Origin of the sequence: Piscinibacter defluvii, assembly GCF_004011805.1 — a bacterium.
Taxonomy (GTDB): Bacteria; Pseudomonadota; Gammaproteobacteria; order Burkholderiales; family Burkholderiaceae_C; genus Piscinibacter; species Piscinibacter defluvii.
Genome location: NZ_RCHJ01000005.1, coordinates 1 through 112,313, shown reverse-complemented (window position 1 = coordinate 112,313; position 112,313 = coordinate 1). Strand labels below are relative to the sequence as shown.

Sequence of the window (112,313 nt, the reverse complement as noted above, 5' to 3'; positions counted from 1 at the left end):
ATCGAGCCCGCAGGCCAGCCAGGTGGCCGCGATCTCGAGCCGCGAGCGCTCGATGCGGCGCGGCTCGTCGCACTTGATCAGCGCGTGGTAGTCGGCCAGGAAGAAGAAGCTCTCGACGCCCGCCAGCCGGCTGGCGGCGACGGCCGGCCGGATGGCGCCGACGTAGTTGCCCAGGTGCGGGGTGCCGGTGGTGGTGATGCCGGTGAGGACACGCTTGGTCATGGCGAGGAGACTGTCTGCAGGGCTGCGGCCCGTGGCCGCGAACCCGCTATTGTCTCCGCTGGCGGGCGCGCTCGGCGGGGGGCGCTCAGATCGCCGCGGTGACGACGATCTCGATCTTCCACTCCGGCCGCGCCAGGCGGGCCTGCACCGTGGCGCGCGGCGGCGCGTCGCCCGGGGGCACCCAGTCGTCCCAGACCTCGTTCATGCCGTCGTAGTCGGCCAGGTCGGCGAGGAAGATCTGCGCCATCAGGATGCGCGCGCGGTCGGTGCCGGCCTCGGCCAGCAGCTTGTCGACCATCGCGAGCACCTGCGCGGTCTGGCCGCGGATGTCCTGCGAGGCGTCGTCGGGTACCTGGCCGGCGAGGTAGACGGTACCGTTGTAGACCGCCATCTCCGACAGCCGGTCGCCGACATGGAAGCGGTGCAGTCCCTGCATCAGGTTCATCACTTGCTCCGGTGGCCGTGGTGCTTGTGGCCGTGGCCATGGTGGGCATGCGACGCCGGCGCGGCCGGCGCGGCCTTCTGGCCCAGCCTGCTCTCGGTGCCGGCGAGCAGCTTCTGGATGTTCGCGGCGTGCCGCCACACCAGCAGCAGGCCCATCAGCGCCACCGCCAGCGCCGTCGGCCCGCCGCCCCAGATGAGCAGCTGGTAGAACGGCGCAAACACCGCCGAGACGATGGCCGCGAGTGACGAATAGCGGAAGAACACCGCGATGATCAGCCAGGTGAGCAGCGTCGCCGCGCCCAGCCAGGGGTTCAGCCCGAGCAGCACACCCGCCGCGGTGGCCACGCCCTTGCCGCCCTTGAACTGGAAGAACACCGGCCAGAGGTGACCGATGAAGGCGGCCAGCCCGACCAGCGCCGCCGTGCCCTCCTGCAGCCCGTGGGCCGGGCCCCAGATCACGACGGCCAGCACCGGCAGGTAGCCCTTGAGCGCATCGAAGGCGAGCGTCAGGATCGCTGCCGCCTTGTTGCCCGAGCGCAGCACGTTGGTGGCGCCGGGGTTGCCCGAGCCGTAGCTGCGCGGGTCGGCCAGGCCCATCGCCCGGCTGATGATCACGGCAAAGGACAAGGAGCCGACCAGGTAGGCGGCGATCGCGGCGAGGACGGGAAGTGCGCTGGACATGCGGCCGGCCGGCGGGCGAGTGCAGTGGAGGCTGGCTATTCTGCACGCCGGCGCCCGCGCCGCACCCGGGTTGCCCCGGCCCCGGCCTCAGGCGCGCCGCGGCAGGCTCAGCACGAAGCGGCTGCCGCCGCCTTCGCGCGCCTCGCAGCGCACGCTGCCGCTGTGGCGCTCGGCGATCTGCTTGACCAGGCTGAGGCCCAGGCCGACGCCACCGGCCTGCTCGGCATGGCCGGGCAGCCGGTAGAACGGCTCGAAGATGCGCTCGCGCAGCTCGGCGGGCACGCCGGCACCGCGGTCGCACACATGCACCTCGGCCGCCGCGGCGCCCTCGCGCAGTTCGACCGCCACCTCGCCGCCGCCGTAGCGGCGCGCGTTCTCGAGCAGGTTGCGCAGCGCACGGCGCAGCAGGCGCTCGTCGCCGCGCAAGGTGATCGCCGGGCCGTCGACCACAGCATCCACCCGAGCGCCCTCTTCGGCCGCCAGGCCCAGCAGGTCGACCTTCTCGTCGCGCTCGAGCGTCGCCGCCGCGTCGAGCCGGCTGGCCAGCAGCACCTCCTCGACCAGCGCGTCGAGTTCGGCCACGTTGGTGCGGATCTCCTCGCGCAGGCGCTCGCGCTGCGCCGGCGACGCGTCGTCGAGCATCGACACGGCCATCTTCATGCGCGCCAGCGGCGAGCGCAGCTCGTGGCTGGCATTGGCCAGCAGCGACTTGTGCGAGCGCACCAGCGCCTCGATGCGCCCGGCGGCCTGGTTGAAGCTGGCGGCCAGCGCAGCCACCTCGTCGCGCCCGCTGACGGCCACGCGCTGGTTGAGCTGCCCCTCGCCGAAGCGCACCACGCCGCGCTGCAGCGCCTCGAGCCGGCGCGTCAGTCGGCGCACCACCGGGTAGGCACCCGCGGCCACCGCGAGGAACAGCACCGTCAGCAGCACCAGCAACCCGACGCCGCGCGGCCAGCCCGGCGGGGCGAAGGGCAGCAGCAGTTCCCCCGGCCCGGGCCCGGCCCCGGGGCCGGGCCCGGGTGCGTTGGTGGCCAGCAGGCCCGGCGCACCACCGCCCTCGCCCGGCGGGCCCGGCGGAGCCCCGCCCGGCAGGCGGCGCAGGGTCGGGCGCACGATCCACAGCGTGCGGCCGTCTTCCAGCCGCACCGAGACCAGCCGGCTGCGGCCCTCGGCCTGGCGCCGCACGAAGGACTCGGATTCGACGATGCGCACGCCGCTCTCGTCGTCCAGCGCCAGCGGCACGCGCAGGCGCTGCGACCAGTCGCGCAGCGCGATCGCCTGCGCCGACGGCTCGGCGTCCGCGCCCGGCAGCGAGCGCTGGATCAGGTCGGCCCAGGCCTGCATGCGCTCGCCCACCAGGCCCTCGAAGCGCACCCGCTCCTGGTCGATGTGGCGCTGCACCAGCCAGCCCGAGACGGCCGCGAACAGCAGCAGCACCGCCACCACCGTGACGTAGATGCGCAGGTAGAGCGATTTCATCGGCGTGCGCGGCCGCTCAGCGCGGATCAGTTCTCGTCGTCCGCATCCTGCTTCTTCGCGAACACGTAGCCCGCGCCGCGCACCGTCAGCACGCGGCGCGGTGACTTCGGGTCGTCCTCGATCACCGCACGGATGCGCGAGATGTGCACGTCGATCGAGCGGTCGAAGGCCTCCAGCGGATGGCCCTTGAGCGAATCCATGATCTGGTCGCGCGAGAGCACCCGGCCCGGGCTCTGCGCCAGCACGACCAGCAGGTCGAACTGGTGGCTGGTCAGGTCGCAGGGCTTGCCGTCCAGCCGCGCCATGCGCGCGCCGAGGTCGATCTCCAGCCGGCCGAAGCGCAGCAGCTCGTCGCCGGCCGGCTGCGGCTGGGCGCGCCGCAGCAGCGCCTTGACACGCGCCAGCAGCTCGCGCGGCTCGAAGGGTTTGCCGAGGTAGTCGTCGGCGCCGAGCTCGAGGCCGACGATGCGGTCCAGCGGCTCGCCGCGCGCCGTCAGCATCAGCAGCGGCAGGGCGCGCGTGCGCGGGCTGGCGCGCAGTTCGCGGCACAGGTCGAGGCCGTCGCCGTCGGGCAGCATCAGGTCCAGCACCAGCGCATCGAAGACCTCGGCCGCGAGGCGCTCGCGGCCGGCGGACAGCGAGCCGGCGGTGGTGACCTCGAAGCCGGCCTGGCCGAGGTAGTCGCCCACCATCGCGGACAGGCGGGCGTCGTCGTCGATCAGCAGCAAGCGTGAACTCATGGCGGGCACGGCATGGGCGTCGGGGGCCGCCGCGCGGCGCACGGCGGCGGAACCCGGGCCCAAGGATAGCGGCAGCATCGCCACGCTCAGCGTGCCGGCTGCTCGCGCTCCATGCGCTGCTGGCGCTCGCGCATGATGTCGGCGCGCTGCTTCATGCGCTCGCCGAGCTTGGCGCGCTGTTCGGGCGTGAGCACCTGGCTGGCGTCGAGCATGGCCTGCAGCATGCGCTTGCTGGCCTGGTCGTGCTGCGCCAGCATCTGCTGGCGCACCGACTCGGCCGCCGCCGCGTCCACGTTCGGCGCGGCGAACACCTGCATCGCCTTCTCGCGCAAGGCCTGGCCGTTCTGGCGCTGGGCGCGCAGGTCGGCGGCGGCCGCCTGCATGATCTGCTTGATCTGGCTGCGCTGCGCGTCGGTGGCGTTCAGGCCGTCGAGCATGTGGTCGACGCCGCGGCCGGCCATCATGCCGTGGCCGCCGAACGGCCCGCCGTAGCCACCGCCCATCGGGCCGCCGTGCATGGGCCCCGCCCAGGCCGACAGCGCCACCGTCGCCGACACGGCCAGCGCCGCGCTCAGCAGCATCCACTTCAGGCCGTGCGCTCGGGAGGCGCGGGCGGCCGGGGTCGTCTTGATCTGATCCATCACGGGCTCCTGTCATCGGACCTCGTTGGTCCATGGCCGTGAATCGTGCGCCGCAGGGGTGAAGCGGGCTTGGCCCCCAGGTAAAGATGCGTGAATCGGTGCGGCCGGGCCGCCTCAACCGGCCTCGCGCACCGCGTCGTCGAAGCTGCAGCCGCAGCGCCTCAGTTCGACGCTGAGCCACTCGCAGCGGGTCTCGTTGTAGAGGTCCTGGCTGCCGGGGAGGTCGAGCTGGCCGCGCAGCACGTCGGCGAAGTCCGGGCCGTGGCCGCGCAACCAGCCCAGCACGCTGAACGCGCCGCTGTCCACGCCGACCACCGCGAGATGCCGGCGGCGGTTCAGCGCCAGCACCGTTCCCCTTGCCAGGGCCATGACCTGTCCCCCGAAGAAAAGCGGCGCAGCATAGGCGCGGACGACAAACGCCGTCTCCTGCGCTCTAGGGGGATATTGCACGGCCGGGACGGCTCGCGCTGGTGCACGCGCGGCGCGCGGGCCGAGAATCCCGCCACCGACCCCCAGGGAGCAGCACCCACATGGCCACACCGACGTCCATCGGCGCCTGGACCTTCTCGAGCACCACCGGCATCAACCAGATCGACAGCCTGATCGGCGGCACCCAGTGGGAGTCGCACCAGCTGAGCTTCAGCTTCCCGGGCACGGGCGCGAGCTGGTCGACCGACCCGAACACGGGCTACGGGCCGACCAACGGCGGCGGCGAGCCCTGGTCGACCAACTACTCGCCGCTGACCACCAGCGACAAGGTGGCGGTGCGCGCCACGCTGCAGGCCTGGGCCAACGTCGCCGACCTGACGTTCACCGAAGTCGCGGACAACGCCACGACAGTCGGCGACCTGCGCTTCGCCTACACCACCACCGCCGACACCGCCGGCGCCCAGGCCTGGGCCTACTTTCCGGGCCAGTCGTCGGTGGCCGGAGACGTGTGGATCAACGCCGACGGCAGCTCGGCCGCCGAGGAGTGGGACCCCGGCAGTTACAGCTACCTGACGGTACTGCACGAGATCGGCCACGCCCTCGGCCTGAAGCATTCCTTCGAGCCGATGGACGACAACCCGGCCGTGCTGCCCGACAACCTCGAGGGCCGCTCGTACACCGTGATGAGCTACTCGGCCGCACCCGGCAACCAGAACAGCTACTTCAGCTACGAGCCGACCACGCCGATGGTGCTGGACATCGCCGCCATCCAGTACCTCTACGGCGCCAACACCAGCCACCGCACCGGCAACGACAGCTACGTCTTCAGCGGCACCGGCACCTACCACCAGACGATCTGGGATGCCGGCGGCACGGACACCATCGTCTACCAGTCCGCCACCGGTGGCGTGATCGACCTGGCCGAAGGCGGCGCCTCGACGCTGGGCGTGCCGATCGAGGTGATCAACGGCAGCACCGGCACGCCGGTGGGCACGGTGGCCAACGTCTGGATCGCGTTCGATGCGGTGATCGAGAACGCCACCGGTGGCAGCGGCGCCGACCGCATCCTCGGCAACACGGCCGGCAACATGCTGCGCGGCGGCGCCGGCAACGACACGATCTACGGCCAGACCGGAAACGACACGCTCAACGGCGGCACCGAGCGCGACTACCTCGCCGGCGGCAGCGGCAACGACACCTACCTCGTCGACAGCGCACTCGACCGCGTCGTCGAGGCGGCCGGCCGGGGCACCGATTCGGTCAGCAGCAGCGTCACGCTGACGCTGGCCGCCGAGGTCGAGCGGCTGACGCTGACCGGCAGCAACGCGATCAACGGCAGCGGCAACGTGCTGGCCAACCTGCTGCGCGGCAACACGGCCGCGAACGCGCTCGCCGGCGGCGGCGGCAACGACTCGCTCGAGGGCGGGTCGGGCAACGACACGCTCAACGGCGGCAGCGGAACCGACCGCGTGACCGGCGGCGCCGGGGCCGACCTGTTCGTCCTCAACAGCAAGATCGGCAGCGACACGCTGGTCGACTTCATCTCCGGCACCGACGACGTTCGCATCAGCATGGCCGGCCTGCGCGTGGGCGACGGCGACACCGTCATCGACGGCGCGCGGACACGCACTGCGGCGGGCGGCTTCTCGACCAGTGCCGAGTTGGTGGTCTTCAGCGCCAACGCTGCCGGCCTGACGAGCAGTGCCGCCGCCGCCGCCATCGGCTCGGCGACCAGCGCCTACACCGTAGGCAGCACCGCGCTGTTCGCGATCGACAACGGCTCGAGCAGCGCGCTGTTCCTGTTCACCGCGTCCAACGCCGATGCGCTGGTGTCGGCCAGCGAGCTGACGTTGCTGGCCACCCTGAGCGGCACGGCCGCGACGACGACCGGCGACTACCTGTTCGGCACCTGATCAGTGCACCGTCAGCGGCGCAGCGGCCCGCACGGGAGCGCCGCGCGGTGCGGTGCCGGCCTCGTCCGCCGGCGGCGTCGAGACGGCACCCGCAGCCGGCCGGTCCAGCCCGAGCAGACGACTGACCAGCACGACCACGGCCGTGAACAGGCCGACCGCGCCGACCGCCGCGGCCAGCATCAGCGCCCCGAGCACCCACGGCGCCGTCAGCAGGCACAGCAGCGCGCCGGAAACGGCCGCGAGCACCGCGGCACGCAGGCGCGCGCGGGCCTCGAGCAGGCGCCCGAGGCTGCCCACGTAGCCGAGCATGAAGAGCAGCATCAGCAGCAGCTGCCAGTTTTCGAGGGCGGCCGACTGGTGTTGCAGGTCGAACCAGGGATTCATGTTCTGTGACCTCCGCTGGACACGAAGCTTGCGCCAAGCCGGCGGCTTGTGCCAAACGGTAACCGAAACATGCTTCGGCGCCGTGGTTGTTGTCACGCGACGATGTCGCTCTCGCGCTGCAGGCGCTGCATGAGGGCGCGCGCCGCGCGCACGCCCTGGTCCTCGTAGTTCACGTTCAGCAGCACCACCACGTCCAGCGCGTCATCGACGATGCGCTCGATGCGCTGCGCGAGGTCGTCGAGTTCGGCGGCGTCGTACTCGTAGTTGAAGCGCTCGGACGAGGCCGCCAGTCCCTTGGCATCCCAGGTCTCGGCGTTGCGGCCGTGCAGCCGCACCACCGCCAGGCGCGGGTGCGTCACCGCCCAGATGCCGTGCGCGAAGTTTCCCACGTCCTGCGGCTCGTCGACGATGGTGTGCGCGACGCCGAGTTCGCGCTGCCAGGCGAGCGTCTCGTCGGCGCGGCCCTCGCCGTACCACGTGGCGTTGCGGAACTCGACGGCAATCAGGTGGCCGGCCATGCGCTGCACGCAGTGCTCGACATGCGCGCGCCACTTCGCGCCGTTCGTGGCCCAGGGCGCGAACTGGAAGTGCACCGCGAGCAGCTTGCCGGCCTCGCGCAGGGGCGCGAGCGCACCGATGAAGCGGCGCCAGAGTTCCTCGCGCAGTTCCTCGGGCAGGTCGTCGTAGTACCAGTTCCTCTTGCGCGCCGGCAGCGGCGGCAGCGCGGCGGCGATGTCGGCCGGCAGCACCTCGGGGGGCGTCTGGTGCCCGGTCAGCAGGCGGAAGGCCTTGACGTTGAAGACGAAGTCGGAGGGCGTGCGCTCGGCCCACAGCACCGCGTTCGTGGCGCTGGGCATCGCGTAGAAGCTGCTGTCGACCTCGACGATCGGGAACTGGCTCGCGTAGTAGCGCAGCCGCGCCTCGGCGCTGCTGCAGCCGCGCGGGTAGAAGGCCTTGGACTTGATCAGCGACGGATCGCTCCAGCTGCACAGCCCGACGCGGATGTTGCGCCGCGGTCCGATCGGTGCGGGCGCGGGGTCGGGATCGAGCAGGTCGCCCTGGGTCATCGGGCGATATTGAACTGGCGGAGAAGGAGGGATTCGAACCCTCGATACGGTGAAACCGTATACCGGATTTCGAGTCCGGCGCATTCGACCACTCTGCCACCTCTCCGGGTTGGGACTTGATTCGGCGGGTCGCTGCCGAGCCGCGCATTCTAGCGCAGCAGCGCCACCCCGCCGAGGTAGGGCTGCAGCGCCGCCGGGACGGCGATCGAGCCGTCCGCCTGCTGGCCGTTCTCGAGGATCGCGACGAGCGTGCGCCCGACCGCCAGGCCCGAGCCGTTGAGGGTGTGCACCAGCTCGTTCTTCCCTTGCGCGTTCTTGAAGCGCGCCTGCATGCGGCGCGCCTGGAAGGCCTCGCAGTTCGAGCAGGAGCTGATCTCGCGGTAGGTGTTCTGGGCCGGCAGCCAGACCTCGAGGTCGTAGGTCTTGCTCGCGCCGAAGCCCATGTCGCCGCTGCACAGCGTCATCACGCGGTAGGGCAGCTCGAGCTTGCGCAGGATCGCCTCCGCATGCCCGACCATCTGCTCCAGCGCCTCGTAGGAGCGCTCCGGGTGCACGACCTGCACCATCTCGACCTTGTCGAACTGGTGCTGGCGGATCATGCCGCGCGTGTCGCGCCCGGCGCTGCCGGCCTCGCTGCGGAAGCACGGGCTGTGCGCCGTGAGCCGGATCGGCAGTTCGCTCTCGGCCAGCACCTGCTCGCGCACGGTGTTGGTCAGCGAGATCTCGCTGGTCGAGATCAGGTACTGCTCGCGCTGGCTGTCGTCGCCCCCCCGGCTCACCCAGAACATGTCCTCCTTGAACTTGGGCAGCTGGCCGGTGCCCTCGAGGATCTCGCGGTTGACGATGTAGGGCGTGTAGCACTCGGTGTAGCCATGCTCGCGCGTGTGCGTGTCCAGCATGAACTGGGCGAGCGCGCGGTGCAGCCGCGCCACCGGCCCGCGCAGGAAGGTGAAGCGCGCGCCGCTGAGCTTCGCGCCGGTGTCGAAGTCCAGGCCGAGCGGCGCGCCGAGGTCGACATGGTCGCACGGCGCGAAGTCGAAGGTGCGCGGCGTGCCCCAGCGCCGCACTTCGACGTTGCCGGCCTCGTCCGCACCCCGCGGCACGCTCTCGTGCGGCAGGTTGGGCACCGCCATCAGCATGGCGTGCAGTTCGCCCTGGATGCCCTCGAGACGCTCGGCCGAGGCCTTCAGCGCGTCGCCCAGGCCGCCCACCTCGGTCATCACCGCGGCCGTGTCCTGGCCCTTGGCCTTGAGCTGCCCGATCTGCTTCGACAGGCTGTTGCGCCGGGCTTGCAGCTCCTCGGTGCGGGTCTGGATCGCCTTGCGCTCGGCCTCGAGCGCCTGGAAACGCGCGACATCCAGGAACGGCTGCGGCGACTGGCGCGACGCCAGCCGTTCGACGACGGAGGCCAGGTCCTTGCGCAGCAGGTTGATGTCGAGCATGGGAAGTCGGGTCCGGATCCGGGGGAAGCCGGATTGTAGGGACGGCCCTCGCCGCGCCCGGGTTTGAGCCAGCGCAACGGCTCGTCACGAGGGCTTCGGAACACTCAGTAATGCGAGAGACTCTCATTTGCAACTGGACGCCGACCATGCTGCTTGCCGACCTTCCGAACGGATCGACCGCCCGCGTCGCCGCGCTGCACGCGGGCGGCACAGGCATGGACGCGGCCGTGCTGCAGCGCCTGGCCGAACTGGGCTTCATCCCGGGCGAGCCGGTACGCGTGATGCGCCGCGGCCCGGGCGGGCGCGAGCCGATCGCGGTGCTGGTCGGCCAGACCCTGTTCGCGCTGCGCCTGGCCGAGGCGCGCTGCGTGGCCGTGACACCCGAATGAACCGGATGGACCCGCGCGCCACCATCGCCCTCGTCGGCAACCCGAACTGCGGCAAGACCGCGCTGTTCAACCTGCTGACCGGCGCGCGCCAGAAGGTCGCCAACTACGCCGGCGTCACGGTCGAGCGCAAGCTCGGCACGGCGCGCCTGGACAGCGGCCGCAGCCTGACGGTGATCGACCTGCCCGGCACCTACAGCCTGAGCCCGGCCACGCCCGACGAGCAGGTCACGCTCGAGGTGGTCGAGGGGCGGCGCGCCGGCGAGGGCGTGCCCGACGCGATCGTCGCGGTGGTCGATGCGACCAACCTGCGCATGAACCTGCGCCTGGTGCTGGAGCTGGCGCGGCTGCAGCGCCCGACGATCGTGGCGCTGAACATGGCCGACGTGGCACGCGCCCAGGGCCTGGCGATCGACGTGCCGCGGCTGGCCGACGAACTCGGCTGCCCGGTGGTCGAGACCGTCGCGGTGCGCTCCGACGGCCATGCCGGGCTGCTGGCGCAGCTCGACGCGCACCTGGCCGGCGGCGGCACGCTGCCGGTGCCGAGGGCGCGCAGCACCGGCGACGCCGCCGCGCAGCAGCAGGAGGTGCGGCGCCTGCTGGCCCTGGTGGCGCCGCGCGCCGCCGAGGTGCAGCGCTTCCACCACCGGCTCGACGACATCGCGATGCACCCGGTCTGGGGCCTGGTGCTGCTCGCGGCACTGCTGTTCCTGATCTTCCAGGCCGTGTTCTCCTGGGCCACCTGGCCGATGGATGCCATCAAGCAGGGCATGGCCTGGCTCGGCGAACAGGTGCTGGCGGGCCTCGACGACGGCCCGCTGCGCAGCCTGCTGGTGGACGGCGTGATCGCCGGCACCGGCAGCGTGCTGGTGTTCCTGCCGCAGATCCTGATCCTGTTCTGCTTCATCCTGCTGCTGGAGGATTCCGGCTACCTGCCGCGTGCCGCCTTCCTGCTCGACAACGCGATGGGCCGGGTCGGCCTGTCGGGCCGGGCCTTCATCCCGCTGCTGTCGAGCTTCGCCTGCGCCGTGCCGGGCATCATGGCCACGCGCACCATCGCCAACTGGCGCGACCGGCTGGCCACCATCATGATCGCGCCGCTGATGACCTGCTCGGCGCGCCTGCCGGTCTACGCGCTGCTGATCGGCGCCTTCGTGCCCGAGCGCAGCGTCGGGCCATTCAACCTGCGCGGGCTGACGCTGTTCGCGCTGTACCTGGCCGGCGTGCTCTCGGCCTGCGCGGTGGCCTGGCTGTTCAAGCGCGTGTGGATGAAGAGCAGCTACCAGCCGCTGATGCTCGAGCTGCCGCCCTACCGTCTGCCGGGGCTGCGCAATCTCGGCCTCGGGCTGTGGGAGCGCGCGACGATCTTCGTGCGCCGTGTCGGCACGATCATCTTCTCGCTGATGGTGCTGCTGTGGTTCCTGTCCACCTACCCGGCGCCGCCGGACGGCGCCACCGGCGCGGCCATCCAGTACAGCTTCGCCGGCATGCTGGGGCGCTCGCTCGAGCACCTGTTCGCGCCGCTCGGCTTCAACTGGCAGATCTCGATCGCGCTGGTGCCGGGGCTCGCGGCGCGCGAGGTCGCGGTCGGGGCGCTCGGCACGGTGTACTCGCTCTCGGCCGCCGGCGACGCGGTGGCGGACTCGCTCGCCCCGGTGATCGCGCAGGGCTGGTCGCTCGCGACGGCCTACGCGCTGCTGGCCTGGTACGTGTTCGCGCCGCAGTGCATCTCGACGCTCGCCGTCGTGAAGCGCGAGACCAACTCCTGGCGCTATCCCCTGGCGATGACGGCCTACCTGTTCGTGCTGGCCTACCTCGCCGCCTTCGTCACCTACCGCGTGGCGCTCTGGGTCGGAGCATGAGCATGATGCTGCAGTCCGTCGTGGCAGGGGTGATCGTGCTCGCCTGCGGCGCGCATGTCGGGCGCGCGATCTGGCGCGCCATCCGCTCGCGCGCCCGCCCGGTCTGCGGCGGCTGCGCGAGCTGCGAGGCTGCCGCGCCGCGCGCGGCGGTGATCACCGTGCACCGGCGCGGTCGCGGGCGCGCAGGCTGAGGTCGGTCAGGCGGCGCCGCCCAGCGCCGCCATCGACTTGTCGCCCAGGCCCATCGGCAGCGGGAAGTGCACCGTCTCCTCCACCCCCGGCAGCGAGCGCAGCGAGAGCGCGCCGAACTCGCGCAGCCGCGCGATGACCTGCTGCACCAGGATGTCCGGCGCCGAGGCGCCCGCGGTGAGGCCGACGCGGTGGCGCCCCTCGAGCCACTGCGGCTGCAGGTCCTCCGGCTTGTCGACCATGTAGGCCGGCGTGCCCAGGCGCTGCGCCAGCTCCTGCAGCCGGTTGCTGTTCGAGCTGGTCGGGCTGCCCACCACGATCACCACGTCGACCGCGGGCGCGAGCAGCTTGACGGCGTCCTGCCGGTTCTGCGTCGCGTAGCAGATGTCCTGCTTCTTCGGCTCGCGCACCTTCGGGAAACGCTGCTTCACCGCCGCGAGGATGTGCGCCGCGTCGTCCACCGACAAGGTGGTCTGCGTCACCACGGCGATCTTCTCCTCCTGCGCGGGGCGCACCCGGAACACGTCCTCGACGTCCTCCACCAGGTGGATGCCGGCCTCGAGCTGGCCCATCGTGCCCTCGACCTCCGGGTGGCCCTTGTGGCCGATCATGATGAACTCGTAGCCCTCCTTGTGCAGCTTGGCGACCTCGACATGCACCTTGGTCACCAGCGGGCAGGTGGCGTCGAACACGCTGAAGCCGCGCGCCGCCGCCTCGCGCCGCACCGCCTGCGAGACGCCGTGCGCCGAGAACACCAGCGTCGCCCCGGGCGGCACCTCGGCCAGGTCCTCGATGAAGACCGCACCCTTGGCCTTCAAGTCGTTGACCACGTAGGTGTTGTGCACGATCTCGTGGCGCACGTAGATCGGCGCGCCGAACTTGCGCAGCGCGCGCTCGACGATCTCGATCGCGCGGTCCACGCCGGCACAGAAGCCGCGCGGTTCGGCGAGCAACACTTCGTCGATCCGGGCTTGGTCGGCCATCACAGCACTCCGATCAGTTGCACCTCGAAGCTGACCGGCTGACCGGCCAGCGGGTGGTTGAAGTCGAACAGCACCCAGTCGTCGCCGAGCTCGCGCACCACGCCCGCATACTGCCCCTGCCCGTCCGGCGTGGGGAACTGCACCACGTCGCCGACGTGGTAGGCCTCGTCCGGATCACCCAGTTCGGCCAGCAGGCTGCGCTTCACGCGCTGCAGCAGCTCGCGGTTGCGCTCGCCGAAGGCCTCGCCGGCGGGCAGCTCGAACACCTTGCGCGTGCCTTCGGCCAGGCCGAGCAGGCGGCGTTCCAGCGCCTCGGCCAGCTGGCCGGTGCCGAGCGACAAGGTGGCGGGCTTCTCCGCGAAGGTGTTGACGATGTCGCGGCCGTCGGGCCCGGCGAGGCGGTAATGCAGGGTCAGGAAGGACCCCGGCTGCACGAGATTCACGAGATGCCCCGCTCCAGTAGACTGGCCCGGATTTTACGAGGCGGCCTTGAAGCACATCCCCCGCGATGCCCGACCGCGCGAGAAGCTGCTGGCCCTGGGCCCCGCCGCGCTGGCCGACGTCGAGCTGGTGGCGCTGCTGCTGCGCACCGGGCTCAAGGGCACGCCCGTGCTGCAGCTTGCGCAGAACCTGCTCGACGGCTTCGGCGGCCTGGCCGGCCTGCTGCACGCGCAGCGCGACGACCTCAGGCGCATCAAGGGCCTGGGCCCGGCCAAGCGCGCCGAGGTGGCGGCCGTGCTGGAGATCGCGCGGCGCTCGCTGCGCCAGGGCCTGCAGGAACGCACGGTGTTCGATTCGCCCGAGCGCGTGCGCGAGTACCTCGGCCTGCAGCTGGGCCGGCTCGAGCACGAGGTGTTCGCGGTGCTGTTCCTCGACGCGCAGCACCGGCTGATCCGCTTCGACGAGATGTTCCGCGGCACGCTGTCGCAGACCAGCGTCTACCCGCGCGAGGTGGTGCGGCGCGCGCTCGAGCTGAACGCCGGCGCAGTGATCCTGGCACACAACCATCCGTCGGGACTGGCCGAACCCTCGCGTGCCGACGAGTTCCTGACGCAGTCGCTGAAGAGCGCCCTCGCGCTGGTGGATGTGCGCGTGCTCGACCACCTCGTGGTGGCACGCGGCCAGGTCGTCTCGTTCGCCGAGCGGGGGCTGCTGTGACGACGCGCCCGGCGAAGGTCCGCGCGCTGGCCGACCTCGGCGCCGTGAAGAAGGCGATGGCCGAGCAGCGCCGCCGCGCCGAGGAAGCGCAGGTCCAGCAGCGCAACGAGGCCGCCCGCGTGCGGCGCGAACGCGAGCTGTTCGCGCTCGCCGTCGGCCCGGTGCAGCCGTTGCGCCAGCACGGCCGCGCGCTGCCGGCGCGGGCACGCCCGGCCCCCGAGCCGCGCCAGCGCCTGCGCGACGAGGCCGCGGTGCTGCGCGAGGCGATCTCCGACGAATTCGACGTCGAGAGCCTGCTCGACACCGACGAGGCGCTGTCGTTCCGCCGCCGCGGCATCGGGCCCGAGGTGGTGCGCAAGCTGCGCCGCGGCGTCTGGGCCATCCAGGCGCAGCTCGACCTGCACGGCCTGCGCCGCGACGCCGCGCGCGAGGCGCTCGGCGCCTTCCTGCGCGGCGCGCTGCGCGACGGCCTGCGCTGCGTGCGCGTGGTGCACGGCAAGGGCAACGGCTCGCCCGGGCGCGCGCCCGTGCTCAAGGCCAAGGTGCGCGCCTGGCTGGTGCAGAAGGACGAGGTGATCGCCTTCACCCAGGCGCGGGCGCAGGACGGCGGGCACGGCGCGCTGCTGGTGCTGCTCAAGCCCAGCAGCGGCCCGGCCTGATCAGGGCTGGGCCGGGCCGCGCCGGCGCGCGAACAGTCGCGGCAGCAACATGCCGGTCTGCGCACGGTAGGCCCGGTAGCGCTCGCCGAACTGCGTGACCAGGTCGCGCTCCTCGAACCAGATGCCCACCAGGATGTAGCCGGTGCAGGCCAGCGCGAACAGCAGGTGCCCCGCGCTCATGTCCGGCGCGGCCCAGAAGGAGATCACGAAGCCGAGGTAGATGGGGTGCCGCACGTGTCGGTACAGCAGCGGCGTGCGGAAATCCGCCGCGGGCAGACCCGTGCCGCGCAGCCTGGCCCACACCTGGCGCAGGCCGAACAGCTCGAAGTGGTTGATCAGGAAGGTGGCCAGCAGCAGCACGCCCCAGCCGGCCCAGAACACCGCCTGGATCACCAGGCGGGCCGCCGGGTCGGCCACCTGCCACACCATCGGCGCGGCGACCGGCCGCCATTGCCACAGCAGCAGCGCGAGCACCAGCGAGGCCGCCAGCACGAAGGTGCTGCGCTCGACGGACTCGGGCACGATGCGTGTCCACCAGCGCTTGAAGGAGCGGCGCGCCATCACGCTGTGCTGCACGGCGAACAGGCCGAGCAGCGCCGTGTTGACGAGCAGGGCCTCGAGCAGCGGCCCGGGCGGCCCGCTGTCGATGGTCTTGGGCAGCAGCGGCAGGTTGCCGACGAAGCCGATCGCGTACGCGAAGGTGGCGAGGAAGAAGGCGTAGACGACCACGCCGTAGAGCAGTTGGACCATGGGGCCGTTCCTTGGGCTGGAGTGCACGAGGCGGAGCCCGGCCGCGACCCCTCGGGGCGCCGACGGCGCGGGTTCACCTGCCTGTCCCACGGAATCACCGCTGCCGCCCCGGACATGCCGATACCCCCTGCAAGGGGGTGGCGGGCCGTCGCGATTCAGCCCAGCCGCTGCACCGCGCGCGGCTGGTTGACCATCCAGTCGGCGGTGTTGAAGAAGGCCTCGTGCAGCCGCGCGGCCAGGGTCTCGTCGATGCCCTGCTCGCGCATCGCCTGGGCCATGCAGGCCAGCCACTGGTCGCGCTCGCGCAGGCCGATGGCGAACGGCAGGTGGCGCGCCCGCAGGCGCGGGTGGCCGAAGCGCTCGACGTAGTGCTGCGGCCCGCCCAGCCAGCCGCACAGGAACCAGAACAGCTTGTCGCGCGCGTGGTCGAGCGCCGGCCCGTGCACCGCGCGCAGCTCGCGGTAGGCGCTCTCCAGGTCCATCAGGTCGTAGAAGCGGTCCACCAGCGCGCGCACGGCCGCCTCGCCGCCGACCAGATCGAAGGCGGTGGCCTGGGTGTTGGCGGAATCGCTCATGTGCGCAGTTTCTCGGCGATGGCACCGATGCCCTGGGCGGCCGGGCAGCCCGGCATGGCCTCGAGCATCAGGCGGCGCTTCTGCACCGCTTCGCGCACGGCCGGGTCGCTCGCGATCTCGCCGAGCAGCTCGAGCTTGATGCCCGCCGTCGTGTCCTGCATCTGCGGCGCGACGAAGCGGTCGACCACCTGCTGCAGCTGGCCGCGGATCACGCGCCCCTCGCCGCTGCGCGAGACCTGATTGACCACCAGCTTGACGGCGTGGCGCTGCTGTTGCGTGGCCAGCACCTTGATGGTGGCGTAGGCGTCGGTCAGCGAGGTCGGCTCGGGGGTGGCGACCACCAGCACCTCGTCGGCCAGCGAGATGGCGTACAGCACCACGTCGGAGATGCCGGCACCGGTGTCCAGCAGGATGCGGTCGAAGCGCGGCGCGACCTGCTCGATCACCTCGAGCAGCTTGTCGCGCACCTCCGGCGTCAGGCGCGAGTACTCCACCAGGCCGGAGCCGGCCAGCAGCACCGAGAAGCCCCCGGGCGCCGGCAGGATGGCCTCGTCCAGCGGGGTCTTGCCGGTGAACACGTCGTGCAGCGTGATCTTCGGGAACAGGTTCAGCACCACGTCGAGGTTGGCCAGGCCGAGGTCGGCGTCGAGCACCAGCACGCGCTCGCCGCGCTGCGCCAGCGCCGCCGCCAGGTTGGCCGACACGAAGGTCTTGCCGACACCGCCCTTGCCGCTGGTGACGGCCAGGATGCGTCCGCGCCCTTGCCTAGGAGTGCTCATTCGTCGAAATCCTGGAACTGGGAGGTGCCGAACAGCATGCCCTTCTCCTCGGCACTGACGAGCGAGACGGGCGGCTGCTCCAGGCAGGCGCGGTTGCGCCCCTCGGCCTTGGCGCGGTAGAGCTGCTGGTCGGCGCGCTCGATCCACAGCGGCGCCGACGAGCGCACCCATTGGGGCGCGAAGGCGCCGCCGATGCTGACGCTGACGCTGATCTCCTGCCCGGTGGGCAGCGCGATCGGGCGGCCCAGCACCTTCATCCGCACGCGCTCGGCCACCGCGTGGCCGAAGGCCGGCGGGCAGTTCGGCAGGATCATCGCGAACTCCTCGCCGCCGAAACGCGCCACGGTGTCCATCGGCCGGATGCAGTCGGCGAGCACGCGCCCGATGGCCTTGAGCACCTGGTCGCCGGCCGGGTGGCCGTGCGTGTCGTTGACCTTCTTGAAGTGGTCGATGTCGATCAGCAGCATCAGCGCCGGCTCGCCGGCACGTGCCACGCGGTCGATCTCGCGCGCCAGTGCCAGCTCGAACTGGCGGCGGTTGGACAGCCCGGTCAGCGCATCGCGGCTGGAGAGCTCGCACAGGCCGTCGATCAGGGCCTGCAGCCAGGCGGCCTGGCCGATCTCGGCCGGCTCGGGCAGCACGCGGCCGGACTGTTGCAGCAGCTGCAGCGCGGTGGCCAGCTGGAGCTTGCGCGGATCGGCGGGGGACGGGGGTACTGCCAAGGCGTTGCGGCGGGTGTGGCGGCCAGTCTAGCAGCGCCACCCCGGGGGGCATGCAACGGTTTGCGCTGGCGCAAGCGGCCAATTCGGCGTATCCGCGCCGCCTCAAGACCGCTGCGCCGCGGCCGAAAACACCGTCGACCCGGTGCCGCTCGTGCACCGGCAACCGCCCGCCCGGAGACCGCATGAGTGCCCTGTCCGCCACCGAGTTCGCCCGCGTCGCCGCCGCCGCGGCGTCCGACCGCGCCGAGCAGGAATTCGCCTTCGGCAGCGCCGACTTCGAGCGCGTGCGCAGCCTGATCTACGAACGTGCCGGCATCAGCCTGCACGCGGGCAAGCAGGCGATGGTCTACAGCCGGCTGTCGCGCCGCCTGCGCGAGACCGGCCACCGTTCCTTCGGCGCCTACCTGCAGTGGCTGGAGACGGCGCGCGGCGTCGAGGGCGAGCGCGAATGGCAGGAGTTCGTGAACTGCCTCACGACCAACCTGACCGCCTTCTTTCGTGAAGAACACCACTTCACCGCACTGGCCGAGGACCTGAAGGCGCGCGGCACCGGCAGCCCGCGCATCTGGTGCAACGCCGCCTCCACCGGCGAGGAGCCCTACTCGATCGCGATGACCGTGGTCGAGACGCTCGGCGCCCAGTGCAACGCGCGCATCCTGGCCAGCGACATCGACACCAAGGTGCTGGCCACGGCCAGCCGCGGCGTCTACCCGGCCGACTCGCGCGGCCTCTCGCCCGAGCGGCTGCGCCGGCACTGCCTGCGCGGCACCGGCGCCAACGCCGGCACGCTGCGCATCCGCCCCGAGCTGGCCCGGCTGATCGAGTTCCGCGTGCACAACCTGATGGCGCCGCAGTGGTCGCTCGGCGAGCCGTTCGACTTCGTGTTCTGCCGCAACGTGATGATCTACTTCGACGCGCCGACGCAGCGCAAGGTGCTCGAGCGCATCCACGCGGTGCTCAAGCCGCGCGGACTGCTGTACGTCGGCCACTCGGAGAACTTCACCGACTCGCGTGACCTGTTCCGGCTGCGCGGCAAGACCATCTACGAACGTGTCTGAGGCACGCTCACAAATCCGCCGCGCACGCCGATAACCGCCCCATGAACACCCTCGTCGCTCCAGCGCCGGTTGCCGGCGTGCGCCTCGCCCGCCTGAAGGCGCAGCCGCGCAAGCCCGGCGAAGCGTCCTTCTTCTTCTACGACGCGCACTTCAAGAACGACGCGGTCAAGATCCTGCCCGGCGAGTACTTCGTGCACGACGAGGACATCCTCATCATGACCACGCTGGGTTCGTGCATCGCCGCCTGCCTGTGGGACCGGCATGCCCGCATCGGCGGCATGAACCACTTCATGCTGCCCGAGGGCGGGGACGGCAACACCAGCGGGCGCTACGGCTCGTACGCGATGGAGCTGCTGATCAACGAGCTGATGAAGCGCGGCGCCTCGCGCGGCTCGCTGGAGGCCAAGGTGTTCGGCGGCGGCGCGGTGATCGCGGGCATGAACACCATCAACGTCGGCGAGCGCAACACCAACTTCGTGATGGACTACCTGCGCACCGAGCGCATCCCGGTGCTCTCGAAGGACGTGATGGACGTCTACCCGCGCAAGGTGTGCTTCCTGCCCGCTTCGGGCAAGGCGATGGTCAAGCGGCTGGCGCCGAGCAACCCCGAGGTCATCGTCGCGCAGGAGCGCGCGGCCGCCCAGAAGGCCGTGCCGCCGGCCAGCGGTGCGGGCTCGGTGGACCTGTTCTGAGCGGCTCGGGAGTTGCAGATGGCCAAGACACGTGTCGTGGTGGTGGACGATTCGGCGCTGGTGCGCAGCCTGCTCGCCGAGATCATCAACCGGCAGCCGGACATGGAGTGCGTCGGCGCCGCCGCCGACCCGCTGATCGCGCGCGAGATGATCCGCAGCACCAACCCGGACGTCATCACGCTCGACGTCGAGATGCCGCGCATGGACGGCATCGACTTCCTCGGCAAGCTGATGCGCCTGCGCCCGACGCCGGTGGTGATGGTCTCGACGCTGACCGAACGCGGCGCCGACGTCACGCTGCGCGCGCTCGAGCTCGGCGCGGTGGACTTCGTCGCCAAGCCCAAGATCGGCGTCTCCGACGGGCTGCGCAAGCTGGCCGAGGAGATCACCGACAAGGTGCGCATCGCAGCCAAGGCGCACCTGCGCCGCGCCCCGATGGCGGTCGCCGCGGCGGCGAGCACCGAGGCTCCGGCGCGCCCGACGCCGGCGGCCATCGGTCGGCTGTCGACCGAGAAGGTGATCTTCATCGGCGCCTCCACCGGCGGCACCGAAGCCACCAAGGAAGTGCTGATGCACCTGCCGCCGGACTGCCCCGCGGTGGTGATCACGCAGCACATGCCGCCCGGCTTCACCCGGAGCTACGCGGCGCGCCTGGACGGGCTGTGCCGCATCCGCGTCGCCGAGGCACGCGACGGCGAGCGCGTCCTGCCCGGCCATGCCTACATCGCCCCCGGCGGCCACCACCTGAGCGTGGAACGCAGCGGCGCCAACTACATCGCGCGGGTGCAGGTCGGCGAGCCGGTCAACCGGCACATGCCCTCGGTCGAGGTGCTGTTCCAGTCGGCCGCGCGCGTGGTCGGACCCAACGCGCTGGGCATCATGCTGACCGGCATGGGCGCCGACGGCGCCCGGGCCATGCGCGAGATGCGCGACGCCGGCAGCTACAACCTGGTGCAGGACGAAGCCAGCTGCGTGGTGTTCGGCATGCCGCGCGAGGCCATCGCGCACGGCGCGGCGCACGAGGTGCTGCCGCTGACGCAGATTGCCGGCCGGCTGATCGAGCGCCTGCGCAGCACGGCCGGCCTGTCGCTGAACCGGGTCTGAGCCAGCCTGCCGCGGCTCACCAGTAGCGCGGCGACGCCGGGTCGGCACGCACGCGCTGCAGTTCGCGGTCGAAGCGGGCCTGCTCGCGGTGGTGGCGGGCCTCCTCGATCAGCCACTGCGGCGCGCCGATGTCGCGCAGGGTGCTCTCGTCCATCTCGCGCGCCGCGGCGATCTCGCGCCGCAGCGCGCGTTCCTCGCGCCAGCGCGCCAGGGCGGAGAGCAGGGAATCGGCGGCACGTTGCCACCAGGGGCGATGCAGGCTCAGGATGGGGCTGTTCATGGTGTCCTCACTCGAATGCTGGTAAGCATAGGAGCCCAGCGCTCGCGGCGGAATCGAATTGTTCAGGCCAGATTGGTAAGCTATGCTGCACAGCATGGCCCGCCTGCCGCTGCACACGCTGCCCACCTTCCGGACCGTCGCGCGCCTGGCCAACCTGCGCGCAGCGGCCGAGGAACTGCACCTGACGCACAGCGCCGTCAGCCAGCAGATCCGCCTGCTGGAGGAGCAGATCGGCTTCGCGCTGTTCGACCGGCGCGGCCGGCGCATCGTGCTCAACGCCGCCGGGGCGGCGCTGCTGCGCTCGGTGGAGCCCGCGCTCGAACAGATCGACGACGGCCTGCGCGCCGCGGCCGCCGCCGCCGCGGTCGGCGAGCACACGTTGCGCGTGACCGTGCTGCCCTCGTTCGCGCAGCGCTGGTGGCTGCCGCGCATGGCCTCGTGGCGCGAGCGGCATCCGGACATCGGCATCGAGCTGCACACCTCGCAGCAGCTGGTGGACCTGCAGCGCGACGGTTTCCATGCCGCCGTGCGCACCGGCCCCGGACCCTGGCGCGGGCTGGAATGCGAACGACTCTTCGAGATGCCGCTGATCGCGCTCGGCTCGCCGAACGCCGCGCGCCGCCTGCTCGGGCAGCCGGCACGGGCCTTCGCCGACGAGCCGCTGCTGGGCGACGCCCCGACCTGGGAGCGCTGGTTCGCGCTGGCCGGCGAGCGCATCAAGGTGCGGCCGGTGGCCGAGTTCAACGACGCCGGCATGCTGCTGCAGGCCGCCGAGCAGGACCTCGGCATCGCGCTGGCGCGCGCCGTGTTCGCCGCCGACGCGCTGCGCGAGGGTCGGCTCTACCGGCTTTCGCCGATCGAGGTGAACTACGAAAACGCCTATGCCTACTGGTTGTGCTGGCCGCCGGCGCTGGGTGACTGGCCGCCGCTGCGCGCGCTGCGGCGCTGGCTGGTCGACGAGTTGCAGCGCTCGCTGAGCGCGCTGAACGCCGCGCCGGCGCTGCTCAGTCCGCCAGGAACAGCGCCTGCAGGTCCGACAGGAAGTCGAAGCCGCGCGGCGTCGGCACCACGCGCGAAGCGTCGCGCGTGAGCAGGCCGCGGCGCTGCGCGTCGGCCAGCGCCGGCTCGATGGCCGACAACGGCAGCCCGGTGCGCTCGCGGAAGCGCTCGAGCATGAAGCCCTCGCGCAGGCGCAGCGCGTTGAGCATGAACTCGAAGGGCAGCGCGCGGCGCACCACCTCCTCGTCGTTGGAGATCGCGGCGCCGGCCAGTGCCCGCGCCATCCAGGTCTGCGGCTCGCGCCAGCGCACCTGGCGCACGATGCGGTGCGGAAAGCTGAGCTTGGAATGCGCACCGGCGCCGATGCCGAGGTAGTCGCCGAACTCCCAGTAGTTCAGGTTGTGCACGCAGCGGTGGCCCGGCCGCGCGAAGGCCGAGACCTCGTAGCGTTCCAGCCCGGCGGCGGCGGTGCGTTCGGCGATCGCGTCGAGCATCGCGGCGGCCAGGTCGTCGTCCGGCAGCTGCGCCGGCGGTCGGCTGGCGAACACCGTGTTCGGCTCGATCGTCAGGTGGTAGATCGACAGATGCGGCGGCGCGAAGCCGAGCGCCGTGTCGAGCTCGCGCTGCAGCTCGGCCAGCGTCTGGCCGGGCAGCGCGTACATCAGGTCGAGGTTGAAGGTCTCGAAGTGCTGCGCCGCTTCGGCCACCGCCGCGCGTGCCTGTGCCGCGTCGTGCACGCGGCCGAGCGCGGCCAGCTTGGTGTCGTCGAAGCTCTGCACGCCGATCGACAGGCGCGTGACGCCGGCCGCGCGGAAGGCGCGGAAACGGTCGCGCTCGAAGGTGCCGGGGTTGGCCTCGAGCGTGATCTCCGCGCCCGGCTCGAGCGGCAGGCGGGCACGCACATCGCCGATCAGCCGCGCGATGCCCTCGGGCGAGAACAGGCTGGGCGTGCCGCCGCCGATGAAGACGCTGACGACGCGCCGGCCCCAGACGAAGGGCAGCGCGGCCTCGAGGTCGGCGTTCAGCGCGTCGAGGTATCGCGCTTCCGGGAGCTCGCCCTGGCGCTCGTGCGAATTGAAGTCGCAGTACGGGCACTTGCGCAGGCACCAGGGCAGGTGCACGTACAGCGCCAGGGGCGGCAGCGCGCCGAGTTGCAGCGTGCCGGGGCGGGTGTAGCGCGCGAGGCGCTGCTCGGTGGTTTCGGCCGGCGGGTCGTCCGGCCGGATGGACATCTCAGCCAAGGTGCCAGGCGTCGCGCATGAGGTTGAGCATCTGCGCCGCTGCCAGCGCGCGGTGGCTGTGCGCGTTCTTCGTCGCCGCATCCAGCTCGGCCACGCTGCGGCCGAGCGCGGGGATGAACATCAGCGGGTCGTAGCCGAAGCCGCCGCTGCCGCTGCGTTGCGCGAGGATCACGCCAGGCCAGCGGCCGACGGCCACCAGCGGCTCGGGGTCATCCGCCGAACGCAGTGCCACGAGCGTGCTGACGAAACGTGCGCGCCGGTCGGCGTGGCCCTGCAGGCGCTGCAGCAGCAGTGCGTTGTTCGCCTCGTCCTGCACGCGGCGCTGCGCCTCGCGCTCACCGGCCGGCAAGGCCAGCGCGGCGAAATGCGCCGAGACCACGCCTGGCGCACCGCCGAGCGCGTCGACGCACAGGCCGGAGTCGTCGGCGATCGCCGCGCCGCCGGCGAGCCGCGCCGCGTGGCGCGCCTTGGCCAGCGCGTTCTCGAGGAAGGTGGCATGCGGCTCCTCGGCCTCGGGCACGCCGAGGCTGCCCTGCGCGACGATCTCCAGCGGCAGCGCCGCGAACAGCGCCTGCAGCTCGGCGAGCTTCTTGGCGTTGTTCGACGCCAGCACCAGGCGCATTGCCGTCACACTCCGAGCGCGCGCTTCTGCGCCGCAATCAGCTGCCGGATGCCCTGGTCGGCCAGCCCGAGCAGCCGGTCCATCTCGGCGCGCGTGAAGGCTGCGCCCTCGGCCGTGCCCTGCACCTCGACGAAGCCGCCGGCGCCGGTCATCACCACGTTCATGTCGGTGTCGCAGGCCGAGTCCTCCACGTACTCCAGGTCCAGCAGCGGCGTGCCCTCGACGATGCCCACCGACACCGCGGCGACGAAGTCGCGAATCGGCGACTCGCTGATGCGCCCCTGCTCGAGCAGCCAGCTCACCGCGTCGTGCGCGGCGACGAAGGCGCCGGTGATGGCCGCGGTGCGGGTGCCGCCGTCGGCCTGGATCACGTCGCAGTCGAGCGCGATGCTGCGCTCGCCGAGCCGGGCCAGGTCGAACACGCAGCGCAGGCTGCGGCCGATCAGGCGCTGGATCTCCTGCGTGCGCCCGCTCTGCTTGCCGCGCGCGGCCTCGCGGTCGCTGCGGGTGTGGGTCGAGCGCGGCAGCATGCCGTATTCGGCCGTGACCCAGCCCTCGCCGCTGCCGCGCTTGTGCGGCGGCACCTTCTCGTCGACGGAGGCGGTGCACAGCACCTTGGTGTCGCCGAACTCGACCAGCACCGAGCCCTCGGCATGGCGGGTGTAGCGGCGCGTGATCGTGACGGGGCGCAGCGCGTCGGCGGCGCGGTCGTGGGGGCGTTGGTAGGTCATGCCCGTATTGTCCACGGGCTGGCGACACGCCGTCGGCGGGCCCGAGCGCCGGGCCGCCCCAAGCCGGGCCCGCGCCCCCGCGGGGGGCAGCTCGCCGGACCCGGCGGGCGGGGGCTGTCAGTTCCTCTTTTGCTGAGAGGAGCGGCGGATCGCCTCGTTGATCTCGCGGATCGAGCGTTCGATCTCGGCATCGTCCAGCTCGTCGGGCGCATCGGTGCCCATCACGCTGGCCTGGATGGTGGAGGCGAACACCTCCTCGCCGAGCGACTGGGTCGAGATGCCCATCGAGCTGTCGCTGTCCTCGGCGGCTTCCCACTCGACGGCCAGCACCGAGACGTTGTCGCACTTCGGGCCGCCGTTGCGCAGCGCCTGCTCGACCAGCTCGGGCACCGCGTCGGAGATCGCGTTGCGGCTGAGCTGGTCGACGATCACCTCGTCCTCCACCGTGCCCCACAGGCCGTCGGAGCACAGCAACAGGCGGTCGCCGGATTGCATCAGCAGCGGGCCGACGGTGTCGACCACCGGCTTGCCCGGGCTGCCCAGGCAGGTGAACAGCACGTTGCGGTTGAAGCGCTCGCCCATCGGGACGATCTGGCTCATCGTCTCCTGCAGCTCGGAGTAGGAATGGTCGCGCGTGCGGGCGATCAGCTTGTCGCCGCGCACCATGTAGAGCCGCGAATCGCCGCAATGCGCCCAGTAGGCCGAGTTGCCCTGCAGCAGGCAGGCGACGACCGTGGTGCGCGGCGTGTCGATCAGTGCCTTCTGCGTGGCATAACGCAGCAGCTGATGGTGGCCGGCGATGATCGCCTCGTGCAGGAAGCGCAGCGGGTCGGGCAGCGTCGGCTTGCTGTCGCGCTGGAACATCGCGGCCAGCGTCTGCAGCGCGAGCTGCGAGGCGACCTCGCCTTCCGGGTGCCCGCCCATTCCATCGGCCAGCGCGAACAGGCCGGAGTCGCGGGTGTAGCAATAGCCCATCCGGTCTTCGTTCTTCTCGCGGCCGCCCTTGCGGCTGACCTGGTAAACGGAAAAGCGCATGCTGCTGCCCTACGCCTTCGCGCCGGTGGTGAGGTTCTCGATCTGCAGCTTCAGGCGTTCGCTGAAGCTCAGCTTCGTGTAGCGGCGCTCGGTCTCGCGCGCCAGCTCCTTCTGCAGCGCGAACACGCTCTGCGGGCGCGACAGCGGGTCGAGCGACATGCACCACTCCGTGACCTCGATCAGGTTGTCGGAGTAGATGTTGCGCAGGCGCGAGAGGCTGAGCGCGAGCCGGTCCTTCTCGATGCGCTGCGGCGCGTCGTTGGGCGGGTAGCCCTGCATGCAGGCGTAGATGCAGGCACCGATCGCGTAGATGTCGGTCCAGGGGCCGAGCGTGCCGTCGCGGCGGTACATCTCGGGCGCCGCGAAGCCCGGCGTGTACATCGGGCGGATGAAGTTGCCTTCCTTGCTCAGCACCTCGCGCGCCGCGCCGAAGTCCAGCAGCACCGCCTTGTTGTCGTTGGTGATGAAGATGTTGGCCGGCTTGATGTCCAGGTGCAGCATCTTGTGCTGGTGCACGATGCGCAGCCCGCGCAGGATCTCGTCGAACAGCGAGCGGATCGTGCTCTCGCGGAACACCTTGTCGCGCTTCAGGTCGCGCGCGGTGACGATGAAGTCCTGCAGCGTATCGCCCTGCAGGTAGTTCATCACCATGTAGACGGTCTCGTTCTCGCGGAAGAAGTTCAGCACCGAGACCACGCTCGGGTGGCTGATCTGCGCGAGCGAGCGGCCTTCCTCGAAGAAGCTCTTCAAGCCGAGGCGGTACAGCGGCTGCTTCTCCGGCTTGACGCGCGGCGTCAGCTCGCCCGGCGCGCGCTCGGCCAGCGAGGACGGCAGGTATTCCTTGAGCGCCACCAGATGGCGCTCCGAATCCTCGGCCAGATAGACCACGCCGAAGCCGCCGGCGGCCAGTTTCTTGATGACCTGATAGCCCCCCACGACCGTGCCGGAGGGCAAGGGCGCGGGCTTCGGCTTGGACGACATAATGGGCTTTTGTCGAGGGGACAGGTCCGATGGCAGTCTACAGCATGACCGGCTACGCCAATGCCGTCGCGGGGGCCGCCGCCACGGGCGAAGAAGCCGGAAATGCGGAAAGCGGCACGCCTCGCGCGGGCGCACCGGGGCCCGGCCTGACGGTCGAGTTGCGCTCCGTGAATGGGCGCTTCCTCGACCTCTCGTTCCGCGTTCCGGACGAGTACCGCGCGCTCGAGCCGGCGCTGCGTGAATTGATCACGGCCCAGGTGCGGCGCGGCAAGGTGGAACTGCGCATCGCCGGCCGCGCCGACGCCGACGCCGCCTGGCCGCAGCCCCAGCCCGAGCAGATGAACCGGCTGTCGCGCCTGGAAGGCACGGTACTCGGCTGGCTGCCGAAGGCGCGGCCGCTGTCGGTGCACGAGGTGCTGCAGTGGTGCAAGGGCAGCAGCGTGGCCGAGCGCGCCGACGAGGCGCTGCTCGAGGCCGCACGCCGCGCGGTGGCCGGCCTGCTGGAGGCGCGCGCGCGCGAGGGCGAGCGGCTCGTCGCGGTGCTGCGCGAACGCGTGGCGCGCCTGCGCGAGCTCGCCGACCAGGCCGAGCCGCTGGTGCCGGCCGTGGTGCAGCGCCAGCAGGCACGTTTCCTGGAGCGCTGGCAGGCCGCGCTGGAGACCAGCGGCGCCGACCAGAGCGTGCCGCGCGAGGCGCTTCAGGAACGCGCGATCAACGAGGCCGCCGCCTTCGCGATCCGCATCGACGTGGCCGAGGAACTGGCACGCCTGCGATCGCACCTCGACGAGGTCGAGCGCCTTCTCGCCAAGGGCGGCGAACTCGGCAAGCGGCTCGACTTCCTGGTTCAGGAACTGCTGCGCGAGGCCAACACCCTGGGCTCCAAGGCCGCGTCGATCGAGCTGACCAACATCTCGGTGGAGATGAAGGTGGCGATCGAGCAGCTGCGCGAGCAGGTGCAGAACATCGAGTGAGGTTTCACGGGGTCTCTTGACACCCCCAAGCAGCCGGAAAGTCCAGCGTTTGCGCGGGCTTGGCGTTTCAGGAGGTTGAACAGCGGCCCACCCCATCCCAGAATTTCATGTACCCGAGCGTGTACCCGGAACGGTCCGGGGCCCTTTCCGGGTACACACGCGGGGTGGACGATGGGCAAGCTGACCGACGTCGCGATCCGGGCCTGGATCAAGGCCGGTGAACGCTTCGAGGGGCGCACCGATGGCGACGGGCTGGTGCTGACATGGCGACCCGATCGCACGACACCGCACTGGCGGCTGCGCTACCGCTTTGCCGGCAAGTCGCGCGTGATGAACCTGGGCAGCTACACCGACCTGCCCCTCGCAGCAGCCCGCCAGTCAGCCAAGGAACTCCGCGCCAAGATCGCCCTCGGCCACGACGTGGCCGGTGAGAAGCAGGAGCGCAAGTCCACGGCCCTGGCCCGCATCGAGGCCGCGCGCAGCGTCACCACCGTCGGCCAGCTCGCCGACGAGTACTTCGAGCGCATGATCAACGGGCGCTGGAAGCACCCGAACATCGTGCGCAGCCGCATCGAGAAGGACATCAAGCCGCACCTGGGCAAGTTGGCGCTCGATGCGGTGGAGCCGAAGCACATCGACGCGATGCTGCGCGTCGTCGTCAAGCGCGGCGCGCCGACCATCGCCAACGACGTGCTGCGCTGGGTGCGGCGCATGTTCGACTACGCCATCAAGCGCCACCTGGTGCGCTTCAACCCGGCGGCGGCATTCGACCTGGCGGATGCCGGCGGCAAGGAAGTCGCCCGCGAGCGGGCGCTGTCACGCGACGAGCTGGTGACGCTGTTCGAGGCGATGCGCCAGGCCAAGGGCTTCAGCGTGCAGAACGAGCTGACCGTGAAGCTGCTGTTGCTGCTGGCCGTGCGCAAGGGCGAGCTGATCGCCGCCCGCTGGGACGAGTTCGAGCTGGAGGCCGACCCGCCGGTGTGGCACCTGCCCGGCATGCGCACCAAGACCGGCCAGCCGCTGGACATCCCGCTGCCGTCCATGGCGGTGGAGTGGCTGCAGAAGCTGAAGGAGCTGGCCTGCAACGCCGAGCACGTGCTGCCGGCGCGCAAGCTGCAGAGCCGCATGGTGCCGCACGTCTGCGAGTCGACGCTGGGCGTGGCGATGGGGAAGGTGAAGCACGGCCTGCCCCACTTTACGGTGCACGACTTCCGCCGCACCGCCCGCACACACCTGGCCGCTCTCGGCGTGGAGCCGCACGTGGCCGAACGCTGCCTGAACCACAAGCTCAAAGGCGTGGAAGGTGTCTACAACCGGCACGACTACTTCGAGGAGCGGCGGCGGGCGCTCGAAGCGTGGGGACAGTTGCTACTGAAGCTGGAGCGCGGTGACGCGACGGCCAAGACCGGCAAGGCCAAGGCAGCTTGACACCCGGCGCACCCGACTTCGATGATGCCGCCATGAGCCTGCACAGGATCAAGCTCACGTTGCCGACGGACCTCCGCGAGTACGTCGCCCGTCGCGTGGCGCAGGGCGGCTACGTCAATGCAGGCGAGTACATGCGCCAGCTGATTCGCAGCGATGCCACGGATCAGCAAGACCGTCGGCTGGGTAACAGGTTGGCGGCCGATGAGACAAGGCGCGGCGGCACGCCGGCCGGCGACTCGCGCTGAGACGCCGACTGTTCATCGCAGGCGGGATTCTGATTACCGATCAGTCACTTTCCGCTTGACCTCCAGCGGGTCGGCACCGAAAATGACCGAAAGGTAACTTCAAGCGCCTGCCATGCCGCCGTCGGCCCAAGACTTACCGCTCGGTCACTCCGCCGGCTCGGAGACGCCGATCCGCTCCTCCGTGGAGTTGGGCGCCGTGATCCGTGAGCAGCGCAAGCGGCTGGCGCTGAAGCAGCTCGACCTGGCGGGCCTCGGCAACACCGGCAATCGCTTCATCGTGGACCTGGAGAACGGTAAGCCGACCGTGCAGTTGCAGAAGGTGCTGGACCTGATGGACCTACTGGGCCTGGAGGTGGTGGTGCGCACCAAATCCTCTCGTTCGACCTCCTCGCTGTGAGGCGCCGGTGATGCAGCCACGGCCCGACCGGCTGGATGTCTACTACGGCAGCGACTTGGTCGGTGCCGTGCACGACAGCGCGCCGCTGGCCTTCGAGTACGCATCGACGTGGCTGGATGGCGCCCAGCGGATGTCGCTGGCCGCCATCGCTCTTCAGCCCGGCCGGCAAGCCTCGCCCGAGGTGCAGGCCTTCTTCGAGAACCTGCTGCCCGAGGGCGAACTACGCGACTACCTGGCCGCGCAGCGTAAGGCATCCACCCTCTTCTCGCTGCTGCTCGAAGTGGCGGGCGACACCGCGGGTGCCTTCGTGCTGGTCGCACCTGGGCAGACGCCCGAGCCGCCGCGCTACGAAGCCACAACCTGGGAAGCCATCGCCGCGATCCTGGCCAAGCAGTCGGCTTCTGCCATCGACATCCACGAGCAAGGCGCCCGCATCTCGCTGGCCGGGGCGCAGGACAAGACCAGCCTGGCGATCTTCGACGACGGCGTGCCGCAGCTACCCAAGGGCACCTCGCCGTCCACGCACATCCTCAAGCCCAACATCCGCCGCCTGGCCAAGGTCTGGCACTCGGCCGCCAATGAGGCCATCGTGATGCGCGCCGCGGCGCTGGCCGGCCTGCCGACAGCCGAGGTCTTCTACGAACCGCACACCGAAGCCTGCGTCGTGCGCCGCTTCGACCGTCAGCTTCGCCCCGACGGCACGCTGGCCCGGCTGGTGCAGTACGACCTGTGCCAGCTGGCAGGCACGGTGTCGGATCGCAAGTACGAGAAGGAAGGCGGCCCAGGCCTCGCCGCCTGCGCCGAACTGATCCGTCGCTACAGCGCGCAGCCCGCCGTCGACCTGCGCCACCTGGTGCGCTGGGTGTTCTTCAACCTGTACGTCGGCAACAACGACAGCCACGCCAAGAACCTGTCGATCTACAGCGTGCCCGGCCAGGGCGTGACGCTGACGCCGTTCTACGACCTGATGTGCACGCGGCTGTACCCGGGCCTGTCGCCCGAGTTCGCCTTTGCGGTCGGCGGCGAGGTCAGGCCGGGCGAGATGGGCGCCGAGCACTTGGCGCTGATGGCCAGGCAGCTGGGCATGCAACCGCGCTTCCTGACTCTGCAGGCACAGGACATGGCCGACCGCGTGCCGACGGCCATCGACCAGGCCGTGCACGAGATCGCCCCCGCGCTGACGCCATCGGCACGCACGCTGGCCGAGCGGCTCGGGCGCTTCGTGTCGTCCACCACAAAGAAGCTGGCAGCGCGCCTGACCGCGTGACGGCAGCCGCAGGAAAGACGGATCCATGGGAGAAGTCACCAACCAGATCGCCATCGTCCTTGGCGTCCTCGTCGCCTGCTTCGCCGGGCCTGCCGCGGCCCTCTTCGTCCTGATCCGCAGGAAGGCGAAGGCGCGGCAAAGCCGCCGCTCTCCCATCGGCATCGCGCTGCTGCGTGGCCCAGGCCATTCGCTGCGCGAGCAGCTCGACGAGGCCCACAACGATCTGACCTGGGACCTCGTGCTGTTGATGGTGGTGCCGCTGCTGGCGCTGGCGCTGTTCCTCGCGCAGAGCCATCTGCGCGGCCTGCCGCAGATGGCGCACCTGGCGCCGGTCTACGCCCTGGCGGCGATCGCCTTCATCGCCTACATGCTGCGCAAGCTGCTGAAGGCCGGAACCCGGCTCGACCTCCTGAAGGCGGGCTACGACGCCGAGGTGGCCGTCGGCCAGGAGCTCGATCAACTGATGCGCCAGGGCGCCGCGACATTCCACGACCTGCCGGCCGAGCAGTTCAACATCGACCATGTCGTTGTCGCCGCCGAGGGTGTCTTCGCCATCGAGACCAAGGGATTCACGAAGCCGAATCAGGGCCGAGGCAAGGCAGACGCCACGGTGGTCTACGACGGCGACACCCTAAAGTTTCCGACCTGGACCACCAAGGAGCCGCTGGAGCAGGCCGAGCGCCAGGCCGCCTGGTTGGCCAAGTGGCTGTCGAGTGCCGTCGGATCGCCCGTCGCGGTGCTGCCCGTGATCGCATTGCCCGGTTGGTTCGTGGAACGCACCGGGCGCGGCCGGGTTCGCGTCTTCAGCGGTAAGGAACTGGCCGGCCTGCTGAAATCGCGCGGCACCCAAGCTCTGACAACCCAGGACGTTCAGCGCATCGCGCACCAGGTCGAACAGCGGTGCCGAACCGTGACACCGCTGTACGCGCAGGAGCCCAAGGCGGGCTGAAGACCACCGGCCGGCGCGGTCGCCGGCCGCTGTGCTGCATCAGGCCGCAGCGTCGCCACCCGCCGCGCCGCCTGCGGCGCCGCCCTTCTTCTTGTGCAGCACGGCGCCCAGATAGGCTGCCGACGCTCTTCCTCTGTTGTGGCCGGCCAGGCGGCTCACCGCCAACCTCGCCGCGTCCTCCTGCTCGCGCGTCAGCCCTTCCCCACCGCCGCGCAATGGCGGCTCCTGGCCGGTGATGGCGATGTACTCCTCGATCAGCGCCTCGTGCCGCAGGCCGTGGGCGGTGATGCCCAGGCCCTTCGAGGTGATGCCGAACTTCCGCAGCAGGTAGCCGAACCGCACCATGTTCTGCTTGAGATCGCGGTCAGGGTCGCCCGTGTGGGCATGGCTGTCCCAGAAGGCAATCCGCTGCGCGCTGGCAACGGCCTGCCGGCGGCGCGGCGTGTTCATCGGCACGAAGCGCGGCCGGCCGCCCTTGGCTCCCTGGCGGATCCACACGTACTCTTCGCCCTGCTTCTCGGCCAGCGGCAGGCCGGTGTCGGCGAAGTTCACCACGCACTCGTTGGGCCGGAACATGATCGCCTCGCGCTTGCGCAGGCCGAAGGCGCGGATCAGCCGCAGCATGCCGCCCACGTAGGGGTCGAAGGCGGCCACCTTGTCGATCAGGCCATCGACATCCACGCCCTGCGCCGACCAGCTCTTGTCGCGCTCGTTGATGCAGCTGCGCTGGTACTCGGCCAGTTCCAGCCCGTAGAACGCCGGCCGACGGATGAAGCCCGGCTTGCTGAGCCAGCCGGCCAAGCCTCGCAGGAAGCTGAGGTAGGTCTGGATGGTGGACGGCTTCAGCCCGTCCTTGCGCCACAGATCGACCGCGGCCTGGATGTGGCGCTGGCCCAGGTTGCGCGGGTCGGGCGCCTTCTTGAAGCCGCCGCGGCTTTCCAGCTCGCGGAAGAAATGGCGCAGGAAGTTCGCCCGCTCGTACCGCGTCTTGAACGACACGCTCTTGGCGCGCGCCGTGTGCTCCATGTTGTGCAGTTTCAGCAGCACCTCCAGCACGGTGTGCGGGCTGGCCTTGCCGGGCACGAAGCGCGACAGGATCTCGTCGTTGGACAAGCCCGCCCACTCGCGGGGGCGCAGCGCCTTCGGCGTGGCCTTGCCGCCCAGCGGCAGCGGGCGTGGGGTGGATGAATGGGAAGAAGGGATCAGCAGACGGTTGGGTTGCGAAGGCATACGCCCTCCGTGGACAGTGGCCTCGCCTTCCCGCAGGGCGCGGCCGGGTTGAAGGTGGAATCGCAGTGCGGCCGGCCGGCGCGGATTCCGTCGCGCCGGCTTGGCGTGGCCAGGTGATGTCGCGCGGCAGACGGCCACGGCCTGCTGCGCCTGCTCCGGGTTCGCCGGTGCCGTCGCCTGTTGAAGGCAGCGGCGCCAGCTCGGTCGGTCTTCAAAATGGGAACGGGGTTGATCCGGCCCGCGCACGGGTTTCCGCGACGCGCGAGCGGGTGGCAACGCCGGCCTCCAAGGGCATGGCGCTGCCGTCAGCCAGGTCGGGCCTAGCTGGCTGCGATGGATCAGGTCTATGGCTTTCGCGTCGCCATTCACCTGCTGGAGCCACCCCTTACCGAAATGCCGGGGCGGAGTCAGGTGCACGAGCAGCCAGCGCCGGCCGCGGCCCCCAACGGGGCCAGGGCGACCAGGCACTGCGCCAGCCTCAGGGAAAAGCCCCAGGGCACGGCACAAGCTCGAACGGATGGCGGGCACGGGCGCGCGGCATCGGGTGCCGGCACCGCGTGGGTTCGGTCAGCGGCGCGCTTCAAGAGCGCCCGGCGATCAACGCCGGCAGGCCGCGGACATCAGCTCCGCGAATGGTTTCCTCGGGGCCGCAGGCTCAGGGCCAACGGCACGCCCGGTTCAAGGACCGAGGCTTCAAGGGCAGGTAACGACTGCGACGCCTGTTCGCTCGCGATGAGCAAGGGCCAGGAGCCCTTCGGGAGCCTGCAGTGGACACCGTGCGCGGCGTTAACGTCAACGCGGTTTCGGGCATTGCCACCGCCAAGCGGCGCGAAAGGCGTGTGCTTGGGCGAGCGTTGACGCGGCGCGTGAGGCGGCTCTGTTTCCAGCTCGGCGCTGGCAGCGGCGCGACGCCTGGGGTTGACATGCGGGGGCTTGGCCTCTGGTTCAGATGAACAGGTGGCGATGGCGTACGGGACGTGGTTTCGGCCCGGCCACAGCAGGCCTCCGATGCCACCAGAGTGGCACTGCGGTGACCCTCGACTGTCACTGCAGAAATCGGCCCCAAGAGCGCCCATTCGGTGTCACCCTGATGACCACCAGGAATCACTCGTGTGTCCCCCGAGTGTCACAACGGCCGAGCAGACCCGCGCTCCTCCCCGGCCTGGCGGGGTTGATCCAGCCCCTCGCCATGCCACCGTGACCCGTCCAACACGAGGAGCCGGCCATGCGCGACTTCCGATGGGTCTGCGGCCAGGTGGCCGAGGTCCAGCGCTTCATCAACGTGCCGCGGCGCTGGTGCGAGCAGTACCCAGCCCGCGAACGCCGCGAGCTGTGGCTCACCTCCGACCAGGGCCCGGAGTTCAAGTTCGTCGTCCACACCACGCTGATGCCCGCGCGTCGCGGCCACCGCGTGCTGGCGCTGCTGCTGGACCGCGAACTGGTGGTGCTGCACAACCTGCAGACTGGCGAGTCGGTGAACTACCTGCGCAGCGACCCGCCGCTGTTGTGGCGGCGGTGCGAGGCCGTGGCCGCGGTGTTGGCCGGGGTGGGCGGCCTCTCGGCGTTTGCCGTGGCTGGCGGTGTGGCGCCGCTGGCGGTGGCAGCGGCCACGTTGATCGGTGCCCCCGGTGCGGTGGCGATGCGCTGGCTGGCTCGGCGCCTGGCCCAGCGCGCGAACGACCGTGCGCTGATCGAAGCACTGCGCCAGGCAGCAGCGCCAGCGCCCACCTGGCCAGCATTGCGCCGCGTGAAGTAGCCGCGGCTCCCTCGACCCAGCCGCTACGGCGACGCGCCAAGTGCTTGTCAGGGCAATCGAAACTGCCCGCCGTTCGATTAAGCGCTGCCTGCGGCGCCTAATCCGACGCCCTCGCACACGCAGAGCGCCCGAACTACACCCGGAGCGTAGAAGCGTGCGTGCGCTCGACGTTTCTACGCTCGGGCTGTAGTGGCGTGGGGACTCACCGCCCTCAACAGCAGCCGTACCCGGCAGTTGCAACGCGAGCCATCTGCCTGCCCGCTCAGCACACCGCCTGGCAGCGCCGATCGCATCCGAGCGACTTGCCCGCCCGCAAGTTTGAACATATGCTTTGACATATGCCACACCCACCCTCGGAGGCCCAGGTGACTGAGCGCCATGCCGCGTTGTTCCGCAACGGCCGCAACCAGGCGGTCCGGATTCCTCGTGAACTGGAGATGGAAGGGTCCGAGGTGCTGATTCGCAAGGAAGGCGACAGCCTCATCCTGACCCCCATTCGCAAGCACAAGCTGCGTGACCTGCTGGCGTCGTGGGCGCCGATGGACGACGCGCTGCCCGAAGTGGAAGACCTGCCGCCCCAGCCGCGGGAAGCCCTGTGATGGCCGTCCCTCAAGAGAGGCCGCGCACGCTGCCCTGCATGCTCGATACGAACGCCCTCTCCGAGCTGGTTCGCAACCCCCACGGCACCCTGGCCCAGAAGCTGAACGCGCTGGAACCCGATACGGTGTGCACCAGCATCGTCGCGGCGTGCGAGCTTCGGTTTGGCGCACAGCGCAAGGGCTCGGCACCGCTCACACAGCGGGTGGAGCAGCTGCTGCAGGCTCTGACCGTGCTGCCGTTGGACACGCCGGCCGACGAGCACTACGCCGACATCCGCGCCACGCTGGAGCGCAGTGGCACCGCCGACCGCGGCGGGATCGGCAGCCACGACCTGTTCATCGCGGCCCATGCGCGCTCGCGCGGCATGACGCTGCTGACGCGCAAGCTGCGCGAGTTCCAGCGGGTACCGGGCCTGACCGTCGAGGACTGGCCCAGTGAGCCGGCCAGCGCCACGCCGCCGCAGAAGAAGAAGATCAGAGCAGGCACCAAGAACGACAGGGAGATCAAGTGACAGAACAAGAAGCACGACAACGACTGCAGCAATGCCTGCTGGACCTGCTGCCCGCCAACGGCAGCATGGTGGGCAACGGCAGCCTGCTCGCGCAGTGGACCCAGGCCGCCATGGCAGCGGGCCTCACCGTGACGGCTGAAGACTTCTCCGGCCTGCGCGAAGACCTGGTCGCACGCGGGCTGGTGGTCAAGGGCAAGGGCCGCGGCGGCTCGACCGGCCGTGCCGCCGCCGCCGCGGCGGGCAGTGACAGCTTCGCCCTGCAGGGCGAAGCGCCCGCGCCCGCAGAAGCGGCCAATGCCGCGGCGCCACCCAAGGCCAACACCTCCACAGCGCCCAAGACCCAGAAGCTGCGCGCCGCCGATGCCAACGAACCGGCCCAGGTTCTGAGCTACCGCCACAACGACCGGCGCAAGAACAACCCGGAGGTGGGCCTGGTGAGCGAAGCCAGCGACCCGCAGCAACCCAAGCAGACCTGGGCGTACGACCCGCACCTGGACCCGGTGCTGAACTTCGACGGCGCGCGGGCCGAACTGGAAACGCTGGTCGACGACGCGCTGGCCGAAGGCAGCAGCCATATGCAGCAGCAGATCGGCGAGATCGTGGCCTGGCTCGACCATGCGCTGGCCGGCAGCGACGAGGCCGCCGTGCGCGAGGTGGTGGGCAACCTGCGCCAGCGCCTGACGGCCAAGGTGCCCGCGCCGCCCGAGCGCGGCGCACTGGAAGAGATCAAGCGCCGCGGTGCGCCCTACCTGCAGTGGGCTGGCAAGGCCGAGCGCACCAGCTTCGAGGTGGACACGGTCAGCCTGCACGTGCACGAGCGCATCGACCCGATGAGCATCCTCTCGGCGGTGCGCAAGCGCTTGGAAGAAGCGAACGACACCAAGGGCAAGACAGCAGCCACGCTCAAGGCCGAAGAGCCCTCACCCCTGGGCCGCCAGGCCAGTCTTTTCGAGGCGCCCTTCGAGAGTCTGCCGCTGCGCGCCGCGGTGGACTTCTATCGCCACGACAAGGGCTGGGCCAACCGGCTGATCGCCGGCGACAGCCTGCTGGTGATGAACAGTCTGCTGGTCAAGGAGGGCATGGCCGGGCAGGTGCAGATGATCTACATCGACCCGCCCTACGGTGTTCGGTATGGAAGCAACTTCCAACCCTTCATCGGAAATCGCGAAGTCAAGGACGGTAGCGACGCCGACTTGACCCAAGAGCCCGAGATGATCAAGGCGTTCCGAGACACGTGGCAGCTCGGGATTCACTCATATCTAGCCTATCTGCGAGACCGACTGCTACTGGCGCGCGATCTACTTGCCCCAACTGGTAGTGTCTTCGTGCAAATCTCTGACGAGAACTTGCACCACGTACGAGAGCTTTGCGATGAGCTCCTCGGTGTCGACAACTTCCTGTCCATCATCGCCATCAAGAAGACAGGAGGCGCCACGAGCGAAACGTTGTCGATGGTTACCGACTATTTGGTCTGGTACTGCCGAGACAAGAAGCAGGTCAAGTACAACGCGCTGTATCTGACTAAGAGCGCTGGCTCGGATGGCGCGACTGAGTACAACCGCGTCGAAGAAGCCAGCGGGCGGATCCGACGCATCACCGAGGAGGAGGCACTGGAGAAGGTGCCGTTGCCAGATGGCGCCAGGATACTCACCACGGATACCGCCGTATCCGATGGGTTCCGCGAAAACACCACGGGCAAGTTCGAATGGCAGAGTATTGAGTACGACTCAACGCCAACAAGAAACTGGAAGGCGACCTTCCCTGGCATGTATCGACTGGCAAAGGCAAATCGACTGATTCGTCGGTCGGGCCGTCGCATCTACAAGAGGTACTTCGACGACTTTGCTGTCACGCATCTCAACAACATCTGGTTTGATGTTCGAGGGGCGCTAGACCGCACCTATGTGGTCCAAACCTCAGACCGTGTAATCGAGCGCTGCGTCCTAATGACGTCTGACCCTGGCGATCTCGTGTTGGACCCCACCTGCGGCTCCGGCACCACCGCCTTCGTCGCCGAAAAGTGGGGACGCCGCTGGGTCACCTGCGACACCTCGCGCGTCGCCGTCACGCTGGCCAAGCAGCGACTGATGACGGCCAGCTACGACTACTACCAGCTGGCCTACCCGCACGAAGGCCTGAAGGGCGGCTTCATCTACAAGACGGTGCCGCACGTCACGCTAAAGTCCATCGCCAACAACGCTGACATCGACGCCATCTACGATAGGCTGCACCCGGCCATCGACGCGGCGCTCGGCGCGCTGAACGCCGCGCTGGCCCAGCACCCACCCACCGAGCCCTTGGCCGTCACCGAGGGCGTGCGAAAGGGCCAGAAGCTGGCGTTGGGCAAGCAGGGCGTGGCGCTGCACGAATGGGAAGTGCCGTTCCCCAGCGAAGACGGCGCGTTGCCCGACGAGTGGCCTGAGGGTCTGCGCGAGCCCTTTGACGCCTTCCACGCCGCCCGCCAGCGCATGCAGGCCGAGATGGACCGTTCCATCGCCGCCAATGCCGAGAGCGAGACGCTGTACGACAAGCCCGAGCCGAGCAAGACCAAGCTGCGCATCACCGGCCCGTTCACGGTGGAGGCGGTGCCCTTCCCCACCGTGTTGAGCCTGGAGGCGGCCGAAGGCGGCGCCGCCGCCACGCCCACCGAAGACCAGGCCTACCAGACCAGCATTGCGCGCAGCGGCGAAACCAGCCGCCAGCAGCAGTGGCGCGACGAGCTGCTGAAGACCGGCATCCGCGGCAAGGGCGGGCAGATGCTGAAGTTCGCCGAGCTGGACGTGATGGCGGGCACCACCTGCCTGCACGCCACCGGGACGCTGGCCGAGAGCGGCGAGCGCGGCGAGCGCGTGGTGGTGAGCTTCGGCCCCGAGCACGGCGCGCTGGAGCAGCGGCAGGTGGAGCACGCCATCGGCGAAGCGGGCGAGCTGTTCCCGCGGCCCAAGATGATCGTGTTCTGCGCCTTCACCTTCGACCCCGAGGCGGCGAAGGACATCGACGCCTTCAAGGGCATCACGGCGCTGAAGGCGCAGATGAACACGGACTTGCTGACCGAAGACCTGAAGAAGGCCCGCTCCAGCAACCAGAGCTTTTGGTTGATGGGCCAGCCCGAGGTGCACGCCACGCAGCGCCCCGACGGCCGCTGGCAGGTGGAGGTGATGGGCTTCGACTACTTCGACACCGTGAAGGGCGAGCTCATCTCGGGCGGCAAGGCCAAGATCGCGATGTGGAGCCTGGACACCGATTACGACGGCCGCAGCCTGTTCCCGCACCAGGTGTTCTTTCCCATGGCAGGCAAGGACGAGGGCTGGCGCAAGCTGAAGAAGAGCATCCGCGCCGAGCTGGACGAAGCGCTGCTGGAGCAGTTCCACGGCACGGTGTCGCTGCCGTTCGAGGCGGGCAAGAACGGCAAGGCGGCGGTGAAGATCGTCGATGACCGGGGTATCGAGTCGCTCAAGATCCTGCCGCTGACGGCAGCGCCCTCGGGAGCCGGGGCATGACGTGGCAGGACTGGGCCGCACTGGGGGGCGGCGTCGGCGGCGTGTTCACGGCCATGGCTGCCATCGTGGCCGCCTGGCAGCTGTGGCACATGCACAAGCAGGGCATGACCAGCTTCGAGGATGCCCTGGTGCGTGAGTATCGAGAGCTGGCCTCGACGCTGCCGCTGCCCGCGCTGCTGGGTGAACCCATCAGCGACGAACTGCACCGCGAGAAGCTCGACGAGTTCTATCGCTACTTCGACTTGTGCAACAGCCAGGTCTTCCTGCATGACCAGGGACGGATCAGCGACGAGACCTGGGCGTTCTGGGAACAAGGCATCCGCACGAACCTGAAGCGCCCGGCCTTTGCCCGCGCCTGGAGCGAGATCGCGGGGCGGGCCAACGGTGACTTCGCCGAACTGCGCCGGGTCTGCCCGCCCGCGCCGACCACCCCGCCCGAGGTGTCGGCATGAAGACGCCCGGCAACGTCATCATCAACTCACCCTTCGAGGCACCGCGCCGGCACTGGCAGCCACAGCGCGACGGCACGCTGACGCTGGTGGAAGAACGCCGGCCGGCCAGCTATGAGATCTACGACGTGCGCAACAACACGCGCCGTGTGGAGACGCTGGACCAGGTGAACGAGATCCGCCAGCGCATCGAGCGCTGGCGCGCCGACGACTACCCGGGCATCACCGCGGTCACCCGCCAGCTGCTGGCCCACTGGCAAGACCAGGGCGCGCGCCAGCACCCGTTCTACTTTTGCCAGTTGGAGGCCATCGAGACGCTGATCTGGTGGGTGGAGGCAGCCGATGCCTACCGCCAGGGCGTATTCCTGCAAGGCGATGGCGGGCCCTGGGAGCGGGTGTGCAGCAAGATGGCCACCGGTTCGGGCAAGACCACGGTGATGGCCATGATCATCACCTGGCAGGTGCTGAACGCGGTCACCTACCCGAAGCGGCCACGAGACTTCTCGCGCGCCATCTTCATCGTGGCGCCGGGCCTGACCGTGAAGGAGCGCCTGCAGGTGCTGCTGCCGGGCAACCCCGCCAATGCCTATGACGAGTTCTCGACCTGTCCGTCCGAATCACTGCGGCAGAAGCTGAACCAGGCCGAAGTGCTGGTGGAGAACTGGCACACCCTGATGCCGGCGAAGGAGCCGGATCGCTCGGTGGTCAAGAAGGGACGCGAGACCGACGAGGTCTACACGCGCCGCGTGCTGGGCCGCCTGGCGCAGCACCGCGACATCGTGGTGATCAACGACGAGGCGCACCACGCCTACCGCAAGCCGGCCGATGTGAAGATCAGCAAGGCGGACGCGGAACGCCTGGGCCTGGACCTGGACGAGGCCACTCGCTGGATCGAGGGCCTGGACCGCATCCACCACACGCGGCGCATCGGCCGTTGCTTCGACCTGTCGGCCACGCCGTTCGCGCCCACCGGCAAGACCAACAGCGAGGAAGGCCTTTTCAGCTGGATCGTCAGCGACTTCGGCCTGACCGACGCCATCGAAGCCGGGCTGGTGAAGACGCCGCGCGTGGTGATCCGTGACGATGCGCTGCCGGATGCCAAGAGCTACCGCTCCAAGCTCTACCACCTGTACCGCGACCCCGATGTGCAGCAGGACCTGAACCGCCGCGGCGCCGAACCCCACGAGGCGCTGCCCAAGCTGGTGCAGGACGCCTATACGCTGCTGGGTGCCGACTGGCGCGTGGCGTTGCACGAATGGCAGAAGGCAGGGCACCACTCCCCGCCCGTGATGCTGACGGTGTGCAACCGCGTGGAGACCGCCGCGCGCATCGAGCACTACCTGAACCATGGTGATGCGCACTGGCCCGAGCTGAAGTCACCGGAGCAGACCCTGCGCGTGGACTCCAAGGTGCTGGAGAAGGCCGAGATCGGCGAGAAGGCCGGCTCCGAGAGCGTGTTCAAGGCGCGGCTGGGCTCGCTGCTGAAGGCATTGGCGGTGCCAGCGGGCGTGGCGAAGCAACTCGACGAGGTCAAGAAGGACGCCGACCGCCTGCAGGTGCTGGCACGGCACTTGGGCCTGACCGACGACGACTGGGCCGAGCACGCCAAGGCGCCCTTGGATGCACAGCTTGAACTGTTGATCCGCAAGGCGCCATTGCCCCCTGCGGTGCGCGACTACCTGCTGGGCACCACCGAGTACGCAAACCGCCTGCGCGACATCGTGAAGGCGGCCCACCTCCCCAAAGACCGTGAGGAACGGCTGCTGGCGCTGGACAAGGAGGACCTGTTGCGCGCCATCGTGGACAACGTGGGCAAGCATGGGCAGGCAGGTCAGCGGCTGCAGAGCGTGATCTCGGTGGCCATGCTGTCCGAGGGCTGGGACGCGAAGAACGTCACCCACATCATGGGGCTGCGTGCCTTTACGAGCCAGTTGCTGTGCGAGCAGGTGATCGGCCGCGGCTTGCGCCGCGTGGGCTACGACAAGGACGAAAACGGGCTATTCGTGCCTGAGTACGTCAACGTGTTCGGTGTGCCCTTGTCGGTGTTCGTGGATGCGGGAGAAGGAGGAGAGACGCCACCACCGCCGAAGCCGAGTACCCAGATCGAGTCATTGCCTGCGCGCAACGAATTCGAAGTGCGCTGGCCCAACCTGCTGCGGGTGGACACGATCGTGAAGCCGGCGCTGTCGGTGCAATGGTCGAAGGTGCCTGACCTGCACCTCGACCCGGCCCAGACCGTGATCACCGCCGAACTGGCGCCGGCGGTGGGAGGCGCCACCGACCTGAGCAAGACGACGAACATCGATCTCAGCAAGCTGCCCGAAGAGTTCCGCGAGCAGCGCATCGTGTTCCAGGCAGCCCGCAAGGCGTTCGACCAGCTTGCCGGCAAGTTCACGGGGAACCGGGAGTATCTGGTGTTCCAGCTCATACGGCTGGTGGAGCAATTCCTGGGGTCGAAGAGGCTCGTGATCCCGAGCCTGTTCCATGCCGAGGGCGTGCGGCGGCGCATCTTGGTGGCGTTGAACATGGACCTCATCGTGCAGCACGTGGTGAAACACGTGGAGCAGCAGAACGTGGCCAGCATCGAACCGGTGTTCGACCCCGAGCAGCCGATCGGCACCACCCGCGCGATGCGCACCTGGTACACGACGAAAGGCAACCAGCCGACGCGCAAGTCGCAGATCAGCCACGTGGTCGGTGACAGTTCGTGGGAGATCTACGCCGCCACCTTGTTCGACGCCAGCGACAAGGTGAATGCCTACGCCAAGAATGACCATCTCGGCTTCCAGATCTACTACCTCTGGGGTGGTTCCCGAAAGCGCTTCATCCCCGACTTCATCGTGCGCTTGGCCAACGGGCGCAACCTGGTGCTGGAGATCAAGGGCGAGGACTCGCCGATGAATAGCGCCAAGCGCGATGCCCTGGCCCTCTGGGTGAAGGCCGTGAACGCCAAGGGCGGCTTCGGCCGCTGGTGCTGGGACGTGGCGTTCAAGCCGGCAGAGATTCAAGACATTCTGAGCCGACACAACGGCCCCTTCGACAATGCCGATCGAGAGCTGATATTGACTGCGGGCGCAGAAGCATCGCCAAAGGACTGACCCCATGTTGACCCACCTGCGCATCAAGAACTTCAAGGCCTGGAAGGACACAGGGCCGATCCGCCTCGCACCGTTGACCGTGATCTTCGGGGCCAACAGCGCGGGAAAGAGCAGCCTGGGTCACCTGCTGCTGGCGCTGCAGCAGACCGCGCGCTCCACCGACCGCAAGCGTGCGCTGCATCTGGGCGACTCGGCCTCGCTGATCGACCTGGGCACCTTCGAGGACTGCCTGCACGGCCACGACCTGCAGCAGACGTTGGGCTTCGAGCTGGGCTGGCGCCTGCCCAAGTCGCTGGAGGTGAAAGACCCGCTGCAACTGACGCGGCGCTACGCCGGCCAGGACATGAAGCTGGAGGTGGAAATGGCTGCCGGCAAGAGTGCGCAGCCTGAAGTGCAGACCATGCGCTACGCCCTGCAGAGCGGCGGCGTCACGGTGCTGGACGTCGACTTTCATCGCGACGCCCAGCGCAAGCTGCACCTGCAGTCGAAGCACTACGAGTTCAGAAAGGCTGACGGCCGGCAGTGGCCGCTGGAAGAGCCCGAGAAGTTCTACCGCCTGTCGGACGTGACCGCAGCTCGGTTCAAGAACGCCGGCTTCATGGCCGACTTCGCGCTCGCCACCGAGGCCATGCTCGACAACCTGTCGTACCTGGGCCCGCTGCGCAGCCACCCGCAGCGCATCTACCAGTGGTCGGGCGACACGCCAGCCAGCGTGGGGCCGATGGGCGAACAAACCATCGCAGCCATCCTTGCGGCGCAAGGCGACGCGCGGCAACTCAACCGCGGCCCGCGAAGGTCCAAGCAGGCGTTTGCCGAGTTCATCGCCGGCTGGCTCAAGGACCTGGGCGTGATCACCGACTTCTCGGTGCGGCCGGTCGCGGTGGGCCGCAAGGAATACGAGGTTCTCGTCAAGACGGGGCCGAAGTCTCCGGAGGTCAAGATCACCGACGTGGGCTTTGGTGTCTCGCAAGTGCTCCCGGCACTGGTACAGGCCTTCTACTGCCCGCCGCACTCCACCGTCTGGATGGAGCAGCCCGAGATCCACCTGCACCCGCAGGTTCAGGCCGAGCTGGCCGACGTGTTCATCTCGGCGATCCAGTCGCGCCAGGACGGGGTGGAGCGCCAAATACAGCTGATCGTGGAGAGCCACTCCGAGCACTTCCTCAACCGACTGCAGCGCCGGGTGGCCGAGGGTGTGCTGACGCCCGAGGACGTGGCGGTGTACTTCTGCCGTCGCTCGGCCGCAGGGACCGACCTGGAGCCGCTGAAGCTCAACCTCTTCGGCGACATCGAGAACTGGCCGCCGAACTTCTTTGGCGACGAGATGGCCGATATTGCCGCGCGCACCCTGGCCGCGATGAACCGCAAGAAGGCGCAAGCAGCAGGGCAGCCTGCCGAATGAAGGCTGTCATCGACACCAACGTGCTGCTGGTGGCCAATGGCGACCATGCTGACGTTTCAGAAGACTGCGTGAACGAATGCGTGCGGCGCTTGCAGGCGATGCAGGCTGGAGGCACTGCGGTGATCGACGACGGCTTCCGCATCGTCGGCGAGTACCTGCACAAGAACCGGCCGAACGTCCAGAAGGGCGCAGGCAATGTCTTCCTGAAATGGCTGCTGCAGAACACCGCCAACGCCAAACGGGTCGAGACCGTGCCACTTACCGAACTGACGCCGGACCGCTTTGCCGAGTTTCCCGACCCGGCGCTGGAGCCGCAGTTCGACGCACCTGACCGCAAGTTCGCGGCGGTGGCGTACGCGCACCCCGGAAAGCCTCCGGTCTGGCAGGCTGCCGACAGCAAGTGGCTGGACTGGTGGCCGGCACTCGCGGCCCAAGGCGTGCGGGTGGACTTTCTGTGCCCGGACGACGCCTGCCGCTTCTACGCGAACAAGTTTCCGAACAAGCCGGCGCCTTCGTTGCCACCGCCATGAACGCGTTCTTCCGCTTTCCGCACACGCCTCACCTGGCTTGGCTGGGGCGCGGTGAGCCGCGTGACGACAAGGTGCTGTCGGAGGCCGAGGCAGCGGAGTTGCTGTCTGCCGAGGTCGTGCTCGAAGAGAAGGTGGACGGCGCCAACCTCGGCTTCTCGCTCAGCGCCGAAGGTGAGCTTCGTGTGCAGAACCGCGGGCAGTATTTGGCCGAGCCGCACAGCGGGCAGTTCGCACGGCTGCCGCAGTGGCTGGCGATACACAGCAGCGGGATTGGTGACGCGCTACTGGAGCACGCAGACAACGGACTGATGCTGTTCGGCGAGTGGTGCGCCGCTCGCCACTCGCTGGACTACACACGGCTGCCCGACTGGTTTCTGCTCTTTGACGTGTTCGAAGGAAGCTCGGGCCATTTTTGGAGCAGCAGCCGCCGCGACGACCTGGCCGCCGAGCTGGGCCTTGCAACAACGCCCTGCCTCGCACAAGGACGCTTCACCCTCTCTGACTTGTCGGCGAAGGTGCAACTTTGGCCCAGCCGCTTTCGCGACGGCCCGCTTGAGGGCATCGTCGTTCGGCGTGAGTCGGACGGGTGGTGCGAACGAAGAGCAAAGCTGGTTCGCGGCGACTTCACGCAGGGGATCACCGATCACTGGCGCAATCGGCAGATTCAGTGGAACCGGTTGTCAACCGAGTTGGCCACTTGATCCAACCGCCCGCACTGCGCTCATGCATCAGACACCGTCACGCTGAAGGAGCACAAGATGCCTGACCGTGTCGCCGGCTACCTGATCCACTTCGACGAGGATCGGCGCAACTACCTGTTGAACGGCATCCGCGACCCGGCCGATGGATTCTCCGACGCACTCAGCAGTGCCGACTGGTCCGTTCGGCAGTGGGAGGTTTGCGGCTTGATGTTCGAGCCCGATGCCATCACCCACTGGGCATTGGCGCGCAAGGGGCATCGTGTTGCGACCGGCAAGGTGAAAGTGGACTTCACCGAGGTCACTCCGACTGACATCAAGATCGCCGACGTTGTGCAGCGCATCGGAGAAGGTGTGCAGCGCAACATCATCAGCAGCCGCTCGGGATCGGGCGGCCCGGTGCCTGGCGCGACCTGGCAGAGCCTCAAGCGCGCGCTGCGGGAAATCGATCCGGTCTCCCTGGAAGCCGTCGAACGGCTGGAGCGCCTGCGAGAGCAAAGCCGTGAGCGCATCACGCGGCCGGGCACTGAGGTCGTGGCGCAGGAGCGCGATGCTACGGGCGTCGCGCTCGACGTTTTCGATCAGACGGGGCGGCTGCGCAAAGCGACCTTGCAGGGGTGGACCGCGCCGACTGGGGACAACTTGACTTCCTTCTTGGACGGCCTGGCAGGCGTCCGGACGATCGAAGACCAATTGATCGCCCGCGATGCCGCGTCCTTCCCGCAGGCGGAGGGACGACGCACGACGCTGCTGGGTGCGGTCTTCTCGACGGGCGGGCGAAAGCTGGAAGTCTTCAACGTCAACCGCTCATCGGTTGAGCATGCGCTGGGCGTTGACCTGCTGTACTACCACGAGGACTTCGATGCGTGGACCATGGTCCAGTACAAGTCCATGGAGCGCGAGGACGACGATCCCGAGAGAACGGCCGTGTACAGGCCGGATGCGCGATTCGACGCGGAACTGGCTCGGATGGTCGGTTTTCGCCAAGCAATTGCCGATCGGTGGACCCCAACCGATGGGGTGTCGGCATACCGCCTGCACGGCGATGGGTTCTTCTTCAAGTTCTGTTCCCGAATCCAGTTAGAAGTGCTCTCCGAGGCCCTCCTGCCCGGTATGTACCTGTCGCGAGAGCACATCGAGTCCGTCCTGGCAGATCCAGCCTCATTGGGCCCGCGAGGAGGCCGTCAGATCACCTTCGAGAACTGTGGCCGGCATCTCAGCAACACGCTTTTCGCAGACCTCGTGCGGGACGGTTGGATAGGTACCCGATCGGTGTCATCTGCGCGAGTGGCCCAGCTCGTCCAGGAGGGCCTGGCGGGCAATCGATCGATCGTCATTGCCCGGGCAAGGCGAAGCGGTCAGGCGGCCAACGTCGAGGAGACCATCACTTCCCTGCGACTGTAGGGACTTCGCTGATCGACACGCCGACGATCGACATGAGTAGGCTGGAGGAGCGCTCAGTGAGGGACACAGGCTTTGGCGAACTGGGGCGTCTGCTGGACCGCTCGCGGGACCTGGAATCCGAGGTGAACCGCATGCTGGGTGGGGACACACTGCAACTGTTCGACGACAGCCCTCGAACGCTTGTGGCTCTTTCGGCCTCGCAAACCTCGCTGGAGCATGGCACCGCTCTTCGGGTATTGCTCGCGCAGCCACTCCCCACCGCCGGCATCAGCATGATGCGGCTTCAGCATGAGGCCCTGACGCGGGCTGTATGGCTGTTGTACGCCGCGTCTGACGACCAGATCGACCGCCTGGTCGCCACACTCGATGCCGCCTCCGAGAAGGCCGCAGCCAAGCTGCCAATGGCCAAGGCGATGCTCGACGAGATCGTCGGCAAAGCGCCCCACGGCGCGGTCGAAATGCTCACGCACTTCAAGGACGTGAATGCGCCGGCCCTGCACTCTTTCGTGCACGGTGGCATCCATGCCATCCAGCGCGGCCTGACGGGCTATCCGGTCGAACTGCTCGCCAACGTGGTGCGCAGCTCCAATGGGCTGTACACGATGGCCGGTATGCTGCTGGCCATCCTCTCGGGTGACGAGGCCCTGGCCAAGCGCATGAGCAAGATTCAGCCGCGCTTTGCCGACTGCCTGCCACCGCTGATCGTGCCTGCGGCCAGGCCCGAAACCTGATGCACGGTTCCAATCAACCAGCCGCCGGGGCAGATGTCATGGCACAGTCTGTTGTGCGGAGCCGACACCGGCTCCAGCCCCCAATTCCTGTGTACCCACACGTGTACCCGCCAGCGACCTCGAGTCCGGAAACCCAGCATCCATGCGGCTTCCCGGCCGATCTCCCTGAGCAGGTGCAGAACATCGAGTGAGCCCGCCTCGCCCGGACCCGCCCGGGCCGCGTGTTCAGGCCACGACCTTGCGGCCGCGCAGTGCCGCGATGTCCTGGACCGAGAAGCCGAGTTCGCCCAGCACCGCGTCGGTGTCGTCGCCGAGCCGGGGCGCCGGCGAGCGCACCCGCCCCGGCGTGCCCAGCAGCTTGGGCACGATGCCCGGCACCTCGACCTCGTAGCCGTCGCGCGTGGCCTGCGTGAGGATCATGTCGCGCGCGCGGTAGTGCGGGTCCTCGACGATGTCCTTGGCGGTGTACACGCGCCCGGCGGGCACCCGGGCCTCGCCCAGCAGCGCGAGCACCTCGCCCGACGGACGCTGCAGGGTCCAGGCCTCGATCGCCGCGTCGATCTCGGCCACGCGCTTCACGCGGCCGGCGTTGTCGGCCAGGGTCGGGTCGCTGCCCAGGTCGTCGCGGCCGATCGCGCTCATCAGGCGCTTGAAGATGCTGTCGCCGTTGCCGGCCACCAGCACCACCGCACCGTCGCCGCAGCGGTAGGCGTTGCTCGGCGCGATGCCCGGCAGCGCCGAGCCGGCGGGCTCGCGCACCGCGCCGAAGGCGCTGTACTCCGGCACCAGGCTCTCCATCACGTTGAACACCGCCTCGTGCAGCGCCACGTCGATCACCTGCCCGCGCCCGCCGTTGACCTTGCGGTGGTAGAGCGCGGTCAGCACGCCGATCGTGCCGTGCAGCGCGGCCAGCGTGTCGCCGATCGAGACGCCGCAGCGCACCGGCACGCGGCCGGGCTCCCCGGTGAGGTGGCGCAGCCCGCCCATCGCCTCGCCGATCGCACCGAAGCCCGGCAGGTCGCGGTACGGGCCGCTCTGGCCGTAGCCGCTGATGCGCAGCATGATCAGGCCCGGGTTGTCGCGGGACAGCTCCTCGTAGGACATGCCCCAGCCCTCCAGCGTGCCGGGGCGGAAGTTCTCGACCAGCACGTCGGCACGCGCGATCAGCTTCTTCGCGATCGCCTGGCCCTCGGCCTCGCGCAGGTCCAGCGCGATCGAGCGCTTGTTGCGGCTCTGCACCTGCCACCACACCGAGGTGCCGTCCTTGAGCAGGCGCCAGTTGCGCAGCGGGTCGCCGCTGCCCGGCGCCTCGATCTTGATCACCTCGGCGCCGAAGTCGCCCAGCGTCTTGCCGGCGAAGGGGCCGGCGATCAGCTGACCCATCTCGACGACCTTCAGTCCGTCCAGTGCCTGGGGCGACATCGGCTTTCTCCTCGGGGGTCCACGTCGGTTGCTCAACCGGTCTGCTGCGGCAAACGCGGGCGCAGGCCGAGCCAGCCGAGCGCCAGGCCCATCAGCAGCAGCGGCAGCAGCGAGCCCAGGTTGAGCAGGAACCAGCCTTGCGTCGTCACCAGCGCACCCGAGGCGAAGGCGGTCACCGCGGTGACGGTGAAGACGCAGAAGTCCATCGTGCCCTGGGCGCGCATGCGCTCCTGCGGACGGTAGGTGGTGGTCAGCAGCGTGGTCGCGCCGGTGAACAGGAAGTTCCAGCCGACACCGAGCAGCAGCAGCGCGGCGAGGAAGCGCTCGAGCTCGACGCCCGACAGCGCCACCGCCACGCAGGCGAGGTTCAGCGCCAGGCCGACCGCCATCACCGGCAGCGTGCCGAAGCGCTGGATCAGGTGGCCGGTGAAGAAGGCCGGCACGAACATGCCCAGCACATGCCACTCGATCACCAGCGCCGCGTCGCGGAACGGCAGCCCGCAGCGCTCCATCGCCAGCGGCGTGGCCGCCATCAGCAGGTTCATCACGCCGTAGGCGAGCGCCGCGCACACCACGGCGACCACGAACTCCGGCTGGCGCGCCAGTTCGGCCACCGGGCGGCCGGTGTCGCTGCCCGGTGCCGGCGCCTGGTGCGGCGGAAAGCGCACCAGCGAGATCACCACCAGGCCCAGCAGCGCGATGCCCACCAGCGCCACGTAGGCGCCGGCGAACGGGGCGCTCAGCCAGTCGCGCGTCAGGTGCGCCAGGTTCGGCCCGATGAACGCGCCGGCCACCCCGCCGGCCATCACCAGCGAGATGGCCTGCGCCTTCTTCTCGGGCGCCACCAGTTCCGGCCCGGCGAAGCGGTAGAGCTGCGCGTTGGTGTTGTAGAAGCCGGCCACCACGGTGGCCGCCAGCACGCCCCAGAAGCTGCCGAGGCTGACCGCCAGCGCCCCGCCCGCGGCCGACAGCGCCGCCACCACCAGGCCCATCTGGAAGGCACGCCGGCGGCCCCAGCGCGACTGCAGCCGCGCCACCGGCCCGGCCGCCAGCGCGCTGCCGACCACGTAGCCCATCACCGGCAGCGTGGCCATCCAGCCCTGCGGCGCGAGGCGCAGCCCGACCAGGCCGTTGATCGCGATGAAGGTGACGTTGTTGGTCATGAACAGCGCCTGGCAGACGCACAGCAGCAGCAGTGAGCGGTTCATGGCGGTCGGAGGGCGGGGCCGACGCGGATTGTCGCGCGCGGCGCGTGATCGTCGCGGACGGACCCGGCTGCTAGACTGGTCCGGACATGATTCCACGCCCCACCACCGAATGACGGCCACGCCGCTGGCGTGGCGCTGGCTGCGCTTCGCGGAGTTCGACCTGCAGGGCCTGTACGAGGTGCTCGCGCTGCGCCAGCAGGTGTTCATCCTCGAGCAGGGCCCCTACCTCGACGCCGACGGCCTGGACCAGCACAGCTGGCACCTGCTCGGGCGCGATGCGGCCGGCACGCTGCTGGCCTACCTGCGCGTGGTGGACCCGGGGCACAAGTACGACGAGCCCTCGATCGGCCGCGTGGTCACCGTCGCGTCGCAGCGCGGCACCGGGCTCGGCCATGCACTGATGGCCGAGGCCGTGGCCGGGCTCGCGCGCCACTGGCCGGGGCGGGCCAACCGCATCAGCGCGCAGGCGCACCTGCAGCGCTACTACGGCCGCCACGGCTACGCAGCCGTCGGGGAGCCCTACCTCGAGGACGGCATCCCGCACATCGAGATGCTGCGGCCGCCCGACGCCTGATCAGGACCAGCCGGCGTCGACGACGAAGCTCTGCGCGGTGCACATCCGCGAGTCGTCGGCGGCGAGGAACAGTGCCATGGTCGCGATGTCCTCCGACTGCAGCCGGCCGGGCAGGCACTGGTTGGCGTCGATGTCGCGCTCGGACTCGGGCGTGACCCACATCTTCAGCTGCTTGTCCGTCATCACCCAGCCCGGCACCAGCGCGTTGACGCGGATGTTGCGCTTGCCCAGGTCCTTGGCCAGCGAGCGCGTCAGGCCGTGGATGGCCGCCTTGCAGGTGGCGTAGGCCGGGTAGCCGGCGCCCTTGATCATCCAGCTGATCGAGCCGAGGTTGATGATCGAGCCGCCGCCCAGGCCGACCATGTCGTCCAGCACCGCCTGCGCGGCGAAGAACTGGTGGCGCAGGTTGACGTTCATGCACTGGTCCCAGAACTCGGGCGTCACCTCCTCGACCGCGTGGCGCTGGTCGTTGGCGGCGTTGTTCACGAGCACGCCGATCGGCCCGAAGGCGGCGCGCGTCTGCACGATCGCCTCGCGCAGCGCGTCGATGTCGGTCACATCGCAGGGGATGAACAGCGGTGCCGGCCCGGCGCCCGACGGCAGGCGGCCGAGCAGTTCGTCGGCGGCGGCGCGGTTGCGGCCGACGAAGCCGACCTTCGCGCCCTGCGCGTGGAAATGCTCGACGAACGCGGTGCCGATGCCGGTGGTGCCGCCGCTGATGAACACGGTGCGGCCCTGCAGGCTGGGGTAGGTGGCGAAGCGGCTCATGGATGTCCTCGGGGTCAGGGGTTCAGGGACGGCGCGCGCGCACCAGGGCGTGCAGCCCGCGGGCACTGAGCGCCTCGTCGTGGCGCTGCGTCGCGAGGCCGCGCGCCGCGAGCGCACGTTCGTAGCGTGGCAGCAGCGCGGCACTGCCGACCAGGTGCACGCGCGTGGCCCCGGCCGGCACGAGGCCCTTCAGTTCGTGGCCGATCAGCAGGCCGGACAGGAAGGACGGCGCCTGCCCGGGCTGCAGCGCACCGGACAGGCCGCGCGTGCGCACGCCGAAGAGGTGGTGCGTCAGGCCGCCATCGTCCGCGCTGGCGGCCAGGCCGCGTGCGAAGGCCTCGGGATCGTCGCCGTCGGTCTCGGCCGGTGCGGGCATCAGCGCGGCGAGCAGGCTGTGCTGGCGCAGCAGGGCGTACAGCTCACCGGTCATCGCGGTCTGCCAGCCGGTGATGCGGCCGGCCTCGACCCGCACCCACTTGCTGTGCGTGCCGGGCAGGCAGACCACGTGCGGGCCCGCGCCCGGCAGCCGATCGAGCAGCGCGACGATCTGGGTCTCCTCGCCGCGCATCACTTCCGGCGCGCCCGCGGCCGGCTGGTGGCTCAGGCCCGGGGCGATCAGCAGCCGGCGGCCGGGCAGCGAGGCCGCCTCGAACGCATGCATGCCCGCCGCGATCTCGGCCGCACCGGCCGGCGCGGCGACGTAGGGCACCTCGTGCCAGCCGCTGCGGCTGCCGATCATGCCGGCCATCGCGACGAGTTCGTCGTCCCAGCCCTCGAGCTGCTGCGCGAGCACCGCCTCGAAGCGCCCGCCGCAGGCGAGCAGCCCGGCCGCGGCGCTGCGCTGCGCGCGCACCGAGCCGTCGTCCGCGAGCCGGTAGGCGCGGAAGCTGCTCGTGCCCCAGTCGACGGCGATCATGTCGTCACCGCCCGGCCGTTCCGAAGGTGGCGACGCGCCCCCTTGGGGGGCAGCGAACGAAGTGAGCGTGGGGGCCTCATGTCACCGCCCGCAGTCCGACCACCACGGCCGATTCGGGCGGCAGCGGTGGCATCGGCAGGCCGATGCTGGCGAGTTCGGCACCGCTCAGCTCGAGCGTGCCTTCGCGCAAGGCGTCGAACACCGGGGCGCCGTGGCGCGCGTGGTGCAGCGACGGCACGTGCAGCGCCTGCGCGCGGTAGCGCCGCGCCGGGTCGAGCCCGGGCACCGGCAGCGACGGCGAGTAGCGCGGCAACTCCTCGTGGCGGCGGTACAGCGCCACCAGCGCGGCGCTGCCGTCCTGCGCACGCGACTGCAGCCAGGCCAGCGCGCCCAGCGTGCCTTGGCGCAGCACACCGTGGTGCACCACCTCGCGCCAGGCCTTGTGGTGCGCGATCCAGCGCGCCAGTTCCGCGCGCTCGTCGGCGCCGAGCTGGCGCACGTCGGCCTCCACGCCGAAGTGGCCGAACAGCGCCACCGCGGCGCGGAAGGCCAGCTCGTGCGTGCGCCCGGTGGTGTGCGAGCTGCGCGGGCCGATGTGCGCGCCCATGATCTCCGGCGGCAGGAAGCGCAGGAAGCCGCTCTGGATGCCGATGCGCGTCAGCGCGTCGTTGCAGTCGCTGGTCCAGACGCGCTGCGTGTGGCGCAGGATGCCGGCGTCGGCGCGCGCGCCGCCGGACGAGCAGCTCTCGATCTCCACCTGCGGGTGCGCCGCGCGCAGCCGCGCCAGCAGCGCATACAGCGCCTCGGTATGGCGGTGGTAGCCGGCGCGCCCGCGGTGGCCGGTGCCGGTGGCGGCGGTGGCGAGGTCGCGGTTCATGTCCCACTTGAGGTAGGCGATCTCGTGCTCGCGCAGCAGCGCATCGAGCCGGCCGAACAGGTGGTCGCTCACCTCGGCGCGCGACAGGTCCAGCACCAGCTGGTTGCGCCCGGTGACCATCGGCCGGCCGGCCAGCTGCAGCGCCCAGTCCGGGTGGGCGCGGTAGAGTTCGCTGTCCGGGTTGATCATCTCCGGTTCGACCCACAGGCCGAACTGCAGGCCCAGCCCGCGCACATGGCGCACCAGCGGGCCGAGGCCCTGCGGGTACTTGCGTGCGTCGGGCCACCAGTCGCCCAGCGAACGGGTGTCGTCGTCGCGGCGGTGGAACCAGCCGTCGTCGAGCACGAAACGTTCGATGCCGACCTCGGCCGCCGCGTCGGCCAGCGCCTTCAGGCCTGCGAGATCGTGGTCGAAATAGACCGCCTCCCAGGTGTTCAGGTGCACCGGTCGTGGCGCCATGCGGCCGCCGGGCCAGCGCAGCACGTTCGTGCGCAGGTGGCGGTGGAAGTTGGCCGAGAGGCCGTTCAGGCCGCCGGCGCTGAAGCTCAGCAGCGCATCCGGCGTGCGGTAGCGCTCGCCCGGCCGGAGCACCAGTTCGTCCGGCGCGAACCATTCGCCCAGCTGCAGCTGGCGCCGCCCGTCGGGCAGCGGCTCGATCAGCAGGCTGTGGTTGCCGCTCCACGCCAGGTGCGCACCCCAGGTCGGCCCATCGTCGTCGGCCAGCGTGGTGCCGACGATCACGCCGGGGAAGGTGTCGTGTGCATTGCGGCCGCGCCGGCAGTCGCGCCGCCAGGCGGCGATGCCGAGCGCCTCGCGGTGCTGCTGGTACTCGAGCGCCCAGCGGCCGGCGAAGCCCAGCACCTGGCCGGCCTGCGGCGGCAGCGGCACGCAGGCCGCGGCCAGCCAGTCGACGCGGAAGTCGGTCGTGCCGCGGTTCTCCAGCTCGGCGTGCAGCGTGAACACCTCGCTGTCCGGATCGATGCGGTAGTGCAGCTCGAGGCCGAGCGCGGCGACCTCGTCGCGCAGCACCAGCCTGAGCGACTGCGCGTCGTGGTCGATGCGGTCCACCACGAACTGCTGCGCCCAGTCGCCGCCCTCGCCCTGCGCGTCGCCCGCGCGGGAACCCAGCAGCGAAGGCTGCTGGAACCAGCCCAGGCCATGGGTGTTGAGCACCGCGAAGGCGAGGTCGCCGTCCAGCGCGTTGGGCGGCTGCATGCGCGCCTCGGTCAGCGGCCAGCTCGCCGCGGGCAGCCCGGCCGCGCCGAAGTGACGCCACAGCGGCACGCCGCCCTCGACCGGCTCGAGCGCGATCGCGCAGCCGCGCGCCTGCAGGGTGATCAGTTCACGCGCCACGCGCTCAGCCTTTCGTCGCACCCATCGTCAGGCCGGCGATGAAGTGCTTCTGCATCAGGAAGAAGATGATCACCGGCGGCAGCGCCGCGACGATCGAGCCCGCGGAGACCAGCTGCCACTGCGCCACCCACTGGCCGTTGAGCGTCTTCAGCCCGCCGGTGACCGGCATCGCGTGGTCGCCCTGGATCAGCACGGTGGCCCAGAAGTAGTCGTTCCAGATGAAGGTGAAGATCAGCACCGCGAGCGCCGCGATAGCCGGGCGCACCAGCGGCAGCACCACCTTCCAGAAGATCTGGATCTCGCTCGCGCCTTCCACACGCGCCGCGTCGATCAGCTCGTGCGGCAGGTCGCGGATGAAGTTGCGCATGAAGAAGGTGCAGAAGCCGGTCTGGAACGCGACGTGGAACAGCACCAGCCCGGTGACGGTGTCGTAAAGCCCGAACTTCAGGCTCAGGTCGCGCACCGGCACCATCAGGATCTGGAACGGCACGAAGTTGCCGCCGACGAACAGGAAGAACACCCACAGGTTCAGCTTGAAGCGGTAGATGCCGAGCGCGAAGCCGGCCAGGCAGCTCAGCGCAACCGCGCCGATGACGGTGGGTATCGTCACCAGGAAGCTGTTGCCGATGTAGTGCAGGATCGGCGTGTTCGTGAACACCGCCGAGTAGTTCTCGGCGATCTGCCACTGCGTCGGCAGGCCCCAGTAGTTGCCGGCGTTCAGGTCGGCCTGGCCGCGGATGGAGGTGAGCGCGACGGCGACGATGGGGGCCAGCCAGAGCAGCAGCGACAGGGGCAGCGCGGCCTTGTAGAGCCCGCGCACGGGCGCCGAGGCGCGGTCGATCGGGGTCGGGAACATGTCAGCTTTCCTTCTCTTGCCGCCAGATCCGCGCCAGCACGAAGCCGATGTAGACCAGCATGATGAGGAACAGCACCGTCGCGATGGCCGTGCCGTAGCCCATGCGGTAGCCGTACTCCGACAGCGCCTGCTCGTACATGTAGTAGGCCAGCACGCGCGAGGAGCCGTAGGGCCCGCCCTGGGTCATGATGGACACCATGTCGAAGCTGCGCAGCGAGCCGACCACGGTGACGACGACGGCGATGAAGGTCGCCGGGCGCAGCTGCGGCAGCACCACGTGCCACAGCATGCTCCAGCCCTTGGCACCCTCGAGCCGCGCGGCCTCGATCAGGTCGGGCCGCACGTTGTTCAGCCCGGTGAGGTAGAGGATCATGCAGTAGGCGATCTGCGGGTACAGGCCCGCGGCGACGATGCCGTAGGTGACCAGGTGCTCGTCGGACAGCACCGCCACCGGCGGGATGCCGAGCGCATGCAGCACATGGAAGAGCAGGCCGTTGGTCGGGTCGTAGAACCAGCTGAACACCAGGCCGATCACGACCTGCGAGATCACGAACGGGAAGAAGAACAGCGACTTGACGAGCCGGATGCCGAACACCGTCTGGTTCAAAAACAGCGCGAGGCCGAGCCCGGCGGGAATCGCGAGCAGGAAGCCGACCAGCCAGATGATGTTGTTGACCAGCGCGGTGCGGAAGTCCGGGTCCTTCGCCAGCTCGGCGTAGTTGGCCAGGCCGATCCAGGTCTGCGGGCCCATGCCGTCCCACTCGGTGAAGCTGATCGCGATGGACTGGAAGATCGGCGCGATCACGTAGACCAGGAACACCAGCAGCGCGGGCGCGAGGAACAGCCAGGGCGCGAGCTGGCGCTGGTGGCGCGCCCACCAGCTGCTGCCGCGTGGAGCGGCAGCCGGCGGCGTGGCGGCCAGGCGCGGGGCGGGGACGGACATCGGGCTCTCCTCCCGCGCAGGGCGGCCGCGGCGGCCGCTCTGCGCATGGGGTGGAACAGGAAGACGGCTTACTTGTAGGCGCGTTGGCGCACGTCCTCGAGGCGCTTGAGCATCTCGCCGCGCGTCTCGGGCTTGAGCATGTAGCGCTGGAAGCCGTCCATGCCCGCCTTGGCCATCTCGGCCACCGCGTCACGGTCGTAGAACTGCGCCAGCGCATGGGCCGTCGACAGCAGCGCGAAGCCGGACTTCAGGTACGGGTCGTTCGGCTGCGTCGCGTCCTTGTTGACCGGCAGCTGGCCGAGCGTCTCGTTCATCTTGCTCTGCACGTCCGCCTTGGCCATGTAGGCCAGGAAGCGCTTCGCGTCGGTCTTGTTCTTCGCCTTGCTCGGGATGTGCACCGTGTCGGTCGGTGCGTCCTCGGCGCGCGGCAGGCCCGGCGTGATGGTCGGGAAGGCCATGAAGCCGAGCTGGTCCTCCTTCAGGCCCGCCTCCTTCAGCGGCGCGACGATGAAGTTGCCCATCAGGTACATCGCCGCCTCGCCCTTGACGAACGCGGGCAGCGCCTCCTGCCACATGTAGCTCGGGTGGTTGGCGAGGAAGTAGCCCGGCTTGACCAGTTCGTCCCAGCGGTCGAACACCGCGGCCACGCGCTTGTCGGTGTAGGGCACCTTGCCGGCGGTGAGCTCCATGTGGAACTCGTAGCCGTTGACGCGCAGGTTCAGGTAGTCGAACCAGCCGCCGGTGGGCCAGGTCTGCTTGCTGCCGATCGCGAACGGGGTGATCTTGGCGGCCTTCAGCTTGGCGCAGGCGTCCAGCAGCTCCTTCCAGGTCTTCGGCTCGCTGATCCCCAGCTTGGCGAAGAGGTCCTTGCGGTAGTAGATGCCCCACTGGTAGTAGGTGTAGGGCACGCCCCACTTCTTGCCGTTGATCGTCATCGACGCGGCGGCGGACTTGAGCTGGTTGTCCAGGCCTTCCTTCTGCCAGACGTCGCTCACGTCCTCGAACAGCCCGGCATTGACGAACGGGGCCATGCGGTTGCCGGCGTACCAGGTGACGACGTCCGGCGGGTTGGCGGAGAGGAAGTTGCGGATCGAGGTCTTGAAGCCTTCGTGGTCGAAGGTGTTGACCTTGACCTTCACGTCCGGGTTGGCGGCCTCGAAGCCCTTGACCACGGCCTCGAAGGCGGCCTTCGGGGCCGGGTCGGACGCGTCGGTGTTGATGACGAGTTCGCCGGCGAAGGCGCCCGCGGCGGCCAGCGTGAGGGCGGCGGCCAGCGAGAAGCGGGTCAGGACAGGGGAACTGCGGCGCATGGTGTCTCCTTCTTGGGGTTTGCGCGGCGTCGGGGTCGACGCATCAGGGAACGGCTGTCATCCGGCCGGCGCGGTCTGCCAGACCGCGACGCCGTGGGGGGGAATCGTCGGGCCGCCGAGCAGCGCGCCGGCCGCACCCGTGGGCTGCCAGGTCTGCGGCTCGTCGGCCAGGTTGCAGGCGACGGTCAAGCTGCCCACGCGGCTGACGCGCAGCGCGTCGGGCAGGCGCTGCGTCGACAGGCCCGCATCGGCCGCGGCGCGCTCGAACACGGCGCGCCAGCCGTCCACGTCCGGGCAGCCGGCGAGGTAACGCGCACGGCCGTGGCGCAGCAGCGCCGGCTCGCCGTCGGCGTAGCAGGCCTCGGCGACCGCGCCGGCAGGCTCCACGCGCTCGCGCCAGCGCATCAGCGGCAGCGGCTGCGCCAGGCCTGCGGCGGGCTCGACGATGCCGGGCGGCAGCGATTCCACGCGGGTGACCTTCAGGCCGAGCAGCGCGGCCAGCGGACCGGGCGGCAAGGTGTCGGGGATCGACAGCTGCGCCGTCTTCGAGCCGCCGCGCGGGCCGACGACGATCTGCGCCGTGCCCGCCGCGAGCCGCGCGGCGAGCGCGTCGTCCGCGTGCAGCAAGGCGGGCAGCACGATCAGCGCGTGGCCGGCGAGGTCGGCATCGGGCGGCAGCACGTCCACGTCCAGCCCCAGGCCACGCAGCGCGCCGTAGGCGCGGAAGCATTCGTGGATCACGCTGTAGTCGGCGCCCTGCGGCTGGATCTGGCCGATCCAGTGCGAGGCGTAGTCGAACAGCAGCGCCACCGGCGCCTGCACGCGCAGGCCGCGCAGGTGCGTCTTCGTGGCGATCTGCTGCAGTTCCTGCGCCACCTGGGCGGCCTCGCGCCCACCCTGGTCGAGCGCGCGGTCGGGCCGGTTCAGGCCGGCATGCATCTGCTCCTGCGCGAACGGCGCCTGGCGCCAGCGGAAGTAGCTCACCACCTCGGCACCGTGGGCGAAGGCCTGCCAGGTCCACAGGCGCACCATGCCGTCGGCCGGCGCCGGGTTCCACGGCGCCCAGTTCACCGGGCCGGGCTGCTGCTCCATCACCCACCAGCGCCCGCCGTTCATGCCGCGGTACAGGTCGTGGTGGAAGGCCGGGATGTCCGGGTGGCCGGTGCGCAGCCAGCGGCGCTTCTCGTCGTCCGCGAGGCCCGCACGGTCCTGCGTGAAGCCGAGCGGGTAGCTGTCCCAGCTCGCGATGTCGAGGTCGCGTGCCACCGCGTGGTGGTCGAACTCGGTGAAGAAGCCCATGTAGTTGTGGGCGATCGGCCGGCCGGGCGACTGCGCGCGCAGGATCGCGACCTGCATCCGGTTGTAGGCGACGACCTCGTCGCTGCAGTAGCGCCGGTAGTCGAGCCGGTGCGCCGGGTTCGCCTCTGTGACGGTGCCCACCGGTGCATCCACCTCGTCGAAGTGCCGGTAGCGCTGGCTCCAGAACACCGTGCCCCAGGCGGCGTTGAGCGCCTCGACGCTGCCGTAGCGCTGCGCCAGCCAGCGGCGAAAGCCCAGGCGCGCAGCCGGCGAGTAGCTCAGCACCGTGTCGTGGCAGCCGTACTCGTTGTCGGTCTGCCAGGCGGCCACGGCGGGATGCTGGCCGTAACGCTGCGCCATCACCGTGACGATGCGCGCCGACAGTTCGCGGTACACCGGGCTCGCGAAGCAGTAGTGGCGGCGCGAGCCGAAGCCGCGCGGGCGGCCGTGTTCGTCGACGGCCAGGATCTCGGGGTGCGCGTCGACCAGCCATTTCGGCGGTGTCGCGGTCGGCGTGCCCAGCACGACCTTCAGGCCTTCGCCGTGCAGCGTCGCGATCGCGCGGTCGAGCCAGCCCCACTCGAGCCGGCCCGGCTCGGGCTCGATCTCGCTCCAGGCGAACTCGCCGATGCGCACCCAGGCGATGCCCAGTTCGCGCATGCGGCGCGCGTCCTCGGCCCACCCCTCGGCGGGCCATTGTTCGGGGTAGTAGCAGACGCCGAGTTGCATGGCGGGTGTTCAGGCGGCTTGCGGAACGGGCAGGTCGCTGTCCTGCACGCAGCGCGGCAAGGACAGGCCCTGGGCATCGAAGACATGCACGCAGCTGGCGGGCAGGCTCACCGCGACACGCTGCCCGGCCGCGGCATGCAGGTGCCCCGGCGCCTTCACCACCACCGGCTCGGTGGCCGACTCGCCGCGCAGGTACAGGTAGGTGACTTCGCCGAGCCGCTCCTGCCACTGCACCTCGCGTACCAGGGCCTGGCCGCCGGCGCCGACCTCGGCGTCCTCGGGGCGGATGCCGACCGTCACCGCCGCGCCGGCCGGCAGGGCCAGCGCATCGACGGCCGCCTCCACCGTCTCGCCACTGCGCAGCTGCAGGCGCGCCAGGCCGGTCTGGGCCACCACCAGCGTGGCCGGCAGGAAGTTCATCTTCGGGCTGCCGATGAAGCCGGCCACGAACAGGTTGCGCGGCCGGTGGTAGAGCTCCAGCGGCGCGCCGCATTGCGCCACGCTGCCCTCGCGCTGCACGGCCTCGCCGGCGTTCAGCAGCAGGATGCGATCCGCGAGCGTCATCGCCTCGACCTGGTCGTGCGTCACGTACACCGTCGAGGCGCGGCCGAAGTCGCGGTGGATCTTGGCGATCTCGAAGCGGGTCTGCACACGCAGCGCCGCGTCGAGGTTGGACAGCGGCTCGTCGAACAGGAACACCCCCGGTTCGCGCACGATCGCGCGGCCGATCGCGACGCGCTGGCGCTGCCCGCCGGAGAGCGCCTTCGGGTGCCGGTCGAGCAGGTGCTCGAGCTGCAGGATCTTCGCCGCGGCGCCGACCTTTTCGGCGATCACGCGCTTGTCCACCTTCGCCAGCGAGAGGCCGAAGCCCATGTTCTCGCGCACCGTCATGTGCGGAAAGAGCGCATAGCTCTGGAACACCATCGCCACGCCGCGCTGCGCGGAGGGCACGTCGTTCATCACCTCGCCGCCGATGGCGAGCGTGCCGGTGGAGATGTCCTCCAGCCCGGCGATCATGCGCAGCAGGGTCGACTTGCCGCAGCCCGAGGGCCCGACGAAGACGCAGAACTCGCCCTGCGCGATCTCGAGGTCGACGTTGCGGATCGTCGGTGCGGATGCGCCCGCGTAGGTCTTGCCGACGCCCTTCAGCGTGATGCCTGCCATGGTGTCTCCTGCCGTGTTGTGTCGTCGCTCACCATTCGGCCACGGAGCCGTCCTTGTGCCGCCACACCGGGTTGTGCCAGTCCGGCGCGTGGCGGCTCGCGTGCACGATGCGCTCCTCGTCGATCTCCACGCCCAGGCCCGGCCCGGGCAGCGCGTGGATGTAGCCCTCGACGATGCGGAAGTCGTCCTTGTTGTGCACGTAGTCGAGCAGCTCGGCCCCGCGGTTGTAGTGGATGCCCATGCTCTGCTCCTGCAGCACCGCGTTGTAGGCGGTGAAGTCCACCTGCAGGCAGGCGGCCAGCGCCACCGGCCCGAGCGGGCAGTGCGGCGCGAAGGCCACGTCGTGCGCCTCGGCCATCGCGGCGATCTTGTGGCACTCGGTGATGCCCCCGGCGTGCGAGAGATCGGGCTGCAGGATCGCGATGCCGCCCTCGGCCAGCACGCGCTTGAACTCGAAGCGCGAGAACATGCGCTCGCCCGCGGCCAGCGGGATCGAGGTGTGGGCCGCCAGGCGTGGGTACTGCTCGGCCTGCTCGGCCAGCACCGGCTCCTCGACGAACAGCGGCCGGAACGGCTCCAGTTCCTTGAGCAGCGGCTTGGCCATCGGCGCCGAGACGCGGCCGTGGAAGTCGAGCCCGAAGTCGATGCGCGTGCCCAGCGCCTCGCGCACGCCGGCGATCTTGGCCACCGCGGCGTCGATGGCGCGCGGCGAGTCGAGCAGCGCCAGCTCCTCGGTGCCGTTGAGCTTGAAGGTGTCGAAGCCGCCTTCCATCAGGCGCTGCATGTCCTCGACGATGTCGGCCGGTCGGTCGCCGCCGACCCAGCTGTAGACCTTCATGCGGTCGCGCACGCGGCCGCCGAGCAGCTCGTAGACCGGCACGCCGAGCGCCTTGCCCTTGATGTCCCACAGCGCCTGGTCGATGCCCGCGATGGCGCTCATCAGGATCGCGCCGCCGCGGTAGAAGTGGCTGCGGTACATGGTCTGCCACAGGTCGTTGATGCGCATCGGGTCCTGGCCGACCAGCGTGTCGGCGAACTCGTGCACGGCGGCCTCGACGGTGCGCGCGCGGCCCTCGATGACGGGCTCGCCCCAGCCGCTGATGCCCTCGTCGGTCTCGACCTTCAGGAACATCCAGCGCGGCGCGACGCGGTAGGTGCTGAGCTTAGTGATCTTCATGCGGTGGCCTGCCGGTAGGCGTCGACGAAGGCACGAGCCATCGCGGCGGTGCGCGCGACGTCCTGCCCGGGCTTGTAGAGGTCGCTGCCGAGCCCGGCGCCGAGGCAGCCGGCCTTCAGGTACTCGGCCAGGTTGGCCGGCGTGATGCCGCCGACCGCGAACAGCGGCACCGGCGGCAGCACCGCCTTGAGCGCCTTGACGTGGCCCGGCCCGTAGGTCGTGGCCGGAAAGAGCTTCAGTGCCCGCGCGCCGGCGTCGAGCGCGTCGAAGGCCTCGCTCGCGGTGGCGAAGCCAGCCGCGACGTGCAGACCGCGCGCCACCGCATGGGCGATCAGCGACGGCCGCGTGTTCGGCGTGACGACGAGCCGGCCGCCGGCCGCGGCGAGTGCATCGGCCTGCTCGTTGCGCAGCACCGTGCCGCCGCCGATCAGCGCGCGACTGCCGAGCACGTCGGCCACGCGGCGCACGCTCAGCGCCCAGTCGGGCGAGTTCAGCGGGATCTCGATCGCGTCGAAGCCGGCATCGACCAGCGCCTGCGCATGCGGCAGGGCCTCGTCGGGGCGGATGCCGCGCAGGATCGCGATCAGCGGGAGCGTGGTGGGCCAGGTCATGGGGGCGAAGCCTAGAGGTTGCGGGTATGCCGAACAAATGAATTGTTGGGCTCGAGGTATATTGATGGTGGATATCTCGCTCGGGGCTTTCCCGCATGAGCACGACCCCTGCCCGCCTTTCGCCCGCGCGCCTGACCACGCGCCAGTTCGTGCTGCTGGCGCAGCTCGACCGCGACCGCTCGGTGCTGCGCGCCGCCGACGCGGTGGGCATGAGCCAGCCGGCCGCCTCCAAGCTGCTGCGCGAGCTGGAGAAGACGCTCGGGGTGCCGCTGTTCGAGCGCCATGCGCGCGGCGTCGAGCCCACGCCCTACGGCGAGATCGTGATGCGGCATGCGCACTCGGTGCTGGCCGAGATTCGCCGCGCGCAGGAGGAGGTCGAGGCGCTCAAGCGCGGCGAGCGCCTGAAGGTCGCGATCGGCAGCGTGCTCAGCCCGGCGACCGACCTGCTGCCGATGGCCATCTCGATGCTCGAGCGCGAGCACCCGCGCATGCAGGTCAGCGTGGAGATCGACACCAGCCGGCCGCTGGTGGCCAGGCTGCTGCAGGGTCGGCTCGACCTCGTGATCGGCCGCGTGCTGGACGCCGAGCATGCCGACGTGCTGCGGGTCGAGCCGCTGGCCGAGGAGCCGCACCACCTGATCGCCCGCGCCGGCCACCCGCTGACGCAGCGCCGCCGGCTGCGCGTGGCCGATCTGGTGGACCACACCTGGGTGATGCCGGCGGCCGAGAGCATCCTGCGCGAGCGCGTCGAGGCGATGTTCCTGCAGCGCGGGCTGCGCCTGCCGGCACGCATCGTCGAGAGCGGCTCGCTGCCGCTGATCACCAACCTGCTGCGCCGCACCGACATGCTGGTGGCGCTGCCCGAGGAGGTGGTGCGGCCCTACTGCGAGGCCGGCATGCTGGCGGTGTTGCCGATCGATCTGCAGGTGCGCATGGACAGTTTCGGCCTGATCACGCGCCGCGGGCACCCGCCCTCGCGCGCCGCGGTGGCGGCGCTGCGCGCGCTCGACGAGGCGGCGCAGACCGTCTACCGCGCGCGGCCGGCGGCAGCTACGCGCTGAGCCGCTCGCGCAGGAAGGCGCGCCCGGCGCGCAGCAGCGCCACCGGGTCGGCCGGGCGGTCGTGCTCGAGGATGAACAGCCCGGCCCGCGCCGCGGCCAGCGGCAGCAGCTGGGCCCAGGGCAGCACGCCCTGCCCCGGCACGGCCCAGCCGTCCTCGTGGACCGCGCTGCCGTTGGGCGCGACGTCCTTCACGTGCACGGCCACCAGCCGGTCGGAATAGCGTTCGAGCCAGTGCGCCGCGTCGGCCCCGGCGCGGTGGATCCAGCCGAGATCCGCCTCCCAGCCGAGCTGGGCGGGCGCACTCGCATCCAGCACCCATTCGAGCGCGAGGCGGCCGTCGTGGCGCAGGAACTCGAACTCGTGGTTGTGGTAGGCCAGGCGCAGGCCCTCGCGCTGCAGCGTGTCGCCGAGCGCGGCCAGGCGGCGGCCGAGCGCCGTCCAGCCCGCGCCGCCGCTGGGACGCTCGCCCATCGGCAGCCAGGGCATCACGACCAGCGGGCAGCCGGTCAGCCGGCAGGCCTCGACGATGGTCGCGCGCTCGCCCTCGAGCAGCGCGAGCGACACATGCATCGACGCCACGCGCAGCCCGTGCACGGCCACGCGCGCGGCGAACTCGGCCGGCGCCAGGCCGTGCGTGGCCACGCTCTCGACGGCCTCGAAGCCGGCCTCCTTCACGAGGGCGAGCTGGGTGTCGAGATCGCCTGCCTCACGCAGGCTGTAGAGCTGGACGGCGGCGGTGGGCATGAGGTACTCCGGGAGTTCAGAACAGCCGCCCGGCCAGCGGCGCCGGGCGTTCGCAGGTGGTGGTGAGCGTGAGGGTCGCACCGCTGCGACCGGCCTCGACGGCGCCGTCGAGCACCTCCAGCACGTGCAGCGCGAGCGCCTCGCTGCAGCGGTGCGGGCGGCCCTCGCGCAGCGCCAGCGCCATGTCGATCAGGCCGATGCCGCGCGAGTTCTGGTGGTAGGGGCGGCCGCCGGGCGCGCGCTGCCAGTCGCCGCGCTGCACCGCATAGCGCACCGTCCCGCCGAAGGTGTTGGGGTCGTGGCCGATCAGCGTGCCCTCGTCGCCGTACAACTCGATCGGCGCATGGGTGTGCCGCCAGACGTCGAAGCTGGTGGTCAGGGCCACCTCGGCGCCGCCGGCGAAGCCGAGCAGCGTGACCAGGTGCGTGGGCACCTCGACCTCCAGCACCTGGCCGGCGTTCGGGCCGCTGCGGATCGGCCGGCGCGCATGCGTCACGTGCGCGCTGCCGCGCAGCGTGCGCACCGGGCCGAGCGCGTGCACGAGGTGGGTCACGTGGTAGACGCCGATGTCCAGCATCGGCCCCGCGCCGGCGCGGTAGAAGAAGGCCGGGTTGGGGTGCCAGTCGTCCGGCCCGTGCACCATGAAGTGGCCGCTGCCGTGGCGGATGGTGCCGACCGTGCCGGCATCGACCAGCGCCCGCAGCGCCTGCGCGCCGGCGCCGAGGAAGGTGTCGGGCGCGCAGCCGATGCGCAGGCCGCGCGCGCGCGCCGCCTCGACCAGCGCGCGCCCGTGGGCAAAGTTCGCGGCCAGCGGCTTCTCGGTGAACAGGTGCTTGCCGGCCTCCAGCACACGCAGGCCGACGGCGTGGTGCGCCAGCGGCGGCGTGAGGTTGAGGATCAGCTCGGCCTCGCCGGCGAGCAGCTCGTCGAGCGTGCGGGCCGGCACACCGGCCTCCTGGGCGCGGCGCTGCGCCAGCGCCGCATCCGCATCGGCCACGCCGACGATGCGCACGCGCGGGCAGCGCTGCAGGGTCTTCAGGTAGGCCGGGAAGATGTTGCCCGTGCCGACGATGCCGATGGCGACGGCCTGCTTCATGCGAAGGTCTCCAGAGCGAGCGCCGGGTGCGGCCCGGCGGCCAGTGATTCGCGCCACACGATCTCGGGCGGGAACTCGCGCTCGACCGGCAGGGCCAGCCCGTAGCACTGGTCGAGCAGGAAGCGGCAGGCGCTCTCGGCCGCCGCGCGGATGGGCACACGCACCGTGGTCAGCGCCGGCGCGGTGTAGGTGGCCAGCACGCTGTCGTCGTAGCCGAGCACCGAGACGTCCTGCGGCACGCGCAGGCCGGCGTGGGCCAGCACCGAGATCGCCGCCATCGCCATCAGGTCGTTGGCGCAGAACAGCGCGGTGCAGCGCAGCGCGCCGCGGCGCAGCAGTTCGGCGGCGGCGGCCTGGCCGCCGGGGAGGTTGAAGTCGCCTTCGACCTGGTGCGCCGGCGCCACGTGCACGCCATGCGCCGCCAGCTCGGCGTGGAAGCCGGCCATGCGCTCCTCGTTGTCCGGTGCGCTGTGCGGGCCGGCGACGCAGGCGATCTCGCGGTGCCCGCGCGCCAGCAGCGCCCGCGCCGCCAGGCGCCCGGCGAGGCGGTGGTCGGTGCCGAAGCAGTGCTCCGGCTGCGCGGGGCTGAGCCGGTTCAGGAGCACCAGGCGCGGCTGCTCATGCCACAGCGCGACGAAATCGTCCTCGACCAGCGCGTTGCTCATGACCAGCAGGCCGTCGCACTGCCGCTCCATCAGGAAGCGGATGCCGTCCAGCGCCTGCCGGCGCGCATCGCCGCCGCCGCAGCCGTTGGCGGCGACGAGGTGGCGGTCGGCCGCACGCAGCTCGGCGTCGACGCTCTGCAGCACCGGGCCGTAGAAATCGCCCGAGAAGGACGGCACGTACACGCCGATCATGTCGCTGGTGCGCCGGCTCAGCGCACGCGCCACCTTGGAGGGCGTGAACCCCAGCGCCGCGGCCGCCTCGCGCACCCGTGCCAGGGTCTGCGGCGCGACCGAACCGCGCCCCGAGATCGCACGCGAGGCGGTGGCCAGGCCGACCCCGGCGCGCCTGGCGACGTCTGCAAGCGTGGCCACGGCTAGAGGCGCATCTGGGTCTTCGCGTCGAACAGCGACAGGCCCTGCGGCCGCAGCGCGAAGCCCAGCTGCTCGCCCACCGCCGGGGCCTCGCCGGCGGTGCGCTCGAGTGCGATCGGGGTGCCGGAGGCGTCGAGCCAGATGACCTGGTTCGAGCCCATCGGCTCGACCAGCGTCACCCGCGCGCGGCCGGCGGCAGCGGCGTCGTCGCCCGAGAGCGCGACATGTTCCGGCCGCGCGCCCAGCACCACCGCGGCACCCTCGGCCGGCGGCGTGGCGAAGCGGTAGCTGCTCACGTCGGCGCGCAGCGCGGGCGCGACGAACCACAGCCGGTCAGCCTCGCGCTGCAAGCGGCCCTCGACGAAGTTCATGCTCGGCGCGCCCAGGAAACCCGCCACGAACATGTCCACCGGCTCGGCGTAGACGCGCTGCGGCGTGTCGATCTGGCGGATGCGCCCCCCCTGCATCACCGCGATGCGGCTGGCCAGGGTCATCGCCTCGACCTGGTCGTGCGTCACGTAGACCATGGTCGTGCCGAGCTGCAGGTGCAGCTGCTTCAGCTCGCGGCGCAGTTCCGCGCGCAGCTTGGCGTCGAGGTTGGACAGCGGTTCGTCGAACAGGTAGACCTGCGCGTCGCGCACCAGCGCGCGGCCGATCGCCACGCGCTGGCGCTGTCCGCCAGAGAGCTGCGAGGGCCGGCGCTTGAGCAGCTCGGTCAGGTGCAGCATCTGCGCCGCGCGCGCCACGCGCTTGTCGATCTCCTCGCGCGGCAGGCCGGCCACGCGCAGGCCGAAGGACATGTTGCGCTCGACGTTCATGGTCGGGTAGAGCGCGTAGCTCTGGAACACCATGCCGATGCCGCGGTCCTTCGGGTCGTCCCAGGTGACGTCGCGTTCGCCGATGCGGATGCGGCCGGTGCTGACCTCGTTGAAGCCGGCCAGCGTGTGCAGCAGGGTCGACTTGCCGCAGCCCGAGGGGCCGAGCAGCACCAGGAACTCGCCCTCGGCGACCGAGAGCGAGAGGTCCTTCAGCACCGTGACGTTGCCGAACACGATGTCCAGGGAGTCGATCTGTACGCCGGCCATGCAGTTCACCCTTTGACGGCGCCGGCGGCAATGCCGCGCACGAACCAGCGCCCGGAGAAGAAATACACCGCCAGCGGCACCAGCGAGGTGAGGATCGTGGCCGCCATGTCGATGTGGTAGCGGCGCTCGCCGAAGGTGGTGTTGACGAGGTTGTTCAGTTGCACGGTCATCGGGTGGTTGTCCTTGCCCGCGAAGATCAGGCCGAACAGGAAGTCGTTCCAGATGCCGGTCACCTGCAGGATGGTGGCGACGATCAGCATCGGCGTGGCCATCGGCAGCATCAGCTGGAAGAAGATGCGCCAGAAGCCACCGCCGTCGATGCGCGCGGCCTTGAACAGCTCCAGCGGCACGGCGACGTAGTAGTTGCGGAACAGCAGCGTCATCACCGGCATGCCGAACACGCAGTGCACCACCAGGATGGCCCAGTAGGTGTTGTAGAAGCCGCCGAGCCGGAACCAGGCCACCAGCGGGTAGATCATCACCTGGAAGGGCACGAAGGCGCCCAGCAGCATGATGGCGAACAGGATGTCGCCCCACTTCGAGCGCCAGAAGCTCAGCGCGTAGCCGTTCAGCGCGCCGAGGAAGACCGACAGCACCGTGGCCGGCACGGTGATGCGCACCGAGTTCCAGAAGCCGCCCTGGATGCCCTCGCAGGCCAGCGCGATGCAGGCCTGGGACCAGGCCTCGACCCAGTTGCCGAACTGCGGCGCGGCCGGCCAGGCGAACAGCGTCGCCTGGCGCACCTCCTCGGGCGTCTTCAGCGAGGTGATCACCATCACGTACAGCGGCAGCAGGAAAAACGCCGAGGTGGCCAGCAGGAAGGCGTAGATGCCCACGCGCGCCGGCGTGATCCAGGGGCGGCGCCGCCTCGGCGCGGGGGTGGGTTGCGTGACGGCCTGCATTTCAATGCCCCGCGGCCAGGCGCGCCTGGACCTTCGAACGCCAGTACAGCAGCGGCGCGAGCACCGCGAACACGGTGGACAGCATCACCACCGACGCGGCCGAGGCCAGCCCGATGTTGTTGCGCCCGAACAGGTGGTCGATGATGAACTTGGCCGGCACCTCGCTGGCATCGCCCGGGCCGCCGCTGGTCATCACCACCACCACGTCGAAGGTGCGCACCAGCGCCACCGCGAGCAGCACGAAGGCGGTGGCGTAGGCCGGGCCGAGCTGCGGCAGCACCACGCTCAGGTAGTAGCGCGGGCGCGAGACGCCATCGAGCCGCGCGGCCTTCCACTGCTCCTCGTCGACGCCGCGCAGCGCGGCCAGGATGATCGCCATCGTGGTGCCGCTGCCCTGCCAGATCATCGCCAGGCCGACGGCATAGAGCACCATGTCCGGCCGCACCGTCCAGTCGAGCGTGAAACCCTCCCAGCCCATCTGGCGGAAGGCGTTCTGCAGGCCGAGGCCGGGGTTGAACAGCCACTGCCACACCAGCCCGGTGACGACGAAGCTCATCGCGTAGGGGTAGAGGAAGATGGTGCGGAACCAGCTCTCGGCGCGCACCTGCTGGTCGATGAAGATCGCCATCAGCGTGCCCAGCACCAGCACGCCGAGGATGTAGACCACGGCCAGGATGCCGAGGTGGTTCAGCGAGACGATCCAGCGGTCGGTCTCGAACAGCCGCTCGTACTGCATCAGGCCGATCCAGTCGTCGCGCGGGAACAGGCGCGAGGACGACAGCGAGATGCGGATGCTCCACAGCACCGAACCCACGTAGGCCAGCAGCGCGGTGACGGCCAGCGGCAGCAGTGCCGCGTGCAGCGCCAGGTTCAGGCGCCGCCGCTTCGGACGAGCCATGTCGGACCCCTCGACGATGGAGAGCCCCGGGGCCACCGGCCCCGGGGGCGGTCAGGCACTCAGCGCTTGAGCGCCGCGGTCATCGCCTTGAGGGCGTCGTCCACCGACATGTCGGAGTTCCAGAACTTGCTGACCACGTCCTCGAACGCACCCTTGGCGTCGGGGCTGAGCAGCTCGTTGTCGCTCGCCAGCAGCCGGCCTTCCTTGATGGCCTGCACGCCGGCCTGGGCGCACACGTCCATCTTGCTGGTGTCGACGTCGGTGCGGATCGGGATCGAGCCCTTCTTGTTGTTGAAGGCGACCTGCATCTCCGGCGAGATCATCAGCTCGGCCAGCTTCTTCTGCGCCGCAGCGGCATCCGCCGCCTTCTGCTTCGGGAACACGAACACGTCGCCGCCGATCGCGTAGGGCATCTTCGGGCCGCCGGCCATGAAGCAGCCGTAGTCCTTGCCGGCCACCTTGCCGGCGTTGACGAACTCGCCCTTGGCCCAGTCGCCCATCATCTGGAAGCCGGCCTTGCCCTCGATCACCATCGCGGTGGCGAGGTTCCAGTCGCGCCCCGGCGAGCCGGGATCGACGTAGCCCTTGAGCTTCTTGAAGGTCTCCACGGCCTTGCGGAAGCCGGGGCCGGAGGTGTCCTTGTCCTTGAAGGTCTTGTTGTAGAGCTCCTGGCCACCGGTGGCCAGCAGCACGCCGCGGAAGGTGATGCCCTCCTGCCAGCCCTGGCCGCCCAGCGCGAGCGGGATGGCGCCGCTCGCCTTGACCTTGTCCATCGCGGCGAACATCTCGTCGAGGTTGGTCGGCTCCTTCGCGCCGGCCTTGGCGAGCACCGCCTTGTTGAACCAGACCCAGTTCTCGTTGTGGAGGTTCACCGGCACGGCGTAGTACTTGCCGTTCACCTTGACCGCATTCTTGATCTTCTCGGGCAGCAGCTTGTCCCAGTTGCCCTTGGCCGCCACGTCGTTCAGGTCGTTGAGCAGGCCTTCCTTGATGATCTCCTCGTACTGGCGGCCGTAGTTGTACTGGGCGGCGGTGGGCGGGTCGCCGCCCATCGTGCGATTGGCCATCACCGTGCGCGCCTGCGCGCCGCCGCCGCCGGCGATCGGCGTGTCGACCCAGGTGCCGCCGGCCTTGGTGTAGGCCGCGGCGAACTCCTTGATCGCGGCGGCTTCGCCGCCGGAGGTCCACCAGTGGATCACTTCGGCCTTCTGGGCCTGGGCCAGGCCGCTGAACACCAGGCCGGCGGCCAGCGCGATCGGCGCGAGGGTGCGGGAAGTCATCGTTGTCTCCTTCGTCGTGATGGCCTCGTGGGCCGTGGTTGTCAGCGGCGGCGAGCCGCGAGGAACGCCTTCAGCGCCAGGGCGCTGTTCTTCAGGGTGCGCTGCTGGGTCGCGTAGTCGACGTGCACGAGCCCGAAGCGGCGCTCGTAGCCGAAGGCCCATTCGAAGTTGTCCATCAGCGACCAGACGAAGTAGCCGCGAACGTCCACGCCGGCCTCGGCAGCGCGCGCGACGGCGGCGATGTGGCGCTCGAGGTAGCTGATGCGCTGCGCGTCGTCGACGTGGCCGTCGACCACCTTGTCGTCCGAAGCCATGCCGTTCTCGGTGATGTAGATCGGCGGCAGCGTCGCGTAGCGTGCCCTGAAGCCGCGCAGCAGGTCTTCCAGCCCCTGCGGGTAGACCTCCCAGCCCATCTGCGTGCGCTCGACGCCCGGCAGCGGCATGTCGACGAAGCCGCCGGCGCCGTTGCTGCGCAGGTTGCTGCGGAAGTAGTAGTTGATGCCGAGGAAGTCGATCGGCCGGGTGATCGCCGCCATGTCGCCGGCGAGCACCAGCGGCTCGCTGCCCGGCCACAGGCGCTGCAGTTCGGCCGGGTACTGGCCGAGGAACAGCGGGTCCAGCACCCAGGCGTTGTGCATCACCTCGTACAGCTGGGCCGCCTCGCGGTCGGCCTCGCGTGCGCCGTCGGTGGTGCCTCGGCCCACGTTGGCGACGATGCCGCGCCGCGCGGCGGGGTCGCCCGCCTGCAGCGCCGGCAGCGCCAGGCCGTGGCCGAGCAGCAGGTGGTGCATGGCCTGCATCGCATAACGCGGGTGGGCCAGCCCGGGCGCGTGGTGGCCGTTGCCGTGGCCGAGGAAGGCCGAGCACCAGGGCTCGTTGAGCGTCATCCAGGCATTCACCCGGCCGGCCAGCGCCCGGCTCACCCGGTCGGCGTAGTCGGCGAAGCGGTATGCGGTCTCGCGGTTCAGCCAGCCGCCCTTGTCCTGCAGGTGCTGCGGCAGGTCCCAGTGGTAGAGCGTGACGTAGCGCTGCACGCCGCGCTCGGCCAGGCGGTCGAGCAGGCGGCGGTAGAAGTCCAGCCCCTTCTCGTTGAGTGACCCGTCCTCGCGCAGCACACGCGGCCAGGCGATCGAGAGCCGGTAGGCATCCACGCCGAGCGAGGCGATCAGCTCGACATCGCTCTCCCAGCGCCGGTAGTGGTCGCAGCCCGGCTCGCCGGTGTCGCCGTTCAGCACCTTGCCCGGCGTGGCGCAGAAGCGGTCCCAGATCGAGGGCAGCCGGCCGTCGGCCTCGGTCGCGCCCTCGATCTGGAACGAGGCCGTGGCCACGCCCCAGGTGAAGTCGGTGCCGGCGAAGCGGGGCGGGATGGCGAGCGGGGCGGTCATGGGGCGTGAAATCCGTACGTTTGGAAGCGCTTCCAACGACCCGGATTGAACCAGCCCGCACGCCGCCCGGTTATCCGGACGAACCCGGGGGCGACCCGCTGCTAGACTGCCGCGGCGATGAGCACCGCCACCCCGATCGAGTACCCCGGCAACCTCTTCGTCGTCGCGGCGCCGAGCGGGGCCGGCAAGTCGAGCCTGGTCAAGGCGCTGCTCGAACTCGATTCGCACCTGATGGTGTCGGTTTCGCACACCACGCGCAAGCCGCGCGGCCAGGAGCAGGACGGGCGCGAGTACCACTTCATCAGCGAGCCCGAGTTCCGCGCCAAGATCGAGCACGGCGACTTCTTCGAGTGGGCCGAGGTGCATGGCAACCTGTACGGCACCTCGCGCGCCGCGATCGAGGACTGCATCGCGCACGGCCAGGACGTGGTGCTCGAGATCGACTGGCAGGGCGCGCTGCAGATCAAGAAGCTGTTCCGCCACGCGGTGCTGATCTTCATCCTGCCGCCGAGCTGGGACGAGCTGCGCCAGCGCCTGATGCGCCGCGGCGAGGACGGCCACGAGGTGATCGAGACCCGCATGGCCAACGCGCGGCTCGAGGTGGCGCAGGCCCGGCACTTCGACTTCGTTATAATCAACGCTCTTTTCGAGACGGCGCTGTTCGATCTCAAGACCGTCGTCCACTCGCAGCGGCTCAAGTACGCCGCCCAGCGCCGCAACAAGTCCCAGGTGTTTGCCGCGCTGAACCTCATCTGACATCTGTCCGCGAGAGCGTTCCATGGCCCGCATCACCGTCGAAGACTGCCTGCACAAGATCCCGAACCGCTTCCAGCTCGTGCTCGCGGCCACCTACCGCGCGCGCATGCTGAGCCAGGGCCACGCCCCGAAGATCGAGACCAAGAACAAGCCCGGCGTCACCGCGCTGCGCGAGATCGCCGCCGGCGAAGTCGGCGTCGAGATGCTGCGCAAGGTCCCCGTCTGAGCCTCCCGGCTTAGACCGCTTCCCCCCGCCCCTGCAGGCCCCCGGATCGGCCTGCTAAATTCGCGGCATGGGCGCCCGCTCCCCCGATGCGATCAGCGACCCGGCCGTCGTGCCGGGCCGGCGTGTCGCGCCGGCGCCCAAGCCCGGCGCCGCCGAAACCTCGGCGGCCTCCTTCGCGGCCCTGACCGCCAAGCTCGACTACCTCGACGCCGCCGAGATCAAGCGCGTGCGCGACGCGTACCGCTTCGCCGACGAGGCGCATCTGGGCCAGCGCCGCGCCAGCGGCGAGCCCTACATCACGCACCCGATCGCGGTGGCCGGCCTGTGCGCCGACTGGAAGCTCGACGTGCAGGCCATCATGGCCGCGCTGATGCACGACGCGATGGAGGACTGCGGCATCGCCAAGAGCGAGCTGATCGAGCGCTTCGGCGCGCCGACCGCCGACCTGGTCGACGGCCTGACGAAACTGGACAAGCTGCGCTTCTCGACGCGCGAGGAGTCGCAGGCCGAGTCGTTCCGCAAGATGCTGCTGGCGATGGCGCGCGACGTGCGCGTCATCCTGATCAAGCTCGCCGACCGGCTGCACAACATGCGCACGATGGAGGCGATGGTGCCCTCCAAGCGCGTGCGCATCGCCGGCGAGACGCTCGACATCTACGCACCGATCGCGCACCGCCTGGGCCTGAACCAGACCTACCGCGAGTTGCAGGAGCTCTCGTTCCAGCACCTGCGGCCGTGGCGCCACTCGGCGCTGTCCAAGGCCGTGCAGCGGGCGCGCGGCTACCGGCGCGACGTGGTCGAGCGCATCCAGCGCGACGTCGAGAAGGCCTTCGCCGGCGCCAAGCTGCCGGCCCAGGTGTACGGCCGCGAGAAGACGCTGTTCTCGATCTACAAGAAGATGCGCGAGAAGCACCTCAGCTTCGCGCAGGTGAACGACATCTTCGGCTTCCGCATCGTCGTGCAGACGCTGCCCGAGTGTTATCTCGCGCTGGGCGTGCTGCACCAGCTCTACAAGCCGCAGCCGGGCCGCTTCAAGGACTACATCGCGATCCCGAAGGCCAACGGCTACCAGTCGCTGCACACCACGCTGGTCAGCCCGCTGGGCACGGCGGTGGAGTTCCAGATCCGCACCGAGCAGATGCATGCGGTGGCCGAGAAGGGCATCGCGGCGCACTGGATGTACAAGTCCAAGGGCGCCGGCGGCAACCACGCCCAGGACGCGCAGCGCCTGGGCGCGATGTGGCTGCAGAGCCTGCTCGACATCCAGGACGAGACGCGCGACGCGAGCGAGTTCCTCGAGCACGTCAAGATCGACCTGTTCCCCGACGCGATCTACGTCTTCACGCCCAAGTCCAAGATCCTCGCGCTGCCCAAGGGCGCGACGCCGGTGGACTTCGCCTACGCGATCCACTCCGACGTCGGCGACCACTGCGTCGCCGCCAAGGTCAACGGCGAGCCGGTCGCGCTGCGCACCGAGCTGCACAGCGGCGACGTGGTCGAGATCGTCAGCGCGCCGAACGCGCGGCCGAATCCGGCCTGGCTGAACTTCGTGCGCACGGGCCGGGCGCGCTCCAAGATCCGCCACTACCTGAAGACGCTCGAGCAGGAGGAGTCGCAGGATCTGGGCGAGAAGATGCTCGCGCAGGCGATGCGCGCCGAAGGCCTGCAGCTGCCCGGCGAGGGCGAGGAGCATGCCGCGCTGTGGCAGCAGGTCACCCGCTGGAGCGGCAACCGGCACCGCAGCGAGCTGCTCACCGACATCGGCCTGGGGCGCAAGATCGCCAGCATCGTGGCCAAGCGCATCGCCCGCCTGATGGCCGACGAAGGCCAGCGCCCCGACGCCCTGACGCTGACCATGGGCCGCTACGCCAGCGACGACAACGCGCCGCTGCAGGGCATGGTGCTGATCGACGGCAGCGAGGGCGCCTCGGTGCAGCTGGCCGCGTGCTGCCGGCCGATCCCGGGCGACGCCATCGTCGGCTACCTCGGCCGCGGCGAGGGCCTGACCGTGCACACCGCCGAATGCAGCGTCGGCAAGCGGCTGTTCGAGCGCGACAGCGAGCGCTGGATGAGCGTGGAATGGGCCGAGCAGCCGAGCCGCCCGTTCGAGACCGCGGTGGCACTGCTGCTGCGCAACGGCAAGGGCGTGCTCGCCGAAGTGGCCTCCGCGGTGGCCTCGGCCGAGGCCGACATCACGCACATCGACATGGGCGACGAACGCGCCGCCACCACCAGCGAGCTGAAGCTGCTGCTGTCGGTGCGCGACCGGCTGCACCTGGCCGAGGTGATGCGCACGCTCAAGCGCACCGCGTCCGTCCTGCGCGTCGCCCGCGTCAAGCCGTAGGTTTCGGGTACTCGACCTCGAGCACCTCGATGCGCTCCAGCCCGCCCGGGGTCTGCAGCGTCACCTCGTCGCCCACGCGCGCCTTCAGCAGCGCGCGGGCGATCGGCGCGATCCAGCTCACCTCGCCCTTCTGGTTGTCAGCCTCGTCGATGCCCTTGATGGTGATGGTGCGCTCCTCGCCCTTCTGGTTGGCGTAGGTGACGGTCGCGCCGAAGAACACCTGGTCGTGCCCGTGGTGGGCCGAGGGGTCGACCACCTCGGCGATGTCCAGCCGCTTGGTCAGGAAGCGGATGCGCCGGTCGATCTCGCGCAGGCGCTTCTTGCCGTACAGGTAGTCGCCGTTCTCGGAACGGTCGCCGTTCTTGGCGGCCCAGGAGACCACCTCGACGACCTTGGGCCGCTCCTCGTCGAGCAGGCCCATCAGCTCGGCGCGCAGGCGCGCATAACCCTGCGGGGTGACGTAGTTCTTGCTGCCCTGCGGCAGTGCGGGCAACGCGAGGTCCTCGTCGTCCTCGCTGTCGGATTCCTTCGTGAAGGCCTTGCTCATGGCAGCGAAGATTCTGCCAGCGGCCGGCTACCATGCCTGCATGACGGATGCGGCCGACACCGATGTGCTGATCGTCGGCGCGGGCATCGCCGGCGCGTCGTTGGCCTACTTCGCCGCGGCGCGGCGGCGTGTCGTGCTGCTGGAGGCGGAATCGCAGCCGGGCTGGCACAGCACCGGACGCTCCGCGGCGATGTTCATCGAGAGCTACGGGCCGCCGGCGGTGCGCGCCCTCACCCGCGCCAGCCGCGCGTTCTTCGAAGCGCCGCCGGCCGGCTTCAGCGCCACGCCGCTGCTGCGGCCGCGCGGCACGCTGAGCGTGGCCGCGCCCGGCCAGGAGGCGGCGCTCGAGGCAGCCGCCGCCGAGCTCGGCCTGCCGCGCCGGAGTGCCGGCGAGGTGCTGGCACGCGTGCCGGCGCTGCGCCCGGAACGTGTCGTCGCCGGCCTGTGGGACGAAGGCGCTGCCGACCTCGACGTGCACGCCCTGCACCAGGGCTTCCTGCGCGGGGCCCGCGCGCGCGGGGCGACGCTCGTGACCGACGCGCGCATCGACGCCATCGAACGCACCGGCACGCGCTGGTCCGTGCGCGCCGGCCCGCGCCGCTGGCAGGCCTCTCAGCTGGTGGACGCCGCCGGCGCCTGGGCCGACGAACTCGCGGCCCTGGCCGGCCTGCCGCCCGTCGGCCTGCAGCCGCGCCGCCGCTCGGCCTTCACCTTCGCGCCGCCGGCCGGGCTGGCCGTCGCGGACTGGCCCTGCGTGGTCGACATCGACGAGCAGTGGTACTTCAAGCCCGACGCCGGCGTGCTGCTCGCCTCGCCGGCCAATGCCGACGCGACCGTGCCGCAGGACGTGCAGCCCGAGGAACTCGACATCGCCACCGCCATCGCGCGGCTCGAGGCGGCCACGCAGTTCACGATCCGCCGCCCGATCCGCAGCTGGGCCGGGCTGCGCTCGTTCGTGGCCGACGGCGAACCGGTGGTGGGCGAGGACCCGCGGGCGCCCGGCTTCTTCTGGCTGGCCGCGCAGGGCGGCTACGGCATCCAGACCGCGCCCGCCCTGGGCGCGGTCGCGGCGGCGCGCCTGGCCGGCGAACCGACCCCGCTGTCATGCCGGGAGGCCGGGCTCGACTCCTCCCTCATCGACATCACCCGGCTCAGGGAGCACCCATGATGGACAAGGTCTGCATCGTCGGCGCCGGCGCGATCGGCGGCTTTCTCGGCGCGCGGCTCGCGCTGCAGGGCGCGGCCCGGGTCAGCGCATTGGCGCGCGGCGCCACGCTGGCGGCGCTTCAGCAGCAGGGCTGGCGCCTGCGCGAGGCGGGGCAGCTGCACACCGCGCCGGCGCAGGCGAGCGACGATCCGGCCGCGCTCGGCCCGCAGGACCTGGTGATCGTCGCGGTCAAGGCCCCGGCGCTCGCCTCGGTGGCACCGCGCCTGGCGCCGCTGCTCGGCCCGCAGACGCTGGTGCTGACCGCCATGAACGGCGTGCCGTGGTGGTTCGGCCAGGGCGTGGCCGCGCTCGGCGCGGCGCCGCTGGCGCACGTGGACCCGGACGGCGCGATCGCCGCCGCGCTGCCGTTCGAGCGCGTGCTCGGCGGCGTGGTCCATCTCGCCGCCACCACCACCGAGCCGGGCCTGGTGGAACACCGCATGGGCCGTGCGCTCATCGTCGGCGAGCCGCGCGGCGGCTCCAGCGAGCGCGCCGAACGCGTCGGCGCGCTGCTGCGGGCGGCCGGCCTGGAGGTGACCGTCTCGCCCGCGATCCGCAGCGACATCTGGTACAAGCTGTGGGGCAACCTGACCATCAACCCGGTCAGCGCGATCACCGGCGCCACCGCCGACCGCCTGCTCGACGATGCGCTGGTGCGCGACTTCTGCTCGCGCGCGATGCGCGAGGCAGCGCAGATCGGCGAACGCCTGGGCTGCCCGATCGCGCAGGGTCCGGAGGACCGCCACGCGGTGACGCGCAAGCTCGGCGCCTTCCGCAGCTCGATGCTGCAGGACGTGGAGGCCGGCCGCCCGCTGGAGCTCGACGCCATCGTCGGCGTCGTGCACGAGCTGGGCCGGCGGCTGGACGTGCCGACGCCGAACATCGACGCGCTGTTCGGCCTCACGCGGCTGTTCGGCCGCGTGCACGGGCTCTACCCGGGCTGAGCGACCGGCTCGGGCTCGACGTTGCCGCCACCGCTGTCGTCGTCGGGTGCGAGCTCGACGGCCGCCGGGGCAGCCGTCTCGTCCGGCAGCTCCGGCGTGTTGAACAGCGGCCGCGGCGCCGGCAGCACCGCCGGCTCCGGCGCCAGCGGTGGGTGCAGCGCCCAGGCCTCCGGGTCAGCCGGCGGCACGTACGGCGGCAACGGCTCGGCCGCCGGTTCGGCTGGCGCGGCCGGGTCGGCCACCGCCGTGGCGGCTGGCTGCAGCACCAGGGCGGCGGCTGCGGCCGCATCCTGCGGATCGGCCAGCGGCAGCCCCTGGGGCGCCGACGGGCGCTCGACCCGCGGCGCATCCAGCACCGCCACGGTCGTGGCCGGCACTTCGTCGGCACCGCGCCAGGCCAGCAGCGCCAGGGTCGCCGCGATGGCGAGCCCCAGCGCACCGGCGGCGAGCCCGGCGCGACGGTCGCGCGCCGGCCGCCACGCCCGCACCGGCGCACTGCCGTGAAAGCGCACCGCCTCGGCCTGCGCCTCGCGCAGGTGGTCGTGCACCGAGAGTCGTGTGCTCACCGTCGCCTCACCAGGTCTGCAGCGCCGCACGGATCTCGTCGCGGAACAGCTCGTTGGACAGGTTGCCGAACGCATTGTCGTAGGTGGTCACGATGGGCGCGTTCCAGTCGGTCACCGGCACGTCCGAGATCAGCCGGCCGAACGAGTAGGTGCGGTAGGCGGTGGCGCCACTCACTTTCACCGGCAGGCGGATCAGCCCGGTGCCGGAGCGGATGATCACCCTCTGCCCGCAGGCGCCGGTCGAGTTGGGCAGGCAGGTGCCGTAGCTGCCGCCCTTGCCCCAGGTGCGCACCAGGCCGCCGAACTGCGCCGCGATCGCGCTCTTGCCGAGCGCGGCGGCCTCCTGGTTGATGATCGCCTGCAGGCCGGCGCTGGCACCGGTGCGCGGGTTGGCCGACTCGAGGAACTCGGTACGCGCGGCGTTCTGCGCGGTCAGCAGCGTCGAGTTCCACACGCCTTCGTAGATGCGCGCCAGGTCGGCGGCGGTGGTGTCGTTGCGCAGGGTCGCCGGCTCGAACTTGTCGTTGGAGAGGTTGCGGTAGGCGCAGCCGATGTTGTGGCGCAGCGTGGTGCCGGTCAGGCCGGCCCAGGTGGCGGTGCTGTTGAACGGTGCGAAGCCGCCGTAGCGGATCACCGCGCCGCGCGTCGTGCGGTTGTCGGAGATGCTCATCATCTCGTCCAGCCCGGTCTCGAAGTTGTAGTTCGTGCGCAGGTTGGCGCGCGTCTCGAGCGACGGGTCCGGGCAGGCGTCCTTGCCGCGCACCGGGTCGTACTCGTAGTAGTTGAAGGCCGAGGCCAGGGTGTCGGTGCCGGCCTGCACGCGCCGCATCGAGTGCAGCAGGTGCAGCGACTTCAGCGAGCTGGCCGTCTCGGCGCGCCGGCGCGAGTTCAGGTCGACCTTGACCGCGCCGCCCACCTGCTTCAGGTAGGCCTCGAAGATGCCGCGGGTCGGGTTGCCGTTGGCATCCAGGAAGGTCTGCCCGAACAGGTTACGCATGCGCCGCGTGCTGGCGTTGGTGTTGTCGATGAAGGCCGCGTCCCAGCGGCGCTGGCCGAGCGAGTTCAGGTAGGTGACGATGTCCACCGGCCGCACGCCGAGCTGGTTGGCGTAGTTCAGCAGCGCCGTCGGCGAGGTGAAGCCGAACCAGTACCACCACGCGGTGGCCTCGCTGCCGGTGTTGCGCACCTGGATGAAGTTGTACGTGCCGTCGGCCTGGCGGTCGAGCTTGATCACGCGGCCGTTGAAGGCGCTGACCCTGGCCGAGATCGAGGCCGGCGTCTGGTTCAGCCACCACTCCCAGGCCTCGTTGTCGGTGCCGGTGTTGGCGATCATCACCGCGGTGTAGCGCTTGCTGGCCCCGGTGCCGTAGCTGTCGAGGTCGATCAGCCGGCGCCCGGGCAGCAGGTTGGCGATCTGCGCCGAGGTCTGGCCGTAGTACCACCACCAGGTGCGCGCCGCCGCGCCGGTGTTGGACACCATCACGACGGCGTAGCGGATCACGCCGCCGCCGATGTCGTAGGGCTCGAGGTCGATGAGGCGGGCGGTGTTCTGGTTCAGGTAGGTGGACACCTGAGCCGCCGTCAGGCCGTAGTACCACCACCAGCCGGGCACCGCATAGGCGCCGCTGTTGCGCACCATGCGCACGGTGAAGGTCGGCACGCCGGCGCTGACCGACTGCACCTCGATGTCCGTGAGCCGCGCGTTGTTGGCGTTCAGGTAGTTGCCCACCTGGGTGGCGTTGATGCCGGTGTAGAACCACCACGCGGTCGGCACGTTGGTCGACAGGTCGGTGGTCGAGGCGCCGGTGTCCAGCGCGAGGGTGCCGGCGGCATCGGGCAGGCTGGCGCCGGGGGCGCCGAGCAGCGGCCCGGAGGTGTCCTCGAGCGGGTCGGTCAGCGGCTGCGCGGCGAAGGCGAGCGAACACGCGGCGCCGGCCGCGGCCAGTGCCCAGCAGCGCAGCCGGGCCAGGAAGGGAGAAGTCATCGGGCGATCCTCGTGTCGATGGGGTTCCTGCACTCTAGGCAGCACACCACGGCGGGACCATCGCCCGGCCCCCCTAGCCCGCCCCCCCAACACACGTGATGGGATCAACCCGGCCGGCGCAGTTGCTGCAGCAACGCCGTGCCCGGGCCGGCGCCGGTGCCCTGCGCCAGCAGGGCGTAGAACTGCTCGGTGCTGCGGGCCCGCGAGGCGGCCTGGCGCACCAGGACCTTGGCGATCGGCCCGATCTGGGTGGTGAGCACCCGCGTCGCGTGGTCCAGCGTGGCGGCGTCGAGCGCCCCGCCCGGGGCGGCCGTGGCCGCCGGAGCCGCCGAGGTGGCCGGGCCGGCCACCGGCGCCGCACCCACGCGGGCGAGGAAGGCCGCGCGCCGCGTCGGCTCGCCGATCTGCCCGGCCAGCCCGTGGATCAGCGTGGCGCGGTCGGTGGCGGTCTGCGCGGCCTGGCGCAGCAGCACCTTCGCGACCGGCCCGATCGCGCTGGCCAGCGCCTGCTCGAGGGCCGTGCGTTCCTGGTCGCCGAGGCTGCAGCCGGCCGGCGGCACGCCGAGCACGCGCGTGGGCAGGTCGTCGAGCCGGCCGGCGGCCTCGCGCAGCGCATCGCGCAGCGCCGCGGCGTCGGGGAAACGTGCCGCCGGGTCGCGCGCCAGCGCGCGGGCGAGCACGGCGTCGAAGGCCGGCGCGGCGCCGTGCCGGCTCGGCGGCAGCGGGTTCTCGTGCAGCACCTGGTACATCACCGCGTCGGGCGCTCCGACGAAGGCCGGCCGGCCGGTCAGCAGCCGGTACAGCAGCGCGCCGGCGGCGAACAGGTCGGCGCGGTGGTCCAGCCCCAGGCCGGTGTACTGCTCGGGCGCCATGTAGCCCGGTGTGCCGATGCTGGCGCAGGTCTGCGTCAGCGCCACCTCGGCCAGGCGGGCGATGCCGAAGTCGGCGATCTTGAGCCGGCCCTCGCGCGTCAGGATCAGGTTGGCCGGCTTGATGTCGCGGTGCCACACGCCCTGGGCATGCGCATGGCCGAGCGCGTCGAGCAACTGCTCCATCAGGGCCAGGATCTCGGGCAGCTCGGGCGCCGGACCGGCCCCGAGCCGCTGCGCCAGCGTGCGGCCCTCGACATACTCCATCACCAGCCAGGCCGCGTCGCCCTCCTCGCCGTACTCGTACACGGCGACGATGCCGGGGTGCGCCAGCCGCCCGGCCGAACGCGCCTCGTGGCGGAAGCGCGCCGCGAACGACGCACCCGCGTCGTCGGCGTCCAGCAGCGCGCGCTTGACGGTCTTGATCGCCACCACGCGCTCGATCACCGGGTCGACGGCGCGGTAGACCACGCCCATCGCGCCCTCGCCGAGCACGCCGGTGACGGGGTACTTGCCGATGCGCTCGGGCAGCGTGCTCATCTCATGCCCCGAGCAGCTTCATCGCATGCACGAGGCTCGTGCGCATGCGGGTGATCGATTCGGCCAGCACGCCGATCTCGTCGCGCGAGCGCACGCCGAACTCGGGCGCGTCGAGCTCGCCCAGGCTGACCCGGTCGGCGATCGCCGACAGCCGGCTCACCGGCCGCAGCACCAGGCGCCACAGCATCAGGTTCAGCGCCCCGCCGATCAGCACGAACACCGCCGCCAGCAGGCCGACCACGACACCGAGCGCACGGTCGGCACGTTGCAGCGGCACCGTCATCGGCACCGAGACGATGTGCGCGCCCAGCGGCTCGTCGAGCGTCCAGCCGAAGCCGTTGTTCGGGCCGTAGCGCGCCACCAGCGTGGCCGGCGCGGCCGCCGGCGTGCTGTGGCAGGCCAGGCAGGCCGGGTTCTTCAGGACGATCGCGCGGGCGATGTAGAGCGAGGGGCCGGTGGGCGTGTCGCGCACGCCGATCAGCTCGGGCTGCTTCGGGTTCTTGGAGAACTGCGCGATCACGTCGGCCTCCCAGTCGGCGGCGCGGTCGCGCGGGTTGGTCGGGTTCAGCACCGCGGCCTTGTAGAAGTAGTCCGGGTACTGGCCGCGCAGCGCGGCCAGGGTCTCGGTGGCGGCGTACTGCGGCACCGACTGCGGCAGGAAGCTGCTGCGCATCTGCTCGTGCAGCAGTGGCGCCACCTGGCTGGCGGTGTAGCTGCTGGCGACCACCGCACTTTCCATCAGCAGCCGGGCACGCTCGATCACCTCGTGCTGCGCGTCCTCGCGCAGCAGCGAGCGCGCGATGGTGGCGGCCAGCACCAGGCCGGCGGCGAACACCACCAGGAACACCAGGTTGAACTTCAGCAGCAGCTTCATGGGGATCCGACTCCTCGGGTTGCTGCAGACAGATACGTCGCCGCCGGGCGCGCGGACGCAACCCCGGCCGCCGGGCTCAGCGCCCCAGGCGCAGATGCGGCCCGCCCAGCGCGCCGCCGGCCGGCGAGGCGGCGAAGGCGATCGTCTCGGCCGCCTGCTCGGTGCTCACCCAGGCGCTGCGGTCGGCGTCGGGCATCGCGGCGCGGTTGGCCGGAGTGTCGAGCGTGGTCGGCGCGACGCTGAGCACGCGGAGGCCGTCGGCCGCCACCTCCTGCGCCAGCGTCTCCACCAGGCGCTGCAGCGCGCTCTTGGAGGCGATGTAGGCGCCCTTGAGCCCCTGCCCGGCCCCGGCCGCCGCGGCCGAGACGGCCACGACGACGCCGCCGCGCTGGCGCTGCATGGCCGGCACCACCGCATGCGCGAGCGCGACGAAGGACCAGGCGTTCAGGTCCATCATGCGCTGCCACGAGGCGCGCGACAGCGTGGCCACCGTCTCGCCCATCTCGAAGCCGCCGGCCACGTGCACCAGCACGTCGATGCGGCCGAGTCGTTCGAGCGCGCGCGCGACCGCCGCGCCGACGCTGGCCTCGTCGGTGATGTCGGGTGCCAGCACCAGCGCCGCGCCCGGGAACAGGCCGGCGAGCACCTGCTCGTCGCGGTCGAGCAGCACGAGTTGCGCGCCGTCGGCAGCGAAGCGCTGCGCCACCGCGCGGCCCAGGGCGCCGGCGGCGCCGGTGATCATCACGACAGGGTTCATGTCAGTACCGCCCGGCCGCCCGAAGGTACTGACGCGCCCCCCGGGGGCAGCGAACGAAGTGAGCTTGGGGTAGTTTCATCTCAATGCTCCGGGAAGGCCCGGGCCAGCGCCTGGGCCAGGTCACGCTTCAGGTCCTCGGGGTGCTCGAGGCCGACCGAGAAGCGCACGAAGTTGGGCGGGATGCCGGCCGCGGCGAGCTGCGCCTCGTTCATCGTGCCGGCCCACATCGCCGCGGTGTGCACCACCAGCGATTCGACGCCGCCCAGGCTGACCGCATGCGTGGCCAGCTCGAGCGCGGCGACGAAACGGCCGGTGGCCTCGAAGCCACCGCGCAGCGCGAACGCGATCACCGGCCCGCCGCCGCGCATCTGCGCGCGCGCCAGCGCGTGCTGCGGGTGGCTTTCGAGCAGCGGGTAGTACACCCGCTCGACGGCCGGCTGGCGCTCCAGCCACTGCGCCAGCGCCAGCGCGCTGGCGTTGATGCGCTCGAGCCGCACGTCCAGCGTGCGCAGCCCGCGCAGCAGCAGCCAGGCGTCCATCGGCGAGAGCACCGCGCCGAGCGTGATGTGCGTGCGCCACAGCCGCTCGGCCTGGGCTTCGCTGCAGCAGATCACGCCGGCCGTCAGGTCGTGGTGGCCGCCGAGCTGCTTGGTCGCGCTGTGCACGACGATGTCGATGCCGAGCTCGTGCGGGCGCTGGTTGAGCGGCCCGGCGAAGGTGTTGTCGGCGATGGTCAGGATGCCGCGCGGCCGCGCCAGCGCCGCCACGGTACGCAGGTCGGTCAGCACCAGGGTCGGGTTGGCCGGCGTCTCGAGCATCACGAGCCGGGTGTTCGGGCGCAGCGCGGCCTCGAGCGCCGCCGCGTCGCTCTGTTCGACCAGGGTGGCCTGCACGCCGAAGCGCGGCAGCAGCTCGTCGAACAGCTTGGCCGTGCTCATGTAGTGGCGCGTCTGCGCGACCACGTGGTCGCCGGCCTGCACGTGCGCGAGCACGGCGGTGCTGATCGCGCCCATGCCGGAGGCGGTCAGCAGCGCGGTCTCGGTGCCCTCGAGCGCGGCCATCACGCGCGCCACGCGCTCGTGCACCGGGTTGCCGTAGCGGGTGTAGTAGCGCGGGTGGCGCGGCCGGTTTGCCATCTCGGCGAACTCGGCCGCGTCGCGCGCACGGAAGGTGGCGCTGTAGTGGATCGGCGGCACCACGGCCGCGTCCTCGTTCAGCGCGGCGTCGTCGTGCAGCAGCCGCGTGGCGGCATGCCAGGCCGGGTGGTCGCTCATCGCGGGTGCGTCAGCCGGGGTGCGTCGGGTCGACCCAGGGCACGTTCTCGGGCGGCTCGGCGGGCTCGATGTCGAGGTTGATCGCCACCGCCTCGCCGTCGCTGCGCACCAGCACGCACTCGAGCTTCTCGGTCGGGCTGGCGTTGATCTCCTGGTGCGGCACGAAGGGCGGCACGTAGATGAAGTCGCCCGGGCCGGCCTCGGCCGTGAACTCGAGCCGCTCGCCCCAGCGCATGCGCGCGCGGCCCGTGACCACGTAGATCACGCTCTCCAGCGGCCCGTGGTGATGCGCGCCGGTCTTGGCGTTCGGGTGGATGTGCACGGTGCCGGCCCACAGCTTGCGCGCGCCGACGCGGGCGAAGGTGATCGCCGCCTGCCGGTCCATGCCGGGGGTCTGCGCGGTGTTCGGATCGTGCCGGTCGCCGGGCACGACGCGCACGCCGTCGTGCTTCCAGCGCGGGGAGGAATCGGTCGTCATGCGGCCGATTCTGCCCCCGATCCGCGGCCTACGCCCGCACCAGGTGGCGGCCGAAGAAGCCGGCCACGCGCTCTCCGTAGGCCTGCGGCTGGGCCACGAAGGTGGCCACGTGGCCCTCGGTGTCGCTCAGCCAGGCCTCGGTGCCGGCCGCGTCGGCCAGGCGCTGCGCATGCTCGGCGGTGACGAAGCGGTCGCCCTTCGAGTGGATCAGCAGCAGCGGCCGCTGGCGCAGCCGGCGCGCCAGCTCGGCCGGGCGGAAGGCCTGCAGCGCCACGCCGGTCCAGCGCCGCACCCACCACAGCGCGCCGGGCAGCAGCGCCAGCGCCAGGCGGGTGCGCATCACGCGCGGAAAGTTGTGGCGCAGCACCGCGGCGAAGTCGGCGAACGCGCTGTCGCTGACCACGGCGCCGATGGCCGGCTCCTCGGCCGCCGCGGCGATCGCCGCGCTGCCGCCCATCGAGGCGCCGAGCACGCCGATCGTGCCGGGCCGGTAGCCGCGCTCGACCAGCCAGTCGACCGCGCCGAGCACGTCGAGCCGCTCGTTGCAGCCATAGGTCAGGCGCGCCGGGTCGCTGTCGCCGTGGCCGCGCAGGTCGAGCATCAGCACGCTCAGCTCGGCGTCGAGCAGGCGGCGCACCAGGACCATCGCCTGCACCGTCAGCTCGTGGCCCTTGCTCGCGCCGCGCCCGTGCACCAGCACCACCGCGCCGCGCGGGCAGCGCGCGCCGAGGTACCAGCCGGCCAGGCGCACGTCGTCGCCGCGGGCATGGAAACGCACGTCCTCGTAGGCCAGGCCGACGTCGCGCGGCGTGAAGCCGTTCGCGCCGCGCTCGGCGCTCGTGAAGCGCTCGGCCACCGCCACGGCGAGCATCGCGTAGCCCAGGCCGCCTGCCGTCATCAGCCCGCCGGTGGTGGCCAGCGCCATGTCGAAGATCCCGTTCATCCCGTCCTCCTGGCGCGAAACGTCGCGCTTGCAGGTCGGACGCGCGGCGGGCGCGGCGGTCAGGAAGGATTCGTCAGCGCCAGTTGCCCATCAGCACGAACGGCGCCCAGTGGTAGGGCGCGCCCCAGTCGCGGCCGGGCGCGCGCATCCGGCCCTCGAGCATCGCCAGCTGCGCCTCGCGCAGCGCCTGCGCCTTGTTCAGCCCGCGCTCGCCGCGCAGCGCGTAGTAGCGCCGCATGAAGGCGGCGGTGCTCGCATCGTCCACCTTCCACAAGGTGGCCAGCACCGCCTGCGCGCCCTGGTTCTGCGTCTTGGCCGACAGGCTCTCCATCTCCTGGCCGGTGGCGTCGCGCCCGCCGCCGCGCGCGGTGTCGCAGGCCGAGAAGGTGACCAGGTCGAACTGCGAGAACTTCAGGTCCTCGCGCGCGATGTCGGCCAGCGTCAGGCGGCTCTTGTCGCCCAGGTAGAGGCGCGACTGCGCCGGCAGACCGGGTTGCAGCACGAAGTGGCTCGCCACGTGCAGCACGTTGTACTCGCGCGAGTCCAGCGTGCCGAGCAGGCGTGCGCGGTCGAAGGCCCGGTTCAGCCAGGCCGCGCCGCCCGCACCGCGCACGCGCACCACCGCCTCGAGCTCCTGCGGCACGGCCGCGAGCGCGGGCAGGTCGTCCACCGGTTCGGACAAGCCCATCGCCGCCACCCGCCAGCGCGGTGCGGCCGGTTTCTCGAGCGCCTGGCGCGCCGCCTCGTTGTAGAGCGCGAGCGTGTAGTCCTGCACCAGGTGGCGGCCGCGCTCGTCGAGCAGCGCGGCGAACGGGATCAGGCGCAGCTGGTCGTCCAGCGAGAGCATCAGCGTGCGGGCGCCGAAGCGCCGCAGGTCGGCCTCGATGGGCGCCACCAGCCAGCCATGCAGCTCGCGCAGCGCGGCCCGCCAGACCGCCGCGTCGCTGCGCGGGTGGCGCAGCTGCAGCATCAGCCGGGTGATGCGCTCGTACAGCGCCTGTCGGCCGACAGGCTGCTGCACCGCCAGCGGCGGGCTGCCCGGCAGGCTCAGCACGATCGACAGGCGCTCGTCGGTCACCAGGTACTGCAGGCCCACGGCGCGCGCCGCCGGTTCGCTGGCGGCGAGCGCGTCGACGGCGCGGCGCAGCCGGCTCGCTTCGCCGCCGGCCGGCTGCGCGGGCACGCTGCCGGTGCGCGCCATGTCGCGCTCGAGCTGGGCCAGGAAGACACGCATCGCCTCGGCCGCCGGCGGCATCTCGACCTCGACGATCTGCTTCAGGCGTGCCGCCTCCTCCGGCGTGAGGGCCCGCGCCGCCTGCAGCTGCTGCAGCGCGAGCCGCTCGGCGGCCAGCGCGGCCTGGCCGTCGCGCAGCGCGTAGTAGCGCGCAAAACGTTCACGCTCGACGCCGGTCAGCGCGATGCGCGTGCGACGCGGGTCCACCGGCTCGGCGCGCTGCAGGCCCTCCTGCAGTTCCTGCTCCTTGAGCATCTGCAGCACGTCCTGCGCCTCGAAGAGGCGGCCCTGCGCGATCAGCGCGTCGGCGAGCTGGTCGTACACGGCGCGCTTGTCCTGCAGGTAACTCGCCTGCAGGCCGCGCTCCAGCCCGGCGAGCTCGGCACGCAGGCCCTGCAGCGTGTTGACCGCCTCCTTGCCCCACAGGATGGCCAGCTCGGGCCGGCCGAGCCGGCGGTAGACGGCGGCCAGCCCGCTCTGCGCCTTCCACAGCACGTCGCGCCCGGTCGCTCCGGCGTCGGCACGCGCGATGGCCGCCCCGAACAGCGGCACGCTGTCTTCCCAGCGCCCGGCCAGCGCTTCCAGCGCGGCCTCGTTGTTCAGCAGCGTGGCCTCTTCCAGCGTGTGGTCGCCGGCCAGGCCGGCCAGCAGCGCGCGGCTGCGCTGCAGTTCGGCACGCGCCTCGTCCCAGCGCGCCAGATCGATCAGCTGCGCGGCGACGTTGTTGCGCGCCACCAGAACCAGCGCCGGGTTGCCGGCGGTGTCGAGTTCGCGCAGCGCGAGGCTGCGCCGGTACAGGGCCAGCGCCTCCTCGTGGCGGCCGAGATCGCCGTGCACACGCGCCAGGTTGTTCAGGCGCAGCGCGACGTCCGGGTGCGTCGCGCCGAGGCGCTGCTCGGCGATGCGCAGCGCACGCTCCTCGAGCGGCAGCGCGTCGGCCGGGCGCCCGAGCGACAGCAGCGTCATCGAGAGGTTGCCCAGCGCCGCGCCGAGCTCCGGGTGCTCCGGCCCGAAGCGCGCCTCGATCAGCGCGGCGGCGCGCTGGAACAGCGGCAGCGCACGGCCCAGGTCGCCGCGCAGGTGATGCAGGTAGGCGATGTTGTTCAGCAGGGTGGCCAGGGTCGGATGGTCCGGCCCGCGCAGGCGCTCGAGCATGCCCAGCGCGCGCTCGCGCTGGCGCAGCGCCTCGTCGAGCCGCCCGAGGCGCTGCAACGCACCGGCCTGGTTGTCCAGCACCGTGGCCACGTCGGGGCTGTCGGCTCCGCGCAGCGCTTCGAGGATCGGCAGGCCGCGCGCGTACAGGGCGAGCGCGCCGGCCGGGTCCCCGGTCATGTCGAGCAGCGTGGCACGGTTCAGCAGGTTCATCGCCAGCTCGATGCCCGGCGCGCCGCTCTGGCGCTCGAGGATCGCGCCGGAACGCTCGAACAGCGCGAGCGCCTGCGCGCTGCGGCCCTGCGACATCGCGAGCACGGCGCGGTTCAGCAGCAGCCCGGCGAGATCGCGGTGGTCCGGTGGCAGGGTCTGCTCGCCGATCTCGAGCGCCCGGTCGAGCAGCGCCGCCGCGTCGTCGAGACGGCCGAGCGCACGCAGGGCAACCGAGTGGTTGGCCAGCGAGATCATCACGCTGCGCGATTGCGGCCCCTGGCGCGCGGCCAGGATGGCGCGGCTGCGCTCGAAGAGCGGCAGGGCCTGCGCCGGGTCGCCGAGCGCGATGTGCGCGCCGGCCAGGCGCTCCAGCGTGCTGGCCACGAGCAGGTGGTCCGGGCCGGCGCGCCGTTCGGCCTCGGCCAGCATGCGCTGCCACAACGCCAGCGCCTCCTCGGCCCGCCCGCCGGCCGACAGGTGGTCGCCGAGTGCGGCCAGGGCCTCGAACAGCGCCGCGCCGTCCGGCCCCGGCTCGGCCTCGGCGGCCTGCAGCGCGGCCCGCAGGGTCTCTTCGCGCGCGGGCGGCGCCTGCGCCGTGGCCACGCCGCAGGCCGCCAGCAGCAGCGCGCCCAGTGCGCGCCGCAGCAGGCCGGTCATCGCCAGTTGCCCCCTGGCGTCATCGCCAGTTTCCCATCAGCACGAACGGCGCCCAGTGGTAGGGCGTGCGCCAGTCGGAACCGGCGCCGCGCAGGCGGCCTTCGATCATGTCGCGCTGCACCGCGCCCAGCGCCTGCGCCTTGTTCAGGCCGCGCTCGCCGCGCAGCGCGTAGAACTGCTGCATGAAGCCCGAGGTGCTGGCGTCGTCCACCTTCCACAAGGTGGCCAGCACCGCCTGCGCGCCCTGGTTCTGCGTCTTGGCCGACAGGCTCCCCAGCTCCTGGCCGGTGGCGTCGCGCCCGCCGCCGCGCGCGGTGTCGCAGGCCGAGAAGGTGACCAGGTCGAAGCGACCGAAGGACAGGTCCTCGCGTGCGATGTCGGCCAGCGTCAGGCGGCTCTTGTCGCCCAGGTACAGGCGCGACTTCGCGGGAGCGCCGTTCTCGAGCACGAAATGGCTCGCCACGTGCAGCACGTTGTAGCCGGGCGCGTTCAGCGTGGCGAGCAGCCGCGCGCGGTCGAAGGCGCGGTTCAGCCAGGCCTCGCCGCTCGCCCCGCGTGCCCGCACCACCGCCGCCAGCTCCTGCGGCACGGCCGCCAGTGCCGGCAGGTCGTCGACCGGCTCCGAGAGCCCCATCGCCGCCACCCGCCAGGCCGGCGGCGCCGGCTTCTCGAGCGCCTGGCGCGCCGCCTCGTTGTAGAGCGCGAGCGTGTAGTCCTGCACCAGGTGGCGGCCGCGTTCGTCGAGCAGCGCGGCGAACGGCAGCAGGCGCAGCTGGTCGTCGAGCGAGAGCATCAGCGTGCGGGCGCCGAAGCGCTGCAGGTCGGCCTCGATGGGCGCCACCAGCCAGCCGTGCAGCTCGCGCAGCCCGGCACGCAGCAGGGCCGGGTCGGCGGCCGGGTTGCGCAGCTGCAGCAGCAGACCGGCCAGGCGCGCATGCAGCGCACGCCGACCGATCGGCTGCTGCACCGCGATCGGCGGGCTGCCCGGCAGGCTCAGCACGATCGACAGGCGCTCGTCGCTGACGAGGTACTGCAGCCCCACCGCCGCGGCCGCCGGCTCGCTGGCGGCCAGCGCGTCGACCGCGCGGCGCAGCCGGGTCGCCTCCACGCCTGCCGCCGGCCGGCCCGGCTCCGGCGGCGCGCCGACCATCGCCCGCTCGAGTTCGGCGAAGAAGCGGGTCATCGCCTGCTCGGCCACCGGCATCAGCTGCTCGACGATCTCCTTCAGGCGCGCCGCGTCCGCGGCCGGCAGCGGCGCGCCGGCACGGCGCCGCTCGAGCGCCTGGCGCTCGGCGGCCAGCGCGGCCTGGCGGTCGCGCAGCGCGTAGTAGCGCGCAAAGCGCTCGCGCTCCAGGCCGGTCAGCTCGATGCGCGTGCTGCGCGGGTCGACCGCGCCGCCGCGCTCCAGGCCCTCGTGCAGCTCGGCCTCCTTGAGCATCTGCAGCACTTCCTGCGCCTCGGCGATTCGACCCTGCGCGATCAGCAGGTCGGCCAGCCGGTCGTAGGGCGCGCGCCGGCTCTGCAGGTAGCTGCGCTGCAGCTCGCGCTCGAGCGCGGGCATGCCGCCGCGCAGGCCCTGCAGCGTGTTGACCGCCTCCTTGCCCCACAGGATGGCCAGCTCGCTGCGCCCCGCCGCGGCGTGCAGCTGCGCCAGGTCGGACTGGCCGTGCCAGAGCAGCTCGCGCGCCGCCGGGTCGGCCGCGGCGAGCACGATGCTGTGCTGCAGCTCCTCCTGCGCCGCGTCGCGCTGCCCGTCGGCCAGCAGTGCGAGCGCGATGTTGTGGCGGCTCACGGCGGCCAGCGGATGCTGCGGCCCGAGCATGCGCTCGCGCAGCTGCAGCGCGCGGCGGTGCAGCGGCAGGGCCTCGGCGACGCGGCCGCGCTCCTGGTAGAGGCTGGCCAGGTTGTTGAGCGGGTTGGCGAGGAACGCGTGCGCGGGCCCGAGCTGGCGCTCGACGATCGCGATGCTGCGTTCGTACAGCGGAATGGCCGCGTCGATCCGCCCCTGCGACTCGTGCAGCCCCGCCAGGTTGTTGGCCAGCCGCGCGACCTCGAGGTTGTCCGGGCCGTAGGCGCGCTCAAAGGCGGCGAAGGCCCGCTCCATCGGCGGCAGCGCCTGCTCCGGCTGGCCCAGGCCGCGGTAGACCTCGGCCAGGTTGCTCAGCGCGCGCGCCGTCATCGGATGCTCCGGGCCGGCCAGCTTCTCGTAGATCGCGACGCTGCGCCGGCCGGCCGCGAGCGCCAGGTCGTAGCGGCCGACCTCGAGCTGTGCCGCGCACAGGTTGTTCAGCACCAGCGCGGTGATCGGGTGCTCGGGGCCGAGCTGCTTCTCGACGATGGCCAGCGCCCGCTCGTACATCGCCGCCGCCTGCGCCTGCGGGCCGGCCTGGCGGTACAGCTCGCCCAGGCTGTTCAGGCTGTTGGCGATGTCCAGGTGGTCGGCCGGCAGCAGCCGCTCGCGCAGCGCCAGGCTGCGCTGCAGCAGCGCCTGCGCCTCGGCGAAGCGGCCCAGGCCGACCAGCACCAGGCCGAGCTCGTTGGCCGCGCCGGCCACCTCCAGGTGCTCCGGGCCGTGCAGGCGCTCGGCCAGCGCGAGCGCGCGCTGCGCCAGCGGCAGCGCCTCGGCCAGCCTGCCGCGCTGGCGCAGCAGGTCGGCCAGCGAGCGCAGCGGCTCCAGCACCGCGGGGCCGTCCGGTCCCTGCGCCTGCTCGGCCGCGGCCACGGCGGCAGCGAGTTCAGCCTCCTGCGCGTCGCGGCCCTGCGCTGCCGCGAGGCCGACGGCGGCGCACCCGAGCAGCAGCCCCAGCAGCAGGCGGCGCAGCAGCCTCATCGCGGCGCACGCACCGACAGTTCGAAGGGCGGGTTGCCGTCGGCCTGGAAGCCCGACTCGCGCAGCAGCTGCCGCACCGCGGACAGCCGCGCGGCATCGGGCACCGTCACCAGCAGGCTCCATTCGGCCGCGTTGACCTGCACCCGGACCACCTCCGCGCCGGCGCCGCGCAGCAGGGTCTCGAGCGAGGCCGACTTCGCGGCCGGGTCGGGGGCGGTGATGCTCGTGCCCGGCGCGCCGCGCAGCGTGCGCGACGGGTCGTCGTCGTCACCGCCGGGCAGCGCGAGGCGCAGCGCCAGCACGCTGGCCAGCACCACGCCGGCGGCGATGGCCAGCGGGCGCTGCCACGAGTCGCCCAGCAGCAGCGTGCGCAGGCGCGCGCCCCGGCCGGGCGCGGGCGCCGGGGCCGGCGCGGGCCGGAAGGCACCGGCCGCCTGCAGGCGGGCCTTGAGCGAATCCATGCGCGCGCGCTCCTGCGCGTCGAGGTCCGCGGCGCTCGCCGCCTCGGCCTCGCGCAGGGTGCGCGCCTGGGCCTGCAGCGCCTCGCGCAGCGCACGCGCGCCGGCATCGCCCTCGCGGCGCCCGGCCAGGGCCTCGAACCAGTCTTCCGCGTCACGGTCGGGATCGTTGGCCATTTCTCACCCCGCCGCGGAGAGCACACATTCGTCGTGCCCGCAGTACTTGCGGCACAAGGCCCGCACGTGGCGCAGGATGTAGCTCTTGCGCTCCTTGGCCGCGGCCACGCTGGTCTTGAGGAAGGCGGCCAGCTCCTCGGTGCCCGGGCCGTTCTCCACCCACCACAGCAGCACCTCGACCATGCGGCGGCTGCCCTGGCGCGCCTCGCCCTGCGACTCGAGCTCGCGCAGCACCTGCTGCACGCACAGCGACTGCGCCATGTCCGGGTGCCAGTGCTCGCCGCGCTCGGGCGGGTCGTCGCCGTCGGCGCCGACCGGATCGTCGGCGCGCCCCTCGCCGCGCACCCGGCGCTTGCGCAGTTCGTCGAGACAGCGGTGGCGCGCGATCGAATACATCCAGGTGCCGAGCTTGCTTTCGGCGCGGTAGGACGTCCAGTCGGTGAACACCTTGAAGGCGACCTCCTGCACGATGTCGTCGCGCAGCTCGTCGAACACGCGCAGGTCGCGGCAGGCGCCGCGCGCGATGGTGCGCAGCGCGGGCATCAGCTCGTCCCACAGCGTCGCGTCGCCGGCGCGCATGCGGCGCAGGAACTCCTCTCCCTCCATCTCGGCCCTCCCTCGGGTACCGATCATAGGCAGGCCCGCACGCGCTCGTGTCCATGCCCCTGCGGCGCGCCGCGCGCCGGAACGTCAGGCCGGGCATTCCCTTCCTGACCGGGCGCGGCCTCGTGCGTCGCAAGCGCATGGGCGCCGGTGGGCGGTGCCGCAACGCAGGGAGGTTCGACGATGAAGGCGATCGTTCTGTGCGGCCACGTGATGCTGGCCGTGTTGCTGGGGTGCGCGGGGGCGCAGGCCGAGGCCGGCGAGGCCGGGCGCGCGCGGGCCGCCAGCCTGCTGGAATTCGGCCTCGTGCTCGGCGAGGCGGCGGCCAGCGCTGCGCGCAGCGACGACCCGGCGCGCCGCGGCGAGATCCTGCTCGGCGGCACCGGCGTCGGCGCGCTGCAGGGCTGCGTCGGCGCCGCACTCGAGGTGCTGGCGCAGGGCCCGGCGCGCGGCGCGGCACGCGGCGCCTGCAAGACCGGCGCGGCGGCCGGCGCGGCCGCGGGGGCCGCGGATGCACAGGCGGTGGCCGAGCGCGACGAGCGCAACCGGCGCGAGCTGGCCTCGCTGCGCGAGGCGGCCGAACGGGTGCAGCAGGACAACCAGGCCCTGGCCCGGCTGCTCGCGGCCGCTCAACAGTCGCTGCGCGACGCCCAGGCGCGCCTCGTGCGGCTGCGCGCCGACGTCGACGCGCGCCAGATCTCCGCTGCGCAGGCCGAGGCGCTGCGCCGGCACGAGCAGCAGAACATCGAGTCGCTGCAGGCCGCGCTCGACAGCGCCCGAGCGAGCCGCGCCCGGCATGGCCAGCAGGCGCGCAGCGCCGGCGGCAGCGACGCCGAGTGGCGCGCGCTGGACCAGGAGATCGCCCGCATGGACCGACAGATCGCCGAGCTGGAGCGGCAATTGCTCGCCTGGCAGCGCGCGCTGGCGGTGTCGCGCGCCTGATCGGGGCCGCGGAAGCCCCGGACGCTTCCCGTATATTGCGGGACGGCCGTGCCACGACGCACGGCCGACACGAACCACGGGGAGTCTCGCTTGCCGCAGGGCCTGACCAGGACACGCGCCGACGCCGGCCAGGCGCTGCAGGTCGGCGGCCGCACGCTGACGGCGGCGCACGAGCAGATCGTCGGCGTGCTGCGCAGCCGGCTGGGCCAGAACCACGCCGAGCTGCTGGCCCTGCCCAAGCCCGACGCCGACGGCGGCATCGCCTGGAGCACCAACCTCGCCGGCGCGGTGACGCCGGCCGCGCAGCTGCCCGAGGACGAACGCGGCAAGCTGCAGCAACGCGCCGAACGCTTCCTCGGCGAGATCCGCGGCCTGGCGCAGCAACTGCGCGGCGAGGGCCCGGCCTCGGCGGTGCTGGCGCAGATGCTCGAGCAGGCCACGCGGCAGCCGCCGGGGGACTGGCTCTACAGCGTGGGCGGGCGCCCGGTGCTGGTGCTGTGGGGCCATGCGGCACCGGGCACGGTGGTGGCACCCGCAGCCGCGCCGGCAGCGGCCGCGGCAGCAGCCACGGCGCCGGCCGCGACTGCAGGTGCCCCCGTGGTGCCGCCGCCGGCCGCTCCTGCGGCGGCGGCCGCGGCCGGCTCCGGCGGCTGGAAGCGCTGGCTGCTGTGGGCGCTGCTGGCGCTGGTGCTGCTGTACCTGCTGTTCTTCGCCTGGAAGCGCTGCAGCGAGTCCCCGGTGGCCGACGCCGGCCTGGCCGAGCAGATCGCCCAGGCCGAGGCGCGCAACCGGGCGCTCGAGGAGGAGCTCGCCGCCAAGCGCAACGCCAAGCCTCTGCGCGCCTGCGTGGTCGACCCGGTGCCGCCGGCGGCCTCCGCGCCGGAGCCGATCGCCTCCGCGCCCGAGCCGCCCGCCTCGCAGCCGGCGCCGCCCAAGCCCGACCTGAAGCAGCGCATCGCCGAGGCCGGCAAGGACTGCAAGGCGCTCGCCGCGATGCTGAAGAACGAGCCCGAACTGAAGGGCAACAGCGCACAGGCGAACGCGCTGAAGCAGCAGATCCTGGGCACGATGGCGAAGCACTGCCGCGACGAGGCGATCCGCGAGGCGAAGAACATGTGCCCGGGCCAGCGCCCCAAGGAGCTGGCGCCCGACATGGCGATCGTGTTCGATGCCTCCGGCTCGATGGACTTCAGCGTCGACGTGTCGGACGCGCAGATCAAGCAGCAGGCCGGCGCCGCCGCGGCCGAGGCGCTGATGCGCCAGTTCGGCCTGGGCGGCCTGGCCGGCCCGGCCGGCAATGCGGCGCTGGAGCGCTTCAAGCGCGAGCCCAAGCGCATCACGGTGGCCAAGCGCGCCGCGCTGGGTGTGGTGCAGCGCCTGCCCTCGGACCTGAACACCGGCCTGGTGCTGGTCGAGCAGTGCCCGAACGCGCGCAGCATGGGCATGTACGGGCCGGGCCAGCGCGGCGCGCTGATGGGGCAGATCCAGGGCATCGAGCCGCGCGGCGGCACGCCGCTGGCCGACGGCATCGAGAAGGGCGGCGCGCTGGTCGACGGCGTGACCAAGGACTCGACCATCGTGATCATCTCCGACGGCGTCGAGAGCTGCGGCCGCGACCCCTGCGCCGTGGCCGCGGCGCTCAAGCGCGCCAAGCCGCGGCTGAAGATCAACGTGGTCGACATCACCGGCACCGGCGCCGGCAACTGCGCCGCTCAGATCACCGGCGGTCGCGTGTTCACCGCGCGCAACGCGGCCGAGGTGGTGGAGCAGATGAACCGGGCCACGCAGGATGCGATGGCGCCGGCCGGCTGCAAACCTTAGCTCTTCGTGAGCCCGGCCAGCGCGGCCTCGAGTTCCTTCTTGCGGCGCTCGAGTTCCTTGAGCCGCGCCTCCTTGGCCGCATCGGCCTTGGCGTCGGGCGCGGCGAAGGCGTCGCCCTTGTTCTGCAGGTCGACCGACTGGGTCTCGGCCTTGACCGCGTCCATTTCCTTCTTCAGCTCGTTGTAGCGCGCCTGCGAGACCTGCTTGGCCTTGAGCGCGCTGGCGAGCGCGGCGTCCTGCTTCTTCAGGTCCGACTCGAGGGCGCGGATGCGCTTGTTGTTGCGCTCGATCTCGCGCTCGCGCTGCAGCTTCTGGTCCTGGAGCGAAGTGTTCTGCGCCTGCGCGGTGGCCAGGTCGGTCTTCGCAGCGGCGATGTCGCGCTCCTGCTGGCCGCCGGCGGCGGTGTTGCGCTTGGCGTCGAGGTAGGTGTTGGCAGCGCAGCCCGAGAGCAGCAGCGCGGCTGCCGCCAGCAGCGGCGCGGGACGACGGTGATTCATGCGTGGGCTCCGCTCAGGCACGGGAAACCGCGAGCGCGCGGTTGTAGTCGGCGATGTTCTGCTCGAGCTGCGCCACCTGCCGGTTCATGCGCGCGATCTCGGCGTCCAGGTCGCGCCGCTCCTGCGGCGTGCCGGCGAACTTGGCCGAGGCCTGGGTGTACTGGTCGCGGGTCTTCTTGGCCTGCGTCAGCGTGCCGTTCATCGACTCGATGTTCTGCACCTCGCGCTGGCGCGCCGCCTCGGCCTGCTCGGTGCTGATGCGCTTGGCCTTCAGGTCGTTGCCCAGCGAGGCCAGGCGCGCCTTGCCTTCGTTGAGCACGGCGCCGGAGCTGTCGAGGTAGGCCTGCAGCTTCTGGTTGTCCTGCCGCACGTCGGCGGCGGCGGCCTGCAGCGCACGGATCTCGCTGCGGCCGGCCTGCTCCTTCTTGGCCGTGACGTAGCCGTCGATGCCGCCGATGGTGCCGCCGACCACCGCGCCGCCCACCGCGGCGTTGCGCACTTCCTTCTTGTTGCCGCCGGTGGCCAGCGCAATCAGCGCCCCCGCGGCCGCACCGGCCAGCGCACCGGTGACGATGCCGCCGATCACGGTGTTGTTGAAGCGCTCGGAATCGGCGCGCATCTGCTGCTCGGCCGGCGTCAGCTGCGGGGCCGGCGCGCCGCTGCCCTGGGTCGAGCCGGTCTGCATCGGCCCGGTCGTCTGGCAGGCACTCAGCGTGACGAGCATGGCCGAGGCCACCGCAGTGCAGATCAGACGTTGCGTGAAGAGCGATCTCATTTCCGGGTTCCTTCGAGCTTGGCCAGTTCGGTCACCAGCGCCGCCTTGTCGACCGGCTTGCCCGAGCGAACGCCCTGGCTGGTGCGGACGACCAGATCGACCAGCGGTCCGTAGCCCGGCACGTTGCGGGCCTCGAACTCGCGCTTGAGGATCTCTCCCTGGGCAGTGGTCGAAGGCGCGGGGAAATCTAGACCGATCTGTTTCAGGGTGTCAATCATGTAGTTGAGGGTCGCATCGAGGTTGGACTTGCTGGCCGCGAGGTTGGCCTCGGCGTCCTTCTGCAGCTGGCCGGTGAGCAGCTTGACCGTGGCCTCGGACTGGCGGATGCGCCGCTGGTCTTCGATGATCTTCTGCGCCAGGTAGGCCCCGACGCGGATCTCGCTCTTGGCCGAGCGGTCGCGCTGCTCGTTGCGGGTCTGGATGTTGGCCTTGATGACGCCGCCCACGCCCTCGATGCGCTTCTTCAGCGCCGGGTCGCTGACCGCCTTGGCCAGCGCCTCGACCTCCTTGACCGGATCGGCCAGCGCCTGGGCCGCCGCGCCACTGTCGGACGACGGCAGCTTCTCCCACGCCGTGCGCACCGCCTGCAGTCGCGCGGGCGTGGGCAGCGAGCCCGGCACCAGCACCAGGCGGAAGCCGGTGGCCTTGTCGCGCCGCTCGCCGTTCTTGTCCACCGGCACGTACTCGGTGCGCGCGGCGGCGCGGATGTCGGCCAGCGCGGTGCGGAAGTCGCCGCCCTTGACCGTGTAGCCGCCCGCCTGACCGTGCAGGCGCGAGTGCTTGTTCAGGCGGAAGGCATCGAGCACGAACTCGCCGGCATTGCCCAGCATGTCGTGCAGGCCGAGCGGGTTGGGCTTGAGCAGGCCGACCGCGTTCAGCTCGTTGTTCGACGAGTCGGTGCCGGCATGCCAGACGTAGCGCTGCGCGCCCTCGGGCATCGGGAACATCGGCTGCTCGAAGGTGGCCGCGTCCACCGCCACGCCGCCGCGGGCGGCGAACTCCCACTCGGCCTCGGTGGGCAGGCGCACGAACCCGGGCGCACCGTCCTCGGCGGGCAGCTTGGCCAGCGCGTTCTTCACCAGCCACTCGGAGTAGCGGCCGGCGAAGTAGGCGGCCTCGTTCCAGCTCAGCGCGGTCTTCGGCAGCCGGCCCTCGTCCTTGACGGCCGGGCAGGCAGCACCGAGCGCGTCGTACTGCAGCGCAGTGACCTCGTACTTGCCGATCAGGAAGTAGCGCTGGTTCTTGGTCGCGGTGTCGACGAAGCCGCCGCCGACGTAGTCGTTGCGGCTCGCCTCCACGTAGCCGAAACGCGGCTCGGGCCCGCCGAGCTGCACGCGCCGGTCGTCCAGCACGTCGGCGCTCGGGATGACGACGCGGCGGAACGCCATCGCGCCGCCGCAGGGCATGGGCAGCAGCAGGTCGTCCTTGGCCGGCGCGGGGTTGGACTGCGCCGGCGGCCAGGGCGACTGCGCCCAGGCCGCCAGCGGCAGCAGCAGCGCGGCGCCGGCGCGCCAGCGGATGCGGTGTGGGTCATTGCTCGCGCAGTTCATCGGCAGCCTCCACGTTCGATGCACGCCACCCGCCCGCCAGGGCCGGCAGCACGGAAATGATCACGGCGGCCAGCGTGCCGGCGGCCACCCCGGCCCCGCCCAGCCGCACCGCCGCCTCGCCCACCGCCAAGTGGGCGGCGAAGTAGGTGTTGATCGCCAGCGCCGCCAGAGCGTAAACGCCCAGCGCCAGCAACGCGCCGACCAGTGCCACCGCGACGGAATGCACACAGGGCAGCGCCACCAGCCAGGCGCGGCCATGGCCGGTGAGCTTGAGCAGCGCGTACTCGCGCCGCTTGCGGCGCAGGTCGGCGATCTGCAGCGCGGCCAGCGCGATCACCGCGCCGCTCAGCGTGATCGCCGCGACGAGCCCGAGCACGGTGCGCAGGTTGCGCTGCAGGCCGAGCGTGGCGGCGATCTCGCGCGCGCGGGTGTGGGTCGACACGCCCTCGGACTCGAGCCGCGCCGCCAGCGACTCGACCTCGCGGATCGAGCTGGCGTAGAGACGGAACATCGGGTGCACCGCGCGCGGCGGCGGCGGGCCCGAACCGGCCTCGCCCAGGCCCTCGACGCGGTAGCCGTCGCGCCAGGACTCGATCGCCTCCAGCAGCGCCGGCGCGGCCAGCGCGGCGCGGCCGTCGGAAGCGGCCAGCGGCAGCACGCCGGCCACCGTGACCGCCAGCGCCGCGGTCTCGCTGCGGCCTTCGCGTTCGCGCTGCAGCGGCAGGGTGAGCGCCGTGCCGGCCTGCGCGTTCAGGCGCCGCGCGGCCTCCGCGGTCAGCACCAGGCCGCGGCCGGTGGGCGGCGCGGCGCCGGCCAGCAGCGGGTCGCCCGCGGCGGTGGCGCGCAGGTCGACCGCCACCGGCGCGTTCGCGGCCTCGCTGAACAGTTCCACCAGCGCGGCGGCCGAGCGCACCGTCGGGATCACGAAGCCCACCTCGGGCCAGCGCCGCACACGCTCGAACCAGGCCGCGTCGAAGCGGTTCGCGCCGGTGGCCGCGGGCACCAGCTCGCGCATCAGCGGGTCGCGGTCCTGGCGTTCGATCAAGGTGCCGATCACGCCGCGCTCCAGGCCCCACAGCGTCCACAGCGGCGCCAGCGTCGCAGCCAGCACGCAGGCGGCACAGGCAGCAAGCCAGCGTTCGTGCCACAGGTCATGCCAGGCCAGGCGCAGCAGCTGGCCGAGGCGCAGTGCCGGCCGCCCGCTCATGCAGCGTCCTCCAGCACCACCGCGTGCTGCTGCACCACGCAGGCGCGCAGCGGCACGCCCTTGTCGCGCAGCAGGTCGAGGTCGTGGCTGACGATCACCAGCGCCGCGCCGCTGTCGCGCGCCAGCGAGAGCAGCAGGTCGAGCGCCGCGGGCGCATGGTCGACGCCGAGCGAGGCGGTCGGCTCGTCGGCCAGCAGCAGCGCGGGTCGGTGCGACAGCGCCCGCGCGATCGCCACGCGCTGGCGCTGGCCGATCGAGAGCTGGGCGGGGCGGCGCTCGCCCAGGCCGCGCAGATCGAGCGCGGCGAGCAGGTGCTGCACCCAGGCCTCGTCGCGTGCGCCGAGCAGGCGCTGCGCGAGGCGCACGTTCTCGAGCACCGTGAGGCTGGGCAGCAGCCCGCCGGTCTGCAGCACCACGCCGACGTGCGCGGCGCGCAGCGCGGTGCAGGCATCCACGTCGTCGCGCTGCCAGAGCGCGGCGACGTCGCTGCCCTGCAGCACGAAGGCGCCGAGGCGGCTCGGCCGGCGCAGCAGCGCGAGGACGTCGATCAAGGTGCTCTTGCCGCAGCCCGAGGGCCCGACGATGCCCAGCACCTGCCCGGGCGCAAGCGCGAGCGTGCCGACCTCGATCGCGAACGCCCCGTCGCCGGCGCGCTGGTAGCGCAGGCCCTCGAGGCGGAGTACGTCCGCCATCAGGGCAGCGAGTCGATCGGGACCGGGAACACCTTGTCGCCGTCGGAGGCCGCCGGGTTCAGCTTGACCCAGCGGTCGACGTCGTCGTGGAAGCGCTGGTACAGCGCGACCAGCGACTTCAGGTTGTCGATGATGGCCTGCGACTGGCCGACGCTCATGTTGGTCCAGGTCGAGAAGTCGATGCCCATCACCTGGCTCTGGTAGGGCAGGCCCTCGAGGTACTCGCCCATCAGGCCGGCCTCCTCCAGGTTCTTCGCCTTGCCCTGGCCGAGCTTGCTCGGGTCTCGCCCCATCGCCACCGCGGCGCTGCGCAGCTGGTTGAAGAAGCTGCCCGGATCGAGCTGGGTCTTCTCGTAGGCCTCGACCAGGCGGCGCACGGTGGACTGCAGGTCCGACAGCTGGTTCTTGGTCAGCAGCACACGCACCGTGAAGGCCGGGATCTCGCGATTGCGCACATCGCGGTCGCTCGCCCAGGCCTCGAACATCGCGGGCGACTTGACACCCTGCTGGCGGCCGAGGAAGGCGAGCACCATCGCGCGGCCGACCGCATCCACCGACTCCTGCACCGCGTCGGCCTTGGCGGCCGCCGGCGCGGCGGCCGGTGCGGCGAGTGTCTTCTGCGGCGCCTTGACCTGCTCCACGAGCGCCGTGGCCATCTGCTTCACACCGGCCTCGAAGCGCGCCGGGTCGCCCGCCTCCACCGGAAAGTACAACGGGCCCTTGCCGGGCCAGTCCGACAGGCGCTTGTACTGCGCCTCGCCGAGCGCATGGTCGGCCTTGCCCTCGGGGGTCTTCAGGTGCATCGCGTAGATCGCGACACCGCGTTCCTGCGCATGGGCGCGCATCTGGGCGGTCGACAGCCGGGTCGAGGCGAGCGGCGAGTTGCCCTCGCGCGCGCTCGCATCGCTGATGTAGACCACGTAGCGGCCGCCGAAGTTGTTCCAGTTGATCTTGCGCAGTGCCTCGTCGAGCGCGGCGTAGCCGTCCTCGGCGAAGGCCCGCGTCGAGCTGGCGGTGGCCTTGACCCCCTGCGTGGCGGCCATGAACTGTTCCCGCGTCGCGGTTTGGTTCGGGTCGGCGAAGATCTTCGACAGGTACTCCACGCCCTTGGTCTTGGCCGGGTCGTCCTGGTAGGCCACCAGGCCGAAGCGGATGCGGCTGGCCACCTTGGCGGCCTCCGCCTGGCGCAGCACTTCCTCCATCGCCGCACGCGTGCGGTCGATGTAGGGCTGCATCGACGAGCTGGCGTCGATCACGAACACCACCGCGGCATTGAAGTTGTCGATGCCGGTGCTGTTGTCGACGGCCTGCGCGGGCTGCGCCACCGGCGCGTCGCGTGTCACCGAGGCCACCTTGACCACGCGCGCGCGGTGGCCGGTCTTCAGCACGGTGGAGGCGGCCTCGAGCACCGGCAGCAGGTAGAACTGCTTCTGCAGGTCGACGAACCTGTCGGGCTCGGCGGCGATCACCGGGTGCGTCGGCCCGAGGTTGCCCTTGGCGCCGATCTCCTTGAGCAGCTTGCCGGTCTCGGCGGCGGCGTTGTCGGCATTGACGAAGTCGGTCAGGCCCTGGCGCTCGCGGAAGAACAGCACGCGCTGACGGTTGGTCGGCACCGCGAAGCTGAGCGTGATCATGTGCCTCCAGGGCACCGTGGCATCGGCCGACAGCCAGCCCTGGGTCTTGCCGTCGCTGCCCGCGCCCACCAGCAGCCAGGGCTTGCCGCCGGCGTCTGCCCGTTCGTAGACGAAGAACACCGAGAACGGCTCGAGCGGCTTGCCCGCGGCATCCCCCGCCTTGGCGGCGAGCAGCGCGCCGGGGCGCGTGAGCACCTTCTGGAACAGCGTCTTCTTGCCGTCCATCAGCAGCGGCGCCTTGCCCTGCGCCCACAACGGCGGCGCGCTCAGCGAACCGCCCAGCCCGGCCAGCGCGACCAGCTCGCGGCGTCGGATCGGCATCTCGTCGTTCTCCCTGAAGTCAGCGCGCGAGTTCTTCCTTGGCCAGCGCATTGCCCTGCTCGGCCGCCTTGCGCAGCCAGGCCAGGCCCTGCTCGGGGCCGTCGGCCGCATCGGTGCGGCCGAGCTTGAGCAGCATGCCGTAGCGGTACTGCGATTCGGGGTCGCCGGCCTCGGCGGCCTGCCTGTGCCAGCGCGCCGCCTCCGTCGGGTTGGGCGCCGGCAGCGGGCTCTTCTCCTTGGACCAGGTGTCCGGGTCGTAGAAGGTGCCGAGCACCCGCGCCGCGCCGTTGTCGCCCTTGTCGGCGGCGTAGCGGTAGAGCAGGAACTGGCAGTCGAGCAGCTCGCCCTTGCCGGCGAGCTTGTCGGCCTCGGCCTTGGCGGCGGCCGGCTCGGGGTTGCCCGCCACCAGTCGGCGGCAGGCGTCCATCGTCATCGCCTGCCCCGGCGCACCCGGCATCAGGTAATAGCCCGCCACGCCGCCCACCAGGGCCAGCAGCACCACCACCGGGATCAGCCACTTCTTCCCTGAAGGCGCCGGGGCCGGCGGCGGATCGATGGGCGGCTCAACCCGCGGCGGATCCACCGGCGCCTCGAACACCGGCTCGGCCGGCACCACCGCCTCCACCACCGGCGCCGGGGCCGCCTCGACCACCGGCGGCAGCGGGTCGGCCGCGCCCATGGGCGGCGCCACCAGCGGGCCGCGCGGGCCGGCCGGCGGCATCCAACCCTGCGGTTTGCTGGTCGGCCGGCGCAACGCCGCCGGCACGGTGAACACCTCGTCGAGCTCCACGCCCTCGGCCTGGCGCAGGCGCAGCTTGTAGGGCTGGTTGGCGCGCAGGTGGTAGCTCACGCCGTAGTCGATCTCGAGCCACAGCGCGTTGCCCTGGCGCCGCGGGGCGAGCGGGTGGAAACGGTAGACCGAGGTGCTCCAGGGCTCGTCCGGGTTGCGCGGGTCGAGGTAGCGCTCGGTCGGCCCGGGCTGGATGATCGAAATCTCCAGGTCCTCGGGCCGCGTCAGCGGCGCCACACCGGGCCCGCTGACCTGGAAGGCGGCGGTGCCGGGCGGATGCTGGTCGATCTGGATCAGGCGGGTCGGCATGGTGCGCGGCGGTGAGTCTGCGAGCGGATGTTAACGGCGCTTAACGGCGATCAGCGGCGACCCCGCCGCACTACGCCTTGACCTGCGTGGCCGGCGCCATCTCGACCAGGATGTCGCCCAGCGCGCGGTTGTCCTCCTCCTCGATCTCGCGGCCGCCGGCGAAGCTGATGTTGTCCAGGCCGAGCTGGCGCAGCGCCACGCCCCAGTCGAGGAAGTAGTCGCGCTCCAGCGGCGCACGCGTCGGCCCGAGCGCGGGGATCGAGCCGCGCGGCGGCAGCGGCGGTGCCGGGAACACGCCGCGCAGGCGCGGCTTGGGCGGCTCGGGCACCGCCGGGCGCTCGAGCGCCGGCAGCTCGCCGAAGCCGAGGTGCGAGACGTAGTCGTTGATGATCATCGCGGCGATGCCGGCGGCGCGGTCGGCCACCTCGTCCCAGCGCACGTTGGCCGCCGCCACCTGGGTGCGGATGCGCTCGGCGATGCGCTCGATCAGCTGGTTGCGGTGCGCGCCGATCACCAGTTCGTCGGCCAGCGCGATGACCAGCGGCGCGTCCAGGCCCATCGCCGTCAGCGCCTGGGCATCGCTCGCCAGGCCGCGCACGCGCTCGGTCCACAGGTTCAGCACGTGGGTGGCGAAATGGTCGGAGCGGTCGCGCTGGCGGCGCGGCGGCGGCGGGGCCGCGACGGCCTGCGCGCTCGCCTCGGTGGAGGTGTCGGCCCAGGGGTCGTCCCAGGGGTCGGCCTCGGCGCCGGCCTCGGCCGCCTCGGCCGGGGCCACCTCCTCGATCTTCAGCGAGGCCACGTTGAGGAACGCGCCGCGCACGTCCGCCTCGACCAGCTTCATGCAGGCCAGCAGCTGCGCGAAGTTGCGGAACGCACGGTCGTTGCAGACCTTGTAGAGCCGGCGCCGCAGGTTCATCAGCTCGGCTTCCTTCTCCTTGCGCGAGGCGTCGTCGCCGGCCTGGTAGAAGCGCCGCAGCCGGCCGTCCAGCAGCACCGCCATGTCGACCAGCCGGCCCGCGAGCTGGCGCGTCTTGAGCGTCGGCGAGAGCACGCGCTCGAGCTGCTCGACCAGGAAGCTGACGCCGCCGTCGTTGAAGCTCATCGCCGAGTCCCACGACAGGCCGGGGTCGCGGAAGTGCTTCTTCGCCTTCTCGCCTTCCAGCAGGCCGGCGCGGTTGGCGGCCAGCCGCTCGCGCGCCTGCGCGGCGATGCCGGTCTCGCGCCGCTCCTTGCCCTCGCCGGCGTACTCGAACACGCCGTCCAGCGGGAACTCCGGGTTGCGCAGGAAGAAGGTGTTGTTGAAGGGCTGGCCGTTCCAGTCCTGCAGCCAGTCCTCCTGCTTGTAGAGCTGGTACATCGAGGCCTCCAGGCGCGTCTCGATGCGGTTGCGCAGCGCCTCGGGCGTGTCGCCCGGCTTGGGCATCAGCTCGATGTCGAACTTGGTCAGCACGAAGAACAGCGCGCAGGCGAGCTTCGAGCGCGCGACGGCCGTGTCGCCATGCGTCTGCGCGACCCAGTGGCGCACCAGCGAGCTGAGGTCCTTCACCTCGGCGTTGGAGGGCGGCATGCACAGCAGCATGCAGGTCAGCTCGCGTTCCTCGGTGTAGCGCTGGAACAGGTACGAGACCTTGCCGCGCCGCACCATGTTGCGCACGCACTCGCTGCGCTTGTCGGGCTCGGGCGGCAGGTCGAGCATCTGCTCGCGCGAGCGCGCGCCGGGGAAGTCGAGCAGGTCGGTGTGCTCGAAGAAGGCCCAGGGCTGGTGCGCCATCACGATGCGCAGCTCGGCCACCAGCGCGCACAGCGTGGCGCGCGGGATCTCCACCGGCCGGCCGTCCGCGCCCTTGGCGTCCACCGGCAGCACCTTGAGCAGGTCCTTCTGGTCCTCCGGCGTGCCGAGGTGGTCCTTCAGGATGTCGACGTCGATGATGCTGCGCGCGCGCGGGATCAGGCACTCGATCGTCGCGCGTGCATTGGCGGCATGGCCGAGCTTGTCGAGCGCAGCCTGCATCAGCACGAACAGCTCGGTGATGTCCTTGCCCTTCGCGCCGCCCCACAGCAGCGCGTAGAGCTCGGTGCGCTGCGGCGTGCCCAGGCGGTGGCCGAAGCGCGTCAGCGCGTCCCAGTAGCCGGCGCGCGACAGCGGGCCGATCGAGGTCGAGTAGTTCGCCTTGAAGTACTCGCCGATGTCGAACATCAGGATCTCGTCCAGGTGCGGCTGCACCGGACCGGCGGCCGCCTCCAGGCGCACCAGCACGCTGCGGATGTCCTCCTCGCTGGGCAGGCCGAGCTTGCGGTTGTGCTGGTCGAAATCGGACAGGAAGCTGTTGCCCAGGATCTTCACCAGGTCGGTCTCGGTCAGCAGGCGCAGCTCCACCGGGAAGGCCGTGTCCTTCGTGCCCTTGACGATGGTGAAGCGGGTGACCAGGCCGGTGGCCTCCTTGCCGCCCTCGGGGTTGATCTCCTGGATGAAGTTGGTCAGCCGGCCGGGGAAGTCGACGATCAGCGGCTGGTCGCGGCTCTTGCCGAGCACCGAGACAAGGTAGGACTTGCCGGCCTGGCTCGGCCCGAACACGCCCGCGCTGTTGCGCCGGCCGGACGAGGAGGCGAGCTTGCGCGCCAGGTTCTCGGCGCGCCGCGTGGCCTCCACCAGCGAGTGCTCCTCGTTGGCCACCGAGGTGGCGCTCTGCGCCAGCCGGCCGACCCAGCCGCGTGCCTTGCGGCTGGCGGATTCGAGCGCCTTGGCGCCGTCGTGCAGGGCTTGTTGGATCGGGTCGATCATCGCTTTAGCTCCCGAGCAGGATGCCGGTGTCCAGCCAGTAGCCCTGCTGGTGGCTGATGGTCTGCAGACGCAGGCGCAGCTTGTCCTTCGGCACGGTGCGGTCCTCGCGGTCCTTCACGCCCATGATCTCGAGGTTGGGGTTGTCCAGGTACTCCTCGCCGGTGACCTTGTTGGTCACCTTGCGGCCGGCGCGCTTGAGCGTGATGCGCAGCGGCGTCTGCGGGTTCAGCGCACGCGCCTCGTCGGGCGAGGCGTAGTCGATGTGGTAGAGCCGCGAGCCCGGCCACCAGTCCACCGGCAGCTGGCGGAAGCCCAGCGGCATCGGCCCGCGGAACTCGAAGGCACGGTCCTCGGGCAGCGCGTAGTTGACGTTGTCCAGGTCCAGGTCGTCGAAGAACTCGTCGTCCTTCAGCAGCCGGTTGCTCTGGTCGAGCTTGCCGAAGTAGCGCGCGGTCGAGCGCGGGCGCAGCTGGTCGGAGCGGAAGTTGAAGTTCTGCAGACCGCCGTTGCCCAGCAGGCAGATCATCGCGCCCACCGCGGCAGTGGTCTTGGGGTCGCCCACCGTGGCGCGGAAGTCGCGGAACGGGTACCACTGGCCGACCCGGAACAGGTGCAGCGGCAGCACGCGGTGCGAGGGCAGCGCCGCGCTCTCCTCGAGGATCGCGCGCACCGCCGGCAGGCGCGAGGTGCGGCCCGAGAGGATCAGCATGTCGCAGCGGTAGCGGTGCACGATCTCGCCCAGCGCCTGCAGCATCTCGAGGAACACGCTGCGGATGGTGCGGTCGACGTCGGGCAGCGAGATCTCGAACTCCATGTCCTGCAGCCGGAAGTCCTTCGCGCCGAACTTGCCGAGTTCGGTGTTGAAGTAGCTCAGCAGCTCGGGCGTGGGCAGCGTGTCCAGGGTGAAGAAGTCGGCGAAGCGGCGCACCGTCACCGGCGCCGGCTGCAGCGCGTCGTAGCCCTCGTACTCGGCCAGCAGGCCGAGTGCGATCGGCGCGGCGATCTGCGCCGCGAACTGCTGGCGCCGCACCAGCTCGACGGCCTTCATGTCGCCGCGGTCGCCGCCGATCAGCTGGTTGAGCGCGTAGTCGGCGCGTTCGCCCATGCCGAGCGCGCGCAGCTTCTTCAGGATCGGGTCGACCACGTGCTCGCGCACCACGCGCAGCAGCGCGTCGTCGCCGGCCAGGTTGAAGCCCTCGCGGAACTCCTGCAGCGGCGTGAGCGTGACGTTGGCGCCCGGCTTGCCGTCCACCGCCACCGAGGTCACCACCAGGTCGGTGGTGCCGCCGCCCAGGTCGATGGTGGCCAGGCGGAAGCCGTCGCCGGCGGCCGGATCGAGCTGGTTCTCGGGGTGGCGCACGCTGCGGAAGAAGGCCCGTGCATCGCCCGAGTAGTTGAGCGCCACCTGCGTGTACAGGTAGACCGCCTGCGTGGCGGTGGCCTCGTCCCACTGCAGGATGACCTCGGGCCCCTGGTCCTCGCGTTCGGCCCGGATGCGGCCCTCGGCGGTGTAGGCCATGTAGGCGCTGCCGTCGTCGCGGTACTGCAGTTGCGCCAGGCCGAGCGAGAGGTAGGCCATGTCGCGCGCCGCCTCGGCCTGCTCCTTCAGGATGTGGCGCTCGGCCAGCGGCATCGCGGTCGGCATGGTCATGATGATGCGGCGCAGCCGGCGCGGCAGGTTGGCATTGGCCGGGCGGCGCAGCCGGTGCATCGGCGAGTTCATCATCGAGATCGCCTGCACGAAGATCTCGGCCAGCGCGAAGGCGGTCAGGTTGCGCCGCGAGTACAGCGCGCGGATCGCCGGGAAACCCTTGTCGGGCTTGTGCGCCAGGGTGTAGGCGTCGATGCGGTGCAGCGGCTCGCCGAGGTCGTTGACCAGCGTGGTGAAGGCCACGCCGGTGGCGTAGTCGGACTGCCCGGCCTCGGTGGTGGCGGCGTTGAAGCGCCAGGAGTCGCGCCGCGCGTCCTCGTCCCACAGGTAGCGCTTCGGGCTCGACAGGCCCGACGAGCCTTCGGTGCCCGAGCGCCGCGCGGCCAGCCGCGCCGCCTCCACGCCGACGCGCACCACGGTCGGCCAGCCGAAGGCCTCGGAGCGGCCACTGCGGATCGACAGGTGGTCGCGCCCGAACTGCGCGCGCGCGAACTCGAAGCGGCTCGGGAACGGATCGTCGTAGACATGCTCGGCGCGGCTCAGGTCGCGCAGCTGCAGCTTGATCGACTTGGTGATGTCGACGCCCAGCGCCTCCGGGTCGGTCTCGATCAGCAGGCCGCAGCTGCGCGAGTTGCCGAGGTCGAGCACCAGGTCGACGTCGATCGGCGGCGTGCGCGGCTCGGTGATGCGGTCCACCAGCTGGAAGGCGGGCACGATGTCCAGGCTGTGCAGCAGGTCGACGAAGGCCTTGTAGCGCGCCACGTGCTCGTTGCTGCCCTGCATCTGGTCGTGCACCTCCTCGTCGGCGAGCGAACGCGCGCTGTACTGGCGGCGCCGGCGCTCCTCGCGCTCGAGCATCTCCTTGAAGGTCTCGTAGCACCAGTCCTTGACCCAGCTCTCGGCGTAGTACCAGTCCACCGCGTCCTGCGGGCCGGGCAAGGCGAACTTGTGGCCGTTGCGCGCGTCGCCCGGCGAGGGCGCGAGGTAGGCCTCGCTCTCGATGAACTCGAGCAGCGTGGTGTCGCAGGCGATCACCAGGCGGTAGGTGTTGCCGTCCGGGTCGGGCTCGTCGAGCTTGGCCAGGTAGGCACGCGCCCAGTTGGTCGGCCCGCGGTGGTAGCCCTGTGCCTCGCGCCGCAGCAGCGGCAGGGGCATCCAGACCCGGTTGAACATCTGCTCGAGCGACTTCAGGTCGGTCGAGTAGGACTCCACGCCGCGCGGCTCCTCGTCGCCGCGGCGCACGCACGGCGGCGTGTTCTCGTTGTTCAGCGTGGTGCGCGGGTCGAACCAGCCCCATTCGCGCGGCACCTCGCTGGTCTTGCCGATCGAGAAGCCGAAGTCGAGGAACTGCACCCCGGTGCCCGGGATGAGCGGCACGACCTCGTGGAATTTCATCAGTTCGTTGAATGCCATGGTGGGGCGTCCGTGTGCGGGTCAGGGCTGGCGGGTCACTGGCGCTTCATGCCCATGTAGTAGCGGCTGCCGTCGGCGTTGACACCGTAACACTGCGTCTGGCCGCTCTGCTCCTTCTGGCACTCGATCTTGGGGGCGCCGTAGGAGCTGCCGTCGTTGCACGGGATCGACTGGTTGCCCTGGATGCCGAGCTTGCCGCCGGCCATGCGCCCGGTCACCGGGCCCTGGCAGACCACGCCGTCGGGCCGGCGCACCGAGACCTCGCCCTGCCCGTCCTTGCCGAAGCGGAAGCCCAGGTCCAGCGGCTGCTGCGTGCGCTTGTCGACCAGCCCCTCGCCGGCCTTCCACTGGCCTTCGAGGAAGTCCATCTTCTTCTGCGCGTTCGGGTCGTCGGGCATCTTCATGTCCTTCGGGTTCGGCGGCGTCGGCGGGTCGGTCCGGGCCTTCGGGTCCTTCGGATCCGTGGGCGGCTTGGGCGGGTCGGTCTTGGGATCGGGCGGCGGCTCGGTCTTCGGCGGCTTGTCCTCGGGCGGCGGCTCCTTCTGGTCCGGCGGCACGGGCGGCTCGGTCTTCGGCTCCTTGCCCTCGGGCGGCAGGGCCAGGTCGGGCTGCGACGCACCGGGCAGCGGCGGCTCGGCGCCCGGCGGCGTTCCCGGCGGCACGCCGCCGTCCGGCCCGGTGCCACCCGGTCCACCCGGTGCACCCGGCAGGGCCGGCCCGCCCGGGCCCTCGGCACGCCGCTCCGGCGGCGGCTCGGAGGCCGCGTCGTCGGGCGGCGCCAGGCCGGGGATGGCGCGCTTCAGGTCGAGCCCGCCGCCGGGCACGCAGGCGCGCGGCAGGAGCAGCAGCAAGGCCAGCAGCAGCAGCGCGAGCAGCAGCCACAGCAGCCACCACCACCAGGGCCGCTTGCGCTTCTCCTCGACCGGCATGGCCGCCGGCAGCGGCTCGACCGGTGCCGGCGCGGCGGCGGACAGGCGCGGCGCGAGCAGCGCCGGGTCGACGGCGCGACCGTCCGGGTCGGTGAAGCCCCAGAACGCGATCACCGGCTGATCGCCGACGAAGAACAGGAAGTCGCCGCTGCCCGGCACCTTCATTGCCTGCTCGAGCAGGCTGGCGAACGCGGCCGCGCCACCCGGCGCCGGCGGCTGGCCGGGCGCGCTTGCCTGGCCCTGCGTGCGCAGCTGCTGCACGAATTCCACGAGCTGCCTGTGGATCTCGTCCAGCGCCTTCTGACCGGCCTCGAACTCCGCGCCCTGCAGGTCGAACAGCTTTCGCACCTCGCCGGGCACCTCGGCGCTCCAGCGCAGCTCGCCGGCATCGGCGTCGTAGACCGGCTTGGCGAAGTAGTTGGCGAAGCGCTCGCCCTTCTTCGAGCGCAGCATCGCGCGCATCTGCACGTAGCTCTGGTACGCCGGTTTGCCGAACGCACCGTAGGAGCGGTAGCGGTCGATCTTGTCGCGCGCAAGCAGCGCGCCGGTGGTCGGTGAGTTCATGGTGCTCCCACGGCCTGTTGTTCGTTGCGTGCCATCGGTCAAGGGCAGTTGGCGGTGCCGGCCGCCTCGCGCATCTTGCGGTTCATGTCCAGCGGATCGCCCGGGCTGAGCAGTCGCCCGCCGCCGGCCGAGGCGATGCATTGCAGCACCTGGCGGTCCTTGGGCGATTCGGACAGGTCGATGACGTTGATGGTGACATTCGGCTTGGCCGCTTTCACGGACCGTGCCACCGCGCAGGGATCGCCGCCACAGGAGTCTCCCCCATCGCTGACGATCACCAGCATGCTGGGCGCGGAGTCGGAGGCCACGGTGCCGGCGCGCCGGATCGCGTCGGCCAGCGGCGTGCCCTGCTTCGGCGCGAGGGCGTTGATCTCGCCGACCAGCGCGCCGCGCTCGGCCGAGGGATAGAAGCGGTCGCGCCGCACCTGGCCGCAGGCCGCGAAGTCGACCAGGCCGACGTCGACGTCCGACGGCAGCGCCCGCACCATGGACTCGGCGGCGCGCTTGGCGGCGTCGAGCCGGCTCGGGCTGCTGCCGAAAGGCTGGCGCATGCTGCCGGAGGCGTCGAAGATCATCACCACCTCCGGTTCGTCGCCCGGCCGGCGCGCGGTGCAGCCGGCCGGGCGCGCCGGTTCGGCGGCGGCGCGCGGGGGCTCGGCGGGCGCCGGGGCCGGCGCGGGCCGTGCGGCCGAG

The 112,313-nt window shown here is 71.2% G+C and carries 103 protein-coding genes and 1 tRNA gene (1 of these 104 running past the window's edge); 36 read left to right on the top strand and 68 right to left on the bottom strand.

What is annotated here, in order from left to right; all coding sequences use genetic code 11:
- The 7 genes from D9C15_RS16100 to D9C15_RS16070 all read right to left on the bottom strand — a co-directional run.
- Positions 1-222, bottom strand: the 5' portion of a protein-coding gene (locus tag D9C15_RS16100; RefSeq protein ID WP_127999039.1) for a tryptophan--tRNA ligase. The gene continues 1,083 nt to the left of window position 1, outside the view; 222 of the gene's 1,305 nt are visible here — the first part of the coding sequence; it begins with the start codon at positions 220-222; its stop codon lies beyond the left edge, outside the window.
- An 85-nt stretch (positions 223-307) separates the two neighbouring features.
- Positions 308-658, bottom strand: a complete 351-nt coding sequence (locus D9C15_RS16095; protein ID WP_112188404.1) for a RidA family protein — start codon at positions 656-658, stop codon at positions 308-310.
- Positions 659-666: 8 nt separating this feature from the next.
- Positions 667-1,347 carry a glycerol-3-phosphate 1-O-acyltransferase PlsY gene (gene plsY / locus D9C15_RS16090; protein ID WP_127999037.1) on the bottom strand — a complete coding sequence of 227 codons (681 nt, stop codon included), beginning with the start codon at positions 1,345-1,347 and terminating at the stop codon, positions 667-669.
- A gap of 87 nt (positions 1,348-1,434) precedes the next feature.
- Entirely contained in the window at positions 1,435-2,826 is a 1,392-nt protein-coding gene (locus D9C15_RS16085; protein ID WP_127999035.1) for a sensor histidine kinase, read from the bottom strand.
- A 26-nt stretch (positions 2,827-2,852) separates the two neighbouring features.
- Positions 2,853-3,566, bottom strand: coding sequence for a winged helix-turn-helix domain-containing protein (locus D9C15_RS16080; RefSeq protein WP_127999033.1), 714 nt, complete (start codon positions 3,564-3,566; stop codon positions 2,853-2,855).
- 86 nt (positions 3,567-3,652) lie between these two features.
- The gene (locus D9C15_RS16075; RefSeq protein WP_127999031.1) at positions 3,653-4,207 is read right to left on the bottom strand and encodes a Spy/CpxP family protein refolding chaperone; all 555 of its coding nucleotides are present in this window, start codon (positions 4,205-4,207) and stop codon (positions 3,653-3,655) included.
- Positions 4,208-4,321: 114 nt separating this feature from the next.
- Positions 4,322-4,576, bottom strand: coding sequence for a hypothetical protein (locus D9C15_RS16070; protein WP_127999029.1), 255 nt, complete (start codon positions 4,574-4,576; stop codon positions 4,322-4,324).
- 161 nt (positions 4,577-4,737) lie between these two features.
- On the opposite strand from D9C15_RS16070, the gene D9C15_RS16065 reads away from it, so the two are divergent.
- A complete protein-coding gene (locus D9C15_RS16065; protein ID WP_127999027.1) occupies positions 4,738-6,549 on the top strand; it encodes a M10 family metallopeptidase in 1,812 nt (603 codons plus the stop codon).
- On the opposite strand, the gene D9C15_RS16060 is transcribed toward D9C15_RS16065, so the two are convergent.
- The 4 genes from D9C15_RS16060 to serS all read right to left on the bottom strand — a co-directional run bounded on the left by D9C15_RS16060 (position 6,550) and on the right by serS (position 9,442).
- The gene (locus D9C15_RS16060) at positions 6,550-6,933 is read right to left on the bottom strand and encodes a hypothetical protein (protein WP_127999026.1); all 384 of its coding nucleotides are present in this window, start codon (positions 6,931-6,933) and stop codon (positions 6,550-6,552) included. It abuts the gene before it with no gap.
- A 92-nt stretch (positions 6,934-7,025) separates the two neighbouring features.
- Positions 7,026-8,000, bottom strand: coding sequence for a DUF72 domain-containing protein (locus D9C15_RS16055; RefSeq protein ID WP_127999024.1), 975 nt, complete (start codon positions 7,998-8,000; stop codon positions 7,026-7,028).
- A gap of 15 nt (positions 8,001-8,015) precedes the next feature.
- Positions 8,016-8,106: transfer RNA gene (locus tag D9C15_RS16050), tRNA-Ser, on the bottom strand.
- Positions 8,107-8,149: 43 nt separating this feature from the next.
- Positions 8,150-9,442, bottom strand: coding sequence for a serine--tRNA ligase (gene serS, locus D9C15_RS16045; protein ID WP_127999022.1), 1,293 nt, complete (start codon positions 9,440-9,442; stop codon positions 8,150-8,152).
- Between the two features lie 146 nt (positions 9,443-9,588).
- On the opposite strand from serS, the gene D9C15_RS16040 reads away from it, so the two are divergent.
- From D9C15_RS16040 to D9C15_RS16030, 3 genes are read left to right on the top strand one after another with little or no spacing between them, the layout of a single operon-like run.
- On the top strand, positions 9,589-9,831 hold the full coding sequence (locus D9C15_RS16040; RefSeq protein WP_127999020.1) for a FeoA family protein: 243 nt from the start codon (positions 9,589-9,591) through the stop codon (positions 9,829-9,831).
- Positions 9,832-9,836: 5 nt separating this feature from the next.
- Positions 9,837-11,690: a ferrous iron transporter B gene (gene feoB, locus D9C15_RS16035; RefSeq protein ID WP_240668431.1), complete on the top strand. Its 1,854-nt coding sequence runs from the start codon at positions 9,837-9,839 to the stop codon at positions 11,688-11,690.
- A gap of 2 nt (positions 11,691-11,692) precedes the next feature.
- Positions 11,693-11,881 (top strand): hypothetical protein, encoded by a 189-nt coding sequence (locus D9C15_RS16030; RefSeq protein WP_127999016.1) that lies wholly within the window; start codon positions 11,693-11,695, stop codon positions 11,879-11,881.
- Positions 11,882-11,887: 6 nt separating this feature from the next.
- Here D9C15_RS16030 and ispH read toward each other — a convergent pair whose 3' ends face one another.
- Together ispH and D9C15_RS16020 are read right to left on the bottom strand one after the other, a co-directional pair.
- Positions 11,888-12,862: a 4-hydroxy-3-methylbut-2-enyl diphosphate reductase gene (gene ispH, locus D9C15_RS16025; protein ID WP_127999014.1), complete on the bottom strand. Its 975-nt coding sequence runs from the start codon at positions 12,860-12,862 to the stop codon at positions 11,888-11,890.
- Positions 12,862-13,305 (bottom strand): FKBP-type peptidyl-prolyl cis-trans isomerase, encoded by a 444-nt coding sequence (locus D9C15_RS16020; protein ID WP_127999012.1) that lies wholly within the window; start codon positions 13,303-13,305, stop codon positions 12,862-12,864. The genes ispH and D9C15_RS16020 overlap by 1 nt, the downstream gene beginning before the upstream one ends.
- A 46-nt stretch (positions 13,306-13,351) precedes the next feature.
- Here D9C15_RS16020 and radC point away from each other — a divergent pair, with 46 nt between their 5' ends.
- Entirely contained in the window at positions 13,352-14,020 is a 669-nt protein-coding gene (gene radC / locus D9C15_RS16015; RefSeq protein WP_127999010.1) for a RadC family protein, read from the top strand.
- A 56-nt stretch (positions 14,021-14,076) separates the two neighbouring features.
- A complete protein-coding gene (locus D9C15_RS16010; protein WP_127999611.1) occupies positions 14,077-14,679 on the top strand; it encodes a Smr/MutS family protein in 603 nt (200 codons plus the stop codon).
- Here the strand turns inward: D9C15_RS16010 and mddA are convergent, their stop codons facing one another.
- From mddA to D9C15_RS15990, 4 genes are all read right to left on the bottom strand, one after another.
- Entirely contained in the window at positions 14,680-15,429 is a 750-nt protein-coding gene (gene mddA, locus D9C15_RS16005; protein WP_127999008.1) for a methanethiol S-methyltransferase, read from the bottom strand.
- Positions 15,430-15,584: 155 nt separating this feature from the next.
- Positions 15,585-16,004, bottom strand: a complete 420-nt coding sequence (locus D9C15_RS16000; RefSeq protein WP_127999006.1) for a group II truncated hemoglobin — start codon at positions 16,002-16,004, stop codon at positions 15,585-15,587.
- Positions 16,001-16,783, bottom strand: a complete 783-nt coding sequence (locus D9C15_RS15995; protein ID WP_127999004.1) for a MinD/ParA family protein — start codon at positions 16,781-16,783, stop codon at positions 16,001-16,003. The genes D9C15_RS16000 and D9C15_RS15995 overlap by 4 nt, the downstream gene beginning before the upstream one ends.
- Positions 16,780-17,505 (bottom strand): GGDEF domain-containing protein, encoded by a 726-nt coding sequence (locus D9C15_RS15990; RefSeq protein ID WP_240668430.1) that lies wholly within the window; start codon positions 17,503-17,505, stop codon positions 16,780-16,782. The genes D9C15_RS15995 and D9C15_RS15990 overlap by 4 nt, the downstream gene beginning before the upstream one ends.
- A 182-nt stretch (positions 17,506-17,687) precedes the next feature.
- Between D9C15_RS15990 and D9C15_RS15985 the strand changes: the two genes are divergently transcribed.
- Genes D9C15_RS15985 through D9C15_RS15975 form a run of 3 tightly spaced genes read left to right on the top strand, consistent with a single transcriptional unit; the run spans position 17,688 to position 20,359 of the window.
- Positions 17,688-18,563, top strand: a complete 876-nt coding sequence (locus D9C15_RS15985; RefSeq protein ID WP_127999002.1) for a CheR family methyltransferase — start codon at positions 17,688-17,690, stop codon at positions 18,561-18,563.
- A gap of 41 nt (positions 18,564-18,604) precedes the next feature.
- Positions 18,605-19,255 (top strand): chemoreceptor glutamine deamidase CheD, encoded by a 651-nt coding sequence (gene cheD, locus D9C15_RS15980; protein WP_127999000.1) that lies wholly within the window; start codon positions 18,605-18,607, stop codon positions 19,253-19,255.
- A gap of 18 nt (positions 19,256-19,273) precedes the next feature.
- Positions 19,274-20,359 (top strand): protein-glutamate methylesterase/protein-glutamine glutaminase, encoded by a 1,086-nt coding sequence (locus D9C15_RS15975; RefSeq protein WP_127998998.1) that lies wholly within the window; start codon positions 19,274-19,276, stop codon positions 20,357-20,359.
- Positions 20,360-20,375: 16 nt separating this feature from the next.
- Here D9C15_RS15975 and D9C15_RS15970 read toward each other — a convergent pair whose 3' ends face one another.
- Positions 20,376-20,639, bottom strand: a complete 264-nt coding sequence (locus D9C15_RS15970) for a hypothetical protein (RefSeq protein WP_127998996.1) — start codon at positions 20,637-20,639, stop codon at positions 20,376-20,378.
- Positions 20,640-20,721: 82 nt separating this feature from the next.
- Between D9C15_RS15970 and D9C15_RS15965 the strand changes: the two genes are divergently transcribed.
- Complete coding sequence (locus D9C15_RS15965; RefSeq protein WP_127998994.1) at positions 20,722-21,729, top strand: LysR substrate-binding domain-containing protein; 1,008 nt, start codon at positions 20,722-20,724, stop codon at positions 21,727-21,729.
- Here the strand turns inward: D9C15_RS15965 and hemW are convergent.
- The 5 genes from hemW to D9C15_RS15940 form a co-directional block, all read right to left on the bottom strand.
- On the bottom strand, positions 21,644-22,870 hold the full coding sequence (hemW, locus tag D9C15_RS15960) for a radical SAM family heme chaperone HemW (protein ID WP_127998992.1): 1,227 nt from the start codon (positions 22,868-22,870) through the stop codon (positions 21,644-21,646). The two genes, D9C15_RS15965 and hemW, sit on opposite strands and share 86 nt — an antisense overlap.
- A gap of 1 nt (position 22,871) precedes the next feature.
- A complete protein-coding gene (locus D9C15_RS15955; protein ID WP_127998990.1) occupies positions 22,872-23,501 on the bottom strand; it encodes a non-canonical purine NTP pyrophosphatase in 630 nt (209 codons plus the stop codon).
- A 5-nt stretch (positions 23,502-23,506) separates the two neighbouring features.
- Entirely contained in the window at positions 23,507-24,232 is a 726-nt protein-coding gene (gene rph / locus D9C15_RS15950) for a ribonuclease PH (protein ID WP_127998988.1), read from the bottom strand.
- Between the two features lie 117 nt (positions 24,233-24,349).
- Positions 24,350-25,267: a PP2C family protein-serine/threonine phosphatase gene (locus D9C15_RS15945; protein ID WP_112188234.1), complete on the bottom strand. Its 918-nt coding sequence runs from the start codon at positions 25,265-25,267 to the stop codon at positions 24,350-24,352.
- A 9-nt stretch (positions 25,268-25,276) separates the two neighbouring features.
- Positions 25,277-26,248 (bottom strand): serine/threonine protein kinase, encoded by a 972-nt coding sequence (locus D9C15_RS15940; RefSeq protein ID WP_112188232.1) that lies wholly within the window; start codon positions 26,246-26,248, stop codon positions 25,277-25,279.
- A 29-nt stretch (positions 26,249-26,277) separates the two neighbouring features.
- Between D9C15_RS15940 and D9C15_RS15935 the strand changes: the two genes are divergently transcribed.
- From D9C15_RS15935 to D9C15_RS15910, 6 genes are all read left to right on the top strand, one after another.
- On the top strand, positions 26,278-27,219 hold the full coding sequence (locus D9C15_RS15935; protein ID WP_205854822.1) for a YicC/YloC family endoribonuclease: 942 nt from the start codon (positions 26,278-26,280) through the stop codon (positions 27,217-27,219).
- A gap of 171 nt (positions 27,220-27,390) precedes the next feature.
- Positions 27,391-28,647 carry a tyrosine-type recombinase/integrase gene (locus tag D9C15_RS15930; protein WP_127998986.1) on the top strand — a complete coding sequence of 419 codons (1,257 nt, stop codon included), beginning with the start codon at positions 27,391-27,393 and terminating at the stop codon, positions 28,645-28,647.
- 32 nt (positions 28,648-28,679) lie between these two features.
- Positions 28,680-28,892: a ribbon-helix-helix domain-containing protein gene (locus tag D9C15_RS15925; protein ID WP_127998984.1), complete on the top strand. Its 213-nt coding sequence runs from the start codon at positions 28,680-28,682 to the stop codon at positions 28,890-28,892.
- A 112-nt stretch (positions 28,893-29,004) separates the two neighbouring features.
- A complete protein-coding gene (locus tag D9C15_RS15920) occupies positions 29,005-29,289 on the top strand; it encodes a helix-turn-helix domain-containing protein (RefSeq protein ID WP_127998982.1) in 285 nt (94 codons plus the stop codon).
- A gap of 10 nt (positions 29,290-29,299) precedes the next feature.
- Positions 29,300-30,556 (top strand): type II toxin-antitoxin system HipA family toxin, encoded by a 1,257-nt coding sequence (locus D9C15_RS15915; RefSeq protein ID WP_127998980.1) that lies wholly within the window; start codon positions 29,300-29,302, stop codon positions 30,554-30,556.
- A gap of 25 nt (positions 30,557-30,581) precedes the next feature.
- Positions 30,582-31,505, top strand: a complete 924-nt coding sequence (locus D9C15_RS15910) for a nuclease-related domain-containing protein (RefSeq protein WP_127998978.1) — start codon at positions 30,582-30,584, stop codon at positions 31,503-31,505.
- Positions 31,506-31,544: 39 nt separating this feature from the next.
- On the opposite strand, the gene D9C15_RS15905 is transcribed toward D9C15_RS15910, so the two are convergent.
- Positions 31,545-32,735 (bottom strand): integrase domain-containing protein, encoded by a 1,191-nt coding sequence (locus D9C15_RS15905; protein WP_127998976.1) that lies wholly within the window; start codon positions 32,733-32,735, stop codon positions 31,545-31,547.
- A gap of 1,225 nt (positions 32,736-33,960) precedes the next feature.
- Between D9C15_RS15905 and D9C15_RS15900 the strand changes: the two genes are divergently transcribed.
- The 11 genes from D9C15_RS15900 to D9C15_RS15850 all read left to right on the top strand — a co-directional run bounded on the left by D9C15_RS15900 (position 33,961) and on the right by D9C15_RS15850 (position 47,414).
- On the top strand, positions 33,961-34,491 hold the full coding sequence (locus tag D9C15_RS15900; protein WP_127998974.1) for a hypothetical protein: 531 nt from the start codon (positions 33,961-33,963) through the stop codon (positions 34,489-34,491).
- A gap of 365 nt (positions 34,492-34,856) precedes the next feature.
- Entirely contained in the window at positions 34,857-35,090 is a 234-nt protein-coding gene (locus D9C15_RS15895) for an antitoxin (RefSeq protein ID WP_127998972.1), read from the top strand.
- Positions 35,091-35,128: 38 nt separating this feature from the next.
- The gene (locus D9C15_RS15890; RefSeq protein ID WP_127998970.1) at positions 35,129-35,602 is read left to right on the top strand and encodes a type II toxin-antitoxin system VapC family toxin; all 474 of its coding nucleotides are present in this window, start codon (positions 35,129-35,131) and stop codon (positions 35,600-35,602) included.
- Positions 35,599-39,102 carry a site-specific DNA-methyltransferase gene (locus D9C15_RS15885; protein WP_205854820.1) on the top strand — a complete coding sequence of 1,168 codons (3,504 nt, stop codon included), beginning with the start codon at positions 35,599-35,601 and terminating at the stop codon, positions 39,100-39,102. The genes D9C15_RS15890 and D9C15_RS15885 overlap by 4 nt, the downstream gene beginning before the upstream one ends.
- Complete coding sequence (locus tag D9C15_RS15880) at positions 39,099-39,554, top strand: hypothetical protein (RefSeq protein WP_127998968.1); 456 nt, start codon at positions 39,099-39,101, stop codon at positions 39,552-39,554. Before D9C15_RS15885 ends, D9C15_RS15880 begins: the two co-directional genes overlap by 4 nt.
- Positions 39,551-42,649 (top strand): DEAD/DEAH box helicase family protein, encoded by a 3,099-nt coding sequence (locus D9C15_RS34060; RefSeq protein WP_240668429.1) that lies wholly within the window; start codon positions 39,551-39,553, stop codon positions 42,647-42,649. Before D9C15_RS15880 ends, D9C15_RS34060 begins: the two co-directional genes overlap by 4 nt.
- 4 nt (positions 42,650-42,653) lie before the next feature.
- Positions 42,654-44,051, top strand: coding sequence for an AAA family ATPase (locus D9C15_RS15870; RefSeq protein ID WP_127998966.1), 1,398 nt, complete (start codon positions 42,654-42,656; stop codon positions 44,049-44,051).
- Entirely contained in the window at positions 44,048-44,581 is a 534-nt protein-coding gene (locus D9C15_RS15865) for a type II toxin-antitoxin system VapC family toxin (RefSeq protein WP_127998964.1), read from the top strand. The genes D9C15_RS15870 and D9C15_RS15865 overlap by 4 nt, the downstream gene beginning before the upstream one ends.
- Positions 44,578-45,282 (top strand): RNA ligase family protein, encoded by a 705-nt coding sequence (locus D9C15_RS15860; RefSeq protein WP_127998962.1) that lies wholly within the window; start codon positions 44,578-44,580, stop codon positions 45,280-45,282. Before D9C15_RS15865 ends, D9C15_RS15860 begins: the two co-directional genes overlap by 4 nt.
- Positions 45,283-45,339: 57 nt before the next feature.
- The gene (locus D9C15_RS15855; protein ID WP_127998960.1) at positions 45,340-46,683 is read left to right on the top strand and encodes a hypothetical protein; all 1,344 of its coding nucleotides are present in this window, start codon (positions 45,340-45,342) and stop codon (positions 46,681-46,683) included.
- Positions 46,684-46,739: 56 nt separating this feature from the next.
- Complete coding sequence (locus D9C15_RS15850) at positions 46,740-47,414, top strand: DUF6988 family protein (RefSeq protein WP_205854819.1); 675 nt, start codon at positions 46,740-46,742, stop codon at positions 47,412-47,414.
- Between the two features lie 225 nt (positions 47,415-47,639).
- Here the strand turns inward: D9C15_RS15850 and D9C15_RS15845 are convergent, their stop codons facing one another.
- Both D9C15_RS15845 and D9C15_RS15840 read right to left on the bottom strand, forming a co-directional pair.
- Positions 47,640-48,836 carry a CaiB/BaiF CoA transferase family protein gene (locus D9C15_RS15845; RefSeq protein WP_127998958.1) on the bottom strand — a complete coding sequence of 399 codons (1,197 nt, stop codon included), beginning with the start codon at positions 48,834-48,836 and terminating at the stop codon, positions 47,640-47,642.
- Between the two features lie 32 nt (positions 48,837-48,868).
- Positions 48,869-50,044 (bottom strand): MFS transporter, encoded by a 1,176-nt coding sequence (locus D9C15_RS15840; protein WP_127998956.1) that lies wholly within the window; start codon positions 50,042-50,044, stop codon positions 48,869-48,871.
- 109 nt (positions 50,045-50,153) lie between these two features.
- Here D9C15_RS15840 and D9C15_RS15835 point away from each other — a divergent pair, with 109 nt between their 5' ends.
- Positions 50,154-50,618 carry a GNAT family N-acetyltransferase gene (locus tag D9C15_RS15835; protein WP_127998954.1) on the top strand — a complete coding sequence of 155 codons (465 nt, stop codon included), beginning with the start codon at positions 50,154-50,156 and terminating at the stop codon, positions 50,616-50,618.
- Here D9C15_RS15835 and D9C15_RS15830 read toward each other — a convergent pair whose 3' ends face one another.
- From D9C15_RS15830 to D9C15_RS15785, 10 genes are all read right to left on the bottom strand, one after another.
- Positions 50,619-51,386: an SDR family NAD(P)-dependent oxidoreductase gene (locus D9C15_RS15830; RefSeq protein WP_127998952.1), complete on the bottom strand. Its 768-nt coding sequence runs from the start codon at positions 51,384-51,386 to the stop codon at positions 50,619-50,621.
- Positions 51,387-51,408: 22 nt separating this feature from the next.
- On the bottom strand, positions 51,409-52,302 hold the full coding sequence (locus D9C15_RS15825; RefSeq protein ID WP_127998950.1) for a 2-dehydro-3-deoxygalactonokinase: 894 nt from the start codon (positions 52,300-52,302) through the stop codon (positions 51,409-51,411).
- Positions 52,303-52,378: 76 nt separating this feature from the next.
- Positions 52,379-54,532: an alpha-galactosidase gene (locus D9C15_RS15820; protein ID WP_240668428.1), complete on the bottom strand. Its 2,154-nt coding sequence runs from the start codon at positions 54,530-54,532 to the stop codon at positions 52,379-52,381.
- Positions 54,533-54,536: 4 nt separating this feature from the next.
- Entirely contained in the window at positions 54,537-55,388 is an 852-nt protein-coding gene (locus D9C15_RS15815; RefSeq protein ID WP_127998948.1) for a carbohydrate ABC transporter permease, read from the bottom strand.
- Between the two features lies 1 nt (position 55,389).
- Positions 55,390-56,331, bottom strand: a complete 942-nt coding sequence (locus D9C15_RS15810; protein ID WP_127998946.1) for a carbohydrate ABC transporter permease — start codon at positions 56,329-56,331, stop codon at positions 55,390-55,392.
- A 68-nt stretch (positions 56,332-56,399) separates the two neighbouring features.
- On the bottom strand, positions 56,400-57,641 hold the full coding sequence (locus D9C15_RS15805; protein ID WP_127998943.1) for an ABC transporter substrate-binding protein: 1,242 nt from the start codon (positions 57,639-57,641) through the stop codon (positions 56,400-56,402).
- 57 nt (positions 57,642-57,698) lie between these two features.
- Positions 57,699-59,669 carry a beta-galactosidase gene (locus D9C15_RS15800; RefSeq protein WP_127998941.1) on the bottom strand — a complete coding sequence of 657 codons (1,971 nt, stop codon included), beginning with the start codon at positions 59,667-59,669 and terminating at the stop codon, positions 57,699-57,701.
- A 9-nt stretch (positions 59,670-59,678) separates the two neighbouring features.
- The gene (locus D9C15_RS15795) at positions 59,679-60,833 is read right to left on the bottom strand and encodes an ABC transporter ATP-binding protein (protein WP_127998939.1); all 1,155 of its coding nucleotides are present in this window, start codon (positions 60,831-60,833) and stop codon (positions 59,679-59,681) included.
- A 28-nt stretch (positions 60,834-60,861) separates the two neighbouring features.
- Entirely contained in the window at positions 60,862-62,010 is a 1,149-nt protein-coding gene (gene dgoD / locus D9C15_RS15790; protein WP_127998937.1) for a galactonate dehydratase, read from the bottom strand.
- Positions 62,007-62,621 carry a 2-dehydro-3-deoxy-6-phosphogalactonate aldolase gene (locus D9C15_RS15785; protein WP_127998935.1) on the bottom strand — a complete coding sequence of 205 codons (615 nt, stop codon included), beginning with the start codon at positions 62,619-62,621 and terminating at the stop codon, positions 62,007-62,009. Before D9C15_RS15785 ends, dgoD begins: the two co-directional genes overlap by 4 nt.
- Before the next feature lie 95 nt (positions 62,622-62,716).
- On the opposite strand from D9C15_RS15785, the gene D9C15_RS15780 reads away from it, so the two are divergent.
- Positions 62,717-63,682, top strand: a complete 966-nt coding sequence (locus D9C15_RS15780) for a LysR substrate-binding domain-containing protein (protein WP_127998933.1) — start codon at positions 62,717-62,719, stop codon at positions 63,680-63,682.
- On the opposite strand, the gene D9C15_RS15775 is transcribed toward D9C15_RS15780, so the two are convergent.
- Genes D9C15_RS15775 through D9C15_RS15740 form a run of 8 tightly spaced genes read right to left on the bottom strand, consistent with a single transcriptional unit; the run spans position 63,672 to position 72,110 of the window.
- Positions 63,672-64,427 (bottom strand): sugar phosphate isomerase/epimerase family protein, encoded by a 756-nt coding sequence (locus D9C15_RS15775; protein WP_127998931.1) that lies wholly within the window; start codon positions 64,425-64,427, stop codon positions 63,672-63,674. The two genes, D9C15_RS15780 and D9C15_RS15775, sit on opposite strands and share 11 nt — an antisense overlap.
- A 16-nt stretch (positions 64,428-64,443) precedes the next feature.
- Positions 64,444-65,523 (bottom strand): Gfo/Idh/MocA family protein, encoded by a 1,080-nt coding sequence (locus D9C15_RS15770; RefSeq protein ID WP_127998929.1) that lies wholly within the window; start codon positions 65,521-65,523, stop codon positions 64,444-64,446.
- Positions 65,520-66,560 (bottom strand): LacI family DNA-binding transcriptional regulator, encoded by a 1,041-nt coding sequence (locus D9C15_RS15765; protein WP_127998927.1) that lies wholly within the window; start codon positions 66,558-66,560, stop codon positions 65,520-65,522. Before D9C15_RS15765 ends, D9C15_RS15770 begins: the two co-directional genes overlap by 4 nt.
- A 2-nt stretch (positions 66,561-66,562) precedes the next feature.
- Complete coding sequence (locus D9C15_RS15760; RefSeq protein WP_127998926.1) at positions 66,563-67,645, bottom strand: ABC transporter ATP-binding protein; 1,083 nt, start codon at positions 67,643-67,645, stop codon at positions 66,563-66,565.
- A 5-nt stretch (positions 67,646-67,650) separates the two neighbouring features.
- Positions 67,651-68,547, bottom strand: a complete 897-nt coding sequence (locus D9C15_RS15755; protein ID WP_127998924.1) for a carbohydrate ABC transporter permease — start codon at positions 68,545-68,547, stop codon at positions 67,651-67,653.
- A 1-nt stretch (position 68,548) separates the two neighbouring features.
- Positions 68,549-69,445: a carbohydrate ABC transporter permease gene (locus D9C15_RS15750; RefSeq protein ID WP_127998922.1), complete on the bottom strand. Its 897-nt coding sequence runs from the start codon at positions 69,443-69,445 to the stop codon at positions 68,549-68,551.
- 59 nt (positions 69,446-69,504) lie between these two features.
- Positions 69,505-70,725 (bottom strand): ABC transporter substrate-binding protein, encoded by a 1,221-nt coding sequence (locus D9C15_RS15745; RefSeq protein WP_127998920.1) that lies wholly within the window; start codon positions 70,723-70,725, stop codon positions 69,505-69,507.
- Positions 70,726-70,766: 41 nt separating this feature from the next.
- Positions 70,767-72,110 (bottom strand): GH1 family beta-glucosidase, encoded by a 1,344-nt coding sequence (locus tag D9C15_RS15740; RefSeq protein ID WP_127998918.1) that lies wholly within the window; start codon positions 72,108-72,110, stop codon positions 70,767-70,769.
- A 135-nt stretch (positions 72,111-72,245) separates the two neighbouring features.
- On the opposite strand from D9C15_RS15740, the gene gmk reads away from it, so the two are divergent.
- From gmk to D9C15_RS15725, 3 genes are all read left to right on the top strand, one after another.
- Complete coding sequence (gmk, locus tag D9C15_RS15735; protein ID WP_127999600.1) at positions 72,246-72,866, top strand: guanylate kinase; 621 nt, start codon at positions 72,246-72,248, stop codon at positions 72,864-72,866.
- 22 nt (positions 72,867-72,888) lie between these two features.
- Positions 72,889-73,092, top strand: a complete 204-nt coding sequence (rpoZ, locus tag D9C15_RS15730) for a DNA-directed RNA polymerase subunit omega (protein ID WP_112190943.1) — start codon at positions 72,889-72,891, stop codon at positions 73,090-73,092.
- Between the two features lie 67 nt (positions 73,093-73,159).
- Complete coding sequence (locus D9C15_RS15725; protein WP_127998916.1) at positions 73,160-75,436, top strand: RelA/SpoT family protein; 2,277 nt, start codon at positions 73,160-73,162, stop codon at positions 75,434-75,436.
- On the opposite strand, the gene greB is transcribed toward D9C15_RS15725, so the two are convergent.
- Entirely contained in the window at positions 75,426-75,983 is a 558-nt protein-coding gene (gene greB / locus D9C15_RS15720) for a transcription elongation factor GreB (protein ID WP_127998914.1), read from the bottom strand. The two genes, D9C15_RS15725 and greB, sit on opposite strands and share 11 nt — an antisense overlap.
- Positions 75,984-76,023: 40 nt before the next feature.
- Between greB and D9C15_RS15715 the strand changes: the two genes are divergently transcribed.
- Together D9C15_RS15715 and D9C15_RS15710 are read left to right on the top strand one after the other, a co-directional pair.
- The gene (locus tag D9C15_RS15715; protein WP_127999598.1) at positions 76,024-77,151 is read left to right on the top strand and encodes an NAD(P)/FAD-dependent oxidoreductase; all 1,128 of its coding nucleotides are present in this window, start codon (positions 76,024-76,026) and stop codon (positions 77,149-77,151) included.
- Positions 77,148-78,134, top strand: coding sequence for a 2-dehydropantoate 2-reductase (locus tag D9C15_RS15710; protein ID WP_127998912.1), 987 nt, complete (start codon positions 77,148-77,150; stop codon positions 78,132-78,134). The genes D9C15_RS15715 and D9C15_RS15710 overlap by 4 nt, the downstream gene beginning before the upstream one ends.
- Here D9C15_RS15710 and D9C15_RS15705 read toward each other — a convergent pair.
- The 12 genes from D9C15_RS15705 to D9C15_RS15655 all read right to left on the bottom strand — a co-directional run bounded on the left by D9C15_RS15705 (position 78,122) and on the right by D9C15_RS15655 (position 93,746).
- Positions 78,122-78,700 (bottom strand): hypothetical protein, encoded by a 579-nt coding sequence (locus D9C15_RS15705; RefSeq protein ID WP_127998910.1) that lies wholly within the window; start codon positions 78,698-78,700, stop codon positions 78,122-78,124. The genes D9C15_RS15710 and D9C15_RS15705 overlap by 13 nt on opposite strands.
- A 7-nt stretch (positions 78,701-78,707) precedes the next feature.
- Positions 78,708-80,684, bottom strand: coding sequence for a serine hydrolase (locus tag D9C15_RS15700; protein ID WP_127998908.1), 1,977 nt, complete (start codon positions 80,682-80,684; stop codon positions 78,708-78,710).
- A 104-nt stretch (positions 80,685-80,788) separates the two neighbouring features.
- Positions 80,789-82,093, bottom strand: coding sequence for a serine/threonine-protein kinase (locus tag D9C15_RS15695; RefSeq protein ID WP_127998906.1), 1,305 nt, complete (start codon positions 82,091-82,093; stop codon positions 80,789-80,791).
- Position 82,094: 1 nt separating this feature from the next.
- On the bottom strand, positions 82,095-82,967 hold the full coding sequence (locus D9C15_RS15690; protein ID WP_127998904.1) for a Tll0287-like and HAMP domain-containing protein: 873 nt from the start codon (positions 82,965-82,967) through the stop codon (positions 82,095-82,097).
- 76 nt (positions 82,968-83,043) lie between these two features.
- Positions 83,044-83,724, bottom strand: a complete 681-nt coding sequence (locus D9C15_RS15685; protein ID WP_127998902.1) for an SDR family NAD(P)-dependent oxidoreductase — start codon at positions 83,722-83,724, stop codon at positions 83,044-83,046.
- Positions 83,725-83,804: 80 nt separating this feature from the next.
- On the bottom strand, positions 83,805-84,998 hold the full coding sequence (locus D9C15_RS15680; protein WP_127998900.1) for a trans-sulfuration enzyme family protein: 1,194 nt from the start codon (positions 84,996-84,998) through the stop codon (positions 83,805-83,807).
- Between the two features lie 10 nt (positions 84,999-85,008).
- The gene (locus D9C15_RS15675; protein WP_127998898.1) at positions 85,009-85,476 is read right to left on the bottom strand and encodes a cupin domain-containing protein; all 468 of its coding nucleotides are present in this window, start codon (positions 85,474-85,476) and stop codon (positions 85,009-85,011) included.
- A 28-nt stretch (positions 85,477-85,504) separates the two neighbouring features.
- Positions 85,505-86,419, bottom strand: a complete 915-nt coding sequence (locus tag D9C15_RS15670; protein WP_127998896.1) for an alpha/beta hydrolase — start codon at positions 86,417-86,419, stop codon at positions 85,505-85,507.
- 73 nt (positions 86,420-86,492) lie between these two features.
- On the bottom strand, positions 86,493-89,675 hold the full coding sequence (locus D9C15_RS15665) for a CHAT domain-containing tetratricopeptide repeat protein (RefSeq protein WP_127998894.1): 3,183 nt from the start codon (positions 89,673-89,675) through the stop codon (positions 86,493-86,495).
- A gap of 19 nt (positions 89,676-89,694) precedes the next feature.
- The gene (locus D9C15_RS15660; protein WP_164886740.1) at positions 89,695-92,505 is read right to left on the bottom strand and encodes a tetratricopeptide repeat protein; all 2,811 of its coding nucleotides are present in this window, start codon (positions 92,503-92,505) and stop codon (positions 89,695-89,697) included.
- Positions 92,502-93,140 (bottom strand): hypothetical protein, encoded by a 639-nt coding sequence (locus D9C15_RS33420; protein WP_164886739.1) that lies wholly within the window; start codon positions 93,138-93,140, stop codon positions 92,502-92,504. Before D9C15_RS33420 ends, D9C15_RS15660 begins: the two co-directional genes overlap by 4 nt.
- Before the next feature lie 3 nt (positions 93,141-93,143).
- Entirely contained in the window at positions 93,144-93,746 is a 603-nt protein-coding gene (locus tag D9C15_RS15655; protein WP_164886738.1) for an RNA polymerase sigma factor, read from the bottom strand.
- A gap of 180 nt (positions 93,747-93,926) precedes the next feature.
- Here D9C15_RS15655 and D9C15_RS15650 point away from each other — a divergent pair, with 180 nt between their 5' ends.
- Positions 93,927-94,685: a hypothetical protein gene (locus tag D9C15_RS15650; protein WP_127998888.1), complete on the top strand. Its 759-nt coding sequence runs from the start codon at positions 93,927-93,929 to the stop codon at positions 94,683-94,685.
- A 90-nt stretch (positions 94,686-94,775) separates the two neighbouring features.
- The gene (locus tag D9C15_RS15645; protein WP_127998886.1) at positions 94,776-96,506 is read left to right on the top strand and encodes a vWA domain-containing protein; all 1,731 of its coding nucleotides are present in this window, start codon (positions 94,776-94,778) and stop codon (positions 96,504-96,506) included.
- Here the strand turns inward: D9C15_RS15645 and D9C15_RS15640 are convergent.
- The 11 genes from D9C15_RS15640 to D9C15_RS15590 form a co-directional block, all read right to left on the bottom strand.
- On the bottom strand, positions 96,503-97,003 hold the full coding sequence (locus D9C15_RS15640) for a hypothetical protein (protein WP_127998884.1): 501 nt from the start codon (positions 97,001-97,003) through the stop codon (positions 96,503-96,505). The two genes, D9C15_RS15645 and D9C15_RS15640, sit on opposite strands and share 4 nt — an antisense overlap.
- 13 nt (positions 97,004-97,016) lie before the next feature.
- Entirely contained in the window at positions 97,017-97,778 is a 762-nt protein-coding gene (locus D9C15_RS15635) for a glycine zipper domain-containing protein (protein WP_127998882.1), read from the bottom strand.
- Entirely contained in the window at positions 97,775-99,328 is a 1,554-nt protein-coding gene (locus tag D9C15_RS15630; RefSeq protein WP_127998880.1) for a formylglycine-generating enzyme family protein, read from the bottom strand. The genes D9C15_RS15635 and D9C15_RS15630 overlap by 4 nt, the downstream gene beginning before the upstream one ends.
- Positions 99,309-100,535: an ABC transporter permease gene (locus D9C15_RS15625; protein ID WP_127998879.1), complete on the bottom strand. Its 1,227-nt coding sequence runs from the start codon at positions 100,533-100,535 to the stop codon at positions 99,309-99,311. The genes D9C15_RS15630 and D9C15_RS15625 overlap by 20 nt, the downstream gene beginning before the upstream one ends.
- Positions 100,532-101,227 (bottom strand): ABC transporter ATP-binding protein, encoded by a 696-nt coding sequence (locus tag D9C15_RS15620; protein WP_127998877.1) that lies wholly within the window; start codon positions 101,225-101,227, stop codon positions 100,532-100,534. Before D9C15_RS15620 ends, D9C15_RS15625 begins: the two co-directional genes overlap by 4 nt.
- The gene (locus D9C15_RS15615) at positions 101,227-103,182 is read right to left on the bottom strand and encodes a vWA domain-containing protein (RefSeq protein WP_127998875.1); all 1,956 of its coding nucleotides are present in this window, start codon (positions 103,180-103,182) and stop codon (positions 101,227-101,229) included. Before D9C15_RS15615 ends, D9C15_RS15620 begins: the two co-directional genes overlap by 1 nt.
- A 19-nt stretch (positions 103,183-103,201) precedes the next feature.
- On the bottom strand, positions 103,202-104,281 hold the full coding sequence (locus tag D9C15_RS15610) for a tetratricopeptide repeat protein (RefSeq protein ID WP_127998873.1): 1,080 nt from the start codon (positions 104,279-104,281) through the stop codon (positions 103,202-103,204).
- A gap of 70 nt (positions 104,282-104,351) precedes the next feature.
- On the bottom strand, positions 104,352-107,063 hold the full coding sequence (locus D9C15_RS15605; protein ID WP_127998871.1) for a virulence factor SrfC family protein: 2,712 nt from the start codon (positions 107,061-107,063) through the stop codon (positions 104,352-104,354).
- A 4-nt stretch (positions 107,064-107,067) separates the two neighbouring features.
- Complete coding sequence (locus D9C15_RS15600) at positions 107,068-110,127, bottom strand: virulence factor SrfB (RefSeq protein ID WP_127998869.1); 3,060 nt, start codon at positions 110,125-110,127, stop codon at positions 107,068-107,070.
- 35 nt (positions 110,128-110,162) lie between these two features.
- On the bottom strand, positions 110,163-111,620 hold the full coding sequence (locus D9C15_RS15595; RefSeq protein WP_127998867.1) for a hypothetical protein: 1,458 nt from the start codon (positions 111,618-111,620) through the stop codon (positions 110,163-110,165).
- Positions 111,621-111,658: 38 nt separating this feature from the next.
- Positions 111,659-112,313: vWA domain-containing protein (locus D9C15_RS15590; protein WP_127998865.1), on the bottom strand; the 655-nt coding region annotated here is incomplete at its 5' end.

Bases quoted from the DNA above. Each gene is read 5' to 3' on its own strand.
- rpoZ (WP_112190943.1), top strand. From the start codon at position 72,889: ATGGCCCGCATCACCGTCGAAGACTGCCTGCACAAGATCCCGAACCGC.
- D9C15_RS15890 (WP_127998970.1), top strand. From the start codon at position 35,129: ATGCTCGATACGAACGCCCTCTCCGAGCTGGTTCGCAACCCCCACGGC.
- D9C15_RS15920 (WP_127998982.1), top strand. From the start codon at position 29,005: ATGCCGCCGTCGGCCCAAGACTTACCGCTCGGTCACTCCGCCGGCTCG.
- D9C15_RS15660 (WP_164886740.1), bottom strand. From the start codon at position 92,505: ATGAGGCTGCTGCGCCGCCTGCTGCTGGGGCTGCTGCTCGGGTGCGCC.
- D9C15_RS15915 (WP_127998980.1), top strand. From the start codon at position 29,300: ATGCAGCCACGGCCCGACCGGCTGGATGTCTACTACGGCAGCGACTTG.
- D9C15_RS15775 (WP_127998931.1), bottom strand. From the start codon at position 64,427: ATGCCCACCGCCGCCGTCCAGCTCTACAGCCTGCGTGAGGCAGGCGAT.
- mddA (WP_127999008.1), bottom strand. From the start codon at position 15,429: ATGGTCCAACTGCTCTACGGCGTGGTCGTCTACGCCTTCTTCCTCGCC.
- D9C15_RS16070 (WP_127999029.1), bottom strand. From the start codon at position 4,576: ATGGCCCTGGCAAGGGGAACGGTGCTGGCGCTGAACCGCCGCCGGCAT.
- D9C15_RS15670 (WP_127998896.1), bottom strand. From the start codon at position 86,419: ATGAACGGGATCTTCGACATGGCGCTGGCCACCACCGGCGGGCTGATG.
- D9C15_RS15600 (WP_127998869.1), bottom strand. From the start codon at position 110,127: ATGGCATTCAACGAACTGATGAAATTCCACGAGGTCGTGCCGCTCATC.
- D9C15_RS15935 (WP_205854822.1), top strand. From the start codon at position 26,278: ATGGCAGTCTACAGCATGACCGGCTACGCCAATGCCGTCGCGGGGGCC.
- D9C15_RS15995 (WP_127999004.1), bottom strand. From the start codon at position 16,783: ATGAGCACTCCTAGGCAAGGGCGCGGACGCATCCTGGCCGTCACCAGC.
- hemW (WP_127998992.1), bottom strand. From the start codon at position 22,870: ATGTCCATCCGGCCGGACGACCCGCCGGCCGAAACCACCGAGCAGCGC.
- D9C15_RS15750 (WP_127998922.1), bottom strand. From the start codon at position 69,445: ATGGCTCGTCCGAAGCGGCGGCGCCTGAACCTGGCGCTGCACGCGGCA.
- D9C15_RS15620 (WP_127998877.1), bottom strand. From the start codon at position 101,227: ATGGCGGACGTACTCCGCCTCGAGGGCCTGCGCTACCAGCGCGCCGGC.
- D9C15_RS15985 (WP_127999002.1), top strand. From the start codon at position 17,688: ATGAGTGCCCTGTCCGCCACCGAGTTCGCCCGCGTCGCCGCCGCCGCG.
- D9C15_RS15825 (WP_127998950.1), bottom strand. From the start codon at position 52,302: ATGATCGCCGTCGACTGGGGCACGAGCAGCTTCCGCGCCTACCGGCTC.
- D9C15_RS15785 (WP_127998935.1), bottom strand. From the start codon at position 62,621: ATGACCTGGCCCACCACGCTCCCGCTGATCGCGATCCTGCGCGGCATC.
- D9C15_RS15930 (WP_127998986.1), top strand. From the start codon at position 27,391: ATGGGCAAGCTGACCGACGTCGCGATCCGGGCCTGGATCAAGGCCGGT.
- D9C15_RS15610 (WP_127998873.1), bottom strand. From the start codon at position 104,281: ATGCCGACCCGCCTGATCCAGATCGACCAGCATCCGCCCGGCACCGCC.
- D9C15_RS15865 (WP_127998964.1), top strand. From the start codon at position 44,048: ATGAAGGCTGTCATCGACACCAACGTGCTGCTGGTGGCCAATGGCGAC.
- D9C15_RS16030 (WP_127999016.1), top strand. From the start codon at position 11,693: ATGATGCTGCAGTCCGTCGTGGCAGGGGTGATCGTGCTCGCCTGCGGC.
- D9C15_RS15940 (WP_112188232.1), bottom strand. From the start codon at position 26,248: ATGTCGTCCAAGCCGAAGCCCGCGCCCTTGCCCTCCGGCACGGTCGTG.
- D9C15_RS15905 (WP_127998976.1), bottom strand. From the start codon at position 32,735: ATGCCTTCGCAACCCAACCGTCTGCTGATCCCTTCTTCCCATTCATCC.
- D9C15_RS16085 (WP_127999035.1), bottom strand. From the start codon at position 2,826: ATGAAATCGCTCTACCTGCGCATCTACGTCACGGTGGTGGCGGTGCTG.
- D9C15_RS16080 (WP_127999033.1), bottom strand. From the start codon at position 3,566: ATGAGTTCACGCTTGCTGCTGATCGACGACGACGCCCGCCTGTCCGCG.
- D9C15_RS15715 (WP_127999598.1), top strand. From the start codon at position 76,024: ATGACGGATGCGGCCGACACCGATGTGCTGATCGTCGGCGCGGGCATC.
- D9C15_RS15700 (WP_127998908.1), bottom strand. From the start codon at position 80,684: ATGACTTCTCCCTTCCTGGCCCGGCTGCGCTGCTGGGCACTGGCCGCG.
- D9C15_RS15855 (WP_127998960.1), top strand. From the start codon at position 45,340: ATGCCTGACCGTGTCGCCGGCTACCTGATCCACTTCGACGAGGATCGG.
- D9C15_RS15690 (WP_127998904.1), bottom strand. From the start codon at position 82,967: ATGAAGCTGCTGCTGAAGTTCAACCTGGTGTTCCTGGTGGTGTTCGCC.
- D9C15_RS15810 (WP_127998946.1), bottom strand. From the start codon at position 56,331: ATGTCCGTCCCCGCCCCGCGCCTGGCCGCCACGCCGCCGGCTGCCGCT.
- D9C15_RS15925 (WP_127998984.1), top strand. From the start codon at position 28,680: ATGAGCCTGCACAGGATCAAGCTCACGTTGCCGACGGACCTCCGCGAG.
- D9C15_RS16010 (WP_127999611.1), top strand. From the start codon at position 14,077: ATGGCCGAGCAGCGCCGCCGCGCCGAGGAAGCGCAGGTCCAGCAGCGC.
- D9C15_RS15685 (WP_127998902.1), bottom strand. From the start codon at position 83,724: ATGAACCCTGTCGTGATGATCACCGGCGCCGCCGGCGCCCTGGGCCGC.
- D9C15_RS15595 (WP_127998867.1), bottom strand. From the start codon at position 111,620: ATGAACTCACCGACCACCGGCGCGCTGCTTGCGCGCGACAAGATCGAC.
- D9C15_RS15845 (WP_127998958.1), bottom strand. From the start codon at position 48,836: ATGTCGCCCCAGGCACTGGACGGACTGAAGGTCGTCGAGATGGGTCAG.
- D9C15_RS15900 (WP_127998974.1), top strand. From the start codon at position 33,961: ATGCGCGACTTCCGATGGGTCTGCGGCCAGGTGGCCGAGGTCCAGCGC.
- D9C15_RS16060 (WP_127999026.1), bottom strand. From the start codon at position 6,933: ATGAATCCCTGGTTCGACCTGCAACACCAGTCGGCCGCCCTCGAAAAC.
- D9C15_RS15615 (WP_127998875.1), bottom strand. From the start codon at position 103,182: ATGCCGATCCGACGCCGCGAGCTGGTCGCGCTGGCCGGGCTGGGCGGT.
- D9C15_RS16065 (WP_127999027.1), top strand. From the start codon at position 4,738: ATGGCCACACCGACGTCCATCGGCGCCTGGACCTTCTCGAGCACCACC.
- plsY (WP_127999037.1), bottom strand. From the start codon at position 1,347: ATGTCCAGCGCACTTCCCGTCCTCGCCGCGATCGCCGCCTACCTGGTC.
- D9C15_RS15725 (WP_127998916.1), top strand. From the start codon at position 73,160: ATGGGCGCCCGCTCCCCCGATGCGATCAGCGACCCGGCCGTCGTGCCG.
- D9C15_RS15945 (WP_112188234.1), bottom strand. From the start codon at position 25,267: ATGCGCTTTTCCGTTTACCAGGTCAGCCGCAAGGGCGGCCGCGAGAAG.
- D9C15_RS15870 (WP_127998966.1), top strand. From the start codon at position 42,654: ATGTTGACCCACCTGCGCATCAAGAACTTCAAGGCCTGGAAGGACACA.
- D9C15_RS15815 (WP_127998948.1), bottom strand. From the start codon at position 55,388: ATGTTCCCGACCCCGATCGACCGCGCCTCGGCGCCCGTGCGCGGGCTC.
- D9C15_RS16075 (WP_127999031.1), bottom strand. From the start codon at position 4,207: ATGGATCAGATCAAGACGACCCCGGCCGCCCGCGCCTCCCGAGCGCAC.
- D9C15_RS15835 (WP_127998954.1), top strand. From the start codon at position 50,154: ATGACGGCCACGCCGCTGGCGTGGCGCTGGCTGCGCTTCGCGGAGTTC.
- D9C15_RS15910 (WP_127998978.1), top strand. From the start codon at position 30,582: ATGGGAGAAGTCACCAACCAGATCGCCATCGTCCTTGGCGTCCTCGTC.
- D9C15_RS15975 (WP_127998998.1), top strand. From the start codon at position 19,274: ATGGCCAAGACACGTGTCGTGGTGGTGGACGATTCGGCGCTGGTGCGC.
- D9C15_RS15640 (WP_127998884.1), bottom strand. From the start codon at position 97,003: ATGAATCACCGTCGTCCCGCGCCGCTGCTGGCGGCAGCCGCGCTGCTG.
- D9C15_RS15695 (WP_127998906.1), bottom strand. From the start codon at position 82,093: ATGAGCACGCTGCCCGAGCGCATCGGCAAGTACCCCGTCACCGGCGTG.
- D9C15_RS15605 (WP_127998871.1), bottom strand. From the start codon at position 107,063: ATGATCGACCCGATCCAACAAGCCCTGCACGACGGCGCCAAGGCGCTC.
- D9C15_RS15800 (WP_127998941.1), bottom strand. From the start codon at position 59,669: ATGCAACTCGGCGTCTGCTACTACCCCGAACAATGGCCCGCCGAGGGG.
- D9C15_RS15655 (WP_164886738.1), bottom strand. From the start codon at position 93,746: ATGGAGGGAGAGGAGTTCCTGCGCCGCATGCGCGCCGGCGACGCGACG.
- D9C15_RS15965 (WP_127998994.1), top strand. From the start codon at position 20,722: ATGCTGCACAGCATGGCCCGCCTGCCGCTGCACACGCTGCCCACCTTC.
- D9C15_RS15635 (WP_127998882.1), bottom strand. From the start codon at position 97,778: ATGAGATCGCTCTTCACGCAACGTCTGATCTGCACTGCGGTGGCCTCG.
- D9C15_RS15675 (WP_127998898.1), bottom strand. From the start codon at position 85,476: ATGACGACCGATTCCTCCCCGCGCTGGAAGCACGACGGCGTGCGCGTC.
- D9C15_RS15665 (WP_127998894.1), bottom strand. From the start codon at position 89,675: ATGACCGGCCTGCTGCGGCGCGCACTGGGCGCGCTGCTGCTGGCGGCC.
- D9C15_RS16095 (WP_112188404.1), bottom strand. From the start codon at position 658: ATGCAGGGACTGCACCGCTTCCATGTCGGCGACCGGCTGTCGGAGATG.
- D9C15_RS34060 (WP_240668429.1), top strand. From the start codon at position 39,551: ATGAAGACGCCCGGCAACGTCATCATCAACTCACCCTTCGAGGCACCG.
- D9C15_RS15650 (WP_127998888.1), top strand. From the start codon at position 93,927: ATGAAGGCGATCGTTCTGTGCGGCCACGTGATGCTGGCCGTGTTGCTG.
- D9C15_RS15955 (WP_127998990.1), bottom strand. From the start codon at position 23,501: ATGCGCCTGGTGCTGGCGTCGAACAACGCCAAGAAGCTCGCCGAGCTG.
- D9C15_RS15710 (WP_127998912.1), top strand. From the start codon at position 77,148: ATGATGGACAAGGTCTGCATCGTCGGCGCCGGCGCGATCGGCGGCTTT.
- D9C15_RS15760 (WP_127998926.1), bottom strand. From the start codon at position 67,645: ATGGCCGGCGTACAGATCGACTCCCTGGACATCGTGTTCGGCAACGTC.
- rph (WP_127998988.1), bottom strand. From the start codon at position 24,232: ATGACCTACCAACGCCCCCACGACCGCGCCGCCGACGCGCTGCGCCCC.
- D9C15_RS16000 (WP_127999006.1), bottom strand. From the start codon at position 16,004: ATGAGCGATTCCGCCAACACCCAGGCCACCGCCTTCGATCTGGTCGGC.
- D9C15_RS16055 (WP_127999024.1), bottom strand. From the start codon at position 8,000: ATGACCCAGGGCGACCTGCTCGATCCCGACCCCGCGCCCGCACCGATC.
- D9C15_RS15805 (WP_127998943.1), bottom strand. From the start codon at position 57,641: ATGCGCCGCAGTTCCCCTGTCCTGACCCGCTTCTCGCTGGCCGCCGCC.
- D9C15_RS15680 (WP_127998900.1), bottom strand. From the start codon at position 84,998: ATGAGCGACCACCCGGCCTGGCATGCCGCCACGCGGCTGCTGCACGAC.
- D9C15_RS15755 (WP_127998924.1), bottom strand. From the start codon at position 68,547: ATGCAGGCCGTCACGCAACCCACCCCCGCGCCGAGGCGGCGCCGCCCC.
- D9C15_RS15780 (WP_127998933.1), top strand. From the start codon at position 62,717: ATGAGCACGACCCCTGCCCGCCTTTCGCCCGCGCGCCTGACCACGCGC.
- dgoD (WP_127998937.1), bottom strand. From the start codon at position 62,010: ATGAAGATCACTAAGCTCAGCACCTACCGCGTCGCGCCGCGCTGGATG.
- greB (WP_127998914.1), bottom strand. From the start codon at position 75,983: ATGAGCAAGGCCTTCACGAAGGAATCCGACAGCGAGGACGACGAGGAC.
- cheD (WP_127999000.1), top strand. From the start codon at position 18,605: ATGAACACCCTCGTCGCTCCAGCGCCGGTTGCCGGCGTGCGCCTCGCC.
- D9C15_RS15830 (WP_127998952.1), bottom strand. From the start codon at position 51,386: ATGAGCCGCTTCGCCACCTACCCCAGCCTGCAGGGCCGCACCGTGTTC.
- serS (WP_127999022.1), bottom strand. From the start codon at position 9,442: ATGCTCGACATCAACCTGCTGCGCAAGGACCTGGCCTCCGTCGTCGAA.
- ispH (WP_127999014.1), bottom strand. From the start codon at position 12,862: ATGGCCGACCAAGCCCGGATCGACGAAGTGTTGCTCGCCGAACCGCGC.
- feoB (WP_240668431.1), top strand. From the start codon at position 9,837: ATGGACCCGCGCGCCACCATCGCCCTCGTCGGCAACCCGAACTGCGGC.
- D9C15_RS15630 (WP_127998880.1), bottom strand. From the start codon at position 99,328: ATGAACTGCGCGAGCAATGACCCACACCGCATCCGCTGGCGCGCCGGC.
- D9C15_RS15840 (WP_127998956.1), bottom strand. From the start codon at position 50,044: ATGAACCGCTCACTGCTGCTGCTGTGCGTCTGCCAGGCGCTGTTCATG.
- D9C15_RS15770 (WP_127998929.1), bottom strand. From the start codon at position 65,523: ATGAAGCAGGCCGTCGCCATCGGCATCGTCGGCACGGGCAACATCTTC.
- D9C15_RS15745 (WP_127998920.1), bottom strand. From the start codon at position 70,725: ATGACTTCCCGCACCCTCGCGCCGATCGCGCTGGCCGCCGGCCTGGTG.
- D9C15_RS15625 (WP_127998879.1), bottom strand. From the start codon at position 100,535: ATGAGCGGGCGGCCGGCACTGCGCCTCGGCCAGCTGCTGCGCCTGGCC.
- D9C15_RS15860 (WP_127998962.1), top strand. From the start codon at position 44,578: ATGAACGCGTTCTTCCGCTTTCCGCACACGCCTCACCTGGCTTGGCTG.
- D9C15_RS16040 (WP_127999020.1), top strand. From the start codon at position 9,589: ATGCTGCTTGCCGACCTTCCGAACGGATCGACCGCCCGCGTCGCCGCG.
- D9C15_RS33420 (WP_164886739.1), bottom strand. From the start codon at position 93,140: ATGGCCAACGATCCCGACCGTGACGCGGAAGACTGGTTCGAGGCCCTG.
- D9C15_RS15740 (WP_127998918.1), bottom strand. From the start codon at position 72,110: ATGACCGCCCCGCTCGCCATCCCGCCCCGCTTCGCCGGCACCGACTTC.
- D9C15_RS15795 (WP_127998939.1), bottom strand. From the start codon at position 60,833: ATGGCAGGCATCACGCTGAAGGGCGTCGGCAAGACCTACGCGGGCGCA.
- D9C15_RS15880 (WP_127998968.1), top strand. From the start codon at position 39,099: ATGACGTGGCAGGACTGGGCCGCACTGGGGGGCGGCGTCGGCGGCGTG.
- D9C15_RS15970 (WP_127998996.1), bottom strand. From the start codon at position 20,639: ATGAACAGCCCCATCCTGAGCCTGCATCGCCCCTGGTGGCAACGTGCC.